Annotated in this window: 92 protein-coding genes, 1 tRNA gene, 2 pseudogenes and 1 riboswitch (1 of these 96 running past the window's edge); of the genes and pseudogenes, 37 read left to right on the forward strand and 58 right to left on the reverse strand. The window is 72.1% G+C overall.

The genetic code is table 11. The features are described from left to right. Window positions 1-185, reverse strand: a pseudogene (locus tag IH45_RS01000000143190) (toxic cation resistance protein); the annotation flags it as partial. Between the two features lie 464 nt (window positions 186-649). On the opposite strand from IH45_RS01000000143190, the gene IH45_RS0106090 reads away from it, so the two are divergent. The 4 genes from IH45_RS0106090 to IH45_RS0106105 all read left to right on the forward strand — a co-directional run bounded on the left by IH45_RS0106090 (window position 650) and on the right by IH45_RS0106105 (window position 4,264). After that, a complete protein-coding gene (locus IH45_RS0106090) occupies window positions 650-1,948 on the forward strand; it encodes an alpha/beta hydrolase (protein ID WP_050514575.1) in 1,299 nt (432 codons plus the stop codon). Beyond that, entirely contained in the window at window positions 1,945-2,616 is a 672-nt protein-coding gene (locus IH45_RS0106095) for an ABC transporter permease (RefSeq protein ID WP_030662547.1), read from the forward strand. Before IH45_RS0106090 ends, IH45_RS0106095 begins: the two co-directional genes overlap by 4 nt. After that, window positions 2,613-3,287: an ABC transporter permease gene (locus tag IH45_RS0106100; protein WP_030662550.1), complete on the forward strand. Its 675-nt coding sequence runs from the start codon at window positions 2,613-2,615 to the stop codon at window positions 3,285-3,287. The genes IH45_RS0106095 and IH45_RS0106100 overlap by 4 nt, the downstream gene beginning before the upstream one ends. 65 nt (window positions 3,288-3,352) lie before the next feature. Beyond that, window positions 3,353-4,264: an ABC transporter substrate-binding protein gene (locus tag IH45_RS0106105; protein WP_107058580.1), complete on the forward strand. Its 912-nt coding sequence runs from the start codon at window positions 3,353-3,355 to the stop codon at window positions 4,262-4,264. A gap of 24 nt (window positions 4,265-4,288) precedes the next feature. On the opposite strand, the gene IH45_RS0106110 is transcribed toward IH45_RS0106105, so the two are convergent. Both IH45_RS0106110 and ligD read right to left on the reverse strand, forming a co-directional pair. Beyond that, the gene (locus tag IH45_RS0106110; protein WP_030662555.1) at window positions 4,289-5,446 is read right to left on the reverse strand and encodes an ABC transporter ATP-binding protein; all 1,158 of its coding nucleotides are present in this window, start codon (window positions 5,444-5,446) and stop codon (window positions 4,289-4,291) included. 118 nt (window positions 5,447-5,564) lie between these two features. Then, window positions 5,565-6,500 (reverse strand): non-homologous end-joining DNA ligase, encoded by a 936-nt coding sequence (ligD, locus tag IH45_RS0106115; protein WP_030662558.1) that lies wholly within the window; start codon window positions 6,498-6,500, stop codon window positions 5,565-5,567. A 375-nt stretch (window positions 6,501-6,875) separates the two neighbouring features. On the opposite strand from ligD, the gene IH45_RS0106120 reads away from it, so the two are divergent. Beyond that, entirely contained in the window at window positions 6,876-7,817 is a 942-nt protein-coding gene (locus IH45_RS0106120; protein WP_030662561.1) for an NADP-dependent oxidoreductase, read from the forward strand. A 44-nt stretch (window positions 7,818-7,861) separates the two neighbouring features. Here the strand turns inward: IH45_RS0106120 and IH45_RS0106125 are convergent, their stop codons facing one another. Beyond that, on the reverse strand, window positions 7,862-9,022 hold the full coding sequence (locus tag IH45_RS0106125; RefSeq protein ID WP_030662563.1) for a cation diffusion facilitator family transporter: 1,161 nt from the start codon (window positions 9,020-9,022) through the stop codon (window positions 7,862-7,864). A gap of 223 nt (window positions 9,023-9,245) precedes the next feature. After that, a complete protein-coding gene (locus tag IH45_RS0106130) occupies window positions 9,246-9,479 on the reverse strand; it encodes a hypothetical protein (RefSeq protein ID WP_030662566.1) in 234 nt (77 codons plus the stop codon). Window positions 9,480-9,819: 340 nt separating this feature from the next. On the opposite strand from IH45_RS0106130, the gene IH45_RS0106135 reads away from it, so the two are divergent. From IH45_RS0106135 to IH45_RS0106145, 3 genes are read left to right on the forward strand one after another with little or no spacing between them, the layout of a single operon-like run. Continuing rightward, a complete protein-coding gene (locus IH45_RS0106135) occupies window positions 9,820-11,154 on the forward strand; it encodes a bifunctional cobalt-precorrin-7 (C(5))-methyltransferase/cobalt-precorrin-6B (C(15))-methyltransferase (RefSeq protein ID WP_030662568.1) in 1,335 nt (444 codons plus the stop codon). Continuing rightward, window positions 11,151-11,906 carry a precorrin-4 C(11)-methyltransferase gene (gene cobM / locus IH45_RS0106140; RefSeq protein ID WP_030662572.1) on the forward strand — a complete coding sequence of 252 codons (756 nt, stop codon included), beginning with the start codon at window positions 11,151-11,153 and terminating at the stop codon, window positions 11,904-11,906. The genes IH45_RS0106135 and cobM overlap by 4 nt, the downstream gene beginning before the upstream one ends. 40 nt (window positions 11,907-11,946) lie before the next feature. Then, window positions 11,947-12,555, forward strand: a complete 609-nt coding sequence (locus IH45_RS0106145) for a cysteine hydrolase family protein (protein ID WP_050514576.1) — start codon at window positions 11,947-11,949, stop codon at window positions 12,553-12,555. Here IH45_RS0106145 and IH45_RS0106150 read toward each other — a convergent pair. After that, window positions 12,552-13,733 (reverse strand): cobalt-precorrin-5B (C(1))-methyltransferase, encoded by a 1,182-nt coding sequence (locus IH45_RS0106150; protein ID WP_030662578.1) that lies wholly within the window; start codon window positions 13,731-13,733, stop codon window positions 12,552-12,554. The genes IH45_RS0106145 and IH45_RS0106150 overlap by 4 nt on opposite strands. A 17-nt stretch (window positions 13,734-13,750) precedes the next feature. Between IH45_RS0106150 and IH45_RS0106155 the strand changes: the two genes are divergently transcribed. Continuing rightward, window positions 13,751-14,518, forward strand: a complete 768-nt coding sequence (locus tag IH45_RS0106155) for a cobalt-precorrin-6A reductase (RefSeq protein WP_030662582.1) — start codon at window positions 13,751-13,753, stop codon at window positions 14,516-14,518. On the opposite strand, the gene IH45_RS0106160 is transcribed toward IH45_RS0106155, so the two are convergent. From IH45_RS0106160 to IH45_RS0106190, 7 genes are all read right to left on the reverse strand, one after another. Further along, window positions 14,488-15,156: a TetR/AcrR family transcriptional regulator gene (locus IH45_RS0106160; protein WP_063762949.1), complete on the reverse strand. Its 669-nt coding sequence runs from the start codon at window positions 15,154-15,156 to the stop codon at window positions 14,488-14,490. The genes IH45_RS0106155 and IH45_RS0106160 overlap by 31 nt on opposite strands. 46 nt (window positions 15,157-15,202) lie before the next feature. After that, window positions 15,203-16,069, reverse strand: coding sequence for a quinone oxidoreductase family protein (locus IH45_RS0106165; protein ID WP_158812946.1), 867 nt, complete (start codon window positions 16,067-16,069; stop codon window positions 15,203-15,205). Window positions 16,070-16,353: 284 nt separating this feature from the next. Further along, the gene (locus IH45_RS0106170) at window positions 16,354-16,818 is read right to left on the reverse strand and encodes an NUDIX hydrolase (RefSeq protein ID WP_030662591.1); all 465 of its coding nucleotides are present in this window, start codon (window positions 16,816-16,818) and stop codon (window positions 16,354-16,356) included. Between the two features lie 42 nt (window positions 16,819-16,860). Further along, window positions 16,861-17,478, reverse strand: coding sequence for a dTMP kinase (gene tmk, locus IH45_RS0106175; RefSeq protein WP_030662594.1), 618 nt, complete (start codon window positions 17,476-17,478; stop codon window positions 16,861-16,863). Then, window positions 17,475-18,980: a B12-binding domain-containing radical SAM protein gene (locus tag IH45_RS0106180; protein WP_050514578.1), complete on the reverse strand. Its 1,506-nt coding sequence runs from the start codon at window positions 18,978-18,980 to the stop codon at window positions 17,475-17,477. The genes tmk and IH45_RS0106180 overlap by 4 nt, the downstream gene beginning before the upstream one ends. Then, complete coding sequence (locus IH45_RS0106185) at window positions 18,934-19,779, reverse strand: DNA glycosylase family protein (protein ID WP_234440434.1); 846 nt, start codon at window positions 19,777-19,779, stop codon at window positions 18,934-18,936. Before IH45_RS0106185 ends, IH45_RS0106180 begins: the two co-directional genes overlap by 47 nt. A gap of 464 nt (window positions 19,780-20,243) precedes the next feature. After that, the gene (locus IH45_RS0106190) at window positions 20,244-20,471 is read right to left on the reverse strand and encodes a hypothetical protein (RefSeq protein ID WP_030662600.1); all 228 of its coding nucleotides are present in this window, start codon (window positions 20,469-20,471) and stop codon (window positions 20,244-20,246) included. Window positions 20,472-20,596: 125 nt separating this feature from the next. Here IH45_RS0106190 and IH45_RS0106195 point away from each other — a divergent pair, with 125 nt between their 5' ends. Next, window positions 20,597-21,415 (forward strand): helix-turn-helix domain-containing protein, encoded by an 819-nt coding sequence (locus IH45_RS0106195; RefSeq protein ID WP_030662602.1) that lies wholly within the window; start codon window positions 20,597-20,599, stop codon window positions 21,413-21,415. A gap of 79 nt (window positions 21,416-21,494) precedes the next feature. On the opposite strand, the gene IH45_RS0106200 is transcribed toward IH45_RS0106195, so the two are convergent. The 4 genes from IH45_RS0106200 to cobG all read right to left on the reverse strand — a co-directional run bounded on the left by IH45_RS0106200 (window position 21,495) and on the right by cobG (window position 25,860). After that, window positions 21,495-21,995, reverse strand: coding sequence for a hypothetical protein (locus IH45_RS0106200; RefSeq protein WP_030662605.1), 501 nt, complete (start codon window positions 21,993-21,995; stop codon window positions 21,495-21,497). A 182-nt stretch (window positions 21,996-22,177) separates the two neighbouring features. Further along, window positions 22,178-23,719 (reverse strand): precorrin-2 C(20)-methyltransferase, encoded by a 1,542-nt coding sequence (locus IH45_RS0106205; RefSeq protein ID WP_030662608.1) that lies wholly within the window; start codon window positions 23,717-23,719, stop codon window positions 22,178-22,180. Further along, window positions 23,716-24,348, reverse strand: coding sequence for a precorrin-8X methylmutase (locus IH45_RS0106210; protein ID WP_030662611.1), 633 nt, complete (start codon window positions 24,346-24,348; stop codon window positions 23,716-23,718). The genes IH45_RS0106205 and IH45_RS0106210 overlap by 4 nt, the downstream gene beginning before the upstream one ends. Before the next feature lie 51 nt (window positions 24,349-24,399). Next, complete coding sequence (gene cobG, locus IH45_RS0106215; RefSeq protein WP_030662614.1) at window positions 24,400-25,860, reverse strand: precorrin-3B synthase; 1,461 nt, start codon at window positions 25,858-25,860, stop codon at window positions 24,400-24,402. Window positions 25,861-25,908: 48 nt separating this feature from the next. Then, window positions 25,909-26,056: riboswitch (cobalamin riboswitch) on the forward strand. Window positions 26,057-26,094: 38 nt separating this feature from the next. Between cobG and cobN the strand changes: the two genes are divergently transcribed. Next, window positions 26,095-29,766 (forward strand): cobaltochelatase subunit CobN, encoded by a 3,672-nt coding sequence (cobN, locus tag IH45_RS0106220; protein ID WP_030662617.1) that lies wholly within the window; start codon window positions 26,095-26,097, stop codon window positions 29,764-29,766. A gap of 96 nt (window positions 29,767-29,862) precedes the next feature. Here the strand turns inward: cobN and IH45_RS0106225 are convergent, their stop codons facing one another. The 5 genes from IH45_RS0106225 to IH45_RS0106245 form a co-directional block, all read right to left on the reverse strand. Beyond that, window positions 29,863-31,197, reverse strand: coding sequence for an LCP family protein (locus IH45_RS0106225; RefSeq protein WP_030662621.1), 1,335 nt, complete (start codon window positions 31,195-31,197; stop codon window positions 29,863-29,865). Between the two features lie 259 nt (window positions 31,198-31,456). Continuing rightward, window positions 31,457-31,711, reverse strand: coding sequence for a hypothetical protein (locus tag IH45_RS0106230; RefSeq protein WP_234440436.1), 255 nt, complete (start codon window positions 31,709-31,711; stop codon window positions 31,457-31,459). Window positions 31,712-31,835: 124 nt separating this feature from the next. Further along, entirely contained in the window at window positions 31,836-32,534 is a 699-nt protein-coding gene (locus IH45_RS01000000143195; RefSeq protein ID WP_158812948.1) for a hypothetical protein, read from the reverse strand. Between the two features lie 87 nt (window positions 32,535-32,621). Next, window positions 32,622-33,587, reverse strand: a complete 966-nt coding sequence (locus IH45_RS0106240; RefSeq protein WP_030662627.1) for a M56 family metallopeptidase — start codon at window positions 33,585-33,587, stop codon at window positions 32,622-32,624. A 7-nt stretch (window positions 33,588-33,594) separates the two neighbouring features. Next, window positions 33,595-34,026, reverse strand: a complete 432-nt coding sequence (locus IH45_RS0106245) for a BlaI/MecI/CopY family transcriptional regulator (protein ID WP_030662630.1) — start codon at window positions 34,024-34,026, stop codon at window positions 33,595-33,597. A gap of 171 nt (window positions 34,027-34,197) precedes the next feature. Between IH45_RS0106245 and IH45_RS0106250 the strand changes: the two genes are divergently transcribed. Beyond that, the gene (locus tag IH45_RS0106250) at window positions 34,198-34,773 is read left to right on the forward strand and encodes a TerD family protein (protein ID WP_030662633.1); all 576 of its coding nucleotides are present in this window, start codon (window positions 34,198-34,200) and stop codon (window positions 34,771-34,773) included. A 24-nt stretch (window positions 34,774-34,797) separates the two neighbouring features. On the opposite strand, the pseudogene IH45_RS1000000146250 reads toward IH45_RS0106250, so the two are convergent. After that, a pseudogene (locus tag IH45_RS1000000146250) lies at window positions 34,798-35,235 on the reverse strand (tellurite resistance TerB family protein); the annotation flags it as partial. A gap of 268 nt (window positions 35,236-35,503) precedes the next feature. Continuing rightward, on the reverse strand, window positions 35,504-36,886 hold the full coding sequence (locus IH45_RS0106265) for an alkaline phosphatase (RefSeq protein ID WP_030662639.1): 1,383 nt from the start codon (window positions 36,884-36,886) through the stop codon (window positions 35,504-35,506). 428 nt (window positions 36,887-37,314) lie between these two features. Between IH45_RS0106265 and IH45_RS0106270 the strand changes: the two genes are divergently transcribed. Beyond that, entirely contained in the window at window positions 37,315-37,827 is a 513-nt protein-coding gene (locus IH45_RS0106270) for a DUF6344 domain-containing protein (RefSeq protein ID WP_050514580.1), read from the forward strand. Window positions 37,828-37,842: 15 nt separating this feature from the next. Here IH45_RS0106270 and IH45_RS0106275 read toward each other — a convergent pair whose 3' ends face one another. The 4 genes from IH45_RS0106275 to IH45_RS0106290 all read right to left on the reverse strand — a co-directional run bounded on the left by IH45_RS0106275 (window position 37,843) and on the right by IH45_RS0106290 (window position 43,608). Beyond that, window positions 37,843-39,699 (reverse strand): MFS transporter, encoded by a 1,857-nt coding sequence (locus IH45_RS0106275; RefSeq protein WP_030662643.1) that lies wholly within the window; start codon window positions 39,697-39,699, stop codon window positions 37,843-37,845. Window positions 39,700-39,930: 231 nt separating this feature from the next. After that, window positions 39,931-40,533 carry a GNAT family N-acetyltransferase gene (locus IH45_RS0106280; protein WP_030662646.1) on the reverse strand — a complete coding sequence of 201 codons (603 nt, stop codon included), beginning with the start codon at window positions 40,531-40,533 and terminating at the stop codon, window positions 39,931-39,933. Between the two features lie 197 nt (window positions 40,534-40,730). Beyond that, complete coding sequence (locus tag IH45_RS0106285) at window positions 40,731-42,035, reverse strand: sensor histidine kinase (RefSeq protein WP_032916884.1); 1,305 nt, start codon at window positions 42,033-42,035, stop codon at window positions 40,731-40,733. A 97-nt stretch (window positions 42,036-42,132) separates the two neighbouring features. After that, window positions 42,133-43,608: an MMPL family transporter gene (locus tag IH45_RS0106290; protein WP_030662654.1), complete on the reverse strand. Its 1,476-nt coding sequence runs from the start codon at window positions 43,606-43,608 to the stop codon at window positions 42,133-42,135. A 352-nt stretch (window positions 43,609-43,960) separates the two neighbouring features. On the opposite strand from IH45_RS0106290, the gene IH45_RS0106295 reads away from it, so the two are divergent. Genes IH45_RS0106295 through IH45_RS0106320 form a run of 6 tightly spaced genes read left to right on the forward strand, consistent with a single transcriptional unit; the run spans window position 43,961 to window position 49,418 of the window. Next, complete coding sequence (locus IH45_RS0106295) at window positions 43,961-44,854, forward strand: 3-oxoacyl-[acyl-carrier-protein] synthase III C-terminal domain-containing protein (protein WP_234440437.1); 894 nt, start codon at window positions 43,961-43,963, stop codon at window positions 44,852-44,854. Window positions 44,855-44,879: 25 nt separating this feature from the next. Beyond that, a complete protein-coding gene (locus tag IH45_RS0106300; RefSeq protein WP_030662660.1) occupies window positions 44,880-46,274 on the forward strand; it encodes a preATP grasp domain-containing protein in 1,395 nt (464 codons plus the stop codon). Next, window positions 46,264-47,556, forward strand: coding sequence for a type III PLP-dependent enzyme (locus IH45_RS0106305; protein WP_030662664.1), 1,293 nt, complete (start codon window positions 46,264-46,266; stop codon window positions 47,554-47,556). Before IH45_RS0106300 ends, IH45_RS0106305 begins: the two co-directional genes overlap by 11 nt. A gap of 28 nt (window positions 47,557-47,584) precedes the next feature. Continuing rightward, entirely contained in the window at window positions 47,585-47,851 is a 267-nt protein-coding gene (locus IH45_RS0106310) for an acyl carrier protein (protein WP_030590066.1), read from the forward strand. After that, entirely contained in the window at window positions 47,848-48,693 is an 846-nt protein-coding gene (locus tag IH45_RS1000000145065; RefSeq protein WP_050514581.1) for a hypothetical protein, read from the forward strand. The genes IH45_RS0106310 and IH45_RS1000000145065 overlap by 4 nt, the downstream gene beginning before the upstream one ends. 26 nt (window positions 48,694-48,719) lie before the next feature. After that, the gene (locus tag IH45_RS0106320; RefSeq protein WP_032916886.1) at window positions 48,720-49,418 is read left to right on the forward strand and encodes a 4'-phosphopantetheinyl transferase family protein; all 699 of its coding nucleotides are present in this window, start codon (window positions 48,720-48,722) and stop codon (window positions 49,416-49,418) included. Here the strand turns inward: IH45_RS0106320 and IH45_RS0106325 are convergent. Then, on the reverse strand, window positions 49,390-50,043 hold the full coding sequence (locus IH45_RS0106325) for a response regulator transcription factor (protein ID WP_030662672.1): 654 nt from the start codon (window positions 50,041-50,043) through the stop codon (window positions 49,390-49,392). The two genes, IH45_RS0106320 and IH45_RS0106325, sit on opposite strands and share 29 nt — an antisense overlap. A 262-nt stretch (window positions 50,044-50,305) precedes the next feature. On the opposite strand from IH45_RS0106325, the gene sbnB reads away from it, so the two are divergent. From sbnB to IH45_RS0106360, 7 genes are all read left to right on the forward strand, one after another. Beyond that, a complete protein-coding gene (gene sbnB / locus IH45_RS0106330) occupies window positions 50,306-51,349 on the forward strand; it encodes a 2,3-diaminopropionate biosynthesis protein SbnB (RefSeq protein ID WP_030662675.1) in 1,044 nt (347 codons plus the stop codon). Between the two features lie 48 nt (window positions 51,350-51,397). Beyond that, the gene (gene sbnA, locus IH45_RS0106335) at window positions 51,398-52,381 is read left to right on the forward strand and encodes a 2,3-diaminopropionate biosynthesis protein SbnA (protein ID WP_030662679.1); all 984 of its coding nucleotides are present in this window, start codon (window positions 51,398-51,400) and stop codon (window positions 52,379-52,381) included. A 101-nt stretch (window positions 52,382-52,482) separates the two neighbouring features. Next, on the forward strand, window positions 52,483-60,408 hold the full coding sequence (locus IH45_RS0106340; RefSeq protein ID WP_030662682.1) for a non-ribosomal peptide synthetase: 7,926 nt from the start codon (window positions 52,483-52,485) through the stop codon (window positions 60,406-60,408). 29 nt (window positions 60,409-60,437) lie between these two features. Further along, entirely contained in the window at window positions 60,438-67,628 is a 7,191-nt protein-coding gene (locus tag IH45_RS0106345) for an amino acid adenylation domain-containing protein (protein WP_030662685.1), read from the forward strand. Window positions 67,629-67,677: 49 nt separating this feature from the next. Further along, a complete protein-coding gene (locus IH45_RS0106350; protein WP_003979971.1) occupies window positions 67,678-67,890 on the forward strand; it encodes an MbtH family protein in 213 nt (70 codons plus the stop codon). 5 nt (window positions 67,891-67,895) lie between these two features. Beyond that, complete coding sequence (locus IH45_RS0106355) at window positions 67,896-68,858, forward strand: daunorubicin resistance protein DrrA family ABC transporter ATP-binding protein (protein WP_030662688.1); 963 nt, start codon at window positions 67,896-67,898, stop codon at window positions 68,856-68,858. Continuing rightward, entirely contained in the window at window positions 68,855-69,673 is an 819-nt protein-coding gene (locus IH45_RS0106360; protein WP_030662691.1) for an ABC transporter permease, read from the forward strand. The genes IH45_RS0106355 and IH45_RS0106360 overlap by 4 nt, the downstream gene beginning before the upstream one ends. A gap of 136 nt (window positions 69,674-69,809) precedes the next feature. Here IH45_RS0106360 and IH45_RS0106365 read toward each other — a convergent pair whose 3' ends face one another. From IH45_RS0106365 to IH45_RS0106375, 3 genes are all read right to left on the reverse strand, one after another. Then, window positions 69,810-70,556, reverse strand: a complete 747-nt coding sequence (locus tag IH45_RS0106365; protein WP_050514582.1) for an AfsR/SARP family transcriptional regulator — start codon at window positions 70,554-70,556, stop codon at window positions 69,810-69,812. A gap of 562 nt (window positions 70,557-71,118) precedes the next feature. After that, on the reverse strand, window positions 71,119-72,183 hold the full coding sequence (locus IH45_RS0106370; protein ID WP_030662697.1) for a tetratricopeptide repeat protein: 1,065 nt from the start codon (window positions 72,181-72,183) through the stop codon (window positions 71,119-71,121). Continuing rightward, window positions 72,183-73,457: an ATP-binding protein gene (locus IH45_RS0106375; protein ID WP_030662700.1), complete on the reverse strand. Its 1,275-nt coding sequence runs from the start codon at window positions 73,455-73,457 to the stop codon at window positions 72,183-72,185. Before IH45_RS0106375 ends, IH45_RS0106370 begins: the two co-directional genes overlap by 1 nt. Window positions 73,458-73,646: 189 nt before the next feature. Between IH45_RS0106375 and IH45_RS0106380 the strand changes: the two genes are divergently transcribed. After that, entirely contained in the window at window positions 73,647-74,612 is a 966-nt protein-coding gene (locus IH45_RS0106380; RefSeq protein WP_030662703.1) for a D-alanyl-D-alanine carboxypeptidase family protein, read from the forward strand. Between the two features lie 72 nt (window positions 74,613-74,684). On the opposite strand, the gene IH45_RS0106385 is transcribed toward IH45_RS0106380, so the two are convergent. Further along, complete coding sequence (locus IH45_RS0106385) at window positions 74,685-75,260, reverse strand: hypothetical protein (protein ID WP_030662706.1); 576 nt, start codon at window positions 75,258-75,260, stop codon at window positions 74,685-74,687. Between the two features lie 216 nt (window positions 75,261-75,476). On the opposite strand from IH45_RS0106385, the gene IH45_RS0106390 reads away from it, so the two are divergent. Continuing rightward, on the forward strand, window positions 75,477-76,418 hold the full coding sequence (locus tag IH45_RS0106390) for an NAD-dependent epimerase/dehydratase family protein (protein ID WP_030662709.1): 942 nt from the start codon (window positions 75,477-75,479) through the stop codon (window positions 76,416-76,418). An 8-nt stretch (window positions 76,419-76,426) separates the two neighbouring features. Further along, window positions 76,427-79,957: an aminotransferase class I/II-fold pyridoxal phosphate-dependent enzyme gene (locus IH45_RS0106395; RefSeq protein ID WP_030662712.1), complete on the forward strand. Its 3,531-nt coding sequence runs from the start codon at window positions 76,427-76,429 to the stop codon at window positions 79,955-79,957. A 10-nt stretch (window positions 79,958-79,967) separates the two neighbouring features. On the opposite strand, the gene IH45_RS0106400 is transcribed toward IH45_RS0106395, so the two are convergent. The 19 genes from IH45_RS0106400 to IH45_RS0106490 form a co-directional block, all read right to left on the reverse strand. Beyond that, a complete protein-coding gene (locus IH45_RS0106400) occupies window positions 79,968-80,537 on the reverse strand; it encodes a toxin (RefSeq protein ID WP_030662715.1) in 570 nt (189 codons plus the stop codon). A gap of 13 nt (window positions 80,538-80,550) precedes the next feature. Beyond that, window positions 80,551-80,991, reverse strand: coding sequence for a helix-turn-helix domain-containing protein (locus IH45_RS0106405; protein ID WP_030662718.1), 441 nt, complete (start codon window positions 80,989-80,991; stop codon window positions 80,551-80,553). A 396-nt stretch (window positions 80,992-81,387) separates the two neighbouring features. Continuing rightward, the gene (locus tag IH45_RS0106410) at window positions 81,388-82,542 is read right to left on the reverse strand and encodes an MAB_1171c family putative transporter (RefSeq protein ID WP_030662721.1); all 1,155 of its coding nucleotides are present in this window, start codon (window positions 82,540-82,542) and stop codon (window positions 81,388-81,390) included. A gap of 40 nt (window positions 82,543-82,582) precedes the next feature. Further along, a complete protein-coding gene (locus IH45_RS0106415; protein ID WP_030662723.1) occupies window positions 82,583-83,311 on the reverse strand; it encodes a TetR/AcrR family transcriptional regulator in 729 nt (242 codons plus the stop codon). 151 nt (window positions 83,312-83,462) lie between these two features. After that, window positions 83,463-84,416, reverse strand: coding sequence for a dTDP-glucose 4,6-dehydratase (rfbB, locus tag IH45_RS0106420; protein WP_030662726.1), 954 nt, complete (start codon window positions 84,414-84,416; stop codon window positions 83,463-83,465). Window positions 84,417-84,446: 30 nt separating this feature from the next. Then, the gene (locus tag IH45_RS0106425) at window positions 84,447-85,514 is read right to left on the reverse strand and encodes a glucose-1-phosphate thymidylyltransferase (protein WP_030662729.1); all 1,068 of its coding nucleotides are present in this window, start codon (window positions 85,512-85,514) and stop codon (window positions 84,447-84,449) included. Further along, window positions 85,511-86,596: a glycosyltransferase family 2 protein gene (locus tag IH45_RS0106430; RefSeq protein ID WP_050514584.1), complete on the reverse strand. Its 1,086-nt coding sequence runs from the start codon at window positions 86,594-86,596 to the stop codon at window positions 85,511-85,513. Before IH45_RS0106430 ends, IH45_RS0106425 begins: the two co-directional genes overlap by 4 nt. A 3-nt stretch (window positions 86,597-86,599) precedes the next feature. Next, window positions 86,600-89,212 carry a class III lanthionine synthetase LanKC gene (lanKC, locus tag IH45_RS0106435; RefSeq protein WP_030662735.1) on the reverse strand — a complete coding sequence of 871 codons (2,613 nt, stop codon included), beginning with the start codon at window positions 89,210-89,212 and terminating at the stop codon, window positions 86,600-86,602. Between the two features lie 62 nt (window positions 89,213-89,274). Further along, entirely contained in the window at window positions 89,275-90,915 is a 1,641-nt protein-coding gene (gene mpaP / locus IH45_RS0106440) for a daptide biosynthesis intramembrane metalloprotease (RefSeq protein WP_030662738.1), read from the reverse strand. Between the two features lie 13 nt (window positions 90,916-90,928). Beyond that, window positions 90,929-91,672 (reverse strand): ABC transporter permease, encoded by a 744-nt coding sequence (locus IH45_RS0106445; protein WP_030662741.1) that lies wholly within the window; start codon window positions 91,670-91,672, stop codon window positions 90,929-90,931. Then, window positions 91,665-92,399, reverse strand: coding sequence for an ABC transporter ATP-binding protein (locus IH45_RS0106450; RefSeq protein WP_032916889.1), 735 nt, complete (start codon window positions 92,397-92,399; stop codon window positions 91,665-91,667). The genes IH45_RS0106445 and IH45_RS0106450 overlap by 8 nt, the downstream gene beginning before the upstream one ends. Beyond that, window positions 92,392-92,586, reverse strand: a complete 195-nt coding sequence (locus IH45_RS0106455; RefSeq protein ID WP_030662747.1) for a hypothetical protein — start codon at window positions 92,584-92,586, stop codon at window positions 92,392-92,394. Before IH45_RS0106455 ends, IH45_RS0106450 begins: the two co-directional genes overlap by 8 nt. Before the next feature lie 152 nt (window positions 92,587-92,738). Continuing rightward, complete coding sequence (locus IH45_RS1000000149220; protein WP_199810630.1) at window positions 92,739-92,915, reverse strand: daptide-type RiPP; 177 nt, start codon at window positions 92,913-92,915, stop codon at window positions 92,739-92,741. A gap of 105 nt (window positions 92,916-93,020) precedes the next feature. Continuing rightward, on the reverse strand, window positions 93,021-93,188 hold the full coding sequence (locus IH45_RS1000000149225) for a daptide-type RiPP (protein ID WP_199810631.1): 168 nt from the start codon (window positions 93,186-93,188) through the stop codon (window positions 93,021-93,023). Window positions 93,189-93,277: 89 nt separating this feature from the next. Further along, window positions 93,278-94,477: a daptide-type RiPP biosynthesis dehydogenase gene (mpaC, locus tag IH45_RS0106470; RefSeq protein ID WP_030662750.1), complete on the reverse strand. Its 1,200-nt coding sequence runs from the start codon at window positions 94,475-94,477 to the stop codon at window positions 93,278-93,280. Then, window positions 94,474-95,775 (reverse strand): daptide-type RiPP biosynthesis aminotransferase, encoded by a 1,302-nt coding sequence (gene mpaD, locus IH45_RS0106475; RefSeq protein WP_050514585.1) that lies wholly within the window; start codon window positions 95,773-95,775, stop codon window positions 94,474-94,476. The genes mpaC and mpaD overlap by 4 nt, the downstream gene beginning before the upstream one ends. After that, window positions 95,772-96,572: a daptide-type RiPP biosynthesis methyltransferase gene (gene mpaM, locus IH45_RS0106480; RefSeq protein WP_030662756.1), complete on the reverse strand. Its 801-nt coding sequence runs from the start codon at window positions 96,570-96,572 to the stop codon at window positions 95,772-95,774. Before mpaM ends, mpaD begins: the two co-directional genes overlap by 4 nt. A gap of 5 nt (window positions 96,573-96,577) precedes the next feature. Further along, entirely contained in the window at window positions 96,578-97,669 is a 1,092-nt protein-coding gene (mpaB, locus tag IH45_RS0106485) for a daptide biosynthesis RiPP recognition protein (RefSeq protein WP_063762950.1), read from the reverse strand. A 90-nt stretch (window positions 97,670-97,759) separates the two neighbouring features. Next, window positions 97,760-98,740 (reverse strand): LLM class flavin-dependent oxidoreductase, encoded by a 981-nt coding sequence (locus tag IH45_RS0106490; protein ID WP_324607923.1) that lies wholly within the window; start codon window positions 98,738-98,740, stop codon window positions 97,760-97,762. A 46-nt stretch (window positions 98,741-98,786) separates the two neighbouring features. On the opposite strand from IH45_RS0106490, the gene IH45_RS0106495 reads away from it, so the two are divergent. Continuing rightward, window positions 98,787-99,665 (forward strand): LuxR C-terminal-related transcriptional regulator, encoded by an 879-nt coding sequence (locus IH45_RS0106495; RefSeq protein ID WP_267885129.1) that lies wholly within the window; start codon window positions 98,787-98,789, stop codon window positions 99,663-99,665. Window positions 99,666-100,169: 504 nt separating this feature from the next. Here the strand turns inward: IH45_RS0106495 and IH45_RS0106500 are convergent. Beyond that, window positions 100,170-100,243 (reverse strand) — tRNA-Gly (locus IH45_RS0106500). Between the two features lie 224 nt (window positions 100,244-100,467). On the opposite strand from IH45_RS0106500, the gene IH45_RS1000000149230 reads away from it, so the two are divergent. The 4 genes from IH45_RS1000000149230 (at window position 100,468) to IH45_RS0106520 (ending at window position 103,668) form a co-directional block, all read left to right on the forward strand. Continuing rightward, the gene (locus tag IH45_RS1000000149230) at window positions 100,468-100,626 is read left to right on the forward strand and encodes a hypothetical protein (protein ID WP_199810632.1); all 159 of its coding nucleotides are present in this window, start codon (window positions 100,468-100,470) and stop codon (window positions 100,624-100,626) included. Between the two features lie 253 nt (window positions 100,627-100,879). Then, complete coding sequence (gene dcd, locus IH45_RS0106510; protein ID WP_030662770.1) at window positions 100,880-101,455, forward strand: dCTP deaminase; 576 nt, start codon at window positions 100,880-100,882, stop codon at window positions 101,453-101,455. A 16-nt stretch (window positions 101,456-101,471) separates the two neighbouring features. Then, the gene (locus IH45_RS0106515; protein WP_030180867.1) at window positions 101,472-101,969 is read left to right on the forward strand and encodes a phosphoribosyltransferase; all 498 of its coding nucleotides are present in this window, start codon (window positions 101,472-101,474) and stop codon (window positions 101,967-101,969) included. A gap of 166 nt (window positions 101,970-102,135) precedes the next feature. Further along, on the forward strand, window positions 102,136-103,668 hold the full coding sequence (locus IH45_RS0106520; protein ID WP_030662773.1) for a ricin-type beta-trefoil lectin domain protein: 1,533 nt from the start codon (window positions 102,136-102,138) through the stop codon (window positions 103,666-103,668). Between the two features lie 123 nt (window positions 103,669-103,791). Here IH45_RS0106520 and IH45_RS0106525 read toward each other — a convergent pair whose 3' ends face one another. From IH45_RS0106525 to IH45_RS0106545, 5 genes are all read right to left on the reverse strand, one after another. Continuing rightward, the gene (locus tag IH45_RS0106525) at window positions 103,792-104,790 is read right to left on the reverse strand and encodes a Yip1 family protein (protein ID WP_030662775.1); all 999 of its coding nucleotides are present in this window, start codon (window positions 104,788-104,790) and stop codon (window positions 103,792-103,794) included. 515 nt (window positions 104,791-105,305) lie between these two features. Continuing rightward, entirely contained in the window at window positions 105,306-106,295 is a 990-nt protein-coding gene (locus tag IH45_RS0106530; protein WP_050514591.1) for an AraC family transcriptional regulator, read from the reverse strand. A gap of 218 nt (window positions 106,296-106,513) precedes the next feature. Then, window positions 106,514-108,097 (reverse strand): FG-GAP repeat domain-containing protein, encoded by a 1,584-nt coding sequence (locus tag IH45_RS0106535; protein ID WP_234440438.1) that lies wholly within the window; start codon window positions 108,095-108,097, stop codon window positions 106,514-106,516. A 186-nt stretch (window positions 108,098-108,283) separates the two neighbouring features. Next, window positions 108,284-109,159 (reverse strand): trypsin-like serine peptidase, encoded by an 876-nt coding sequence (locus IH45_RS0106540; RefSeq protein ID WP_234440439.1) that lies wholly within the window; start codon window positions 109,157-109,159, stop codon window positions 108,284-108,286. A gap of 383 nt (window positions 109,160-109,542) precedes the next feature. Continuing rightward, window positions 109,543-111,810: a (Fe-S)-binding protein gene (locus IH45_RS0106545; protein ID WP_030662786.1), complete on the reverse strand. Its 2,268-nt coding sequence runs from the start codon at window positions 111,808-111,810 to the stop codon at window positions 109,543-109,545. A gap of 348 nt (window positions 111,811-112,158) precedes the next feature. Here IH45_RS0106545 and dnaK point away from each other — a divergent pair, with 348 nt between their 5' ends. The 3 genes in view from dnaK to dnaJ are tightly spaced (at most 42 nt apart) and all read left to right on the forward strand, a layout consistent with a single transcriptional unit that may run on beyond the window. Beyond that, window positions 112,159-114,024, forward strand: coding sequence for a molecular chaperone DnaK (dnaK, locus tag IH45_RS0106550; protein WP_030662788.1), 1,866 nt, complete (start codon window positions 112,159-112,161; stop codon window positions 114,022-114,024). Then, window positions 114,021-114,680 (forward strand): nucleotide exchange factor GrpE, encoded by a 660-nt coding sequence (gene grpE, locus IH45_RS0106555; protein ID WP_030662790.1) that lies wholly within the window; start codon window positions 114,021-114,023, stop codon window positions 114,678-114,680. The genes dnaK and grpE overlap by 4 nt, the downstream gene beginning before the upstream one ends. Window positions 114,681-114,722: 42 nt before the next feature. Next, a protein-coding gene (dnaJ, locus tag IH45_RS0106560) for a molecular chaperone DnaJ (protein WP_030645189.1) crosses the window boundary here: on the forward strand, window positions 114,723-115,343 show its 5' portion. 555 nt of this gene lie beyond the right edge of the window; 621 of the gene's 1,176 nt are visible here — the first part of the coding sequence; the start codon lies at window positions 114,723-114,725; the stop codon falls past the right edge of the window.

Genomic DNA, 115,343 nt, shown 5'->3' on the forward strand with positions numbered 1-115,343 from the left:
GGGGCGGTGCGGGCGGTGGGGACGGCGGGGTCACGGGGGGCGGCGGGTGCCGGGGTGGCCTCTTCGCGGGCCTCCGGGATCGTTGCCGCTTCCGGCGTCCGTGTGCCGCTCGCCGCCTCGTTCGATTCCTCGCGGGCCGCCTTGGAGCGACCGAAAGCGTTGCGCAGCAGACTCCGAATGCCCATCGGCGAACCTCTCTAGCGTGTGTACGGTGCGGCGAATGTCCGAGAAGCGCGGACATGTCCCTGACCAGGCCGGACACGTAAGGGTAGCCGCCTGGCCCGGTCCCATCGTGGGACCCCGCGCGTCTCGCGGCACGCCCCGTTTGGGTGTTTTGTGGTGGGTGGTGGTATGGGATCGAGGTGGGGCTGGGGTGTCTGTCGGGTGGGGGTGCGGTGGATGCGTGGTGGTGGGGGCGTGTGGGGGAGAGCGTATGTGCGGCGGTCGGATGTGCGAAGCGGGGAGCGGAAATTGGGAGGCCGGGGCGCGGACATCCGTACCGTCAGCGTCGTCCGCGCGGTGCCCGCGGGCCCGGCGCACGCCCCGTTCGCCCGCCGCCCGGTGACCATAACCCCGGCCGCCCGTTGACCCTGACGGCAGTTCGGGAGGGCCGGACAACCCTCGTACGGGTGACGGGAGATGTGGGCGCATGGGGCTGACCAGTCAGTCGCTCGAAGTCGTGGTGGTCGTGCTGGCCGTGGTCTGTGTGGGGCTCACGGTGTGGCAGTGGCCCCGGCTGTCCCGGCGCGGGACCCTTCCCGTACTGGGCAGGCTCGGGTCCATCCTCGTCACGCAGGTGGCCGTGCTGTGTTCGCTCGCGCTCGCCGTGAACTCCAGCTTCGAGTTCTACAGCAGCTGGGACGAGCTGCTGGGCAACACCGACGAGGCCCCGGTGGCGGTCAACAAGGGCGACGGTGGTCCGCGGTACGCCGATGCCGGCAGCCTGCGGGGCGGGCTGGTCCAGCCGGCGGGGCCGCAGGGACTGGATCGGGTGAGCGGGCTGCCCAAGGGGGCGCCGGACAGGGCCGGCAAGGTGGAGTCCGTGCGGATCGTCGGGCGCCGTACCCGCGTCGTCAACCCGGCCTTCGTCTACCTGCCGCCGCAGTACTTCCAGCACCAGTACCGCCGTCAGCGCTTCCCCGTCTCCGTCGTCATCAGCGGCTACCCGGGCGGCATCATGAACCTCGCCCAGCACCTCCGTATCCCGCAGACCGCGGGCGAGCTGATCGGGGAGGGCCGGATGCAGCCGACCGTCCTGGTGATGGTCCGGCCGACGATCGCGCCGCCGCGCGACACCGAGTGCGTGGACGTGCCGGGCGGACCGCAGGCCGAGACGTTCTTCACGCGCGATCTGCCGGAGGCCGTCAAGGCGGCGTACCGGGTCGGCCACGACCCCAGCGCGTGGGGCGCGTTCGGCTACTCGTCCGGCGGTACGTGTTCGCTGCTGATGGCCCTGCGCAACCCCGGCGCCTACACGTCCGCCGTATCGCTGTCCGGTGATTACGCGGTGAAGGACGACCTGACGACCGGGAGCCTGTTCGGCGGCGGCGCCGCGGCCGCGCGGCGCGAGCGCGAGCACGATCTGCTGTGGCGGCTGGGGAACCGGCCCGTGCCGCAGGTCTCCGCGCTGGTGGCGAGCAGCCGCCTGGGTGAGCCGAATTACCGCGACACCCTGCGGTTCATCAAGGCCGCGAGGCCCCCGATGACGGTCGACTCGATCATCCTGCCGCGCGGCAGCCACCAGTTCTCGACGTGGCGGCGGGAGGTGGCGCCGGCGCTGGAGTGGCAGGGGCGGCAGCTGACGTTCCCGCAGGACGTGGAGGCGGCGCACGCACGGCCGAAGCGGCCGGGGGCTGGGGCCGTACCGTCACCGACGGCCCGGGCATCCCACCCGTCCGGCCCACCCACCGCGACATCAGCCCCCCACCGCGGTGAACTTCTACCGTGACCGCCCCTCCGGACGACTGCCTGGCCCGCAACGACTGGATCTGCGGCGACTACCTCGCCACCCGCCGCCACATCCTCCTCGACGCCGTCCTCCAGCACCTGCACCTCACCGTGGTGTCCGTGCTGCTCGGGCTGGCGATCGCGCTGCCGCTGGCGTTGCTCGCGCGCCGGTGGCGGTGGGCCGTGGGGCCCGTGCTGGGCCTGACCACCGTGCTCTACACCATCCCGTCGCTGGCGATGTTCTCGCTGCTGCTGCCGCTGTACGGGCTGTCCGCCACGCTCGTCATCGTGGGCCTGGCGCTGTACTCGCTCACCCTCCTCGTACGGAACATCCTGGCGGGCCTGGCGGGCGTACCGGAGGAGGCGAAGGAGGCCGCGCGCGGCATGGGGTACGGGCCGCTGCGGCAGCTGCTGGGCGTCGAACTGCCGCTGGCGGTGCCCGCCGCGATGGCGGGGCTGCGGATCGCCACCGTCTCGGCCGTCGCGCTGACGACGATCGGCGCGATCGTCGGCCATGGCGGGCTGGGCAACCTGATCTATGCGGGAATGAACTCGTACTTCAAGGCGCAGGTGCTGACGGCTTCCGTCCTGTGCGTCGTCATCGCCGTCGCCTTCGATCTGCTGCTGCTCGGCCTGGAGCGGCTGCTGACGCCGTGGCGGCGCGTATGAGCACGCTCGGGGACGTCTGGACCTGGCTCGGTACGGGCGCGAACTGGGCCGGTGAGAACGGTGTCTGGCACCGGCTCGTGGAACACCTGCTGCTGACCGTCGGCTGCCTGCTCGCCTCGTGCCTGATCGCGCTGCCCGTCGCCGTCACCCTCGGGCACCTCGGCCGGGGCGGCGCGCTGGCCGTCAACCTCGCCAACGTCGGCCGGGCCGTGCCCACCTTCGCGGTGCTGGTGCTGCTCCTGCTCACGCCGCTCGGGCGGCACGGGGACTGGCCGACGTTCATCGCGCTGGTGCTGTTCGCGCTGCCGCCGCTGCTGACCAACGCGTACGTCGGGATGCGGGGGGTGGACCGGAACGTGGTGGAGGCGGCGCGCGGGATGGGGATGTCGGGCGGGCAGCTGGTGTGGCGGGTCGAGGTGCCGTTGGCGCTGCCGCTGGTGCTGACGGGTGTACGGATCGCGGCGGTGCAGCTGGTGGCCACGGCGACGCTGGCGGCGCTGGTCGGCGGGGGCGGGCTCGGCCGGATCATCACCGCCGGGTTCAATCTGGCGAGCACTCCGCAGGTGGTCGCGGGCGCGGTGATCGTTGCGGTGTTCGCGCTGCTGCTGGAGGCGCTGTTCGAGGTGGCGCAGCGGCTGGGGCCCGCGTGGTCGCGGGGGCGGGCGCGGTGAGCGGGTGGGGTGGTGCATCGGCGGCGACGCTCCGGCGCACGCGCCGGTGCGCTCACCTCACGGCGCTGGTGGCGCTGACCCTCACCAGCTGCGCCACCGGCCCCTCCCTGGAGAACCGCGGTCAGGTCACCGCCGCGCCCGGCGACAGCCGCCACCTGTCCATCGGCTCGGCCGGCTTCACCGAGAGCGAGCTGCTGGCCCAGATGTACGCGGTGCTGCTCCGCAAGGCGGGGTACGGGACGAGCATTCTCACCGTCGGGAACCGGGAGCTGTACGAGCCGTCCCTGGAGGGCGGCCAGATCGACGTCGTACCGGAGTACGCGGCGACCTTCGCCGACTGGCTGAACGCCAAGACCAAGGGGGCGGACGCCGACCCGGTCGCGTCCCCGGACCTCGACACGACCATGAAGGCGCTGCGGAGCCTGGCCACGCCCCGCGGCCTGACGGTGCTGCCGCCGGGCCGGGCCGTCGACCAGAACGCGTTCGCCGTGGCCGCCTCGTACGCCGAGCAGCACCGTCTGAAGACCCTCAGCGACCTCGGGCGCGCCAAGCTGCCGGTACGGCTGGCGGCGGGCGACGAATGCGTACAGCGGCCGTTCTGCGCGCCGGGCCTGAAGCGTACGTACGGGATCGACATCACGGCCGTCGACCCGAAGGGGGTGGGCACCACGCCCGCCAAGCAGGCCGTACAGAACGGGCAGGACCAGATGGTGCTCACGACCAGCACGGACGCCACCGTCGAGCAGTTCGGGCTGGTCTTCCTGGACGACGACAAGAAGCTCCAGAACGCGGACTATGTCGTTCCGGTGGTCAACCGGGCCCGGGCGGGCAGTGAGCGGGTCGCCGCCGCGCTGGGCAAGCTCAACTCCGTACTGACGACGGAGGACCTGGCCGACCTCAACCAGCGGGTGGACAGCTGGCGGCGGCTCCCGGAGGACGTGGCGCGGGACTATCTGCGGAAGAAGGGGTTGTTGTAGGCGGAGGTACCGATCCGTGGCACCTCACTCCGTAGGCACCGAATCCACCTCGGTCTCCTCCCGCGGCACCCCCTGCTCATCCGCCCCGATCGTGCGCCGCAGCGCCTCGTGCAGCTTGGCCGGGGTCAGGACGCCCAGGAAACGGGTGCCGTCCACCACGGCGATCCAGCCCGCGTCGTACTGGAGCATCTCGCTGAAGGCGTCCTTCAGGGAACCGCTCACCGGTACCCACGCCTCCATCCGGCGCGCATGCGCCGAAACGTTCCCCCGAGCGGCGGCCATCTCCTCCGTGCCCACCCAGCCGTGCAGTCCGCCCTCCTCGTCCAGGACGACGGCCCAGCGCGCTCCCTCCGCGCGCAGCCGCTCCGCCGCCCTGGCGGCCGGTTCGCCGAGGCGGGCGAAGGGCGGGTGTTCCAGGTCGCCGGGGTCGATGCCGGTGACCACGAGCTGCTTCAGCGCCCGGTCGCTGCCGACGAACTCGGCGACGTACGGGGAGGCGGGCGCGCCCAGCACGCTCGCCGGCGTGTCGTACTGCTCGATCCGGCCCTGCCCGTAGACCGCGATCCGGTCGCCCAGCCGGATCGCCTCCTCGATGTCATGGGTGACCAGCAGCACCGTCTTGTGCAGGGACGCCTGGAGCCGCAGAAACTCCTGCTGGAGCCGGTCGCGGACGACCGGGTCCACCGCGCCGAACGGCTCGTCCATCAGCAGGACGGGCGGATCGGCGGCCAGCGCGCGGGCCACGCCGACGCGCTGCCGCTCGCCGCCGGACAGCTGCTCCGGGTAGCGCGGCCCGTGTACGGCGGGGTCCAGGCCGACCAGTTCCAGGAGTTCGGCCGCGCGGTCCCTGGCCTTCTTGCGCTGCCAGCCGAGCAGGTGGGGGACGGTGGCGGTGTTGTCGAGAACGGTGCGGTGCGGGAAGAGGCCGGTCTGCTGGATGACGTAGCCGATGCGGCGGCGCAGGCGTACGGGGTCGGTCGTGGCGATGTCCCGGCCTTCGACGTCGATCCGGCCGCTGGTCGGGTCGATGAGCCGGTTGACCATCTTCATGGTGGTCGTCTTGCCGCAGCCGGACGGCCCGACCAGCGTCACCAGCTCGCCTTCGGCCACCTCGAAGGAGAGGTCGTCCACGGCGGTGGTGCCGTCCGGGTAGCGCTTGGTGACGGACTCGAACCGGATCATTGGTCCATTGAAGCCCGCGGCTCCGGGACGGTCGCTTTATGCGGGCAAACGGGCACATCTCCCCGGGGCTTCCCGGTCCAGCTGTTATTCCCCCAGCCTTTCCGGCCCCGTCAGCCCCTCATTCCTCCAGCCCCTCCAACCGCTCCCGCACCGCCCGTACCGACCGGCCGCGCCAGGACAGGCCCGACCACGGGTCGGGCTCGGAAAGGCGGTCGGGGATGGTGGCCACCGTCCACCGCTGGGCCGTCAGCTCCGGGTCGTCCAGCTCGTCGCGGGTGATCGGGGTGGCCACCGGCGCGCCCGGCTTGGCCCGTACGGAATAGGGCGCCACCGCCGTCTGCGCATACGCGTTGCGCTGCACGTCCAGGTAGATGCGGCCCTTGCGGTCGGCCTTGCGCTGTTCGGTGGTGAGGCGGTCCGGGTGGCGCCGGGCGAGGAGGCCGGCGGCGAGGTGCGCGAAGTCGCGTACGGAGTCGAAGTCGGAGCCGGCGTCCAGTGGCGCGATGACGTGCAGGCCGCGTGAGCCGGTCGTCATCAGGCGGGCGGGCAGTTTCAGCGCGTCCCACAGTTCGCAGACGCGGTGGGCGGCCCACCGTACGTCCTCGAAGTCCGCGCCCTCGGCCGGGTCGAGGTCGAAGATCAGCAGGTCGGGGTGGTCGGGGCGGTGTTCCCGGGAGAGCCAGCGGTGGACGGTGACGCTGGCCTGGTCGGCGAGGTAGACGAGGGTCGCCGGGTCGTCGCAGACGACGTGGGTGACCGTGCCGCCCTCCTTGGACTGCTCCGAACGCCGTACCCATTCCGGGAAGTAGTCGGGCGCGTTCTTCTGCATCAGGGGCCTGCCGCCGATGCCGTCGGGGTGCCGCTCCATCATCAGCGGACGGTCGCGCAGATGGGGGACCGCGCGCCGGGCGACCGCCTTGTAGTGGTCGGCCAGGTCGCCCTTGGTGATCCCGTCGTCCGGGAAGAGGACCTTGTCCGGCCGGCTGACCTTGACCGTACGCCGCCCCGCCTTGATGGTGCGTGTGTCGTCCGTCCCGCCGCTCTTGCCGCTCATATCGGGGACGGGTAACCGGCGGGGGCGCGCGGCAAACGCGGGGCGGAGCGGGGGCCGGGCGGCACCCGTTCGGCGCCGACCGGGCCGCGTCCGCGGTGCGGCGGTGCGCGGCTCCGGGCTGGGGCCGTACGAGTTGCTTCCGGCGCACCGGCCTTGTCCTGCCCGATACGCCCGCTTCACGTGCTTACGATCCTGAGGGCTGTCGTCTCCCGGCGTCGTTTCACCCGAAGGCGGGCCACGACAGGCGTCACGTTGACGGCGGCCCTTGCCCTGCCACCGGTCGGGAGGGTGGATCGCACGGGCGGACACAGACCACCGGACGCAGGCCGGGCACGGGCCGGACAAGGACCGGACACGGGCGGAAGGAACGCGACGATGAAGGCCGTAGCAGTCACCGCATTCGGCGAACAGCCTCAGCTCATGGAGCTGCCGGAGCCGCAGGCCGGCCCGGGCGAGGTCCTGGTGCGGATGTCCGCCGCCGGGGTCAACCCGGTCGACTGGAAGATCGCCGACGGCCTCCTCAAGGACACCGCGCGGCACTCCTTCCCGCTCGTCCTGGGCTCGGACGGCGCGGGCGAGGTGGTCGCCGTCGGCACCGGCGTGCGCCGCCTGTCGGTGGGGGACGCGGTGTTCGGGCAGTTCCAGCGGCCGGAGCGGGGCGGCGGCTCGTACGCGGAGTACGCGGTGGCCGACGAGCGGGCGGTGGCGGGCGCGGCGCGCGCCGTCACGTACGCGGCCTCCGCCGCCGTACCCACGGCCGGCACGACCGCGTACAACCTGGTGGAGGAGACCCGGATCGGCGAGGGCAAGCGTGTCCTGATCGTCGGCGGGACCGGCGGTGTCGGCCTCTTCGCCACCCAGCTCGCGGCCGGCCGGGGCGCGGAGGTGATCGCCACCGCCCGGGACGGCCTGGCCGAGCTGCTGACCGGCCTGGGCGCGGTGGAGACCGTGGACCACACGGTGGGTCCGGTGGCCGACCAGGTGCTCGCGGCCCATCCGGACGGCGTGGACGTGCTGCTCGACCTGGTCGGCGGCCCGACCGCGTTCGGCGAGATGACCCGGACCGTGCGGGACGGCGGTACGGCCGTCTCCACCGTCGGGTCCGCGGACGCGGACGTACTGACCGACCACAACCTGCGCGGCTTCAACTTCCACAACCGGCCCTCGCCGCAGCTGCTGGAGATCCTGGCCGGGCAGCTGGACGCGGGACGGCTGACGGTGATCATCAGCGGCGAGGTCGCCCTGGAGGAGGCGCCGGAGGCGCTGGTGGCCAGCCGTACGGGGCATGCGCAGGGGAAGACGGTCATCAGTTTCTGAAGGGCCGGGCCGGGTGGGCCTGGGCCGCGAGGGCCCGGCGCCCCTCAGTGATCGTGCGGCCCCGGCCGGTGCACCGGCCCGTGCGTGTCCTCGCAGTGCGGGGGGACGAGCGCCGCGTCGTCCGGCCCGGCCGCTATGTGCAGCACCTCGCCGGGCAGCGGCTGCTCGCCCACGTGGTCGACCTGGAGGGTGGCGTGGGTGATTCCGTACTTTCGGCTCAGCAGGTCGTGCAGATTTCGGCGTACGGCGTGGCAGTCGCCGCCCGGGGCCACCAGGATGTGCGCGGACAGGGCCGGCTCGCCGGAGGTGATCTCCCAGATGTGCAGGTCGTGGACCTCCACCACCTGGTCCGCCTCGACGAGGTGATCGCCCAGCGCGTCCGGGTCCACGCCGTTCGGTGCGGCCTCCATGAAGATCCGGCCGGACTCGCGCACCAGGCCGGTGCCGGCCCGCAGCATCAGCACGACCACGACGAGCGAGGCGATGGCGTCGGCCCGCGCGAAGCCGGTGAACAGCACCACCGCGCCGGCGACGGCGGTGGCGATGAAGCCGAACAGGTCGGTCAGGATGTGCTGGTAGGCGCCCTCGACGTTCAGGCTGCTGCGGTTGGCCTTGGAGATGCACCAGGCGGCCACCACGTTGACGGCGATCCCGGCGAGCGCGGTGATCACGACCAGGCCGCCGGTGACCTCGGGCGGGTCCACCAGGCGGGTGATCGCCTCGTAGCCGAGCCAGAGCGACAGCACGAGCAGCGTGATGCCGTTGGCCTGCGCGGACAGGATCTCGGCGCGCTTGAGTCCGTACGTGTAGCCGCCGCGCGCGGGCCGGGCGGCCAGCCGCATCGCGACCAGGGCCAGCACGATCGAGGCCGCGTCGGTGAGCATGTGGGCCGCGTCGGAGATCAGCGCCAGGGAGCGCGCCAGAAAACCGATCACCACCTCCACGGCCATGAACGCCGTGATCAGCGCCAGCGCGGCCCGCAGCCAGCGGCGGTCGGCGTCGGGGGAGAGGGCGTGGGAGTGGCCCCCGGGCCCGTGGGAGTGGCCGTGGGAGTGGCTTCCCGGCCCATGGGAGTGACCGTGGCCGGGCGAGTGGTCACGGCCGGATGAGTGGTCCCGGCCGTCCGTGTGGGCGGGGGCGGGCCCGTGCGCGGTGGGCGGTGGGTGTCCGGAGGTGGTGGCGTCGGCGTGGGCGTGCTCGGTCATGGGCGCGCTCCTTCCCAAGGGCGTCCGAAAGGACGTGCGCAAGGAAGCAAACCGCACTTCGCCGCTAGATCCAAAGGCTGCACCGGTGACCGTTGTCATTCCCGTCGAACGGCGCATCACCGCAGGTCAGAGCGGTGCTCCCGGGATATCGTGCGGCGGCCCGGCCCAGCCCCGGGCCGCCCGCCCGGCCGTTACCGGTCCCGGCTCGTGCACGCAGGCGTCGTCAACGGTCCTGGACCGTGCGCCGCAGTGCGGCCGCCAGGCGCCGGGCCACCTCGGGTGCGCAGCGGCCCAGTTCGACCAGGGGCCGTGGTGCGTCGGCGGCCAGCGACGGGCCGTCCAGCCCCAGCGACGGCAGGGTGATGCCCGCTCCGGCCAGGGCGTCCCGTAGTTCGTCCCGTGCGGCTTCCGCGTCCGTGACCGTCTCGTCCGCCGTCGCGCGTTCCACTGTGTCCATGATCCCAGCGCCTTCCCTCGGTGCCCGTGTCGCGCTTCCACCGAAGAGCATCGCTCGGTGAAACCACGATTACTAGGAGTAGCCAATTATGGGGCCGTAAAACGAATTCGGGAGAGCTTGTGGCGATACCCGCGCAAGCGGGTGTACGGGACCGCCCGCGAAGCCGCCGGAGACCGCCTCTTACCCTTGAAACGCCCCGTCCGGATGGTCCGTGCCGGGTTGACATCCGTGTCCTCCGGGCCGGTCGTGCCATCCCGTACCACTCCGCGGTGCCGCCGCCCCGCGGCCCGTCCGACCCTCTTCCGACTCCCGTACGACCGAAGCCCCGAGGTAACCGGCAGTGAGCCCCGCCCCGCCCGCAGCGCGCGCGCCGCACACCCCAGACCCGGCCCCCGCCGCCGCCCGCGTCACCGTCGTCGGCATCGGCGCCGACGGCTGGGACGGGCTGCCCGCCGCCTCCCAGGAAGCCCTGCGCGGCGCCGGAACGCTCATCGGCGGTACGCGGCAGCTCGCACTGCTGCCCGCCGACTGCACGGGCGAGCGCGTCCCCTGGCCGTCACCGCTGCGGCCCGCCGTGCCGGGGCTGCTCGCCGCGCACGCCGGGCGCGAGGTGTGCGTCCTGGCCAGCGGCGACCCGATGTTCTACGGCATCGGGCGGACGCTGGCCGAGGTGCTCGGCGAGGCGGGTGCGGCGCCGCCCCGCGTGCTGCCGCACCCGTCCTCCGTCTCGTACGCGTGTGCCCGACTCGGCTGGCCCGTCGAGGACACGGAGGTCGTCACCCTCGTGGGCCGCCCCCTCGCGGGCCTGACGGCCGCCCTGCACGACGGCCGCCGCCTGCTCGTCCTCTCCGCCGGTGCCGGGACGCCCGAACAGGTCGCCGGCCTGCTGCGGGAGCGCGGCTTCGGGCCGACCCGGATGCGCGTACTGGAGCAGCTCGGCGGCCCGCGCGAGCGGCAGTCCGAGGGCACGGCGGAGGACTGGCCGCCCGCCGCCTCCGACCGCACCGACCCGCTCAACGTCGTCGCCCTGGACTGCGTCCGCGCCCCGGACGCCCTCCGGCTCTCCGCCGCCCCCGGCCTGCCGGACGACGCGTACGAGCACGACGGCCAGCTGACCAAGCGTCATGTCCGTGCCGCCACGCTCGCCGCGCTGGCCCCCGCGCCCGGCGAACTGCTGTGGGACGTCGGCGGCGGCTCCGGCTCCATCGGCATCGAGTGGATGCGTACGCACCGGTCCTGCCGCGCCGTCGCCGTCGAGCGGGACGCCGTACGGGCCGAACGCATCGCCCGCAACGCGGACGCGCTCGGCGTACCGGCCCTGCGCGTGGTCACCGGCCCCGCGCCCGCGGCGCTCGCCGGACTCCCGGCGCCCGACGCGGTGTTCATCGGCGGGGGCCTGACCGTACCCGGCCTCCTGGAAGCGTGCTGGGCGGCGCTGCCGGCGGGCGGCCGGCTGGTCGCCAACACGGTGACGCTGGAGTCCGAGGCGCTGCTCGCCGACTGGTACCGGCGGCACGGCGGCGACCTCGTACGCCTCGCGGTGGCGCACGCCGTGCCGGTGGGCGGCTTCACCGGGTGGCGGCAGGCGATGCCGGTGACGCAGTGGTCCGTGACGAAGACCGACGCCCCCCTCGGCCCTCCCCCCACCCCCTCAGCCCCAGGAGACGCACAGTGACCGTCCACTTCATCGGCGCCGGACCGGGCGCCGCCGACCTGATCACGCTGCGCGGCGCCCGTACGCTGGCCCGCTGCGAGGTGTGTCTGTACGCGGGCAGCCTGGTGCCGCGCGAACTGCTCGCCGAGTGCCCGCCCGGCGCGCGCCTGGTCGACACGGCCGATCTGGACCTCGACCAGATCACCGCGGAGCTGGTGCGCGCCCACGAGGAGGGCAAGGACGTGGCCCGGCTGCACTCCGGCGACCCGTCCGTCTTCAGCGCCGTGGCCGAGCAGATGCGCCGTCTGGACGCGGCGGGTGTGCCGTACGAGGTCGTCCCCGGCGTCCCCGCGTTCGCCGCCGCGGCGGCCGCCCTGAAGCGCGAACTGACCGTCCCCACCGTCGGCCAGACCGTCGTCCTCACCCGCGTCGCCCAGCAGGCCACCCCGATGCCGGAGGGCGAGGACCTGGCCACGCTGGGCCGCAGCCGTGCCCTCCTGGTCCTGCACCTCGCGGCCCGCTACGTGGACCGGGTCGTCGCCGAACTCCTGCCGCACTACGGCGCCGACTGCCCCGCCGCGGTCGTCGCGATGGCCTCCCGCCCCGACGAACTGGTGCTGCGCGGCACGCTGTCCGACATCGCGGACCAGGTGAAGGCGGCGGGCGTGGTCCGTACGGCGGTCATCATGGTCGGCCGCACGCTGGGTGCCTCGCAGTTCCGCGACAGCCATCTGTACTCGACGGAGCGGGAGCGGCCGAACCGGGCCGAATAACCGGTTGATCGGGAACGGTGGGCGCAGCAGGATCGGCCGGATGAGCGAGAGTGCGCGACCTGTTGTGAGCGAGAGCGGCGTGCGGCCCGTCGAGGCACTGATCGTCGTAGACGTCCAGTCGGCGTTCTTCGAGGGTGAGGAGGCGGCGCCGCACGCGGCGGCCGTCCAGGAGCGCCTTGAGGACCTGGTCGACCGCGCCCGGGCCGCCGGCGCCCTGATCGTCCACCTTCAGAACGACGGCGCGCCCGGCATGTCCGACGAGACGGGCACCAAGGGCTGGGAGCTGCACCTGCCGGTCGCGCCGGGCCCCCGCGAGGTCGTGATCCGCAAGACGGAGGACGACGGCTTCCACGACACCCCGCTGGGCGGCCTGCTCACCGAATCCGGGGTGCGGTCCCTCGTCGTCTGCGGCGTGATGTCCGAGATGTGCGTACTGGCGACCGCCCGCAGCGCCCTGGAGCGGAAGTACCGCGTCGTCCTGCCGCACGACGCGCACGGTACGTACGACGTGCCGCCCGCGCCCGGCGAGACGGAGGGCGTCCCGGCGGCGATGGCCTCGCGGGTGGCGGAGTGGGCGCTGGGCGACGAGGTGGAGATCGTCGCGTATGCGAAGGACGTGCCGTTCGAGGGGGCGTCGGGCCCGGCCTAAGCGGCGTCCCGGGGTCCGCGCGGGGCGGCCCGTCCCACCACGTTCCCCGCCCGGTCGATGCAGATCACGTCCACCGCGACCGGGGCCCCGCGCAGGACCGCCAGGGCCTCGTCACGGGCGGTCGCGGCCACCAGGTCGCCGAGCGGCACGCCACGCGCCGCGCACAGCTGGAGGGCGGCCAGCCCCGTGTTGGCCGTGGCCACCTCGCCCGCCAGCGCCTCGTCCGCGCCGCCCTGCCGGGCCAGCTCCGCGAGGAACCCCTTGTCCACCTGCGAACGTGCCGAATGCAAATCCAGGTGCCCCGCGGCCAGCTTGGACAGCTTCGCGAAGCCGCCGCAGACCGTCAGCCGGGGTACGGGGTGCCGCCGTACGTACTTCAGCACCGCGCCCGCGAAGTCGCCCATGTCCAGCAGCGCGTCCTCGGGCAGACCGTGCTCGGCCACCACGACCTTCTCCGAGGTCGAGCCGGTGCACCCGGCCACGTGCGTACGCCCGGCGGCGCGCGCCACGTCCACGCCGCGCCGGATCGAGTCGATCCACGCCGAGCACGAGTACGGGACGACGATCCCGGTCGTCCCCAGGATCGAAAGCCCGCCCAGAATCCCCAGCCGCGGATTCCAGGTACTCCGTGCGATCTCCTCGCCGTGATCGACCGACAGCTCGATCTCGACGTCCCCGCTGCCCCCGTACCGCGCCGCGACCTCGGCGACATGCTCACGCATCATCTGCCGGGGTACGGGGTTGACGGCCGGCTCGCCCACGTCCAGCGGCAGCCCGGGGCGGGTGACCGTGCCCACCCCCGGCCCGGCCTTGAACACCACGCCGCTGCCTGTGGGAAGGCGGCGCACGGTGGCGCGGATCAGCGCGCCGTGCGTGACGTCGGGGTCGTCCCCCGCGTCCTTCACGACGGCGGCCATGGCCACGGTGCGGTCCCCGGCCAGCTCCTCCGCGGCCAGCGCGAACGCGGGCGTCTGCCCCTTGGGCAGGGTGATCCGCACCGGGTCGGGGAAATCCCCCGTCAACAGGGCCGTGTACGCGGCCGTGGTCGCCGCGGTGGCGCAGGCGCCGGTCGTCCAGCCGTGCCGGAGCCCGGTGTGGGCGAGCTGGGCCGTACGGCCGCCGGTGGCGCCTGCCGTACCGTTCGTATCCGCACCCGTACCCGTACGTGCCTCACCCATGGAGAAACCCGCCCGCCATGAGCGTCCCCGCCGGACCCGTACGCGTTCCGCACATCCTGATCCTCGGCGGTACGACCGAGGCCCGCCGGCTGGCCGCCGACCTGACGGACCGGCTCCCCGGTACGCGCGTCACCACATCCCTCGCCGGGCGGGTGGCCGCGCCCCGGCTCCCGGCCGGAGAGGTCCGCATCGGCGGATTCGGAGGCCCGGACGGCCTCGCACACTGGCTGCGCGAGCACGCGGTGGACGCGCTCATCGACGCCACCCATCCCTTCGCCGGCACGATCAGTTTCAACGCGGCGCAGGCCGCCGCCACGGCCCATGTTCCCCTGCTCGCCCTCCGCAGGCCCGGCTGGGTCCCCGGCCCGGACGACACCTGGCACCCGGTGGCGTCCCTGACCGAGGCCGCGGAAGCCGTACGGGGGCTCGGCCACCGCGTCTTCCTCACCACCGGCCGCATGGGCCTCGCCACCTTCGCCCACCTCACCGACCAGTGGTTCCTGGTCCGCTCGGTGGACGCGCCGGAGCCGCCTTTCCCACCGCGGATGCAGGTCCTCCTCGCCCGTGGCCCCTTCAGCCTCGAAGACGAGCGGGCCCTCCTCCGGGACCACCGCATCGACGTCCTCGTGACGAAGGACAGCGGCGGCGCGGCCACGGCGCCGAAGCTGGAGGCGGCGCGGGAGGCGGGGGTTCCGGTGGTGGTCGTACGACGGCCGCCCGTCCCGCCGGGCGTACCGGTGGCCGAGACTCCGGATCAGGCGGTGGCCTGGCTGCTGGCGCTGTGACCGCGCGGGGCGCCGCTCTTCGTGCAGCAATGCCCCTCGCCGGTCCCGCCCCTGCTCCCGCTTCTACTGCCGGTTCCGGTTCCGGTTCCGGTGAGCACAGCGCACACCACATCCTCAGGGAACTCCGGCCCGAGGCCGGAGTGCCCGAAGAGCGCCCGGAACACGATGGGCGCGGCGAACAGGTCCATCACGAGGTCGATGTCGAGGCCGGGCCGCAGGTCGCCGCGTTCCTGGGCCGTGCGCAGGGACACGGTGCAGGCTTCCCGGCGGGGTTCCCAGAACGCGGTGAGGAAGCGTTCCCGCAGCTCCGGGTCGTCCGCGAGGTCGGCCACCAGCGCGGGGAGCACATGGCCGAGGGCCGGATCGTCCATCGCGGCCCGGAGCGCTTCGAGATGCCCGACGATGTCGCAGTGGGTGCACCCGGTGTCGATCTCCACAACACCGGCCCGGTCCTGCGCCATGGCCTCGACGACCAGGTGTTTCTGGCTCTCCCAGCGCCTGCGGATGGCGGGTTTGGTGGTTCCCGCCCGCCTCGCGATGGCTTCCATGGTCAGGTTGCGGTAGCCGACTTCCCGTACGAGTTCGATCGTCGCGGCCAGCACGGCGTGGTCGATCCGCTCGTCCCGCCTGCGCGCCATCGAACACTCCCGGGAACCGCACGCCAACCCTGTTTGCCCGGCAACCCTACCGGGGCAGCAGTACGACCTTGCCGAACGCCTTTCCGGCCGCCACCCGGCGAAGGGCGTCCTCGGCCTCGGTGAGCGGGAAGACCTGATCCACCACGGCCGAGACACGGCTTTCTTCCAGCAGCGCCACCACCCTCTTCCAGGACTGTCGAAGGTCCTCCGGAGCCACCGAATTGAGACTGAGCGCGCTCAGCGACAACGACTTGTGGAAATCGCGCAGCAGCGGCGCGAAAGAGCCCACGTCGGGGAAGCCGCCGGCGGCGCCGCAGAGGATGTAGCGACCGTTGGGCCGCAGCAGTTCGAGATGCTTTTCCAGGTCCGGGCCGGCGACCGTGTCCACGACGACGTCGTAGTCCGCACCGGGAATCGCGGATTCGGTCCGGTCGACGATGTGCGCGGCGCCCAGGGCCCGCAGGCGTTCACCGCGGGCCGCCGACGAGGTGACGGCGGTGACCTCGGCTCCCCGGGCACGCGCGATCTGCGTGGCAAGCGTCCCTATCCCGCCACCGGCACCCCGGACGAGCACCCGCTCTCCGGCGGCCGCCCCCACCCGGTGGAGCGCGAGCTCGGCGACCAGCGCGTTGACGCCGATCGCGACCGCGTCGACGGCCCGGCCGCCCCGCGGAACCGGAAAGATCAGCTCGGCATCGGTCACGATCCGCTCGGCAAAGCCCCCGAAGCCCGGCAGCATGGCCAGGACCTGCTGTCCGACCAGCCCTTCGGCGACCTCCCGCCCGACCGCCGCAACGCGCCCGGCGACCTCCACCCCCGGCACCGCCCCCACACCGGGGAACCCCGGGTACTCACCCCGCAGCGCCATGACATCCACAAACCCGAAACCGGCCGCATCGACGTCGACGAGCACCTGGCCGGGGGCGGGGACCGGGTCCGGCGCCTCGGTCACGGCGAGTCCTCCGGAAGACCTGACGACCACTGCTTTCACTGTGCGGCTCCCTCACGATGACGAATGATCCGAGCTCAAATTAACGTTCCGATCCGAATCGGAACGTTATTGTGGGATGGTCCGGTCGTCAAGACCTCGCTGTAGCGGCCTCACCCCGCCCACCCCGCGTCACCACATCGTGGGGAGGAGGGCGATGCTGCGGCCATCGCCGCCGTACACGTCGCCGTGGCGGGCGCATGGGGTGATCAGTCGGTGTTGGGGGGCGGCCATGCTGGTGCCCAGCCGTGCAGCGTCAGCGGTCCCGCGTTGGTGAGATAGCCGTACAGGCCGGCGGCTGGGTACTCGATGATGTCCTCCGGCAGGTCCTGAACGTCGAAGAAGCGCAGATCGAGGCACTTGTCGGGCTCGCGGTTGGTGGGTTCACCCTCCCAACGGGTGGCCAGGAAGAAGAAGCCGAGGCGTTCGGCGCCGGGAGCCTGCCGGTGATGCACGACGTGGACCTGTCGCAGGCTGTCCGGGTGGGCGGTAATGCCGGTCTCTTCGAAGAGTTCGCGGGCCGCGCCGGCGGTGAGGGGTTCGCCGGTGTCGAGTTTGCCCGAGGGCAGGTGCCAGCGGCCGTAGCCGTAGGAGCTGCCGCGCCGGGACAGGAGGATCTTGTCGCCGTCGCGCAGGATCACGTGGGTGTCGACGATGGGGGTTGCTGTGGACATGGGGTCACCGTGTGCTCGTCGGGGCCGTTGTGGTGCCCGACGCTAGCGTCCCCGTGACGCCATGGTGAAAGCGATTCGGGCAGCGGTCTCCGTGGGGGTGAGGGTGCTGATATCGAGGACAAGGACGTGAACGCTCAGGCGTTCGAAGGTGCGGGCGGCGTCGCGGTAGAGCGCGATCTCCCGTCCGGGCATGTCCGGGTCTTCTTCGAAGCGGTGGTGGGCACCGCGGCAGGCCAGGCGGGTGGCGATGGTTTCGGGTGCGGCGGTCAGGAGGACGGCGAGGTCGGGCAGCCGGATGTCGGCGTTGAGGGCGAGCAGGAAGGGTTCGGGGACATCGTCGAGTCGCTGGAGGACGAGGGTGGAGGCCAGGTAGCGGTCGCACACGACGGTGTCGCCGGCGGCCAGGCGGGGCTGTATCTCGGTGTGCAGGTGGTGGTAGCGGTCGGCGGCGACCAGGCAGGCCAGGGCGCGGCCGTGGATCTGGTCGACGTGGGCGCGGGTGAACTGGCCGAGCGTGCTGTGCGAGGGCTCGGTGGTGGCGTGGACCTTCTCGCCGCGGCGGCACAGGTGTTCGGTCAGGGCGGCGAGAGTGGTCGACTTGCCGACCCCGCCGGGGCCGTCAAGGGTGATGAACTGTCCGGGCCGTGGGGGCAGTGTCATGCCGTCATCCTCTGGCGCCCGGTGCGGGCGTGCTGCTCGCGGGTGAGGGCGGCCAGGGTGGCGCGCAGTGTGGTCAGGGGGACGGCGCCGAACTGGATGCCGACGCTGAAGTTGAACTCGTCGCGGGCGCGCATGGTTTCGTCGGCTCCGTGGTCGGTGAGGTCGATGTCGGCGTAGGCGAGCAGGTCGGCGGGCGCGTGGCCGGCGACGGTCAGTTGCTGCCACACGGGGGTGCCCGGGTAGGGGCGGAATTCGAAGACCGAGGCGCGGAAGCTGCCCGGCAGCAGGTCGGCCAGGCCCCACAGGGCACGGATGTGCCGTTCGGTGGCCGCAAGGTCCTCATGCTGTTCGCCGGGGTAGCCGAGGATGAAGTAGCCCTTGACGTGGATACCCCGCTCCATCAGGCGGCGTGCGACGTGCTCGGTCATGGCGGCGGTGATGCGCTTGTCCATGGCCGCCAGGATGCGGTCGCTGCCGGATTCGATGCCCAGGGCGACTTCGCGCAGGCCGTTGCGGGCCAGGGTGTCGAGCAGGGCGTCGTCGACGCGGTGCAGGACGTTGATGCGGCCGGTGGCGTCCCACACGTAGCGCTCGCCGATGCGGTGGGCGGTGAAGGCGTCCATGGCGGGGCGGATGATGCGGGCCGCGCCCAGGAAGAGGTCGTCGACGAAGCGAAAGGCAGTGGCGCCGTAGCGGGCGTTCAAGTCGTCGAGTTCGGCGACGATGTTGTCCGGACGGCGGGTGCGGATCTTGACGTCGGGGTTGGCGGAGACGGCCGCTCCGCAAAAGCCGCAGTCGTAGGGGCAGCCGCGGCTGCCGACGATGTTGGCTTCGATCCGGCCGTCAGGGGCGGTGCAGGGGTCCTGGGGCAGGTAGCGGCGGTCGACGAACGGCAGCGCGTCGATGTCGGGCGCCAGGTGTCGGCCGGTGGTGCCGGGCGGTGCGATGCCCCGGGCGGTGGTGTTCAGCAGCCGGTCGCGCCACAGCACGCCGGGCAGTTCGGTGCGTCGCTTGGCATCCTCCAGCAGCGCGGCGGTGCGGGTCTCGCTTTCGCCGATGACCAGGGCGTGCAGGCGGTCCATGCGCGGGTCGGCGAGGATGCGCTGCGGCATGGCCTTGGCCTGATGACCGCCGACGACCAGGGCGATGTCGTCGGCAAGGTGGGCCGCGATGCGGGCGGACAGCTCGTAGGTGGGGGCGAGCAGGTTCATACCGACCCACCGCGGGCGGGCAGCGTTGATCAGTTCGGTGGTCTGCGCCAGGCCAAGACCGTGCGCCTCGGCATCCAGCACACCGACGCTGAACCCGGCCTGGTGGGCGTAGGTGGCGATGTAGGCCATGCCGAGGACGGGCAGGGTGTAGTCGTTCACCCGCGGGCGCAGGGCGTAGTCGCGTAACGGGGCGTTGACGAACAGTGCGTCCAGGGCGCGGGTCCGGTCCGCGCCGGCGATGAGGTCAAGCGGGTGGGTACGAGATATCTCCTGGCCGTGCGGTGCGGACATGGCTCCCCCAGGTCAGCGTGAACAGGGTCAGAGCGTGCAGGGCGGTACGGTCCTCGTTGGCCAGGCGCCGCCAGTAGGCACTGAAGGCGTGCTCGCCGTCGGGGAAGGAGTGATCGGGGTCGGCGCGGCGGGCCCAGGTGCGCACCGCGAGGTCGCCGTGCGGGTAGACCGCGAAGTCACCGGTGTAGTCGGCGGCCGCGGCCGCCGCCGTCCACGGGCCGATCCGCGGCACCTCTTGCAGGGCCTTGACGAGGTCGTCCGGGCTGAGCTGCTCCCAGGTGTGGTGGCGTGCGCGGTAGGCGGCGGCTGCGGCGCGCAGCGCGGTGCGGTGGAACGTCGTGTTGGCCTCCGTGAACTGCCGGTCGCACAAGCTGAGTACGGTCTCGGGGTCCGGGCACGGTGGCAGGACGCTGGACTCGGCGGGCACGGCCGGGCCGTGCACCTGACACCAGGACCGGTAGACCCGACGGGCCTGGTCGGCGCGCACGACTTGCCGCAGGATCGCGGTGGTGATCGCGTCCCACAGGCTGGGGTTCGTCAGCCGCTGCACCGTGCCCAGGGAGGCGAGGCACTGCACCAGGGTCGCGGCAGTACGGGACGCGGGCAAGATGCTGGGCGCCACGGACAGCACCGGCGGGCTCTGGCCGTCGCCCTCCGCGCCGACCAAGCGCAGCGTTAGTGCCTGGGCCGGCGAGCACACCGCGAGCCAGGGAGAACCCTGGTAGGCGACCAGGCGCACGCGCGTTCCGTGCGGGCCGTCCATCCAGGCCGGGTGGTCGGTGATAAGGGTGAGAGCCACTGTGCCGGTCTCCGTATCGCGTGACGGATGAAGCGCACCAGTCTGCCCCCGCGATGGTCGCCTGCGAGCGGAAAACAGGCCGAAGCCGAAGGTGCCGAAGACGAGGCTGAACGCATCCAGGTAGGCGCGTAGGCCCTGGCCCAGTTCTGCTGGGGTGTCGATCAGCGTGTAGCGGAGAGCCTCGTAATGGCGGCGCCAATCCATGCCGGGTGCGCATTCGATGCGAACGGTGAACAAGCAGGTCGCCGACGGCGGTGAGCCGGAGGCCGGGGTTCGAGGTGAGCCGACATGCATGGTGGTGGCTGAGGGTACGGCCGGGCTACGGCGCGCAAGCGCGTTTCACCGGGGCCATGACGTACTCCAGCGGTTGGCTTCGCGGACGCGTGCCGCCAGGGCCTCGCGGCGGGTGGTGTCGTCCGGGGTCGGGGGCGGCTTCGGGGGTGGGGGCTGCGGCTGCTCGTCGGTCACGTTGAGCACGTCCGGAGTACGGCGGCGAGGCGGCGGGCCACTTCGGGGGTGCAGCGGCCGAGCGTGACGAGTGGCCGGGCGATGTCGCCGGTGATGGAGGGGGTGTCCAGGCTCAGCGTCGGGAGTTTGATGCCGACGGCGGTGAGGGCGGTGCGGAGTTCATCGCGCGCTTCCTCGGCGATTTTGATCGTATTTGTGGTTCGGATGGGCTCGGTCGTAGCCATGTGTTTCTGCCTTTGAACGGTCGGTGAAATCCGCAAACACTTTGCGTACGTGCATCGTTACGCTCGGCCGCGTTCGCTGGTAGGAGCCCGGCGTTGTCGTCACGCCGGGCAACAGAGGAGACGAGATGACCGCGTGTGTGCTTGAGGCTCAGAACCTGGCCCGGGATGTGCTGTCCCGCGAGTTGCGCCGCCTCCGGGAAACGTCCGGGCGGTCACTGGCTCAGCTGGCCGAGGAGACCAATTACGACCGCACCTACCTGAACCGCCTTGAGAACGGCGAGCGCCTTTCCAAGCGGCAGGTCATGGAGGCGCTGGACCGGACTTACGGCACCAAAGGGCTGCTCGTCGGACTGTGGAGGCTGGCGCACCAGAACGTCTTCACCGACAAGTACGAGCTGTTCATGGAGTACGAGGCCAAGGCCAGGTTCATGCACAAGTACGTGACGTGCATTCCCGGGCTTCTGCAGACCGAGGCGTTCGCGCGTGCCGTGCTGTCCTGGCCACCGCACATCGACGCCGACTTGCTGGAGCAACGGGTCGCCCGACGCCTCGGCAGGCAAGAACTGCTGCGGCGGGACCCGCCGCCTGACATCCGCATCATCATCGACGAGTCGGTTCTTGTGCGGCCCGCTGCTGATCCGTACATCTGGCACGGGCAATTGCTGCACCTCGTGGAAGCCTCGTCGGCCCCCCGCATGACCGTTCAGGTACTCCCGTTCACCGCGGGCGGCCACGATCTGATGGGAGGCTCCCTCTCGTTGCTGTGGATGGCGGACGGCAGTTGCGTCGCCTATCTGGAAGGGTGCAAGGCCGGGGGAATGGTCGAGGACGCGGACAAGTTCACCGAGTACTGGGCCTCGTACGACAAGGTGCGCGATGTGGCTCTGTCGCCGCGTGAGTCGGTCGCGTACATCCAGGAGTTGGCGGACCGCGCAGCGCCGTGAGGGCCCGAAAAAAGCGCTGCGGTGCGAGGGGGCGGGCCCGAAGCGGGAGCGAGGTGGGGCGAGGTGGCGCGCCCCTGACTCAGCGCTCGCGTCGCAGTTCCAGGACGTGGCACTCCTCCGGGCCGCCCGCGAGCTGTCGGTACAGGACCGGGTGGCTCTTTTCCTCGCCTATTCGCAGCGAACTGACCGTGCTGCGTGCCAGTTCGGCGTCGATGCGGTCGAAGGTGAGGGTGAGCGTGGTGCGGTTCTGGGAGACGTTCCAATTGCCGTCGCCCATGATGCCCGAAGGGGGCGGCTCGGCGGTGGCCTGCTCGGCGGTGGTGTCCTTCGGCCAGTCGTGGGTCAGGAAGGTGCGGCCGAGCCTGCCGCCGAGGTTTTTGAGGTCTATCGACACTCCCCTGCGAGAGGACCATTCACCGTACAGATCGGCGGCGCCGTAGCGCTTGGTCGGCTCCGGGCCGCAGCGTTCTTCCCTGGTGGCGCAGCCGGTGGTGGTGAGGGTGAGCAGGAGACCGGCGGTGGTGGCCGCTGCGGTGGTGCGTAAGCGTAGGGGCTTGTGGTTGGTCGGTGTTGTGCTCATGTGGTGGTACCCCGCTTCCGCGCCCCGTGGATGGTCCCGCCGGGCCGGGGGACCGCGCCGACGCTAAGTGATCTACGAAGGCGCGGTGTTTCCGTGGCTGGATTTGCCGGGTGGGTTCGGAGGCTTATGGCGGAAATGCGACCGGGCGGCGGGCGGGACGGGCCCGCCCGCCGGGGGTCGGATCACGCCTCCGGGTACCGCCGCGGCGTCCACACCGTCTCGCGGTCGTCGCCCGCTTCCCGGCGTACCGACTCCGTCTGCGACGAGCCGATCAGGAGGATCGTGCGCATGTCGACTTCCTCGGGGGCCAGGGCGGCGAGCGGCACCACGCGTACGGACTCGGTCGGGCCGCCCACGTCGCGGGCCATGACCACCGGGGTGTCGGGGGCGCGGTGTTCCAGGAGGAGTTCGCGGGCCTTGGCGACCTGCCAGGTACGGGTGCGGGAGCCGGGGTTGTACAGGGCCATCGCCAGGTCGGCGGAGGCCGCCGCGCGCAGGCGGTCGGCGATGACCTCCCACGGCTTGAGGCGGTCGGAGAGGGAGATCACCGCGTAGTCGTGGCCGAGGGGCGCGCCCGCGCGGGCGGCTGCCGCGTTGGCGGCGGTGACGCCGGGGAGGACGCGTACGGGGACGGAGCGGTAGGGCTCCTGGGCGGCCACTTCGAGGACGGCTGTTGCCATGGCGAAGATGCCCGGGTCGCCGCCGGAGACCACTGCCACCCGGTGGCCACGGCGGGCCAGATCGAGGGCGAGTTCGGCGCGTTCGGACTCGACCTTGTTGTCGGAGGCGTGGCGCGCCTGGCCGGGGCGTACGGGGACGCGGTCGAGGTAGGTGGTGTAGCCGACCAGGTCGGTGGCGGAGGCGAGGGCGCCGCGGGACTCCGGCGTGAGCCACAACGGGCCCGCCGGGCCGGTGCCGACGACCACGACCGAGCCGGCGGCCGGCGCGGGCGGCGGGGTGGCGATGCGGCTGGGGACCACGGCGACGGAGAAGTAGGGGACGGAGGCCGGGTCCACTTCCGACAAGGGTGCCGTCCGCTCCCCCGGCATCGTCGCGCGTTCGACGTAGTCGGCCTCCGGGAGGCGGCCCGAGTCGGTGAGCGCCTGGTGTACGGAGGGGAAGGTGCGGCCGAGCTTCATGACGACCGCGGCGTCGGTGGCGGCGAGGCGGGCGGTCAGTTCCTCGGTGGGGAGGGTTCCCGGGAGGATCGTCAATACCTCGTCGGCTTCGCAGAGGGGTTTGCCGAGGCGGGCCGCGGCCGCGCTGACCGACGTGACGCCGGGGATGACCTCGGTCTCGTAGCGGTCGGCCAGGCGCTGGTGCATGTGCTGGTACGAGCCGTAGAAGAGCGGGTCGCCCTCGGCGAGTACGGCGACGGTGCGGCCCGCGTCGAGGTGGGCGGCGAGGCGGGCGGCGGCTTCGGTGTAGAAGTCGTTGAGGGCGCCCCGGTAGCCGTCGGGGTGGTCCGTCGACTCCGTGGTGATCGGGTAGATCAGGGGTTCTTCGAGGTGGTCGGGGCGGATGTGGCGCTCGGCGATGGAGCGCGCGATCGAGCGGCCGTGCCGGGCGCTGTGGTACGCGATCACATCGGCGGAGGAGATGACTTCCACGGCGCGCAGGGTCATGAGGGACGGGTCGCCGGGGCCGAGGCCGACGCCGTACAGGCGCCCCGGGGCCGTACCGGACTGGCCGGCCGTGCGGTCCGTCGTGTGCTGCTCGGTCACTCTTCCACGCTCGCTATCGCGTTGATCGCTGCCGCGGCCATCGCGCTGCCGCCGCGGCGTCCGCGTACCACCAGATGTTCCAGCCCCGACGGGTGCTGGACCAGCGCGTCCTTGGACTCGGCCGCGCCGATGAAGCCGACCGGTATGCCGAGGACGGCGGCCGGGCGGGGCGCGCCCTCCTCGATCATCTCCAGGAGGCGGAAGAGGGCGGTGGGTGCGTTGCCGACGGCGACCACCGAGCCTTCGAGGCGGTCGCGCCAGAGTTCGAGGGCGGCGGCGCTGCGGGTGGTGCCCATGCGCTTCGCCAGATCCGGTACGGAGGGGTCGGCGAGGGTGCAGATCACCTCGTTGTCGGCGGGCAGCCGCTTGCGGGTGACGCCGCTGGCGACCATGTTCGCGTCGCAGAGGATCGGCGCGCCGCCCCGCAGGGCCTCGCTCGCGCGGGCGACGACCTGCGGAGAGTACGCCAGGTCGCGTACGAGGTCGGTCATGCCGCAGGCGTGGATCATCCGGACGGCGACCCGGCTGACGTCCTCGGGCAGCTGCGCGAGGTCCGCCTCGGCGCGGATGGTGGCGAAGGACTGGCGGTAGATCTCCGCCCCGTCCTTCTCGTAGTCGAACTCGCTCACTGTGTTTCGTTGCCCTCGGTCATGTCGTCGTGGGGGTGGTACGGGTGGCCGTCATGTCGTTGTGCGGGTGGCCGCGCGGGCCGTCGCGACGGCGTCGGCGAGGCGGCCGGGGTCGGTCGTGGGGACGGTGGTCACGGGGGCCGTCCCGTCGCGGGTGCCCCGTACGGACACCTCGTAGGCGTCGCCGGTGGCCACGACATCGACCCACGCGCCGTGCGGGTGGCCGCAGCGGCGCGCGCAGCCCGACCAGTGGACGGGCAGCAGCCCGGGGCCGTCCGCGCGGAGCGTGGACACCGCGTCCGCCCGTACATCGGCCAGGGACTTGGCGCAGCCGGGGCGGCCGGTGCAGGCGCCGAGCCCGTACCAGGGGGAGGCGGGGTCGGTGACCAGGCCGGTCGCGGCCAGTTCGCGCAGCCTGGCATCGGCCGTCTCCGGGGACAGGCCGGGCAGGACCACGCCGCGCCAGGGTGTCATACGCAGTTCGCCGGCCCCGTCCCGGGCGGCGGTGGCGGCCAGCGCCCGCAGGTGGGCGCTGGTGAGGCGGCCGAGGGGCGCGAGGAGGGAGAGGGCGGCGGCCGGAGCGCCGTCGGGGGCGGTGACCAGGCCCGGCCGGGGCGGGGACGGGTGGGTGGAGGGTGGGGGTGTGGCTGTCGCGTACGGCTCCGGGAGTTGCGTACGCAGGTGTACGCGGACGGTCGCGGCCTCGTAACCCGGCGGCAGCTCCCGTACGCGCCACGAGCCGTTGCCTGCTTCCTGGGCGACGGTGAGGAACGCTTCGGCGGCGGCGAGGGCCACGCGTGGCGCGTCGCGGCCGGGCAGCCGCAGCGCCTCCGTGTCGTCGCCGATGCGCAGCAGCGCCGTACCGCCCAACTCTGCGATCAACGTCACATCGCCGCCGAGCGCGGCCACGTCGCCGCGGCCGTCGTCCAGCGCGAAGAGGAAGCGGCCGGAGAGGGCGGGGGCGGTGTCGCTCGCGCACAGGAGGCGGTCGAGTTCGCGGGCCCAGTCCTGGACGGACGCGCCGCCGTCGGCGCCCTGGCCGTCCAGTCCGGCGAGCGGCGAGGCGACGATGTTGCGGACGCGTTCGTGCTGGTCGGAGGGGAGGAGGCCGGCGGTGCGCAGGAGGTCGGCGAGGGGCGCGGCGCTGCCGTCGCCGAGGCCGCGCAGCTCCGCGTTGCCGCGGGAGGTGAGGGAGAGGTGGCCGTCGCCGAGACGGTCCGCCGCGTCGGCCAGGGCGCGGGCCTGATCAGGCGTCAGGAGGCCTGCGGGCAGGCGGAGTCGGGCCAGGAATCCGTCCGCTGCTTCGTGCAGGCGCAGCGCCCCGGGGCAGGCGTCGCCACGGTCCCGTACGACGGCTTCGCCACGGTCCCGTACGACGGCATCGCCGCGCTCCCGTACGTCCCGTACGCGGGGGTCGCGGCCGCCCCCTGCGCAGGCGTCACCGCCATCCCGTACGAGGGATTCGTCCCGGTGTGGGGGTATCGCGGGGGTGGGCGGCATGGCGGCGAGCATACCGACGATGGCTCGGGCGGTCCCCCGACCAGTCGCCTGCGGCAGCCCTTACTATGCAGGTCGGTGGGTCAGCTGGCCCACCGGACGCCAGCGACGGCGCCAAGGGAGGAAGCCCGGTGGAAATCCGGCGCGGTCCCGCCACTGTGAGCCCGGCCACCGCCGGGCGAGCCAGGAACTCCCGCCGTCCGTGAACACCGCCCGGGGCGCGGACCCCGAGGAAGGCCAGACGCCGCCATGATCCTGCTGCTGTCGACGTCCGACACCGACCTGCTCAGCGCACGCGCGGCCGCCGGTCCCGTGCCGTACCGGCTCGCCAACCCCGCCCGCCTCGACCTGGCCGAGCTGCCCGGCCTCCTGGACGGCGCCGACCTGGTCGTCGTCCGGCTCCTGGGCGGCCTGCGGGCCTGGCAGGAGGGCCTGGACCAGCTCCTCGCCGCCGACCAGACCCGCCCCGTCGTGGTGCTCACCGGCGAACAGGCCCCGGACGCGCAGCTCATGGAGGCGTCCACCGTCCCCATCGGCATCGCGGCCGAGGCGCACGCCTACCTGGCGCACGGCGGCCCCGCCAACCTGGAGCAGCTCGCCCGCTTCCTGTCCGACACCGTGCTGCTGACCGGCCACGGCTTCGAGCCGCCCGCCGCCGCGCCGTCCTGGGGCCACCTGGAGCGCTCGAAGCACCTGGCGGCCGAGGCGCGTACCGGCGGCGAGGTCGTGGCCCGTACGGACGACACGGGCGCCGCGACCGGCCCGCTGGTCGCGGTGCTCTACTACCGCGCCCACCACATGAGCGGCAACACCGGCTTCGTGGAGTCGCTGTGCGAGCGGATCGAGGAGGCCGGCGGCCGCCCGATGCCGCTGTTCGTGGCCTCGCTGCGGGCGCCCGAGCCGGAGCTGATCGAGGAGCTGCGGGCCGCCGACGCCATCGTGACGACCGTGCTGGCGGCGGGCGGCACCAAGCCCGCCGAGGCGTCGGCCGGCGGTGACGACGAGGCGTGGGACGCGGGCGCGCTGGCCGCGCTGGACGTGCCGATCCTCCAGGCCCTGTGCCTGACCGGGCCGCGCAGCGCCTGGGAGGAGAACGACGAGGGCCTGTCGCCGCTGGACGCCGCCAGCCAGATCGCGGTGCCCGAGTTCGACGGCCGGCTGATCACCGTCCCGTTCTCCTTCAAGGAGACCGACGAGGACGGCCTGCCGGTGTACGTCGCCGACCCCGAGCGCGCCGCCCGCGTTGCCGGCATCGCCGTACGCCACGCCCGGCTGCGCCACATCGCGCCCGCCGACAAGCGTCTGGCGCTGGTGCTGTCCGCGTACCCGACCAAGCACTCGCGGATCGGCAACGCGGTCGGTCTGGACACTCCGGCGAGTGCCGTCGCCCTGCTGCGCCGCCTCCGCGAGGAGGGTTACGACTACGGGGACGAGCCCGTGCCCGGGCTGGAGTCCGGTGATGGCGACGAGCTGATCTACGCGCTGATCGAGGCGGGCGGCCACGACCAGGAGTGGCTGACCGAGGAGCAGCTGGCCCGCAACCCGGTCCGTATCCCCGCCGCCGACTACAAGCGCTGGTACAGCACGCTGCCGCAGGAGCTGCGCGAGCAGGTCGAGGAGCACTGGGGCCCGCCGCCCGGCGAGATGTTCGTGGACCGGAGCAAGAACCCGGACGGCGACATCGTGCTGGCGGCCCTGCGCCGCGGCAATCTGCTCATTCTCATTCAGCCGCCACGCGGCTTCGGCGAGAACCCGATCGCGATCTATCACGACCCCGATCTGCCGCCGTCGCACCACTACCTGGCCGCCTACCGCTGGATCGCCGCCTCCCGGGAGGACGGCGGTTTCGGTGCCGACGCCATGGTGCACCTCGGCAAGCACGGCAATCTGGAGTGGCTGCCCGGCAAGAACGCCGGCCTGTCCGCCGCCTGCGGCCCGGACGCGGCCCTCGGCGACCTGCCGCTGATCTACCCGTTCCTGGTCAACGACCCGGGCGAGGGCACCCAGGCCAAGCGCCGGGTGCACGCTACGCTGGTCGACCACCTCGTACCGCCGATGGCCCGCGCCGAGTCGTACGGCGACATCGCGCGCCTGGAGCAGCTGCTGGACGAATACGCGGCGATCTCCGCCATGGACCCGGCCAAGCTGCCCGCCATCCGCGCCCAGATCTGGACACTGATCCAGGCCGCCAAGCTGCACCACGACCTCGGCCTGGAGGAGCGCCCGGACGACGAGGGCTTCGACGACTTCCTGCTGCACGTCGACGGCTGGCTGTGCGAGGTCAAGGACGCGCAGATCCGCGACGGTCTGCACGTCCTCGGCGGCGCCCCGGAGGGCGAGGCGCGTGTCAACCTCGTGCTCGCCATCCTGCGCGCCCGGCAGATCTGGGGCGGTACGTCCTCGCTGCCCGGCCTGCGCGAGGCGCTGGGCCTGGACGAGTCGGCGGCTACCCGTACGACCGCCGACGAGGTCGAGGAGCGCGCCCGCGGCCTGGTGCAGGCCATGGACGACGCGGGCTGGGACCTGGCCGCCGTCGAGCGGGTCACTGCCGGGCTGCCGGAGGAGCAGCGCGAGCCGGTGGCGGCGATCCTCGCCTTCGCCGCGCGCGAGGTCGTGCCGCGCCTGGCCGCCACCACCGACGAGATCGACCACGCCGTGCACGCGCTGGCCGGCGGCTTCGTCCCGGCGGGCCCGTCCGGATCGCCGCTGCGCGGCCTGGTCAACGTGCTGCCGACCGGCCGTAACTTCTACTCCGTCGACCCCAAGGCCGTACCCAGCAAGCTCGCCTGGGAGACCGGGCAGGCGCTCGCCGACTCGCTCCTGGAGCGCTACCGCACCGACCACGGCGACTGGCCGACCTCGGTGGGCCTGTCCTTGTGGGGGACGAGCGCCATGCGCACGTCGGGTGACGACGTGGCCGAGGCGATGGCCCTGCTCGGCATCCGGCCCGTCTGGGACGACGCCTCGCGCCGCGTGACCGGTCTGGAGCCGATCCCCGCCGAGGAGCTGGGCCGTCCGCGCATCGATGTGACGCTGCGCATCTCCGGCTTCTTCCGCGACGCGTTCCCGCACGTCATCGGCCTGCTGGACGACGCGGTACGGCTCGCCGCGTCCCTGGACGAGCCCGCCGACGCCAACTTCGTCCGCGCCCACGCCCAGGCCGACCTGGCCGCGCACGGCGACGAGCGGCGCGCCACCACCCGTATCTTCGGCTCCCGCCCGGGGACGTACGGCGCGGGCCTGCTCCAGCTGATCGACTCCCGCGACTGGCGCACCGACGCGGACCTCGCCGAGGTCTACACGGTGTGGGGCGGTTACGCGTACGGGCGCGGCCTGGAGGGCTGCCCGGCGCGCGAGGAGATGGAGACCGCGTACAAGCGGATCGCGGTGGCGGCGAAGAACACCGACACCCGCGAGCACGACATCGCCGACTCGGACGACTACTTCCAGTACCACGGCGGCATGGTCGCGACCGTCCGCGCGCTCAAGGGCAGCGCGCCCGAGGCGTACATCGGCGACTCGACCCGCCCCGAGACGGTCCGCACCCGCACGCTGGTCGAGGAGACCTCCCGCGTCTTCCGCGCCCGCGTGGTCAACCCGCGCTGGATCGAGGCGATGCGCCGCCACGGCTACAAGGGCGCCTTCGAACTCGCCGCGACGGTCGACTACCTGTTCGGGTACGACGCCACGACCGGCGTCGTCGCGGACTGGATGTACGACAAGCTGGCGCAGACGTACGTCCTCGACCCCGAGAACCGCGCCTTCCTCCAGGAGGCCAACCCCTGGGCCCTGCACGGCATCGCGGAACGCCTCCTGGAGGCGGAGTCGCGCGGCATGTGGGCCGAGCCGGACAAGGAGACGCTGGCGGCGCTCCGGGAGGCGTTCCTGGAGACCGAGGGCGACCTGGAGGACAAGGGCTGACGCCCGGAGACCCCGGAGACACCGAGGAGCGCCGGACGGGCTAAGTGCCCGTCCGGCGCTCCTTGCGGTTCTTGCGAGTCGTACGAGGTGGCCGGGTCAGCCGGTCGTGGTGAAGCCCTCGCCCACCGTCAGCGTCACCACGTCCGTCGCCGCTGCCGCCGTGTCCGCCGACTTCTCCGTCTTCACGCCCGCCAGCCGGGCGGACAGCACCTTCGCCTGTGCCTCCATCGACGCGGGGTAGGTGATGGCGGTCTCCTTGGCGCCGGGGGCCGCGTTGCCGGTGGAGACCACCGAGAAGCCCATCTTGCGCAGGTCGGCCGCCGCGCCCGCCGCGTAGCCGGGCGTGCCGGTGCCGTTGAGGACCCGTACCTTCACCGAGCGCGCGGTGACCAGCTTCTTGGCCTCGGAGGCCAGCTTGTCCTTGCTGACCTCCTTGTCGTGCGCCAGGTCGCTGAAGAGGTCGCCGGCCTGCGGGTACTGCCAGATGACGTTCGCCTTGTCGGTGGGCACGTCCGCTTCGCGCGGGTAGTTCGGCACGGTCAGGAAGGTGAGCCGGTTGCTGGGGATGTCCTTGACCGTGGAGGCCAGTTCGGACAGCGGCTTGACGCCCGCCAGCTCCTCGTCGGTGGTGAGCGACTTGGTGGCCGAGTCCAGGAAGTCGTACAGCGCGCCGGGGCTGGTCAGCTTGGACTGCGCCTTCTCGCCGAGCGCCTTCATGAACTCCTGCTGGCGGCCGATGCGGCCGAGGTCGGAGCCATCGCCGACGCTGTAGCGGGTACGGACGTAGCCGAGCGCCTTCTCGTCGCTGACCTCCTGGCAGCCCGCCTCCATGTCGAGGTGCGCCTTCTTGTCGTGGATCGCGGTCTTCGGGCAGACCTTTATGCCGCCCAGGGCGTTGACCATGCCCTTGAAGCCCTGGAAGTCGACCGAGACGAAGTGGTCGATGCGCAGTCCGGTGTTCTTCTCGACGGTCTTGATCGTGCAGGCCGCCGCGTTGGCCACATCGCCGCTCTCGCCGCCGATGGTGAACGCTTCGTTGATCTTGAAGTGGTGGGGCTTGGACGTGTGGCCCTTGCCGCTGTCGCAGGCCGGGATGGACACCCAGGAGTCGCGCGGGAAGGAGACCGCGGTGGCCCACTCGCGGTTGGCGGCGATGTGCAGCACCATCAGCGTGTCCGACTGCATGGTGTCCAGGTTCTTGCCGTACTTGGCGTTGGCGCCCGCGCGGCTGTCCGAGCCGACGACCAGGATGTTCTTGGAGCCGGGGCTGAGGTTGGCGGGGCGGTCGCCGCCGAGGCGGCTGCCGACGTCCGCGCCGTGGATGTTGCCGTCCAGCTTGAAGTAGATCCAGCCGCCGACGCCGGCCGTGATCAGCAGCAACACGCCGAGGACGCCGCCGGTCCAGGCGAGGATGCGGCCGCGCCGGGTCATCCGGGCCTTGGGGCGGCGGCCGCGGCCGGGGCCCGCGGCGCGGCGTGAGCCGCCGGTGCCGGAGCCGGAGCTCTGCCGGCCGGCCCGGCGGGAACGGGGGCCGGGGACGCCGGGGCCGTCGGGGCCGCGGGAGTCCGCGCCGGGGCCGGAGCGGCCGCTGCGGCCCGTGGGGCCGGAGGTGACGGTGCCGTTCTGGCCGGAGGTCGCGCCCCGCCGGGGCCGGTTCCTGTCTTGCACGCCTATTGGTCCTTCTGGTGCGTCAGATGCCCGCGCTCGGCAGGACGAGCATGCGGTCGGGGTCGTACGGAAACCACTGCGGGCAACTGCCGCTGCTGCCGCGCATCGTACGCAACCTGCACCACAGTTCGCCTGCCCCGTCCCGCCACCAGGCGCTGATCCGGCCCAATTCCCACCCGCCGTCGGGATGTTGCAGCTCCACCGGCTGGTAGACCCACCGCACCTCCGCCTCCGGGGGCGGCCCGTCCTGCTGTGGGGGTCCGTGCCTCGTCGCCATCTCCCCCTCCCGCCGGACCGGTTGCGCGTGTTCTGGCGCACTCTACAGCCAACTTCTACAACGCTGTAGAAACTCGACGGTGTGGGGCGGATCACATCGTAAGGGAGGCGCCCGGGGCGGGCGGTCACGGGGTGGGGAAGACGGCCGGGGCGCGCACCTGCGTACCTGCCAGGCCGTCACCTTTCCTCCAGCCGGGGTCGTATGCACAGGGCCCGGCGTAGCCGCCGCTGAGGCGCTGATCGTTCTCGTACCAGGTCACCGACTGCCGTACGACCCCGTCGTCCGACGTCTCCTCGTCGCGCTCCGCGCGCACCTCCCACTCGTCGTTGACGGTCTTTCCGTAATCCCTGATGCGCCAGCCGGTGTCCTTCAGGTGGTCCCGCAGCCGCTTCAGCGCCGGGAGGGCCACCTTGGCGGGCACCTGGTCGAGTTCCCATGCGTGGCTGAGGCTGTAGGCGCCGTCCACGGAGTGGTCCTTGACGCTCTCCCAGCCGCCCGGATAGCAGAAGCCGGAGGTCAGCGTGTTCACCGTGCGTCCTCCCGTCCCGGTGCGCTGCTCGCCCCTCGGTATCCGGCGGCGCAGCCCCATCGCCCGGTAGGCGTCCTCGGACGTGCTGACGACCTGTTCGGCCATCTTCTCGGGCGTCACCTTGGCGTAGTCCTCGGGCACCGCCGACTCGACCATGATGACGAGGACCACGCCCAGGACGAGGAGGACCGGGAGCGCCGCCAGGAAACCGCAGCCGAGGGCGGCCGACTTCAGGGCGGGACGGCTCTGAGGCCCTTCGGCGGGTTCGGCGCGCTGCTCTTCCACGGTTGTCACAACCGCAGGCTACGGACGCGGCGGACCCGCCACCTGAGCACAAACCCCCAGGTCCCGGGCGTGCGCGTACTCAGAGCGGGAACGCCCTCACAGCGGGGTGGCCGCCTTGAGGACGAGGAAGAGCGCCACCGCCGCGTTGAGCGAGGAGAGGGCCGAGGCGGCGGTGCCCGCGGCGGCGACCAGGGCGGCCAGGCCCGCCGGGGTGAGCGCGGGCGGCCAGCTGCGGGCCGTGGGCGCCGGGCCGAGGAGGGCCGCCACCCGGCGCGGTACGGGGCCCGGCTCCGGGGCGGCGAAGCCCGCCAGCAGGGGACCGGGTGTGGGCCGGGAGACCAGCGCGGCCTTGCCCACGGCCCGCGCGGTCAGCCGCCGGTCGCCGACGGTCCGCGCCGCCTCCTCGTCGGCCCAGCGCTCGGCGCTGAAGGCGACCGCCGTACGCAGCGGCAGCAGGAGCGGGTTGGCGCAGCCGGCCAGCCGTACGGCGAGCTGGTAGCGGTGGTGGCGTTCCGCCAGGTGGGCGCGTTCATGGGCGAGCAGCGCGCGGCGCTCGTCGCTGTCCAAGCTGTGCAGCATGCCGCGGGAGACCGCGATCCGGCCGGGGCGCGCGGGCCTGCCGGGGCGGGCGGGCAGGCCGGGTACGGCGTAGGCGTACGGGGAGTCGTCGGGCAGCACCGCCAGTTCCGTACCGGACGGCAGCCCGTCCAGCGCCTGGTGCGTACGGGAGCGGACGCGGTAGTGGCGGCGCAGCTCGGTGCCGCAGGCCGTCAGGACGGCGGCGAGCGCGGCGATCGCCGCCGTGCCCGCGAACTCCGCGGCCGGCACCGCGGCGCGTACCTCCGGGTCGGACCAGCCGTCCGGCAGCGGATTGCCGGGCAGCTGGGCGGTGCCCACCACCATCAGCAGCCCCAGGCACAACGTGCTGCACACGCCGAGGACCACGGCCAGCGCAGTCAGCAGGCGGGTGGTGCTGCGCGGGTGGAGGTGCTGGCCGGCGAGGCGGGCGATCGGCAGGGCGGTCAGCGGGAGCACGAGCGGGAGGAAGACGAAAACGCCCATGGGTCGGTCAGGCTCCGGAACTCTCGGATGCTCCGGGGCCGCCGGTGGCGCGCTCTAGCAGGGATCGCAGCAGCTGCTCGTCCTGGGCGGACAGGGCCGATACGAAGCTGGCCAGTACGGCGTCCCGGTCCGACTCGCTGTCCAGTACGCGGCGCATGCGCAGCGCGGCCAGGCCCGCCTCGTCGGCGGCCGGGGTCCACACGTAGGACCGGCCGACGCGTTCGCGGGTGACGGCCTTCTTGGCGTGCAGGCGGGAGAGGATCGTCATCACCGTCGTGTATGCGAGGTCGCCGCCGAGGTGGTCCTGTACCCAGGCGGCGGTGACGGGGCCGGGGGAGTGGTGCAGCGCGGCCAGCACCTGGGCTTCCAGCTCGCCCTGGCCCCGGCGGCGCGCGCGGTCGCGCCCGTCCGGATGGCCGCCGAAGGGGTCCCCGTTCATGCCGTCGCCTCCCGTTCCGTGCCGGACGCCCCGCGCGGCGGGGGCGTCGCCGCATCCTACTGAGCGGTCCGGGAACGCGTCCCGGCTGTTGTTCGTCATCCTCTACAGCACTGTAGAGATTGTGGCCCGCCGCACAAGGAGGCCACACACCCCGACCCGGGAGGAACATCCATGGGAGTCTCGCTGGCCAAGGGCGGCAACGTCTCGCTGTCGAAGGAGGCGCCCGGCCTGACCGCCGTGACGGTGGGCCTCGGCTGGGACGTGCGGACCACCACCGGTACCGACTACGACCTCGACGCGAGCGCCCTGCTGTGCAACGAGTCGGGCAAGGTCGTCTCGGACCGGCACTTCGTCTTCTACAACAACCTCACCAGCCCGGACGGCTCGGTGCAGCACACCGGCGACAACCTCACCGGTGAGGGCGAGGGCGACGACGAGTCGATCAACGTGAACCTGGCGGGCGTGCCCGCCGAGGTCACCAAGATCGCCTTCCCGGTCTCCATCCACGACGCGCAGAGCCGCGGCCAGAGCTTCGGCCAGGTCCGCAACGCGTTCATCCGCGTCGTCAACCAGGCGAACGGCACCGAGCTGGCCCGCTACGACCTCACCGAGGACGCCTCGACCGAGACCGCCATGGTCTTCGGCGAGCTGTACCGGCACGGCGCGGAGTGGAAGTTCCGCGCGGTGGGCCAGGGCTACGCGTCCGGCCTGGCCGGCATCGCGGCGGACTTCGGCGTCAACGTCTGATCCGACCGCCCGTGAGCGGTACGGCGGCGGGATGTCCAGCGCGTAGCAGACCTCGCGCACCACGGCCTGCTCGGTCTTGTCGAAGTCGCCGTCGGCGCCGCCGATGACGATGCCGATCTGGATGACGGCACGCGCCTCGACCGGCTTCTTCTTCACCTTGCCGACCTCCTGCATGAGCCCGACCTTGCCGAAGTCGAAGTCGGCGGTGAGCTTGTCCAGGTAGTCGTCGAAGCGGCGGCGCAGATCGTCGGCGGAGAAGTTCTGCAGCACCTCGTTGGTGGCGATGAGCTGGGCCACCCGCTGCCGCTCGGAGGGGTCGACGTGCCCGTCGGCGGCGGCGACGAGCGCGCACATCGCCATGCTCGCGTCCCGGAAGGCGCCGCTCTTGAGGTCGTTCTTCTTCGCGACGAGCTGGTTCTGCATCGTCTGGGCGGAATCCTTGATCCGGTCCCACAGAGCCATGTGGATCTCCTTGTCGTTCCCGCGGGGTGCCGCGCATCGCTCGCCATCGAGTAATGCACAAGCAAAATCTACAGCCTTGTAGATATTCGCGGGACACCGGATGCCGGGACGATCGGATGCCGGGACATCGGATGCCTGGACACCGGCCGCCGTGCCGGGCGCACACGTGCGGAGGGCCGGGGCGTCGGCCCCGGCCCTCCGTATCCCCCGCTCCCCCGAAAGCCCCCCTCGGGGTCTCAGGTGGTGGTCAGGCTCGCCGCCCGCTCCCTCAGCGCAGCCGCAGCGCGGTGCGCAGGGTGGTGAACAGCTGCGTCTGGTCGGTGACGCCGAGCACGCGGTACGCCTGCGGGCCCTGCGCGGCGATCCGTACCTGCGTGCCGGTGTGCTCCTGCGACTTGCCCGGCGTGTTGGTCGAGTAGTTGACCTTCAGCTTGCCGCCCTCGTTCGTGACGAGCGTCGAGGAGAGGCCGGGCGGGTTGGCGTCCAGCGGCACGATCTGGCTGGAGTGGCCGTGGTCGGCGGTGGTGACGACGAGCGTGTCGGGGTGCTTGGCGGCGTAGTCCCGGGCCACCTTCACCGCGCGGTCGAACGCGGCGGTCTCGCCGATCTGCCCGCAGGGGTCGGCCGCGTGGTCCTGCTTGTCGATCGAGGCGCCCTCGACCTGGAGGAAGAAGCCCTTGTCCCGGCCGTGGCCGCGCTGCTCCCGCTGCTTCTTCTCCAGCAGCTGGATGGCCTTGGCGGCCTGCTCGTCCAGCGCGGGCGTGCCCTTGGACCGCTGCGGGTTGCTGGTGGTGCAGCGCTGCGGGTCGGTGCCGCCGACGGCGGCGCCCTTGCCGGTCCACTCGACGGGCACGTTGCCCGGAGCGAACAGCCCCAGCACCGGCTTGCCGCCCGCGACGCTCTTGACGCGCTTGAGGCCGTCCCGGTCCGTGACGACCTGGTAGCCCAGCTTGCGGGCCTGTTCGGCCACCGTCAGGCCCTTGTACGGGCCCTCGGTGATCTTCTGGTCGAAGCGCTGCTTGCCGCCGCCGAGGAGCACGTCCACCTTGTGGTTCACGCTCTGCTCGGCGATCGAGCCGGGCCCGCCCTTGCTGATCTTGTCGGTGGGGCACTTGGCCATGTCGGCCGGGCCCTGGCAGCTGCGGTCGGTGGCGTGCGAGGCGAGGACGGCCGGGGTGGCGTCGGTCAGCTCGGCGGTGGTGACGGAGCCGGTGGCGTAACCGTTCTTCTGCGCCAGCTCCAGGATCGTCGGCAGCGCCTTGTCGGTGTCCGGCGTCTTGGATATCCGGCCGTTGACGGTCTTGTGCCCGGTGGCCCAGCCGCTGCCGCTGGCCGCGGAGTCCGTGACGTAGTCCGGCTTCTTGTGCTCGTCCACGGCGTACGTCGTGTAGGCGCCGGTCAGCGGGAACTTGTCCATGTTCAGCCGCCCGGCGGCCCCCACGGTGTAGTCCCGCGCGAGGGTGATCTCGCTGTCCCCCATCCCGTCACCGATCAGCAGAATGACGTTCTTCGCCGCCCCGCCCCGGACCGCCCGCTCCGCCTGGTGCTCGGACCCGAAGGCGGCGGCCCCCGCGGGCACGGCCGCCGCGGTGGCGAGCGCCACGGCGGCACCGGTGATGACGCTGCGACGGGACAGGCGCAGTCTTCGCATGAGTACTCCTCTTCGCACGCCGGCCGTGTGCCGACGCGCTGAAGCCCACCAGCCCCCGGTGAACCCCGGATGACCACCACGCGGCGCCTTGGCTGCTCGGAGGGCAACGGGGGTGGTCGGCGGGGAGCGGTGGAGGTGGTCGGTGGGGAGTGGTGGAGGTGGTCGGCGGGGTGGTGCGGGAGCGGGTGGCGGTGCGGACGCGTCGGCGGAAAGTCCGGCCCCGTTCGCCCACCCGAGTGCTGTTCATCCGAAGAACGGCGAATCGCGGGCGCGGGTCCTCGTGTTCTCGGGTCGTCTACACATCATGAGGAAAGTACGCAAATCGGTCATCGGGATGAGCGTCCGCGCGGCGCTGTGCCACCGCCTCGCCGCGGTACCTCCCGAGGGCCGGGGACTGACCGCAGGACCGAGCAGAGAAGAGAGGGATCATGGCCGCCACCAAGGTCACGAGACTCTGGGCCGCTTTCGTCGTCGTTGTCGTCAAGATGCTTGCCGCGCTGGGCTTCCGTACGCCCGCCACCGCCACTTCCGCCACCACCGGCGCTGTTGCCGTCCCGGCTCCCGCCCCCGCCCCGGCGGCCGTTGCCGAGGCCGGGGACGGGTGGGCGGATCCGCCGGTCGATGACTATGCCGGTGAACCGGCGGGTGCGCCGGGCGGGGTGTGCGAGGAGGGCGGAGTCCCCTGGGACGTACCGGTGTTCGCGCTGCCCCGGATGCGGTACGGGCGGATTCTGCCGCCGACGATGAAACAGCGCATCCGGGCCGAGGCGCACGGTGCGGCGCCCAGTTCCCGCAGCGTGCCGGTCGAGTTGTCCGATGCCCCGTACACCCGGCCGGTGGGCGCGCCGCCGGCCCGTCCGGCCAGTGTGCCGCCGGCCCGTCCGGCGAGCGTGCCCCAGGCCCGGCGGCCCGAGCGCGACCGCGTGCTCTGCCCTGCCTGAGACGGTTCGACGGGCTTACGCCTGCGGCCTCGTGGCGGCCTCCTGGGTGAGGTCGAAGTCGAGGCGGCGTTCCCGGTCGCCGGGGGCGAGCGTGACCCGGTCGGCGTGCGGCGGGTAGCCGGCGGCCGTCAGGGTGTAGGCGCCGGCCGTGAGGCCGGTGAAGGCGAAGGAGCCGTCCGGGCCGGTCACGGTGTGGGCGGTGAGTGAGCCGCCCGGTTCCCGGAGAGTGACGACGGCGTCCGGCAGCGGGCGTCCGTGCGGGTCCCGTACGGTGCCGCGGAGAGCGGTCGGCGGGCATGTCGGCGTGGTGGCGTCGATGGTGCCCGCATCGGGGGCGACCCGTTCGAACGCCCCGGTTTCCGCCTCGCTGCGGGCCAGCAGCCGCGGCTCGCCCGGCTTGGGCCGGGACGGCAGGAACGCCGCCAGGACGAGGCCGACGGCGACGGCGCCGGTGGCGATGGCGAACGAGACGCGGAAGCCGGCCATGGTCGGCACCGTCACGGAGCCCGCGGGGGCGGACAGGTGGGCCAGCACCATGCCGATGACCGCGCTCGACACCGAAGTGCCGATCGAACGCATCAGGGTGTTCAGGCCGTTGGCGGCGCTGGTCTCGGACGGGTCGACGGCGCCGACGATCAGGGCGGGCAGCGAGGAGTAGGCCAGGCCGATGCCCGCGCCGACCACGATCGAGATGATCACGGTCTGCCAGGCGGCGCTCATCAGGCCCAGGCCCGCGCCGTAACCGACGGCGATGATGAGCATGCCGAGCATGAGGGTGGTCTTGGGGCCGCGCCGGGCCGATATGCGCGCGTACACGGGGGCGGTGAGCATCATCGTCAGGCCGAGCGGCGCCACGCACAGGCCCGCGACGACCATGGTCTGGCCCAGGCCGTAGCCGGTGGACTCCGGGAGCTGAAGGAGCTGCGGCAGGACGAGCGAGATCGCGTAGAAGGCGACGCCGACCATGATGGACGCGAGGTTGGTGAGCAGCACCTCGCGGCGGGCGGTGGTGCGCAGGTCCACCAGCGGGGCGGCGACCCGCAGTTCGTAGACGCCCCACAGGAGCAGTACGGCGACCGCGCCGCCGAACAGGCCGAGGGTGGTGGGCGAACCCCAGCCCCAGTCGCTGCCCTTGGTGACCGGCAGCAGCAGGCAGACCAGCCCGCCGGTCAGCCCGATGGCGCCGAGCACGTCGAAGCGGCCGGTGGCCCGTACGGACGACTCGGGGACGCAGACGACGCTGAGCAGCATGGCCAGCACACCCAGGCCCGCGGCGCCGAAGAACAGCGCGTGCCAGTCGGTCTGCTGGGCGACCAGGGAAGCGGCGGGCAGTGCGAGACCGCCGCCGACGCCGATGGAGGAGCTCATCAACGCCATGGCGGAGCCGAGGCGTTCGGGCGGCAGCTGGTCGCGCATGATGCCGATGCCGAGCGGGATGGCGCCCATGGCGAAGCCCTGGAGCGCCCGGCCCACCAGCATCGTGGTCATGTCAACAGTGACGCCGCAGATCAGCGAGCCGACGACCATGAAGGCCAGGCTGGCCAGCAGCATCCGCCGCTTGCCGTAGAGATCGCCGAGGCGGCCCATGATGGGGGTGGCCACGGCACCGGTGAGCAGGGTGGCGGTCATGACCCAGGTGGCATTGTTCGGGGCGGTGGCCAGCAGGGTCGGCAGGTCCTTGATGACGGGGACCAGCATCGTCTGCATGACGGCGACGACGATGCCGGCGAAGGCCAGGACGGGGACGACGGCGCCGCTCCCGCCCCGTCGCTCCCCTCGCGGCGGGTCGAGGGGCGGTGCGGTGGGCCCGGGCAGGGGATGCGCGGCGGTCGGCGCCGGGTCCCCGGCGCGCTGGTCCGTCGTCTGTGGCATACGTGCGGCCTCCGGTCGGTGCAAGTGGATGCCCCTTGAACGCTTTTGGTGGCGTGGGCATTCCAACGGGGTCCGTGGAGACGGAAGTCGGGGCCGTCGAGGAGTCGAAGCAGCGCGGGACGGTCAAGGAGTCCAAGCGGGACGGTCAAGGAGTCCAAGCAGCGCGGGGCCGTCTTCGCGTCCGGCCGGGGCGGGCCCCGTCGGCCGGACGCCGTCGGCCGGGCCCCGGGGTCAGGCTTCCGGCTTGCGGAGCATGGACCAGGTACGCGGACCACCGCCGGGCAGCACGCACGCGGCCGTCACCTCGAAGCCGAGGTGCTCGTAGAAGCGCACGTTGCGCTCGTCGGAGGTCTCCAGGAAGGCGGGCACGCCCGCCTCGTCGGCGGTGTCCAGACCGGGGCGGATCACCGCGCTGCCCAGGCCCCGGCCCTGCCGGTCCGGGTCCACGCCGACCGAGCCGAGGAACCACACGGGCTCGGTGGGCCGGTGCGGGCCCATCATGGCCTCGGCCTGCGCGAAGTTCTCGGCCCGGTCCCCGGCGATCTCCGTGAACAGCGGGCCCAGCTCGCTGAACACCTCGCCCGCGCCGATGGTCTCCGGCGTGGTCCACACGGCCACCGCGTCGCCCTCGTCGGCCACCCAGACGCGGCCGTGCTCCATGCCGATACGGGTGAGGAACAGCTCGTTGAAGCGGTGCAGCCGGTCGAGGTGGCCGTCGGCCGCGATGGTGTGGCGGGTGAAGGGATAGTCGGCGAACGCGCGCTGGAGGGTGTGCAGGGCCCGGGGCAGGTCGTCGCGGGTGGCGGGGCGGACTGCGGGGGTGCTCATGGTCATGGGGGACACCGGTTCCGTTTGGTCGGTCGGGTGGGTACGCCGGGCGTACGGGTACGGAGCGTAGTTCGGCCGGGGCGGGGCCGGGCGGCGAACTGCCGTCCCGTAGACAGGGCATGACCTGCTCGCGCGGCGCACGCGGACGCGCCGGGCCCAGGTCGGCGTGCGACCCGGGCCCGGCGTGGGGGGAGGGAAATGGTTCAGGGCATGACCGTCAGGGAGCAGGGGATCTGGAGGCTGACGGTGGTGGGGCCGCCGACCGGGCTGCTGATGCCGAGGGTGCCGTCGAAGGCGGCCAGCCGCCGCTGGACACCCTGGAGGCCGCTGCCGGACTCCAGGCCCGCGCCGCCGTGGCCGTCGTCGGTGACGCTCACCGCCAGGGCGTTGGCCCGGTACTGGATGTCGATGAGGACCCGGCGCGCACCGGAGTGCTTGGTCGCGTTGGCCAGCAGCTCGCACACGGCGAAGTAGGCGGCGGACTCCACGGCCGGCTCCGGGCGGGCCGGGAGGTTGGCGGTCACCTGGACCTGGAGGCGGCTCTCCATCGAGAGCGAGCGGACGGCGTCGACCAGGCCGCGGTCGGCGAGCACCGGCGGGTGGATGCCGCGTACCAGGTCGCGCAGTTCCTCCAGGGCGCGTACGGAGGCGTCGCGGGTCTCGGCGAGCAGGGTGCGGACGGCCTCGGGGTTCTCGTCCAGGAGCGATTCGGCGGCGCCCAGCTTCATGCCCATGGCGAGCAGCCGGGCCTGCGCGCCGTCGTGCAGATCGCGCTCGATGCGGCGGATCTCGGCGGCGGAGGAGTCGACGACATCGGTACGGGTGCGGGCCAGGTGCTCGACGCGCCGCCCCATCCGGGCCTTGGCGGTGGGCGCCAGCAGGGAGTGGGTGATACGGGAGTTCAGGCGCAGCACGTACGGGGCGATCAGCAGGCCGATCGGGATCTCCAGCAGGCCCAGGCCGGCGGCGATCCAGGCGGAGTCCTGGCTGCGCACCGGCACGAACATGTACCAGGTGCCGTCCCAGGCCTGGACGACCGGCTCCCAGATGAACGGGAGCAGCATGCCGAACAGGCCGTGGACGAGGGAGGCGAACGGGATGATGGCGAACAGGCCGGTGACCGTGACGGCGCACTGGGCCCACAGCATGTCGCGCCAGGTCGCACTGTCGGTGAAGATCGCCTCGCACTTGCGCCAGGCGCCCTTCCAGCCGCCCTCGGCGCGCGGCGCGGGGCCGTACGGCTCGGCGATCCGCACACCGGTCTTCCCGGTCAGCCGCCGCTGGGCGTTGGCCGACCAGCGCAGCGCCGCGACCAGCCCCGGTACGAGGAAGAGGCCGAAGCCGAGGAGGGTGAGCGACATGCCGACGAGCGCGAACCACGCGAGGAAGACGGCCAGCAGCCCGAGGAAGAACATGGTCAGCCCGCGGCCCATGGCTATCCATCCGGCGGTGAACCAGTTGCGTCCCTGGCGCGCGGGCTGGACGTCGCTGTACGAACCTTCGGTCATCTCATTCGTCTCCGTGTCTGTGCTCGGTGCAGGGCGTTCCCGGCGTCGTGCGTAACCATCCTGCGGCGCGGGGCCGCGGGAATCAGTGGTGTTAGGCCTACTTCTGAGGAAGGGATTGCCCCGCCTGGCGCGCGGCGCTGCGGGCCCACCAACCGGTCCCGGACAGCAGGACGGACAGCGCGGGCAGCGCCAACGCCCGTACGACCGTGGCCGTCAGCACGACCGACATGGCCAGGACGGCGCTCAGCCGCCCCACTTCGGCCGAGGCGGTGCGCTCGGCGAGCAGGAAGACGGCGCCCATGATGACGGCGGTGACGGTGGTGCCGTCCGAGGTGGAGGTGAGCGCGCGGGCCGTGGCCTCCCGGGGCGGCAGGCCGGCGGCGCGCAGTTCCGTGATGCGCAGCACGACCATGCGGAGCAGCAGGACCGAGACGGCCAGCGCCAGGGCGAAGCTGAGCAGCGGCGCCCAGGCCGCGGGCGTGCTGTGCCCCCAGGAGCTCGGGGGCTGTTCGGGCTTCCACGTACGCAGGGCGACGGTGGCGGTGCCGCACGCGGCCGCGGCGGCCAGGGTGGCCGGGACGGTCACCGCGACGGCGGCGGGCGCGGAGCGGAACACGGCGGTCAGCGCGGCGAAGCCGAGCAGGACGGTGGCCGCGATCACCGCGACGATGGTCGTGGCGGTGATGCCGTGCGCTTGGGCGGCCTCGGCGGTGTGCAGCAGGGCGGGCGGGTGGCCGGGGAGTTCCGGGCGCCACCACGCCAGCGGCAGGGCCAGTGTGGCGAGCAGTACCACCGAGGCGGCGAACGTCCAGCCGGGGCGGCGGGTGCTGGGCCGCAGCAGCAGCGGCCACAGGCGCGGCGGGCCGAGCCGGTAGGTCAGCCGCCACAGCACCGGCAGCCGCGGCCAGCCCAGCCGCCGCCCGAAGCGGGCGGTCACCGCGGGCAGCACGGTGAGCGCGGCCAGCATCACCGCGGCGACCGTCAGGATCACTCCGATGGCCACCGCCGAGAGCATCGCGTCCCCCGAGACGAACAGCCCGCAGACCACCGCGGCCGTCACCAGGCTGGAGAGCAGCACGGCCCGGCTGGCGTCGGCCGCCGTACGGGACACGTGGGGGCGCCGCGCCCCGTGGCGCCGGGCCCGCCGCTCGAACCACAGATACAGCACGCAGTACGTCAGGCCCAGGGCCGTACCGAGCACGGCGACCAGGGCGAAGACGGACGCGGAGGGATCCCGCCCGGGGAACAGCCGGGCCACCACGCTCCACCAGCCGGTCGCCACGGCCACGGCGCTCACGCTGACCAGCAGCGACACCACGGCGGGTAAGACCGCCGCGAGCAGCGCGACGAGCAGCACCAGGACGACCGCGGTGCCGGCGAGGGCGTAGCCGAGCACGCGGCGGCCCGTCGAGTCGTGGTCGAAGAGGTCGCCGACCGGGGTGCGCAGGGCCAGGGCCCCGCCGGTCACGGACGCCGCGACGACGGCCAGCCACAGCGCGAGCGCGGGCCACGGGTGCCCCGCGCTCCAGCCCGCCAGCCTGCCCACGGCCACCTTCAGGCCCGTCACACCCACCGGTCCACCTCTCTGTAGTTCTCACCCGCATCCGGGTCCCCTCCCGGGGCCGCAGGTCGGGCCGGGTGGAGCGTTGTCCATGCTCGTGGGTGCGGCTCGAAACGCACACAGGTACTAGGACGTCTCTGGAAGTAGTGCTAGCACTACCCGACTTCCCCGATTCTGGCGGTACACGTCCCCGTACACCGGGTCCGTCATCAACCGGTCACTGGACTGTCAGCAGAATTGGCCAGACTGGCCCGGAAAGCGCATCGCTGGTAATGACAATAAGACGGGGAGCGCGCGTGCCGAGACTTTGCGGAGCGGCCGGATGACGTCATTCGCCGCTGTTTCAACGTACCTCCCCCCGAGCGTGCCGATTACCGAACTCCGGGAGGACTCCCCGCTCGACGCGGGGATGGCCCGCCGTTTCCAGCGCTTTTACGGGCTGGCGTCGGTGTGCCGGGACCCGGAGCGCACCGAGGCGGAGCTGTTGCTCGCCGCGGCGGCCAAACTCGACGGGCTGCGGGGTCAGGAGGAGCGGGTCCGCTATGTGGTGCAGGCCCGTACCTTCGTCAGCAGCAGGCCGGATCCTACCAGCGCGCTGCGAGAAATCGGCAGGGAGTTGGGCCTGTCGAACGCCACGGTTTTCTCGGTGGCGGGCCAGGCGTGCGCGAGCGGTCTGCAGGCGGTCGACATCTGCGGCCGGCTGCTGGCGGCCGACGGTGATCCGGACGCGCTGGCACTGGTGCTGACCGGGGAGAAGACCTTCACGCCCGCCGCCCGCTGCGTCCCGCGCAGCAACGTCGGCGGGGAGGCCGCGGCGGCCGTGCTGGTGCGCCGGGGCGGCGCGGCGGACGGGGACCGGGTCCTCGGCCGGGCCGTGCGCACCTACGGGCAGTTCCACGCCGAGGCCATTACCGGGGAAGCGTCCTCCGCGGAGTTCAACAAGCTCTACCCGGAGGCGCTCGAAGAGGTGATGCTGGCCGCCTGCGCGGATTCCGGGGTCACGCTCGACGACATCGACCTGATTATTCCGCACAGCGTCAACACCATTTCCTGGAAAGCGGTCGCCGACCGTTTCGGATTCTCGGTGGAACGTATTTTTCTGGACAACATCCCGGTGACCGGCCACTGCTTCGCCGCGGATCCTTTCATCAACTACGGGACGGCCGGACAGCTCGGCCGGTTGCGCCCCGGCGCGCGGTATCTGCTGACCGCCGTCGGACTGGGCGCGACGTACTCGGCGATGGTCGTCGAGCACTGACCGCCACACCGGGCGAGGGGACATCATGGAATCGTTGCTGCCGGGCTTCAACGCCCGTCTGAAGGCGGCCGTGGCCGGAAGCGAGCGGGTGCCGTTCGTCTTCCTCGGCAATTTCGAGGTCGAGGAACAGTGGGCGGTCGGCGAACCCGGCCTGCCGCGCATGGGATTCACCGGCGGCGGCGCCGTGGTGAACTCGATGGACGAGTTCGCCATGCTGCTGGCCGGCGAGGGCGACCACGTCGTACTGAAGGCACGCCCGGACGCCGGCTACCTGGCGTACCTGCGCGGCCTGGGCCTCGCGCTGCCCACCGTGCATGTGGTCGCCGAGTCCGACCCGGCGCGCACGGTCTCCCAGGACGCGCTGGCCGACCCGGCCCTCCAGAGCGCGCTGGCGGCGGCGGGTGCTGACCTGATGCTGTACGCGCACGGTGTCTCCACCGTCGAGGAGGAGCTGGCCGGGCGGACCGGTCTGCCGCTCGCCCACCCGACGGCCGCGGTGTGCAAGGCCGTCAACAGCAAGATCTACAGCCGCCGGGTCGCCGACGAGCTGGGCATCCCCCAGGCGCGCGGCTGGGCGTGTGACACCGTCGTCGAGCTGACGCGGGCCGTCGAGGAGGCCCGGGGGCTGCTGGCCGAGGGCCGCAAGCTGGTCCTCAAGGACGCCTACGGGGTGTCCGGCAAGGGGATCATGGTCATCGAGAGCGAACGGCGGCTCGACCGGGTGCACCGGATGGTGCTCGCCCGCGCCGAGGCGGCCGGCAGCGACCGGGCCGGGCTGGTCCTCGAAGAGTGGGTGACCAAGCAGACCGACCTGAACTACCAGGTCACCGTGGGCCGGGACGGCGCGGTGCGGTTCGACTTCGTCAAGGAAGCGATCACCGAGAACGGTACGCACAAGGGTCACCGGATGCCCGCCCGCCTCACCCCGGACCAGCTCGACGCGGTCACGGACGCCGGTCTGCGCCTCGGCGCGCGCCTCGCCGCCGACGGCTACTTCGGCGTCGCGGGCATGGACGCCCTGCTGCTGCCGGACGGCACGGTCTTCCCGGTCATCGAGATCAACGCCCGCAACAACATGTCCACGTACCAGGTACGGCTCCAGGAAGCCTTCGTCGGGGAGGGCCGCATCGCGCTCGCCCGGCACTACCCGCTCAAGCTGAGCGCGCCGCTGCCCTTCGAGGAACTGCGCCGCACACTCGACGGCCTGCTGCTGGAACACCCGGACGGCGCCGGGCTGCTGGTGAACAACTACGCCACCGTCAACGCCGCCGTCAGCACCCTCGCCGAGCCCGGCGCCACCGCCGACGGCCGCCTGTACGGGCTGGTCGTGGGCGACACGGCGGAGCAGGTCACCGCGATCGACACCGAGATCACCGCCCGGCTGGCCGCGGTGACGGAAGGAGCCGTCCATGTCGGCTGAGTTCGAGATCCAGGGCATCGGCATCACCGAGCTGGCCGAACGCCACGGCACCCCGCTGTACGTGTACGACGGCGACGCCCTCGCCGCGAACTTCCGCAGTCTGCGAGAGCGCCTGCACCCGCGCGCGGAGATCTTCTTCTCCCTCAAGGCGAACCCGAACGTCTCGATCTGCGCGCTGCTCGGCGCGCAGGGCGCCCGCGCCGAGATCTCCTCGATGACGGAGCTGGTCACCGCCCGCCGGGCGGGCATCGCGCCGCGCGACATCATCTTCCTGGGCCCCGGCAAGAGCCGCGCCGAGCTGGCCGCCTGCCTGGACGAGGGGATCTACGCGATCGTCTGCGAGTCGCTGGGCGAGCTGGAGCTCATCGACGAGCTGGCCCGGGAGCGCGGGGTGAGCGCCCCGGTCGCGCTGCGCGTCAACCCCAGCTTCTCGGTCAAGGGCTCGGGCCTGACCATGGGCGGCAAGCCGCGCCAGTTCGGCATCGACGAGACCGTCCTGTTCGACCAGTCCGACCTGGCCGGGCGCCACGCCAACGTGCGCCTGATGGGCGTGCAGGTCTACATGGGCACCCGCATCCTCAGCGAGGAGGTGGTGGCCGAGAACACCGGCCGGATCTTCGACCTCGCCGAGCGGCTGTCGGAGAAGCTGGGCTTCGACCTCGACCTGGTCGACTTCGGCGGCGGCTTCGGCGTCGCGTACTTCGACGGGGAGAACGACCTCGACCAGGAACGGCTGACCACGCTGCTCAACCCGGTCATCGAGGAGTTCGCGGCCCGCCGCCCCGGCACCCGGCTGATCAACGAGCTGGGCCGCTACCTCACCGCCCCGTACGGCACCTACGTCTCGCGGGTGCGCTACGTGAAGACCTCGATGGACGAGAACTTCGCGGTGGTCGACGGCGGCACCAACCACCACATGGCGGCCGTCGGCATCGGCTCCTTCGTCAAGCGCAACTTCCCGATCCGGCTGCTCAACCGCACGGACGCGGAGGAGACGGAGAGCTGGCACGTCACCGGGCCGCTGTGCACGCCCAACGACACCCTCGGCAAGAAGGTGCAGCTGCCGCCGCTGCGGCCGGGCGACCTGGTCGGCGTGGAGCGCTCCGGCGCGTACGGGCCGACGGCCTCGCCGGTGCACTTCCTCAGCCACGGCTACCCGGCCGAGGTGCTGGTGACCGGCGGCCGGGACCACCTGATCGGCGCGCCCGAGAAGCCCGAGGACCTGCTGCGCCGCCAGCGCCTGTACACGGACGAGGCGCCCGCCGCCGACGCCGCCCACTGACCGTACCGACACCCCAAGGAGACCCGACATGCCGCAGACCGCCGAGAGCACCGCGCAGGACCAGACGATCACCGCCGTCCGTGAGGCGCTCGGTGACGTGCTCCAGCGCGAGCTGCCCGACCTCGGCCCCGACGCCAAGCTCTTCGACGACTACGGCCTGGACTCCACCGGCGTCCTGGACCTGCTGATGCGCCTGGAAGAGGTCTTCGACGTCGAGTTCGACACCGAGGAGCTGGAGATGAGCCACTTCGCCACCGTCCGGACGCTGGCCGACTACGTGGCCGCCGCACGGTGACGCTCCGCCTCGCGGGGGCGGCGCACCGCGCCTTCACCGGCCGGCCGGCCGCCCCCGCCGATCCCTTCCTGGCGCGGATCTACTCCGACATGGCGGAGCTGTACGGCACCGCCTTCGACCGGGAGCGCTTCGAGCACGCCAACCGCAACACGTTCACCGACATGGCGCGCGTGCTGCTCGACGTGCTTCCGCCCGTTCCGGACGCCGTCGACCTGGTGGTGGTCGCGTCGGCCGTGCCGGACTTCGACCCCCGGGAGTCGGTGGTCTCGTACCTGACCGAGGCGCTGCCGGGCACACCGCAGTCCTTCGCGCTCAGCGATCAGGGTGACGCGGCCCCGTACACGGCCCTGAGGCTGGCCGGTCAGTACGCCGCCGAGGAGCAGGCCGGACGCGTTCTGCTCACGGTGTTCGACCAGACGACGGTGCCGGCCAACCCCGGGCCGCCGCGGCAGGGCACGGACGCCCGGGACGGCGCGGCGGCGCTGCTGCTGTCCGCCGAGGGCTCCGGGGCGCCGACGGGCGTCCGCCAGTACGGCGGGCTCACGCGCGAGGACGCCCACGCCCTGCTGCGCGAGTCGCTGCCCGGCGGGCCGGCCACGCTGCTCCTGGGCGGCGGCCTCGATGCGGAGCGGGTCGCGGTGCCGTCCGGTGTGACGGTGGAGCGCGCGTCCGCCGAGTTCCCGTGCAGCGGCGCGTGGGGCCTGCTGGCAGACCAGCTGCCGCACTTCGCCGGGCAGCGGCTCCCGGTGTTCCTCGCCGACTTCGTACCGCAGGGTACGGACGAGGAGAAGGCCGGCGAACTGTCCTTCTGCGTCGTCGATTTCGGCGCCGCTTCCGCGTGACCGGTACGGGGTGTCCGCCGGACGGCATGGTGCGCGTCTGGCGGATACCGCTGTCCGCGCCGCCCCACGTCATCAGTGAGCTGGTCGCACTGCTCGATCCCGAGGAGCGGGAGCGCGGCGAGCGGGCTGCCCTGCCCGAGGACCGCGCGCGGTTTCATATCGCGCATGGTGCGGCCCGGCTGATCCTGGGCGACTCCTTGGGCGTCCCGCCCGAGCTCCTGCGCTACACCTACGGCCACTGGGGCAAGCCCGCGCTGCTCGGCCACCCCGGCCTGGGCTTCAACCTCTCCCACTCCGGCGGTCTTGCGCTGCTGGCGGTCGCGGCTCAGCGCGTGGTCGGGATCGACGTGGAGCAGCTGCCGCATTCGGCCGACCGGGCCGTCCGCAAGGCTGAGCGCTGGTTCCCGGCGGAGGAGGCGGCTTACGTGCGTGCGGGGCGTGACTCCGGTGATGCGGCAGCGCGCTTCGCGGCGCTGTGGACCCGTAAGGAAGCGTGGGTCAAGGCGGCGGGTGGGCGCATGGTGCAGGGGCTGCGGCTGCCGGTGGGGCCGGGGACGGGGGGCGGCGGTGTCGTACAGGACCCATTAGCAAAGGTCCCAGGCCGGTGGGCCCTGATCGGCGTCCCGGTCGGGGACGGGTACGCGGCGGCGCTGGCCGTGGCGGCGGGGCCGGGGGAGCGGCCCGTACGTCTGGAGGTCAGGCAGTGGCGACGTTCAGGTACGTGAGGACGGCCTGCACGCGCCGGTTGTCGTCCCTGGACGGCAGCAGCTGGAGCTTGCTGAAGATGTTGTTGATGTGCTTCCCGATGGCCTTGTCGGTGACGAACAGCGACTCGGCGATGCCGGCGTTCGACTTGCCCTCCGCCATCAGGCCCAGCACCTCCAGCTCGCGCTGGGTCAGGCTGTCCAGCGGCTCCTGGCGCGCCCCGTTGTGCAGCAGTTTCTCGATCACCTTGGGGTCCATGGCCGTGCCGCCGTCCGCGACGCGGCGCACCGCCTCGATGAACTGGCCGCTGTTGAGCACCCGGTCCTTGAGGAGGTAGCCGACCGATCCGGTGCCGTCGGCGAGCAGTTCGCGGGCGTAGAGCTGCTCCACGTACTGGGACAGGACGAGGACGGGCAGCCCGGGGATCTGCCGGCGCGCTTCCAGCGCGACCTGGATGCCCTCGTCGGTGAAGGTGGGCGGTAACCGTACGTCCACGATGGCCACGTCAGGGCGTTCGTCGATGAGCGCGCGCAGCAGCTCCGGCGCGTTGTCGACGGACGCGACGATGGTGCAGCCATGGGCCGCCAGAAGGCGTTCCATGCCTTCCCTCAGGAGGAAGAGGTCCTCCCCGAGGACGACGCGCATCATGGCCTCCCCGCGGCAGCCGGTCGGTGACGCCGCCCACCGCACACAGCGCCTCTATGAACCGGACTGTACCGCTCCCCCCTGACGGGCCGATGACGGATGAATGACGGATTCGGCCACCGGCCGGCCGACTCCAGCGGTAATCAAGTGGTCATCGAAACGTCAGTGGCGTCGGCAAGTGTGGTTTCCCGGCACCGATGCCCCCTGACGCGCCCGCGCACCGCGGTGCGGACGTCAGTCCCGGATCACTGGTGGAGTTTCCATGCCCCCCTCTGGCACTGAGGTACCGTCCTTCTCCGTCATCTCGGGCGAGCAGGTCTCCCGAGTTCTGCACGGGCAGGAAAAGCAGATCGTCGATCTGGTCGACTACGCCTACCGCGTGCACGGCGTCGGCGACACCGTCAATCCGCCCTCGTATTTCCTGAAGTTCGAGGACCGCCCGTCGGCGCGCATCATCGCGCTGCCCGCCTCCGTGGGCGGCGAGGTCGGCGTCGACGGCATCAAGTGGATTTCCAGTTTCCCCGAGAACATCGAGTCCGGCCTGCCGCGCGCCTCGGCCGTCCTCATCCTCAACGACCGCGACACCGGTTATCCGTTCGCCTGCATGGAGAGCTCCATCATCAGCGCGGTGCGCACGGCGGCCTCCGCCGCGCTGGCCGCCGACTGGCTGACCCGCGAGCGGGGCCGCCCCAAGCGCGTCGGATTCATCGGCACCGGTCTGATCGCCCGCTATATCCACACCTATCTCGCCGGTACCGGCTGGCAGTTCGACGAGATCGGCATCCACGACCTCAGCAATGAATACGCCGCGGGCTTCGAAGGCCATCTGCACGAGGCCGGCAGCACGGCGCGCACGGTGCTCCACGACTCGGCGGAGAGCCTGATCCGCAACAGCGACCTGGTCGTCTTCGCCACCGTCGCGGGCACCCCGCACGTCACCAGCCCGGCGTGGTTCGCGCACAACCCGGTGGTGCTCCACGTGTCGCTGCGCGACCTGGGCCCGGAGGTCATCAAGGCGTCGTCCAACTTCGTGGACGACGTGGAGCACGTACTGAAGGCCAACACCTCCGTGCACCTGGTCGAGCAGGAGGTCGGCAACCGCTATTTCATCAACGGCACCCTGCACAACGTGATGACGGGCATGGTGAAGATCCCGCGGGACCGCCCCGTCATCTTCTCGCCCTTCGGCCTGGGTGTCCTCGATCTGACCGTCGCCAAGCACGTATACGACGAACTCGTCACGAACCGCGGGCTGCACACGGTCGACGGGTTCTTCCACGAGCTGTCCCGGCACGGGAAGAAATAGCCGCGGCCCCGTCACCGGACCACACGCCTGCGGTTGGGAGGACCGGACGTGCCCGTTATATCCGCCCCGCACGAATTCAACGTGCCGGATCTCTTCGTGGACCTGAACAACGTCCTCGGAGAGAACCTCTATCTCAAGTGCGAAGGCTTCAACTTCGCCGGATCCATCAAACTCAAGGCCGCCGTGGAGATGATCGCCCGCGGTGAGCGGGACGGCACCCTGCGGCCCGGCATGACCCTGGTCGAATCGTCCTCGGGCAATCTCGGCGTCGCGCTGAGCCTGGTGGCCCGCAGCAAGGGCTACGGCTTCGTGTGCGTCACCGACAGCCGGTGCACGCTCGCCAACCGGCAGCGCATGGAGAACCTCGGCGCCCAGGTGCGCATCGTCACCGAGCCCGACCCGGAGAGCGGCCTGCTCGGCGCCCGTATCCGCCTGGTGCGGGAACTGTGCGCGAGCGGCGACGGCTACGCATGGCTGAATCAGTACGCCAACCTCGGCAACTGGATGAGCCACTACCGCACCACCGGCCCCGAGATCGCCGCCCAGTTCCCCGATCTGGACGTGCTGTTCATCGGCGCGGGCACCACCGGCACCCTGATGGGCTGCGCCCGCTACTTCCGCGAGAAGCAGCCCTCGGTCACCGTCGTCGCCGTGGACAGCGTCGGCTCGGTCACCTTCGGCACCCCGGCCGCACCGCGCATGATCCCCGGCCTGGGCACCGGTGTCCGGCCGCAGATCCTGGACGAGTCGTACGTGGATGACGTGGTGCACGTCCCCGAGACCGACACCGTCCGCATGTGCCACCACCTGGTCCGGCACGGTTACGTCCTCGGCGGCTCCACCGGCACCGTGCTCAGCGGCGCCCGGCGGTGGATCGCGGAGAACCGGCCGGAGCGGGACATCGTCGGCGTGGCCGTCTCGCCCGACCTGGGCGACCACTACCTGGACACCGTCTACCAGGAGAAGTGGCTCCAGGACATCTACGGCCTGACCCCGGACGAGCTGTCCGAGGCATCCCCGGCCACCGCGTAACGACCCGGGCCGCCCGGCCGCCCGCCCATCCGCGTGTACGGGGCCGCCGGCCCGCCGCACCGAACCCTTCCCACCCGCAGGTCCTCCAGGAGGTTGCTGTCATGACCGCACGTATCGAGCCGGGTCTGCCGCTCACCGCGGCCCAGACCGAGATCTGGTTCGACGAGCAGTTCGCCGACGGCGACCTGGCCTACAACATGGCCGACCACTTCGACATCCGCGGCCCGCTCGACGCCGCCCGCCTGGAGGCGGCGCTGCGGCTGGCCCTGGACGAGGCCGAGTGCTTCCGCGTCCGCCTCACCGAGGCGGACGGCGAGCCCCGGCAGACCGTCGAACCCCTGGAGAATCTGCCGTACACGACGGTCGACCTGAGCGGCGAGGACGACCCGCAGGCCGCGGCGCGCGCCTGGATGGCGCGGGACCTGGACCGCCCGATCGACGTCACGTCCTTCCCGCTGCTGCGGGCGGCGCTGCTCACCCTCGGCGCCGACCACGCGTACCTCTACCTGTGCGCGCACCACATCGTCAGCGACAGCTTCGTGCGCCCGCTGTTCTACCGGCGGCTGGCCGACCTCTACACCGCCCTGCACGAGGGCCGCCCCACGGACGAGGGGCAGCTGCCGCCGCTGAAGACGCTGGTGGACGACGAGATCGCGTACGCGTCGTCGCGGCGCGCCGAGCGGGACCGCGCCTACTGGGCCCGTACCTACGCCGACGCGCCCGACCCGGTCAGCTTCTCCGGCCGCGAGCCGGTGCACGCGAGCGGCTTCCTGCGCCGCAGCACGACCCTGCCGCGCCCGGTGGTACAGCGCCTGCGCGCCCTCGCCGCCCGGGCCGAGGTCACCTGGCCGACGCTGGTCATCGCCGCCGCTGCCGCCTACACGCAGCGGCTGACCGGCGCCGACGAGATCCTGCTGACCCTCCCGGTCAACGCGCGCACCAGCGCCGCCGGCCGCTCCGTACCCGGCATGGTCGCCAACTACCTGCCGCTGCGCGTCGCCGTCGCCCCCGGCGCCACACCCGAGGGACTGCTGCGCACGGTCGCCGACGCGCTGCTGCGCACGCTGCGGCACCAGCGCTACCGGGGCGACCGGGTGCGCCGCGACATGGGCCTGCGCGCCGACGACCGGCGTCCGTTCGGCCCGTTCGTCAACGTCTTGCCGCCTGAGCCGGAGCTGACCTTCGGCCCCTGCGCGGTGACCCTCACCAACCTCTCCACCGGCATCGTCAACGACTTCATGTTCTCGGTGTCCGACTCCTCGGGCGACGACGTGGAGATCCACCTCAACGCCAACCCCGAGCTGTACGGCGCCGCCGACCTCGACGCCCACCGCGACCGCTTCGCCGCCTTCCTGGACGCCCTGTCCCAGGCGGCGCCCGACCGCCCGCTGGCGGGCGTCGGGGTTCTCACGGAGGCGGAGTCGCGGCGGCTGCTGGTGGAGTGGAACGCGACGGAGCGCGGTGGGGGCTTCGCGGGTGTGGTGGAACGGGTGCGGCAGCACGCTTTGGTGCGGCCGGATGCGGTGGCTGTGGCCGATGGTGAGGTGCGGGTTACGTATGGCGCGCTGGCGGTGTGGGCGGATGGCGTTGCCGGTCGGCTGACGGAGGCCGGTGCCGGGCTGAGCTCGCTGGTGGCTGTGCTCGGCGAGCCCGGGGCCCGGTATGTGGGCGGTGTGCTGGGTGTATTGGGTGCGGGGGCGGCGTGGCTGCCGCTGGATGTGGATGCGCCGATCGCGCGGCAGACGGGGTTGCTGGCGGACAGTGGGGCGCGGTTCCTGCTGGCCGGGCCGGGGGAGGTGGCCCGGGCCGAGGAGATCGTGGCGGCGGCTGGTTCCGGCGTACGGGTGCTGGTGCTCGATGAGCCGTTCCCGGGGGCCGGGACGCGGGCGGAGGGTCTGCGGCCGGTCGCGGGTGGTGAGGACGATCTCGCGTATGTGATCTACACGTCGGGGTCCACGGGTCGTCCGAAGGGTGCGATGGTGCACCGGCGCGGCATGGTCAACCATCTGCTGGCCAAGGTCGAGGATCTGGCGATGGCCGAGGGCGATGTGCTGGTGCACAACGCGCCGGTGACGTTCGACATTTCGGTGTGGCAGATGCTTGCCGCGCTGGTGTCCGGTGGTACGACGCGGGTTGTGGACCGGGTGACCTCCGCCGATCCGGACGCCCTCTTCGAGGTGACCGTCTCCGAAGGCGTATCCGTCCTGGAGGTCGTGCCGTCGCTGCTGCGAGCGGCGCTGGATGCGTGGGAGACGGCGGGTGGCTTCCCGTCGTTGCCGAAGCTGCGCTACCTGGTGGTGACGGGTGAGGCGCTGCCGGTGGACGTGTGCCGCCGCTGGTTCGCCCGTTACCCGGGGATTCCGCTGGTCAACGCGTACGGTCCGACCGAGTGCTCGGACGACGTGACGCACGCGGTGCTCGACGCGTCGAGCGAGCTGGGCACGCGGACGCCGATCGGCCGGGTCGTGCGGAACACCCGGCTGTACGTGCTGGACGACGCGCTGCGGCCGGTTCCGGTGGGTGTCGCGGGTGAGCTGTATGTGGCGGGGACCGGCGTGGGTCGGGGGTACTTGGGCGATCCCGCGCGTACCGCCTCGACCTTCATGGCTGATCTCTTCGGCCCGCCCGGCGCGCGGATGTACCGGACCGGTGACCGCGTGGTCTACCGCCCGGACGGGCAGCTGGAGTTCCTGGAGCGCCGCGATCACCAGGTGAAGATCCGGGGGCGCCGGATCGAGCTGGGCGAGATCGAGGCGGCGCTGCGGTCCGTCGAGGGTGTCACGGACGCGGCGGCGCAGGTCCACACCGACGCGGCCACCGGCCGCAAGCGCCTGGTCGGCTACCTGGTCGGCCCGGCCGGTGCGGAGGAGGTGCGTGCCGGGCTGGCGAAGGTGCTGCCCGAATACATGATCCCGGGCGAGTTCGTCGCGCTCGACGCCCTGCCGCTGACCGCGAACGGCAAGGTCGACCGCAAGGCCCTCACCGCCCCCGAGACGACCGCGGCGCCGACGGCCGAGGGCCGCGCTCCGCGCACCCCGCAGGAGGAAATCCTCTGCGCCGCCTTCGCCGAGGTGCTGAACCTGCCGTCCGTCGCCGCCGACGCCGACTTCTTCGCGCTCGGCGGGGACAGCATCAGCTCCATCCAGGTCGTCAGCCGCGCCCGTAAGGCGGGCCTGGTGTTCGCGCCGCGTGACGTGTTCCTGCGCAAGACCCCGGCCGCGCTCGCCACCGCTGCCCAGGCGGCGCAGGACGCGGCGGCGGTGGTCGGCACGGACGACGGTGTCGGCGAGCTGGAGATCATGCCGATCGCCCACCAGCTGCGGGAGGACGGCGGCCCGGTCGCCGGCCCGGTGGGCTCGTTCGCGCAGTACGTCGTCGTACGGGTCCCGGACCACGTGGACAGCGAGCGGCTGGCCCGCGCGCTGCACGCGGTGACCGACCGGCACGACGCGCTGCGGATGCAGCTGGACGTGCCCGTGGAGGGCCTGTGGACGCTGAAGGTACGGCCGCAGGGCAGCACCGACCTGACGGGCGCGGTGTCCGAGGTCGCCGTACCGGCCGACACGGACGGTGACACCGTGGTCGTCGAGCAGGCCGCCGTCGCCCAGCGGCGCCTCGACCCGACCGCCGGCCACCTGATCCAGGCCGTGCTGCTGGACGCCGGTCCCGGGCAGCCGCGCCGACTGCTCCTGATGGTGCACCACTTGGCTGTGGACGGCGTGTCCTGGCGGGTGCTGCTGCCCGACCTGGCCGCCGCCTGGTCGGCCGTCGAGGCGGACCGTACGCCGGAGCTCGCGCCGGTCGGCACCTCGTACCGGAGCTGGTCGCGCCTCCTGGCCGACGACGCGCGCACCGCCGCCCGTACCGCGGAGCTGCCGCTGTGGGCCGAGCACGCGAGCGCCCCGGACCCGCTGCCCGGCACGCGCGGCCTGGACGCCGCGCGGGACACCTACGCGACCGCCCGCCGCCTGCGGCTGGTCCTGCCCGCCGAGCAGACCGCGGCCCTGCTGACCGAGGTGGCTCCGGCGTTCCACGCCGAGATCAACGACGTACTGCTGACCGGGCTCGCGCTGGCGGTCGCCGACTGGCGCCGCCGTAAGCAGCTCGCGGACATCGGGGCCACGGACACGCTGATCGAACTGGAAGGCCACGGCCGCGAGCAGGTCGTGGACAACACCGACCTCTCCCGTACGGTCGGCTGGTTCACCAGCGCGTTCCCGGTCCGTCTCGCCCCCGGGGAGCTGGACTGGGACGAGGTGTGGGCGGGCGGCGACGCCGTCGGCAGCGTCTTCAAGCGGATCAAGGAGCAGCTGCGGGCCATCCCCGACCACGGCCTCGGATACGGCCTGCTGCGCTACCTCAACCCGCAGACCAGCGCCCTGCTGGCCCGCCACCCGCGCCCGCGCATCGGCTTCAACTACATGGGCCGGTTCGGGGCCGCCGGAGCGGCCGACTGGTCGCTGTCGGGCGAGGGCGCCGCGGTCGGCACCGCCGCCGCCCCGGAGATGCCGCTCCAGCACGTCCTGGAGGTCACCCCGGTCACCGAGGACCGGCCCGACGGCCCGCACCTGGTCGCGGACTGGCTGTGGGCCGGGGAGATCCTGCCGGACGAGGACGCGCGGGACATCGCCCGTACCTGGTTCCGCGCGCTGGAACTGCTGGTGACCCACGCTGCCCGGCCCGGCGCGGGCGGCCGGGTGCCGTCGGACCTGCCCCTGGTGTCGGTGACGCAAGACGAACTCGACGCTTACGAGAGCGAGTTGACCGGACCCGGGCTGGCGGACGTGTTGCCGCTGGCGCCGCTCCAGAAGGGCCTGCTGTTCCTGTCCGAGTACGAGCGGGACGGCGACGGCGTGGACGCGTACGTCCTCCAGCTCGGCCTGGAACTGGGTGGTGACGTGGACGCCGCCCGGCTGCGCGCCGCCTGCGCGCAACTGCTGCACCGGCACCCCAACCTCCGGTCCACCTTCCGCCACCGCGAGTCCGGCGCGCCCGTCCAGCTCGTACCGAACACGGTGGAGGTGCCCTGGCGGGAGACGGACCTGAGCGCCGAGGCCGACGGCGGCGCTGCCGTCGCCCGCCTCGCCGACGAGGAACGCGCCCGCCGCTTCGACCTCTCCGACCCGGCACAGGCGCCCCTGATGCGCTTCGTACTGGCCCGCACCGGCCCGGACCGGCACCGCTTCCTCTGGACGATCCACCACAGCCTGGTGGACGGCTGGTCGATGCCGCTGCTGGTCAAGGAGCTGTTCACGCTGTACGCGGCGGACGCCCGTCCCGACGCGCTGCCCGAGCCCGCGCCCTACCGCGACTACCTCGCCTGGCTGGCCGGGCAGGACACCGAGGCGGCGCTCGCGGCCTGGAAGGACGCCCTGCACGGCGTCGAGGAGCCGACGCTGGCCGCCCCGGAGGGCGCCGGGCGCGCGGCCGTCCTCGCGGACACGGTCACCCTGCCGTTGCCCGAGCCGCTGACCACCGGCCTCGCCGCCTGGGCGCGCGACCGCGGCCTGACCCTGAACACCGTCTTCCAGGGCTGCTGGGCCCTGCTGCTGGGCAGCCTCACCGGCCGCGACGACATCGTGTTCGGCGCCGTCACCTCCGGCCGCCCGGCCGAGGTCCCCGGCGTCGAGAGCATGATCGGCCTGTTCCTCAACACGGTGCCGGTACGGGTACGGGCCCGGCCCGAGGAGACCGTCGCCGACCTGCTCGCCGGCATTCAGGAACGGCAGTCGGCCCTGATGCCGTACGAACACGTCGGCCTCGCCGAGATCCAGAACCGGGCCGGCATCGGCGACCTCTTCGACACCGTCCTGCTCTTCGAGAACTTCCCGCTGGACGAGGAGAGCGTGCGCGCCTCCGCCACCGGCCTGCGCCTCCTGGAGGCCGAGGCCCGCGACGGGCGGCACTACCCGCTGAGCCTGGCGGTCCTGCCCAGCCCCGGCAACCGGCTGGACCTGCGCTTCGACTACGCGCCCGACCTGTTCACCGAGGACGCCGTCACGCGCCTCGCAGGCCGGCTGCTGCACCTCCTCGCCGCCGTCCCGGCCACCGCGGACCGGCCGCTGGCCGCCCTCGGCCTCGTGGACGAGGCGGAGTCGCGGCGGCTGCTGGTGGAGTGGAACGCGACGGAGCGCGGTGGGGGCTTCGCGGGTGTGGTGGAGCGGGTGCGGCAGCACGCTTTGGTGCGGCCGGATGCGGTGGCTGTGGCCGATGGTGAGGCGCGGGTTTCGTACGGCGCGCTCGCCGTGTGGGCTGATGGCGTGGCCGGGCGCCTGACGGACGCCGGTGCCGGACTCGGCTCCCTGGTGGCCGTACTCGGCGAGCCCGGGGCCCGCTATGTCGGCGGCGTACTGGGCGTGCTGAGCGCGGGGGCCGCCTGGCTGCCGCTGGACGTGGACGCGCCGATCGCCCGCCAGACCGGTCTGCTCGCGGACAGCGGCGCCCGCTTCCTCCTGGCCGGGCCGGGGGAGCTGGCCCGTGCGCGGGAGATCGCCGAGGCGTACGGCGGTGAGCTGAGCGTGCTGTGCCTGGACGATCCGTTCCCGGGTGCCGGGGCGCGGGTGGAGGGGCTGCGGCCGGTTGCCGGTGGTGAGGACGATCTCGCGTATGTGATCTACACGTCGGGATCGACCGGTCGTCCGAAGGGTGCGATGGTGCACCGGCGCGGCATGGTCAATCACCTGCTGGCCAAGGTCGAGGACCTGGCCATGACCGACAGCGACGTCCTGGTGCACAACGCGCCGGTGACGTTCGACATCTCGGTGTGGCAGATGCTTGCCGCGCTCGTGTCCGGCGGTACGACGCGGGTCGTGGACCGGGTGACCTCCGCCGACCCGGACGCCCTCTTCGAGGTGACCGTCTCCGAAGGCGTATCCGTCCTCGAAGTCGTACCGTCGCTGCTGCGGGCCGCGCTGGACGCGTGGGAGACGGCGGGCGGCTTCCCGTCACTGCCCAAGCTGCGCTACCTCGTGGTGACGGGTGAGGCGCTGCCGGTGGACGTCTGCCGCCGCTGGTTCGCCCGTTACCCGGGGATTCCGCTGGTCAACGCCTACGGCCCGACCGAGTGCTCCGACGACGTGACGCACGCCGTCCTGACCGTGGACACCGACCTGGCGGGCTCCCGCGTGCCGATCGGCCGCGTGGTGCGCAACACCCGGCTGTACGTGCTGGACGACGCGCTGCGGCCCGTGCCGGTCGGCGTGCCCGGCGAGCTGTACGTGGCGGGTACGGGCGTCGGGCGCGGTTACCTCGCCGACCCCGCGCGTACGGCTTCGACCTTTATGGCCGACCCGTTCGGCCCGGCCGGTGAGCGCATGTACCGGACGGGCGACCGCGTGGTCTACCGCCCGGACGGGCAACTGGAGTTCCTGGAGCGCCGCGATCACCAGGTGAAGATCCGGGGCCGCCGGATCGAGCTGGGCGAGATCGAGGCGGCGCTGCGGGCCGTCGAGGGCGTCACGGACGCGGCGGCGCAGGTCCACACCGACGCCGCCACCGGCCGCAAGCGCCTGGTCGGCTACCTCGTCGGCCCGGCCGACGCCGCCCGCGTACGGTCCGACCTGCTGCTCGTCCTGCCGGAGTACATGGTCCCGGGCGAGTTCGCGACGCTGGACGCCCTGCCGCTGACCCCGAACGGCAAGGTCGACCGCAAGGCCCTCACCGCCCCCGAGGCCACCGCGCTGACGGGCGAGGGCCGGGCTCCGCGCACCCCGCAGGAAGAGGTCTTCTGCGCCGCCTTCGCGGACGTACTGGACCTGCCGTCCGTCGCCGCCGACGCCGACTTCTTCACGCTCGGCGGGGACAGCATCAGCTCCATCCAGCTGGTCGGCCGGGCCCGCAAGGCCGGGCTGGTGATCACGCCGCGGGACGTGTTCCTGCACAAGACGCCCGCCGCGCTCGCCGCCGCCGCCCAGGCGGCGCAGGACGCGCCGGCCGCCTATGAGCCGGTGACCGCCGACCAGCCGCTGGTCGCGCTGTCGGACGACGAACTCGACGAGTTCGACATGGACTTCGGGGACTTTCAGTGAGCTCGGCGAACGACGAAAGGAAGGGCGCCGTGAAGCGTTCGGGTATCAGTGACGTTCTGCCGCTGGCGCCGCTGCAGAAGGGACTGCTGTTCCTGTCCGAGTACGACCCGCGCAGCGCGGACGCGTACTCCCTGCAACTGTCCGTCGAACTCGACGGCCCGCTCGACACGGGCGCGCTGCGCGCTGCCTGCGCGGGCCTGCTGCGGCGCCACCCCAACCTGCGGGCCTGCTTCCGCCGCCGGGCCACCGGCGACCCCGTACAGCTCGTGCCGCACGAGGTCGAGCTGCCCTGGCGGGAGCTGGACCTGCCGGACGCGGACGCTGGGCGGCTGCGCGCGGCGGCCGACGAGGAGCGGGGCCGCCGCTTCGACCTGGCCCGGCCGCCGCTGATGCGGTTCGTGCTGGTCCGGCAGGCGGCGACGCGGCACACGTTCATCTGGACGCTGCACCACAGCCTGTCCGACGGCTGGTCGCTGCCGATGCTCATCCAGGACCTGTTCACGCTGTACGCGCACGGCGGCCGGGAGGACGGCGCCGGGCTGCCGCAGGCCGCCCCGTACCGCAACTACCTTGCTTGGCTGGGGGCGCAGGACGAGGGCGCCGCGCACGCCGCGTGGCGCGACGCGCTCGCCGGGCTGGCGGAGCCGACCCGCCTGGCGCCCGTGGACGGCCGTGCCCCCGTGCTGCCGGACTCGCTCACCATGGACGTGCCCGAGCGGCTGTCCGCCGACCTCGCGGCGCGGGCGCGCGGCCTCGGCGTCACGCTCAACACCGTCTTCCAGGCCGCCTGGTCGCTCGTGCTGGGCGCCCTGACCGGCCGCGAGGACGTGGTCTTCGGTACGGTCACCGCCGGCCGCCCGGCCGAACTGCCCGGCGTCGAGACGATGGTGGGCCTGTTCGCCAACACCATTCCCGTACGGGTGACGGCCCGGCCCGGCCAGTCCGTGACGGCGCTGCTCGCGGACGTACAGGAGCGGCAGTCCGGACTGATGCCGTACGAGCACACCGGGCTCGCCGACATCCAGCGGCAGGCCGGGATCGGCGAACTCTTCGACACGGTCATGCTGTTCCAGAGCTATCCGATGGACGAGGACCAGCTGGCGGCGTCGCTGCCGGGACTGCGGGTCGCGGACGCGGCGATCCGCTCCGTCACCCACTACCCGCTCGCCCTCGCCGTGCTCCCCGGCCCCGGCACCCGCCTCGGGCTGCGCTTCGACTACGCGCCCGACCTGTACGGGCCCGCCGACGCCGAGCGGTTCGGGCGGCGCCTGCTGCGCGTACTGGAAGCCATCGCCGCCGATCCGCAGCAGCCGCTCGCCCGGATCTCCGTCCTGGAGCCGGCCGAGGAGCGGCTGCTCCAGGAGGCCGGGGACGCCGTGGCCACCGCGGCACCGGCCCGCCCGGTCACCGAGGCCGTCGAGGAGCGCGTCCGCGAACTGCCCGACGATGAGGCCGTGGTGTGCGGGAACGACACCCTCACGTACCGCGAGCTGAACGCACGGGCCAACCGCCTCGCGCACGCCCTCGTCGCGCACGGCGCCGGCCCCGGCCGTACGGTCGCCATCGCGCTGCCCCGCTCCACCGGCCTGGTCGTCGCGGCCCTCGCCGTCCTGAAGTCCGGCGCCGCCTACCTGCCCGTCGACCCGGACCACCCGGCCGAGCGCAACACCGTCGTCCTGGAGGACACCCGGCCCGTCCTCGCGCTCACCACGACGGCCACCGACGACAGGCTTCCGGACGCCGGACAGACCCGCTGGATCATGGACCGGGCGGAGACCGCGGAGCTGGTCGCGGGCTTCCCCGACACCGACCCCACCGACGCCGACCGGGCCCGCCCGATCACCGCCGACGACGCCGCGTACGTCCTGTTCACCTCCGGCTCCACCGGCCGCCCCAAGGGCGTCGTGGTCACCCGCGGCGGCTTCGCCAACGTCATCGAGGACATCCGGCACCGCTACGCCCTGGAGCGCGGCGAAACGCTGCTCAGCGTCACCACGTTCGGCTTCGACATCGCCAACACCGAGCTGTTCGGGCCGCTGGTCAGCGGCGCCCGGCTGGCCCTCGCCGACCGGGAGACCGTACGTGACCCGGCCGCGCTCGGCCGCGCGGTCACCGCGACCGGCGCCACCGTCCTCCAGGCCACGCCGAGCCTGTGGCAGGCCCTGGTCACCGTGGCGCCCGACGTGCTCGGCGGGGTGCGGGGCTTCGTCGGCGGCGAGGCGCTGAGCGAGCCGCTGGGCGAGACGCTCCGCAAGGCCACCGCGAGCATCACCAACCTCTACGGGCCCACCGAGACCACCATCTGGTCCACCGGCGCCCCGCCCCTGGACGGCGTCCGCGCCGGCGCGCCCGCCATCGGCCTCCCGTTCGCCAACACCCGGCTGCACATCCTGGACGACTGGCTGCGGCCGGTCGCGCCCGGCGTGATCGGCGAGCTGTACATCGCGGGCGCCGGACTCGCCCGCGGCTACCTGGGCCGCCCCGGCCTGACCGCCGAGCGGTTCGTGGCCGACCCGGCCGACCCGGCGGGCGGACGGATGTACCGCACCGGCGACCTGGTGCGCCTCGGCACCGACGGGCAGGTGGAGTACGTCGGCCGCGCCGACCACCAGGTCAAGATCCGCGGCTTCCGCATCGAACTGGGCGAGATCGAGAACGCGCTGTCCGGCCACCCGGAGATCGGCCAGGCCGTCGTCGCCGTCCGCGAGGCGCGGCCGGGCGAACCGCTGCTGGCCGGCTACCTGGTCCCGGCCGAGGGCGCCGCCGCGCCGGAGCCCGGCGCGCTGCGCGCGTACCTGGCCGAGCGGGTGCCGGAGTACATGGTGCCCGCCGCCTTCGTCACCCTGGACGCCCTGCCGCTCACCCCGAACGGCAAGGTCGACCGCAAGGTCCTGCCCGACCCCGAACTGCGGCCCCAGGCCACCGGGCGGGCCGTGCGCAGCCCGCAGGAAGACCTGCTGTGCCAGGTGTTCGCCGAGGTGCTGGGCCTGCCGCGGTTCGGGCCCGAGGAGGACTTCTTCGCGCACGGCGGACACTCGCTGCTGGCGGCGCGGGTGGTGAGCCGTATCCGTACGGTCCTGGGCGCCGAGGTCCCGGTCCGCGCGCTGTTCGAGGCGCCCACGCCCGCGGGCCTCGCCGATCGCCTGCCGCGCGCCGGTGCCGGCGCCGCGCGCCCCGCCCTGCGCCGGGGGGACCGGCCGGAGGACGTACCGCTGTCCTACGCGCAGCTGCGGCTGTGGTTCCTCAACCGGCTGGACGGCGCGCACGGCACGTACAACATCTCGCTCGGCCTGCGCCTGACCGGCGACCTCGACCGGGACGCGCTCGGTAGCGCGCTGCGCGACCTCGTGGGCCGTCACGAGAGCCTGCGTACGGTCTTCCCCGACCGGGACGGGACGCCGCGTCAGCACGTACTGCCGCTGGAGGAGACCGGGTTCGGGCTGCGCGAGCACGCCGCCGACGAAGACCGGCTGGACGGCCTGCTGGCCGCCGAGTCCGCTCGCGGCTTCGACCTGGCCCGCGAGGTGCCGCTGCGCGCCGACCTGTTCCGGCTGTCCGCCACCGAGCACGTACTGCTGCTCGTCCTGCACCACATCGCGGGCGACGGCTGGTCGCTGACGCCGCTGGCCGACGACCTCGCGCGCGCTTACGCGGCACGGCGCGGCGGCGCGGCCCCGGAGTGGGCCGAACTGCCCGTCCAGTACGCCGACTACGCGCTGTGGCAGCGCGAGGTGCTGGGCGACGAGGACGACGCCGACAGCCTCGCCGCGCGCCAGCTCACGTACTGGAAGGGCGCGCTGGCCGGGCTGCCCGAGGAGATCGAGCTGCCCGCCGACTTCGCCCGCCCGGCCGTCGCCGGGCACGAGGGCGCTGAGCACACCGCGGTCATCGGCCCCGACCTGCACCGCGCCCTGGCCGGGCTGGCCCGCGCGCACGGCGTGAGCCTGTTCATGGTCGTCCAGGCCGCCCTGGCCGCGCTGCTGACCCGTGTGGGCGCCGGAGAGGACATCCCGCTCGGCAGCCCGATCGCGGGCCGTACGGACGAGGCGCTGGACGACCTGGTGGGCTTCTTCACCAACACCCTCGTGCTGCGGACGGACACCTCGGGCGACCCGGCCTTCACCGAACTGCTGCGCCGCGTACGGGACACGGACCTGGCCGCCTACGAGAACCAGGACCTGCCGTTCGAGCGGCTGGTGGAGGTCTGCAACCCGGTCCGGTCGCTGGCCCGGCAGCCGCTGTTCCAGGTGATGCTCGCGTTCCAGAACACGGCGGAGGCCAAGGCCGCGCTGCCGGGGCTGACGGCGGCCGTGCAGCCGGTGGGCAGCGCGACGGCCAAGTTCGACCTGGCGTTCCAGCTCACCGAGCGCACTGCGGAGGACGCCGCCGCGGAAGCGGAGTTCGGCGGCATCGACCTGGTCGTCGAATACAGCACCCAGCTGTTCCGCGCGGAGTCGGTACGGCAGCTCACCGAGCGGTTCGCCCGCGTCCTGACGTCCGTGGCCGCCGCCCCGAAGGCGCCGCTGAGCAGCATCGACGTGCTGGGAGACGCGGAGCGCCGGCGCATCGTCGGCGAGTGGAACAGCGCGACCGCCGAGGTGCCCGAGCGCACCGTCGCGCAGCTCTTCGAGGAGCACGCCGCCCGGCAGCCGGACCACGAGGCCGTCGTCTTCGGCGAGGTGTCGCTGACGTACGGGGAGCTGAACGCCCGTGCCAACCGGCTGGCCCGGATGCTGGCCGGGCGCGGCGCCGGGCCCGGCACGCTCGTCGGGCTGCTGCTGCCCCGGTCGGTCGAGATGATCGTGTCGATCCTGGCCGTACTGAAGTCCGGCGCGGCCTACCTGCCGCTGGACCCGGACTATCCGGCCGACCGGATCGCGTACATGGTCGGGGACGCCGCGCCGGTGTGCGTGCTGGCGGCCCCCGGGGCGGGCGGGGAGCTGCGGGACGGCGGTACGGAGGTGATCGAACTCGACGGGGGAGCCGGCGGCGACGTGCTGCCGGACGCCGGTGCGGATCTCAGTGGCACCGACCTCACCGACGCCGACCGCGCCCGCCCGCTGACCCGCCGCGACGCCGCCTACGTGATCTACACCTCCGGCTCGACCGGGCGGCCCAAGGGCGTGGTGATCGAGCACGCGGGCGTGGCCGCCCTCGCCGCCGACCACACCCGGCGCTTCGGGCTCGGCGCGCGCTCCCGTGTGCTCCAGTTCGCCTCGCCGAGCTTCGACGCGGCCACCGCCGAACTGTCGATGGCCCTGCTGACCGGCGGCACGCTGGTGCTCGCCACCCCGGAGAGCCGCGGCCCCGGTGAACCGCTCGCCGACCTGATCACCCGGTACGGCGTGAACCTCGCGGTGCTGCCCCCGGTCGTGCTGGCGGCCTTCCCCGAGGACGTCACCCTGCCCGGCGACCTGACCCTGATCACCGCGGGCGAGGCGCTGCCGCCCGAGGTCGCCGCCCGCTGGTCGGCCGGCCGCGCTCTGCACAACTGCTACGGGCCCACCGAGTCCACCGTCTGCGCCACCGCCAGCGACCCGCTGACCGGCGAGGGCAAGCCGCCCATCGGCCGGCCGCTGGCCAATACCCGGACCTACGTCCTGGACGGCCGGCTGAACCCGGTGGCGCCCGGCGTGACCGGCGAGCTGTACCTCGCGGGCGCCCAGCTGGCGCGCGGCTACCTCGGCCGCCCCGGCCTGACCGCCGGGCGCTTCGTGGCCGACCCGTTCGGCCCGGCGGGCGCGCGGATGTACCGCACCGGCGACCTGGCGCGCTGGACGGCGGACGGCACCCTCGAATACGCCGGGCGCGTCGACCACCAGGTCAAGCTGCGCGGCTTCCGCATCGAGCTGGGTGAGATCGAGAGCGCGCTGGCCGCCCACCCCGGTGTCGCCCAGGCGGTCGCCGCCGTACGGGAGGACCGGCCCGGCGACCGGCGGCTGGCCGCGTACGTCGTGCCGGAGGACGCGCCGGTACCCGCCGCCGCACTGCGCGAGCACCTGTCCGGCCTGCTGCCCGACTACATGGTCCCCGGCGCCTTCGTGACGCTGGACGCCCTGCCGCTCACCCCGAACGGCAAGGTCGACCGCAAGGGCCTGCCCGCCCTCGAAGCCCCGGAAGCAGCCGCGCACGGCCGCGCCCCGCGCACCGAGCGGGAAACGCTGTTGTGCCAGGTCTTCGCCGAGGTCCTGAACCTGCCCGAGGTCGGCGCCGAGGCGGACTTCTTCGAGCTGGGCGGCGACAGCATCCGCTCCGTCCAGGTCGTCGGCCGCGCCCGCAAGGCCGGGCTCGGCCTGGCGCTGCCCGACGTGTTCCGGCACAAGACCGTCGAAGCGCTGGCGGCGGCCCTGGAGCGGGCCGAACGCGCGGCCGGGACGACGTTCCTGGACCGCGTACGGCAGCGCCTGGACGACCCGTCCGACGCCGCGCCGCTCGACCCGTACGGCCCGGTGCTGCCCCTGCGCACCACCGGCGACCTGCCGCCGCTGTTCTGCGTGCACGGCGGCATGGGCTTCGCCCTGCCCTACCTCGGCCTCGCCGGACACATCGGCGAGCGCCACCCGGTGTACGGCCTCCAGGCGACCGGCCTGACCGGCGCCGGGCCGCTGCCGGGGAGCATCGCTGAGGCCGCGTCCGAGTACGTCGGGCGGGTCCGCGAGATCCAGCCGGCCGGCCCGTACCACCTGCTCGGCTGGTCGTACGGCGGCATCGTCGCGCACGAGATGGCCGTACAGCTGGAGGCGGCGGGCGAGGAAGTAGCTCTGCTCGCCAACCTGGACAGCTACCCGGCCGAGCCCGGCGAGCCCGCCCCCACGGACGCGGAGCTGCTGACCGCCGTCCTCGAATACTGCGGCCTGGAGACCGCGTCGAACGACGGCGACGGCCCGACGCCCGAGACGGTCCGCGACGCCCTGCGCCGCGCCGACAGCCCGCTGGGCGACCTGGACATCCCGCGGCTCGTGGACGTCATGCGCAACCACGTCCGCCTCGTCCAGGAGCACACGCCCGGCCGCGTACGGACCCCGATGCACCTGTTCGTCGCGGAACTCGGCCTGGCCCCGGAGGAGCGAGCCGCCCGGCCCGGCCGGTGGGCCCGGCACACCGACGGCGGCACGGCCGTCCACCAGGTCCCGTGCGGCCACGAATTCATGATGCATTCCGGGCCGCAGGCCGCCATCGGCCGCGCCGTCGCCGCCGAACTCGGCCTGCTGCACCCCTGATCCGCCCCCGGGCCGTTCCCGGACCACCCACGATCGCGAGGAGAAACCCATGGCGAACCCCTTCGACAACGAGGACGGCACCTTCCACGTCCTGGTCAACGGCGAGGGCCAGCACAGCATCTGGCCCGTCTTCGCCGACGTACCGGCAGGCTGGACGATCACCCTCGAAGCGCGGCCCCGCGCCGAGGCGCTGGCCGCCGTCGAGCGCGACTGGACCGACATGCGGCCCAAGAGCCTCGTCACCGCCCACGCCGGCAGCTGACCGCGATGGGGGCGGACACCGCGGTCTACGCGGAAGGGCTGCAGAAGCGCTACAAGAGCCACCACGCGCTGCGCGGCGTCGACCTGTCGGTGGCCGCCGGCTCGGTGCTCGGCGTGCTCGGCCCCAACGGGGCGGGCAAGACGACGACCGTACGGGTGCTGTCCACGCTGCTGACGCCGGACGCCGGGCACGCGACCGTCGCCGGGTACGACGTGGTGCGCCAGAGCAAGGAGGTGCGCCGCCGGATCGGCCTGGCCGGGCAGTACGCGGCCGTGGACGAACTGCTCACCGGCCGCGAGAACCTGGTCCTGCTCGGCCGGCTGCTGCGCCAGGGCCGCCGCGGCGCCCGGCAGCGGGCCGCCGAACTGCTGACCCGGTTCGAGCTGGAGGACGCCGCCGACCGCCCGGTGGGCACGTACTCCGGCGGTATGCGGCGCCGGCTCGACCTGGCCACCTGCATCATCGCCCGGCCGCCGGTGCTCTTCCTGGACGAGCCGACCACCGGCCTCGACCCGACCAGCCGCACCGTGCTGTGGAAGGTGGTGCGCGAACTCGTCGACGAGGGCATCACCGTCCTGCTCACCACGCAGTACCTGGAGGAGGCCGACCAGCTGGCCGACCAGATCGTGGTGATCGACACCGGCCGGGTGATCGCCGCGGGCACCCCGGCCGAACTCAAGCGCGCCGTCGGCACCGACCACCTCCAGGTCGCGGTGGCCCGTCCCGGCCAGCTGGCCACCGCGCTGTCCGCCGTCGCCCCGCTGACCGGCGCCGAACCGGTGGTGGACACCGCGGCCCAGCGGCTGACCGTACAGCTCGACGCCGGGCTGGAGAGCGTGGCCGCCCTCGCGGACGCGCTCCGTGCGGCGGGCGTCGAGGTCACCGACTTCGAGGTACGGCGCCCCACCCTCGACGACGTCTTCTTCCAACTGACCGAGCGCAACGAGCCGGAGACGAGCCTTTCATGAGTGAACTCCGCGTCGCGACCGTGCCCACCGGCGGCCCGTTCGCGGGCCTGGCCGACACCGCCGCCCTGGCCGGGCGGCACCTGCTGCACCTGCGGCGGGCGCCGGGGAAGTTCCTCGGCATCGTGATGAACCCGCTGATCCTGCTGATCGCGGTGGGCTACCTCTTCCGCAACTCCATCTCGGTGCCGGGCAGCGGCAATTACCAGGAGTACCTGATGGCCGGTGTGGCCGTGCAGGTCGGGCTGGCGAGCATCGGGCCCACCGCCATCGGCGTGGCGATGGACATGCGCGGCGGCCTGGTCGACCGCTTCCGGTCGCTGCCGGTCTCCCGTACGGCCGTCCTCGTCGGCCAGACGCTCTCCGACCTGATCGTCTCGGCGCTCGGCCTGGTGATCGTGATGATGGTGGGTCTGGCCGTCGGCTGGCGCCCGCACGCCGGACCGCTGTCGGTGCTGGCCGGCTTCGCGCTGATCCTCGCCTTCGTCTACGCCATGCTCTGGGTGGGCGTCCTGCTCGGCCTGCTCCTGCGGTCGCCGGAGACCATCGACTCGGTGGGCGCGATCGTGCTGGTGGCGTTCTCGTTCCTGTCGAACGCCTTCTTCTCCGTACAGGGGCTGCCGTCGTGGATCCGGCCGCTGGCCGAGTGGAACCCGGTCAGCGCGGTGGTCACGTCCTGCCGCACCCTGTGGGGCAATCCGGTGGTGACCGGTACGGGCTTCCCGGCGGACCACCCGGTCTTGGTCACGGCGGGCACGCTCGCCGTGCTGCTGGCCGTGTGCGTACCGCTGAGCCTGCGGGCGTACCGGAGGGCGTGAGCGGGTGCGCCGGGCCGTGCGGGCCGCCCCGGACGCAGCCGTGAGGGAGGCCGGACGGGGCGCCGCGGGGGCTCGTATGAGCCACCGAGCGGCACCCAGTCCATCTCAGCGAACAACGCGGGCAGCGTCGTCCCGGTCAGGCCCGTGCGTCCAGCACCGGGTCCTGGGCCAGCACGGACTGGTACAACTCCCGCAGTGAGCGGCCGACGTCGAGCCCGAGCTCGTTCACCAGCCAGGCCCGCGTGCGCTGATAGACATCCAGCGCCTCGCTCTGTCTGCCGCAGCGATAGAGCGCGATCATCAACTGCTCGCTGAAACGCTCCCGTCCGGGGTGCGCCACGACCAGCTCCTGAAGGTCGGCGATGACCTCGCGCTCACCACCGGTGTGCAGCTTGACCATCACCAGGTCCTCGCGGAGCGTCATCAGCCGCTCTTCGAGCTGGGCGGCCGTGGAGCGGCAGAGCAGGCCCTCGCCCGCGTCCAGCAGGGCGGGCCCGCGCCACAGCCGCAGCGCCTCGTTCAGCACCGCGCCGGCCCGTCCGGGGTCCTCGCGCAGCAACTCCGAGCCCTGCGAGGCCAGTCGGAGGAACCGCGCGGCGTCGGTCGACTCCGGCGGCAGGGCGAGCAGATAGCTGTTGTTGGCCGTCACCACCACATCGTTGGGGTGCTGGTCCAGCTCCCAGCTCTCCAGCAGCTTGCGCAGCCGTACGGTGTTGGCGTGCAGCGCGTTTCTGCTGTTCGCCAGGTCCTTGTCGGGCCATAGCTCGGTCACCAGCGTGTCCCAGGAAACCGTCCGCCCGGCGTGCAACGCCAGGACGGTTAACAGCGTGCGAACCTTCTTCGCCCGGATCCGGTAAATCTTTCCCCCGTGTTCGACGCCCATAGGACCAAGAACATTGATCAGCACCGGTCTGTCCCATCCCCGCTGGTGCTCGTAGAGCCCGCATCTGCCGGCGACTGTCTTCCGGTTCAACAGGGAGCGGAAGCTCAACGGCAGCGTCCCACCCCCTGGACCCGGCTGCCCTCGCGAATGCCAACGCTACGTACGCAGCATGTCTTTGACGCTTTTTGTCGCTCTCTTGGTGGTCTATACCTAGACCATTGAGATCTTGGCTCCTTCGATGATGCCTGTCAAGCGTCGAGAAACGTGTATAAATCCGCCAAAGCCCGAGGTGGGCCTTGAGATTTAAAGGCATCTTTGCCAAGTCCGCCCCGCGTGCGCCGTCCCGCCGGGCGCCTGGAGGGCGCCCGGCCCGGCCGGGGGCGCCGGCACTACGGGATCTTTCTCCCCAAGTCCGACAACAGCGCGGACCCGCTGGTTCCGCAAAACTTTTCATGTATTTTTTCCGCCAGGAATTCTTCACGCGGTGCGGCAATTCAAGCATCAACGGCCGTTCGCGAAATTGTCATCCCGGGCCGGGAATAAAAGCCCTGCGCAGCCGGCGCTACTTGCGCTTCTTCCGGTCGAACAGGACGGTCGCCAGCGTCGGCACGATGCCCGCCCAGAACAACACCACCGGAACCGAGCGGTCCGACCAGGGCACCTGAGAGATCAGCAGCGCGCACAGCATCGCCCAGACCGCCTGGGCGAGCACGACGCGGGCCCAGCGGCCCCGGCGGATCAGGGACCGTACGTTCAACTGCGCACCCGTACGCAGGCGCCGGTAGCGCATCAGCGCGCCGAAGCCCCAGATCGCCGCCATCGGTATCAGCATCCACAGCCGCTGCCCGAGTGACACCGGCAGCTCCCGCGGCACCTCCCCCTCCTGGGGGAAGAGGTCGAGCATGGCGCCCGCCCCCGCCACGCACGCCAGCGCCAGCCAGCGGGTGCCGCGCAGCAGCCGGTAGGTCGCCCCGTCCAGTGCGCTGCGCAGCCAGGGCGAGTCGGGGACGGTGCCGAGCGCGTCGGCGTACAGGTCGGCCGCCTGCGCGGCCTTCACGCCCGGCGCGTTGGCGGCGCTGTCCGTCTGCATCACCACGGCCAGCGCATTCGTCGGGTCCAGCCGGCGCAGCGTGACGAGGGTCTGCCGCGCACGCTCCTGGTCGTTCGCGAGAAGCGCGGCCTTGTAGAGCGACTCGTAAGCAAGCGGCTCCTCAGGAGCGAGCCGTACGGCCTCCAGCCCCAGACGCAGGCCCTCCTGCCGGTCGCCGTCGGACAGCCAGGGCTGGATCTCGGCGAGCGTCCCGTAGGCGGTCCACCGGAGCGGATCGACGCGTATCGCCTCCCGCAGCACGGCGCCCGTCTCCTCCATACGGGTCGCCTGCCGCAGGGCGCGAGCCCGCATGTGAAGGGTGGCGTAGTCCTGCGGCGCCAGCTTCAGCGCCTGCCCGGTCACCTCCACGGCCTGCTCGGTCTCCTTGCCGGCCAGGTGGCAGCGCGCGAGCTCCAGCAGCCCCCACAGATCGTGCGGGTCCTCCTGCAGCCGCGCGGCGAGTACGGCCTTGGCCTCGTCGTAGCGGCCGAGGTCGACGAGCACCTCGGCGCGGGCCACCATCGGATGCTGTTCCATCACAGCTTCCGCCGCTTCTTCAGGTACGCGAGCAGGTCGTCGTACGTACCGCCCTCGTTGGCGAACATCGCCACGTTCCGCGCGGACGAGAACCACGCCTCGGTCGAGGGCGCCACCGCCTTCGCCGCGCCCAGCAGGTCCTTCATGCCGATCATGCGGACGGTGCCGGTACGCGCCGAGTCCAGCAGCGCGGTCTCGGCGGCGCTCTCGCACACATGGGCAAGGTCGGCGCCCGAGAGGCCGTCGGTGGCCTTGGCCAGCTTGCCCAGGTCGACGTTCTCGATGGGCCGGTCCCGCAGGTGGTAGCGGAGGATCGCCTCGCGGGCGGGCGCGTCCGGCGGCAGCACGAGCAGGGTGCGGTCCAGGCGGCCGGGGCGGCGCAGGGCGAGGTCCACGTCCCAGGGCAGATTGGTGGCCGCGAGCACGAAGACGCCCTCGTTGGCCTGCGCGTCGATACCGTCCAGCTCGGTCAGCAGCTGGTTGACCGTGTTGCGCATCCCGCTGTGCTGCGTACGGCTGCGCTTGCCGCCGAGCGCGTCCAGCTCGTCGAGGAAGACCACGCAGGGCGCCTGACGGCGGGCCGTCGCGAAGATCTCGTGCATGTTGCGCTCGGAGTTGCCGATCCACATGTCGAGCACGTCGTTGACCGACACGGACAGGAAGTTGGCGCCCAGCTCCCCGGCCACCGCGCGGGCGATGAACGTCTTGCCACAGCCCGGCGGCCCGTACAGCAGCAGTCCGCCGCGCAGGCTCTTGCCGTACAGCTTGCGCAGCTCGGGGTTGCGCATCGGCGCTAGGAAGGCGGCCTCCAGCCGGTCCTTGACGTCCTGCATCCCGCCGACGTCCGCCAGCCGTACGGTCCCGGGCGCGTCCACCTCCCAGGCGTCGGCGTCCCCCGGGTCCCCGCTTCCGTCGACGGTCAGCGGGCTCTCCACGAAGCGCGGCGGTACGACGTCCCGTACCTGGCCCTCGGCGGCCTGCCAGTCGAACCCGTCGCGCCGGCCGGCGGCAGGCTTCTCCTCCGCCGGTGCCGTCGGCACCGCCGCCTGCTCCTGAACCGGAGCAGCGGGCGCCCCCATGGCCCGTCCCATCAGCTCCCGGGCCTTCTCGTCCCCGGGCGCGCGCTGCAACGCGACGGCCACCTCGGCGATGGCCGCGTCGTTCCGCCCCGCCTCCAGCAGCAGCTCCGCGAGGTGCAACCGCAAGGGCACATCCTCCGGCGCCGCCGCGACGGCCGCACGCAAGCTCCGGACCAGTGGCGATTCCTCTGACATGCCCACACCCTATGCAGGGCCGGTGCGGAGTCTCCCGGCGGGCGTGTTCGCCGCGTGGACCCCCGCCCGTCGCCTCCGGGCCCCCATGAAGTTCCATGTAGAGGGCATCTTTTGCCTGCTCGCGCCGCAACGGGGGCATAGTTCGGCATCACGCACCACAGATGTACAACAGATACGGAGCGTTCCAACTTGACTGCCAGAGTCCTGACTTTCCGCGCGGCGGCCATCGCCGGCGGCGCCCTGCTCGCCCTTTCCCCCCTGACCGCTCAGGCCGCCCAGGCCGCACCTGCCCCGCACACCGCGTCCTTGGCTCAGACGCCCCGGACACCGGCCCCCGCCCCCACCGTCGCAGCCAAGGGCGCCGCCCTGGTGGACGGCGCGACCGGCAAGGCGCTCTTCGGCAAGGAAGCGGACACCGCCCGCCCCATGGCCAGCACCGCCAAGATCATGGCCGCCTCGGTGGTCCTTGAGGCCGACGGCGTCGACCTGGAGAAGCGGGTCCCCGTGAAGCAGGAGTACCGCGACTACGTCACCCGGCACAGCTCCAGCACCGCGGACCTCCAGACCGGCGACAAGCTCACCGTCCGCCAGCTGCTCTACGCGACCCTGCTGCCCTCCGGCGCCGACGCCGCCTACGCCCTCGCCGACACCTTCGGCACCGGCGCCACCGAAGCCGAACGCACCGCGTCCTTCATTGCCCAGATGAACGCCAAGGCCGCGGAACTCCGCCTCAAGCACACCACGTTCGACTCCTTCGACGGCGCGGGCACCGACTCCAGCACCCCGGCCGAACTGGCCAGGCTGGCCCGGCACGCCATGAAGAACGAGACCTTCCGCACGATCGTCAAGACCAAGCAGTACAAGGGCGAGGCCCCGGCCGCCAACGGCCGCACCCGCTACTACACCTGGAACAACACCAACCAGCTGCTCGGCTCGTACAACGGCGTCATCGGCATCAAGACCGGCACCACCACCCCGGCCGGCGACTGCCTCGTCTTCGCCGCCACCCGCGGCGACAAGACCCTCATCGGCACCGTCCTCAACAGCAAGGACCGGTACGCCGACGCCGCGAAGCTCCTGGACTACGGCTTCGGCACCACGACCGCCAAGACGATGAAGCTCCGGGCCCTGCCGACGAACACCCAGCAGGACTGAGTCAACGGCCCGTCCCCCGACGGCCCCACGTACCCGGGGACACCGCGGTGTCCCCGGGTACGTACTCCACCGTCACCGCTCCCAGTACTTGGCCACCGCCTGCGCATAGGCCACCCGACGATCGAGCAGGTCCTCCCGGACCCGAAAGCGCCCCCGCGCGGACTCCTTGAGCGCCGCCCGGCCGAAGACGTCCCCCGGCCGCTTCCAGGCAGTCCGCAACGGCGCGAGGGCGGCACCGGCGGGCGAATCGGACAACGCCAGGGCAACCAGGTACAGCAGCGCAAACGGCAACAGCACCAGCCACAGAACCAGCGACGGCACCGTCCCTTCCCGCCCCCGCAACACCTCCCCGTCGGCCAGCCGCACCTCATATGCGGGCCGCCACCGCTTCTTCCGTGAAGGCAAGCGCAGTTCGGCCACCTCCTCCCCCTCCGGCGTAAGCACGGCAAGCCGCCCGCCCTCCGCCCGGACGACCACCGCGAGCGGCGACGCCCCGGAAGCATCGGCAGCAAGGGTGAACCGCGGCTTGCACCCTGCGGGCAGCCGCCAGTCATCGGGAACACCCCGGCGCACATGGACAGGGTCGGACCTGCGGGGGCGCAGTTCGTAGCCCTTGGGGCCGGGGTGGCGGGTGAAGGTGAGTGCCATGAGGGGTCCCGTCTCTTCGCATGTGTCGCGCGGACGGAAGATATCCGGCCGCCCGACGGGCCCGTGCTCCTGGCCGCCCACCGGACGACGGCGAACGACCGGCCGCCCCTCCCCCTTCGCGCAATGGCCGAAAATCACGGATACCCGCCTCCTGCATGAGGCACCCCCCGGGGTATCGGGCGCAAGCCTGTCGTACCGCCGCGCTAGTGTGCGCGGGTGAGCCTTTACGTCGTCATAGGATTCGGGCCTGCGGGGGCGGCCACTGCTCGGCTACTGGTTGAAAAGGGACATTCCGTACGGGTCGTCACCACTTCGGGCCGCAGCGCCGAGGCCGGCATCGAGCACCTCGCGTTCGACGCGGCGGACCGCGAGCGGCTGAGCGAGGCCGCGCAGGGCGCCGCTGCGATCATCAACTGCGCCGGGCCGCCGTACCACCGCTGGGCCGACGCGTGGCCGCCACTGGCCTCGTCGGTCTGCGCGGCGGCCGAGGCGTCCGGGGCCGTCCTGGTCCTGCTGGGCAACCTCTACGGCTACGGTCCGGTGGACGGCCCCATGACCGAGGACCTCCCGCTCGCCGCCACCGGCCCCAAGGGGCGGGTGCGCGCCGCTGTCTGGCAGCAGGCGCGGAGCCTGCACGAGCAGGGCCGGATCAAGGCCGTGGAGGTGCGGGCCTCGGACTTCTTCGGACCCGGTGTGACCGACGGCGGGCACCTCGCCGGGCGGGTCATGCCGCGGCTGCTGCGCGGCAAGCCGGTCTCCACGCTGGGGGACCCGGACGCCCCGCACAGCTGGAGCTACGTCCCCGATGTGGCCCGGGCCCTGGTCGAGGCCGCGGGAGCGGAACGGGCCTGGGGGCGGGCCTGGCACGTGCCGAACGAGCCCGCGCGGTCCGCCCGGGAGATGGTCGACCGCCTTGCCGCGGAGTCCGGGTCGGGCCCGGTGGCGGTGCGCCGCATCCCGCCGGCCGTGCTCGGCGTCGCCTCGCTGGTCTCGCCGCTGCTCCGCGAGATGAAGGAGATCCGTTACCAGTTCGACCGTCCCTTCGTCGTCGATGCGAGCGCCTACGAGACCGCCTTCGCGGTACGGGCCACGCCCCTGGACGAGCAGGTCAAGGCGACGGTGAACTGGTGGCGCGACCGGCTGGCCGGCACCGGGTGAGACCTGTGATGCCGAACGACCCCCCGGTGGACCCGGCGGGGGTACGGTCCGCGGACGTCGCGATCGTGGGGATGGCCTGCCGGTTCCCGGGCGCGCGGAACGTCAACCAGTACTGGCGGCTCCTCACCGACCCGCAGGTCCAGTTCTCCACCGTCCCGGACTCGCGGTGGCGCGCCGCCGCCTTCCTCAGCGACAACTTCCGCGACACCTCGGCGGCCTATACCGACACCATGGCGCTGCTGCCGGACGTGGACCGCTTCGACGCGGCGCACTACGGGATCCCGCCGCGGCGGGCCAGAGCGCTGGACCCGCAGGCCCGGCTGCTGATCGACCTCGCCCGGGAGGCGATTCAGGACGCGGGGTGGGAGTCCGGGGGCTTCGACCGTGAGGAGACCTCGGTGATCACGTCGCTCACCGAGAGCGGCTACCGCGAGCTGTCCCTCCTCCAGGTCCGGATGCGGCAGCTGGCCGGCGGCGAGTTCGGCGCGCGGGCGGCCGATCCGCGGTGGCCGGAGATGGTCCGCGCGGTCGACGGCCTGCACGGTACGTCCGCGGCCGGCCTCCTGCTCAACATGGGTCCGAACACGATCAGTTCGGTCTTCGATCTGCACGGTGAGAGCTACGCGCTGGACTCGGCGTGTTCCGGCGGTCTGATGGCCGTGGCCAACGCCGTGTTCGCGCTGCGCGCGGGCCGCTGCCGCATCGCCCTCGCCGGCGGCGCCCAGCTGATGCTCACCCCTGACCTGCTGGTGGGGCTGTGCCGGATCGGCGCCGTCTCGCGCAGCGGCCGGTGTCTGCCGTTCGGCGCGGAGGCCGACGGATTCGTCCTGGGGGAGGGCGCCGGGGTCCTGGTGCTGCGGCCGCTGGCCGACGCGCTGGCGGCCGGCGATCGTGTCTACGCGGTGATCCGGGGCGTGGGCACGGCCAACGACGGGACCGTGCAGGGCGGACTGCACCCCCAGGCGTCCGGGCAGCTCCGTACGCTGCGCCGGGCCTACCGCGATGCGGGCGTGTCCCTGGACTCGGTGGGCTACCTGGAGGCGCACGGCACCGGGACCACGGTCGGCGATCCGGTCGAGGTCGGCGTGCTGCGCGAACTGCGCGGTGCGCGGAGCAACCCCGCCTTCCTCGGCGCGGTGAAGGCGGTGGTCGGGCACTCGCTCAACGCCGCAGGGGTGGCCGGGCTCATCAAGACCGTACTGGCCGTGCACCGGGGAGTGGTTCCGCCGCAGCCGGCGTTCGACCTGGCCGACCGCTCCGGGCTCGACGCCGCGCGGCTGACCGTCCCGACGGCGCCGACCCGATGGCCGGCACCCGGAGGGCCGCGCCGGGCGGGCGTGAGCGCCTTCGGCTTCGGCGGCACCGGCGTCCACCTGGTGGTGGAGGAGTGCCCCGCGCCGCCGGCCCGCCCGCTGCCGGACGACGAACCACACCTCCTGGTACTCAGCGCCCGCGACCGGGCCGGGCTTGCCCGTTACGCCCGGGAACTGGCGCACACCCTCGCCGACGAGCAGCCACCGCTGGCCGGGGTGGCGGACACCCTGGCCGGACGGACCCCCTTCCCGGAACGCCTCGCGCTGGTGGCCGAGGACGCCGCCGACGCCGTCACCAAGCTGACCGCGGCGGCCGACGCGGTGGCGGCGGGCCGTACCGGCGCACTCGGGCCGGGCCAGGTGGCCGGCACGGTGTCCCGGCCGGCCGATGAGCTGCCGGAGGCCACCGTCCCCGCACCGGGCACGCTGTCCGCCGAGGCCCGCACCGCCGCGCTGGCCGGGCTCGCCGAGCGAGCGGTCAGCGGCGCCCGGCTCCGTTCGGACGGTGAACGCATGCCCCCGTGCACCCTGCCGCCGAGCCCGCTCGCCCCGCGCCGCCACTGGGTGGTGGGCGAGTCCGGCCGCGACGTCGGCACCGCTCCCGCCGACGGGCCCGCCCTTCCGGCCCAGCAGGGGACGGCGGGGCCCGCCCTTCCGGCCCAGCAGGGGACGGCGGGGCCCGCCCTTCCGGCCCAGCAGGGGACGACGCCCGCGACGGCGGCTCGGACCGGTACCGCTACCGCAGGCTCCCTCGTACTCGAAGAGGTGTCGCGGACCGGCGTCTTCCCGCTCTCCGACCTGAGCGAACGGATGGCGCTGGTGGCCGACCTCGGCTTCGACTCCCTGATGCTGCAGGAGCTGGAGGTCAACATCGGCAAGCGGATACCGGGCTTCCGCACCGAGGAGATGTTCGACGCCGGCCTCACCATCGAGCGGCTGATCGCGCTGGTTGCCCCGCACCTCACGCAGGAGCCGGCCGCCGGGGCGCCGCTGCCCCGGCAGACCCGGGCCGACCGGGACGCCACCGCATGCGTCGACGACTTCCCCGAGGTGAGGAAGTTGGAACAGCTCCTGACCTCGATCGCCGGCACGGGCGCGGACTTCCCGTACTTCCGGGTCCACCAGGGGACCATCCGCGACACCACGGTGGTCGACGACCGGCCGTACCTGTCCTTCGGCAGCTACAACTACCTGGGCCTGTCCGGCCATCGGGTGGTCAACGACGCTGTGCACGAGGCGATAGACCGGTACGGGTCCTCGGTCTCCGCCAGCCGGCTGCTCTCCGGCGAACGGGACCTGACCGTACGGCTGGAACGGGCGCTCGCCGCCTTCCTCGGCGTCGCGGACTGCCTGACGCTGGTCAGCGGCCACGCCACCAACGTCACCGCGATAGGCCACCTGGTCGGCGCCGGTGACCTCGTGGTGCACGACGCGCTGGCCCACGACAGCATCCTCCAGGGCGTGGCCCTGTCCGGTGCGGCACGGCGCCCGTTCGCCCACGGCGACATCGACCGGCTGGAACACGTGCTGCGCCGCAACCGGGACCGGTTCCGACGGGTGCTGATCGCCGTCGAGGGCGCCTACAGCATGGACGGCGACCTGGTCGACCTCCCCGCCGTGGTCGAGTTGAAGAAGCGGTACGGCGCCCTGCTGATGGTCGACGAGGCGCACAGCATCGGCACGGTGGGCGAAACCGGCCGCGGCGTCGGGGAGTTCTACGGCACCGACCGCCGCGACGTGGACCTGTGGATGGGCACCCTGTCCAAGTCCTTCGCCAGCTGCGGCGGCTATCTCGGCGGCTCGGCCCGGATGGTGCGGTGGCTCCGGCACACGCTGCCGGGCTTTGTCTACAGCGTCGGTCTGACCCCGGCCAACGCGGCCGCGGCATTGGCCGCCACCGAGCTGATCTCCGCGGAAGGGCACCGGGTGCGCACGCTCCAGCGCAACGCGGACCTGTTCCGCGGCCTGGCCGCCGAGGCCGGCCTGGCGACCGGCTCCAGCGCCCACACCCCGATCGTGCCCTGTCTCCTCGGCGACTCGGCGCGCACCCTGCGCGTCGCGGACCGGCTGTTCGACCGGGGCCTGATCGCCGATCCGATCTTCCACCCCGCTGTGGAGGAGGGGCTCGCCAGGCTGCGGTTCTTCCTCACCAGCGAGCACCGGGCGGAGGACATCCGTCGGGCCGTGTCGGTCCTGGCCGAGGAGGTGGCCGCCGCCGGGGACTGAGTGCCGCACGTCAGATCAGGGTGCGTTCGATCCGGCTGAGCATGGCGTCCTTGCCGGTGTCCGCGGCCACCCCGGCCGCGGGCCCGCCGTGCCTCTCCTCGGCGCCGCCCACCCGCTGGGAGAGCAGATAGGCGATGATCTCCGCCTCCTGCTCCTGGACGTCGTCGTAGGTCGCGCGCAGGAGCATGTCACGCACGAGATCGGGGTCGAGGTTCGGGAAGAGGAGGCGGGCGCTCGCCTCGTCCAGCCAACCCGCCCCGCGATGACAGCAGATGATGTGACCCAGCTCGTGCAAGATGATGTGCTCCTGATGCGCGCTGGTCGTGTTGGCGTCGTAGAAGATCAGGTCCTCGTCGCGCGCGGCGACCCACATACCGCACGGGTGCGACGCAGGCATCTGCATCGGGACCAGGGTGATCGGGCGGTCGCGGACCTCGCTGAGGTGGCGGCAGAGTTCGGCGACGTCGGACACCTCCGGCAGGTCGAGTTCGGCGATCCGCCGTGCCCCGATCTTCCGGAGCCGCTTGAGCTGACTGCGGCGGTGGTGATCGGCCGCCCGCCCCTTCCTGGTGTCCCTCACCCCCCGGCGCCCCTCACTCGGGATCCGAGGAGTCGTCGACCGGCGGCAGGCCCTGCATCTGCCGGTACTGATCCATGATGGCGGTGATCGCCTGGAGGTTCTCCTTCTTCATCCCGGCCGCCCGCATCGCCACCGAGCGGACGCCCGCCTGCCGCAGCGCCTCGATGGCGGCGACCTGGCTGAGCACCGACTCGGCGACCTCGTCGTCGAAGAAGTAGGCGACCGATACGCCGAAGAAGCGCGCCAGCGCGGCCAGGAGGTCCGGGGAGGGGTTGGACCGCTTGCCCGTCCGCAACTGCGACAAGTACACGCCGCCGACCCGGAGTTCGGGGTCGGCCTGTTTCAGCGCTTCGGCCACCTCGGCATTGGTCCAGTGCTTGCCCTTGGGGCGGACCGTCTTGAAGAGGTTGTCCAGACGCACTGCCAGCTTGGGCCGGTCGTCAGTCTCGGACATTGTGGATCTCCCTCCCGCCACCTCCTCGGCATTAGCCCTTGGCTATCCACTAGCTTCGCAGATTAGCCGTCAGTTGACAATCGGCCGGGACTCCGCCAACGTGGGTCTCGCCGATAGCTGTCAGCTAACTTCGCTTACGGGGGTAGCCGAGTTGGTTGCCGGCAGTGCCGGCCTGGCCCGGCCCTCGGGGGAAGGGCCGGGCCAGGCGGGACGCTCCGTCACGGCCCGACGGGAAAACACGGGGGGTCACGGGGGTAACGGGGATAACGGGGGGACAACGGGGGCAAGGGCGCGTACCAGGGGGCGTACCCGCGAAAAAACCCGCCCGGTCTGACGGGGGACAGACCGGGCGGGAGCCTTCAACGAGCTTTCAACAAGCCTTCAACACAGCTGGTGTCAGTCCGCGTTGCCGAGTTTACGGTAGGCGGACGCGACCTTCGTGAGCCAGTCGACCTCGGCCGTGAAGTTGTCCGTATCGCGGTCCTCGAAGTCGGCGGCGTCCTTGTTGTCGTCGGGGATGGTGCCGGTGCGCTTGGCGTGCAGGGCCTGCCTGATCTGGGCCGCTTCGGCCATCGCCTGCCGGGACTCGTCGTTCGTCCCGTGGTCCGCGCCGGCCGGCCCGTTGGCCGTACGGTCGGTGTAGGGACGCAGATCCCGCCATCCGTCGCGTATCTCGACGACACGGCGGTGCAACCGGTAGTTGAGGTCGGAGACCGAGGCTCCCGGCGGCTCCAGGACGATATCCGGGGACGACTCGTACAGGTCCTGCCAGAGCGGGTACAGAGCCCGGTACGAACGGTAGTTGCGCACCCACTCCCGCAGTTTGCCGGCCGACGTCCCCCAGGAGGAGATCGTCAGGCTGAGCGACAGGGTGGCGATGCCCAGCGCGCTGAACACGTTGGAGGCGAGCTGCCAGACGCCGATGTCGATCCCGCACGCGGCGGTGACGATGTTGACCGTCCTGGCCGCGCAGTAGAGGAAGAGAATCACCGCGGCGACCGAGAGCAACCGCAGGGCCTGCCGCAGCTCGGCCTTCTCGGTCATCCGGGCGTAGGGGCCGCACTGGCGGAAGATGGTGACGCACGGAGCCGCCTGGGACACGATGAAGACCAGGAGGTAGGTGAGGACCAGCGGCTGGCCGCTGCCGCTGTTGAAGTCGGAGGCCGGCCGGCCGGGGCCCCCGGCGATCAGGAAGATGGCGATCAGCAGCGCGTTGAGGGCGACACCGGTGATCACCCAGTAGCGGGTCCTGCGTACCGCCTCCTCGGCGGCGGTCGCCCAGCGCAACAGGATGATCTGCGCGCTGACGCAGAAGGCGACCGCCGACACGTGCATCACGAGGATGGCGAGGTTGCCGACGCCCAGGAAACGCTCGCTGCCCATCGCGACGGCGCCCATCGTGAAGGTGAGGCACTGCAGCAGCAGAGTGATCACCAGGATGCGGTAGGCGTTGTCCTTCCGGCTGCGCCGCACTTGGCTCAGCCGGTAGACGAGCGCGGCGTACGACGACAGCGCCGCGATGACGAAGCAGACGGTTCTGGTGGTGTTCACGGCTTGATCCCCCGTCGGCGCCGGGCACCCGGCGAACGGTCTAGTCGGTGGTTTCGCCCAAGGGGACCGTGAGCCCGATGCCTTCGGCCGCCACGGCGATGGCGCGGTCGAAGAACGCCGACTGGTCCTGGACACTGTCGTGGGTACGGCTGAAGACCTGGAACACCAGGAGCCCGATCAGGTTGCTCCACAGTACGATGCCGCGCTCGATGATGTCCGAGAACGGTGCCTGGGGGACCCCGCCGAAGACCTCCACCGCCGTCGGCAGGAGCACCGAGGGCTCGGGCAGCGGCCGCCGGGGCGGGGTGAGCTCACCGGCCTCCAGGGCCGACCGGATGATGCCGCCCAGCGCCTCGGGGGTGCGCGAGGCGGGCGGCACCGTCTCCGGCGGGGCGTGGTACCCCGGAACCGGCGAACCATAGATGAGCGTGAACTCGGCCGGGTTGGCGAACGACCACTCCCGCAGCGCACGCGTCACCGCGAGCAACCGCGCGCCCGCCGACGCCTGCGCGTCCCGGGCGGCCTGATCGGCCTGCTCCATCGCCGCACCGGAGGTGTTGTAGGCGTCGATGACCAACGCGGTCAGCAGGTCGTCCCGATGCGGGAAGACGGCCGCCACGTCCGCGACGGCAAGATCACTGTCAGCGGCCACGGCATCCAGGGACAGCCCTCCGGCGCCCAGTTCCGCCAGCAGCCGGCGCGCGGAGGCCTTGACAGCCTCTCGCAGCCCGGAGTTCGCATCGTCCGCGCTCGTTACGGAAACATCCATAGCCGAACCGTACCTGCCGTCCACATCGGTGATCGGCCCGGTCGTGCCGCTGCCTGGGCCGGGCATTGAGATCCGGCCACCTCGCCCGCACCGGGGGAGGGCGGAACGGCGAGGGCCGTGAGCACGACCGCTCGCCGAAGCGGTGTGGCTGTCAGCGGCTCCACCAGTCGCGGTGTTGCCGGTACCAGGCCACGGTGTCCGCCAGTCCCGTGTCGAAGGTGTGGCGCGGCTCGTAGCCGAGCTCGTCGCGGATCTTGGACCAGTCCACCGAGTAGCGCTGGTCGTGTCCCTTGCGGTCCGCCACGTGCTCGACGCTGTCCCAGTCCGCGCCGCAGGCGTCCAGGAGGCGGTCGGTGAGGTGCTTGTTGGTCAGCTCGGTGCCGCCGCCCACGTTGTAGACCTCGCCGGCCCGGCCCCCTTCGAGGACGAGCCGGATGGCGCGGCAGTGGTCCGCCACGTGCAGCCAGTCGCGTACCTGGCTGCCATCGCCGTACAGCGGCACCTTGCGCCCTTGCAGGAGGCGGGTGATGAACAAGGGGATGATCTTCTCGGGGAACTGGTGGGGCCCGTAATTGTTGGAGCAGCGGGTGATCCGCACATCGAGGCCGTGGGTGCGGTGGTAGGCGAGGGCCAACAGGTCGGAGCCCGCCTTGGCCGCCGCGTAGGGGGAGCTGGGCGCGAGCGGCTGCTCCTCGGTCCACGAGCCCACGGGTACGGAGCCGTACACCTCGTCGGTGGAGACATGGACCACGGTCACTCCGCCGGCCCGGACGGCAGCTTCCAGCAGCGTCTGGGTGCCGAGCACGTTGGTGGAGGAAAACCTGGCGCCGTCGGCGATGGAGCGGTCCACGTGCGACTCGGCGGCGAGGTGCACCACCGCGTCGTGTCCGGCCACCAACTCGGCGACCCGCTCACCGTCCAGAATGTCGCCCCGGACGAAGCGCAGCCGCGGATCGCCCTGGACGGACCGGAGATTGGCGAGGTTGCCCGCGTAGGTCAGGGCGTCCAGGACGGTGACCGCCTCCTGCTCCGAGCCGTCGGCCAGGAGGGAACGGACGAAGTGGGAACCGATGAAGCCGGCTCCTCCGGTGACGAGGGTCTTCATGATGGGGCAGGCGGTCTTTCTCTCGGGAACTCAGGATGCGAGCCGGATGCGGCTGTGGTCACCCAGGACGAGCTGGTGTGCTTGCGGCGTGCCGGCCGCGCCGGTGATCTGCACGGCACGGCCGATGAGGGAGCCCTCGATGCGGCCGACGCCGGTGATCCGCGCGTCACGCAGGACGATGGAGAACTCCACGTCGCTTCCGCTGATGGCACAGCCCTCGGCGACGGAGGTGGCGGGGCCGATGCGGGAGTCGCGCACCGTGGTGTGCGCTCCGATGACGGCCGGGCCCACGATGCGCGAGCGCACGACCTCGGCCCCCGGTTCGATCCGCACCGGTCCGAGCAGCACGCTGGCGCTGTCCACGGATCCCAGGACGGCGGGTTCGAGGTCTGCCAGCACGCGCTGGTTGACCTCCAGCAGGTCGGCGACATCGCCGGTGTCCTTCCAGTAGCCGCCGATGGTCTCGGCGGACACGTCGTGCCCCGAGTCGATCAGCCACTGGATGGCGTCGGTGATCTCCAGCTCGCCGCGCGCCGAGGGCTCGATGGCGTCGACGGCCCGGTGCACCGCGCTGGTGAAGAGGTAGACCCCGACGACCGCCAGGTCGCTGCGCGGCCGGGCCGGCTTCTCCTCCAGCCGGACCACCCGCCCCTCGGACGTGACCTCGGCGACGCCGAACGCCGAGGGGTCCGGCACCTTGGTGACCAGCAGCCGTGTCCCGGACCGGGTGGCGCGGAACCTCCGGACGACGCCGGTGATACCGCCGACGACGAAGTTGTCCCCGAGATACATCACGAAGTCCTCGTCGCCCAGCCAGTTCCGTGCCACGTGGACGGCGTGTGCCAGACCCAGCGGCCGCTCCTGCCGCAGGTACGTGACCTGGGCACCGAACCGGGCGCCGTCGCCGAGGGCCGCCCGGATCTCCTGCGCGGTGTCCCCGACCACCACCCCGATCTCGGTGATGCCGGCCGCGACCAGCGCTTCGATGCCGTAGAAGAGCACCGGCTTGTTGGCGACCGGAACCAGTTGCTTCGCAGCAGTGTGGGTGATCGGCCGCAGTCGGCTGCCGGTCCCGCCGGCCAGGACGAGTGCCTTCATGCCGGCCCGCTCCCCGCGGGGACGTACGCAGCGGCCCCCGGCGCCCCGCATGCGGCGATGATCTCGTCGAGCAGCGCCCACTGGGCCGGCTGGAGGCGCCGGACCATGGCCGTGATGCGCTCGGCGTGCCCGGCGGTGGCGCAGGCCAGCGGCAGCCCCAGCACGAAGCGGCCCGCGCGCTGGACGAGGACCAGGTCCGACCATGATCCGTCGGCTTCGCCCCAGCCCTCCGCCAGCTCCGCCTCCACATCACCGTGCCAGCCCAGGGGTCTGACGAATTCCCGCGACGCGGCCAGGCGCCGCAGCCAGGCCAGGGTGTCCCGGGCGCAAGCCGCCCGGAGCGCGCTCGTGTGGCGCCCGGAGCGCAGCTCACTCAGGACGGCGTGTGCGTGTCGTACGTCGTCGAAGGCGGCGACGCGCAGGTGGTGCCGGCCGGCGATGTGGTGCCGGCGGGTGCCGACGGAGTCCAGCAGGCCGGCCGTACGGTCCAGGACCGTGGCGAAGCGCGCCCCCGCGTCGGCCAGGCGCAGCCACAGGTCCCAGTCCTCCATCCCGTCCCCGGCGCGCCAGCCGCCGACGCGCTCCGCGCAGCCGCGGCGGTGCGCCACCCGCGAAGGTTCGAAGACCGCGCCCAGCGCCTGGATCTCCGGGTGCCAGCACATCTCCAGGGGCCGCGACGCGGAGGTGACCCGGCCCTCCCGGTCCCGTAGCTCGAATCCGGTCGCCACCACATCGGCGCCGCTCCCGAAGGCCGTGGTGAGCGCGCTCAAGTGGTCCTCGCGCCATACGTCGTCGTGGTCCAGATAGGCGATGAACTCTCCCCGGGACTCGGCGAGCCCGCGGTTGCGCGGCCCGCTGGGGTGCCCGTGCCGCTCGGTACGTATCAGCCGGATGCGCGGGTCCTGGCCGGCCGCCGCACGGACCCAGTCCTCAGTGTCATCGGTGCAGCCGTCCGAGACGACCAGGAGCTCCCAGTCGGTGACGGACTGGGCGCGGACCGAGTCCAGGGTCTGCGCGATCAGCCGGGACCGGTTGTAGGTGGGGCAGATCACCGAGAAACGCGGCGTGCTCGTAGGTCGCAACGCTCAGCCCTCCGTCCGCCGGCCGAAGAAGGGGAGCCCGGCCCCGCCGGTCCCCAGCACGGCCTCCAGAGCCAGCAGCACGCCCGCCGTGCCCGTGGCCAGGTCCGTGGAGAGGCGCAGGTTGTGGTCCCCGAGGAACAGCAGCCGGCGCCCGTGCGGGACGGCGTGCAGGCCCATGTGGGCCAGGTGCTCACGCACGGCGTGCTCGTCCGCCGCGTCGTCGCGCAGGTGGTGCAGCGCCAGCAGCACACCCGCCCGGCCGTGGAACAGGCCGGCGTGCATCAGGAACTGCTGCCTGGCAGCCTGCCGGAACGCGTCGCGAGCGGAGGCCAGATCGGGGTCCTCGCAGTGCTGGAGCACGTCGTGGAGGACCATGCCGAGACCGCCGCTGCCGAAGGCGATCAGCGGTGTCCGCCACGGCGTCCCCTTGGCCGCGCCGGGCCCCGGGAACCAGCCGATGCTGCTCAGGTCGGCACGGAGCGCCTCCACCGCGTGGTGCAGGAACGTGGTCTCCCCCGTCTCCTCGTACAGCCGTAGGAGGAACAGCGCGCCGCCCGCCGCTCCGCGCAGCAGCCCGGGAGCCCGTCGGCCCGCCGCACCCGCGGTTCCCCGGGAGGACCGGTCCGTCAGTTCCCCGGCAAGGCGGACGGCTTGTTCCACGAGCGCCGTCTCGCCCGTCCGCCGAGCGAAGTGCAGGAGGGTGAGACCGGTGCCCGCGAGGCCGCCGAGCAGGTCCTCCTGCCGGTCGGGCCAGGGCGCCGCGGCAGCCCGGCCGAGCAGCTCACGCGCCTGACCGGCGCGGCCGAGGCGGTCCAGCGCGAAGGCGATACCGCCGAGGCCGTCGTAGAAGCCCGGCCGGGCGTCGGCCAGCCGGCTGCCGGCATCGGCCAGCCAGTCGACATGCTCCTCGGGTACGGACGCGCCCACTTCGGCGAGCGTCCACAGCACGCCGGCGGCGCCGTACGCGAAGCCCAGACCGCCCGAGGGCGTGCAGAACTGCTCGATGTCGCCCGGGTAGAGGCGGTCGCCGCGGTCCGGGGTGGCGGTGGACAGGATGCCTTCGGCGAGCTTCGTACGCAGGCAGGGCCAGTCGGCCGGTTCCGGCCGTGGCCAAAGGGGCTCGGCGTGAGGGGCGCGCCCGGTGGCCGGCCGGGGGACGGCGCGGCCGGAGCCGGAGGGGGCGGGAGCCGGTGCCCCGGTGCCCCGGCCGGGCAGCGGGCCCAGATCGCGCCGGACCTGAGCGGCGAAGTCCGCCGGTACGGGGAAGCGCTCTTCGACCAGTTCGATCAGCTGACGGACCTTCTCCGGGGCCCAGGACATCACGACCGTCATGGGGACGAAGACCGCGAGCCGCAGACAGCCCAGCGCGTACCGGTCGACCGAGACGCCCGTGTAGCCGTCCGGCGCCAGGAATCCCGGGGCGGCGAATGCTTGCCCGGCGGTCTCGCCGGGTTCGCTGCTCGCCTCGAAGTCGATGAAGGAAACCGTGCCGTCGGGACGGATGAGGACGTTGTTCGGGTGGAGGTCGCCGAAGACCACGCCCCGCTCGTGCAGGGCGTCGAGCCCGCTCTCGATCTGGTCCAGGACCGCCAGTGCCCACGCGGCGTACTCGCCGGGCCGGTCCGCGGGCAGGTCGGAGTTCACCAGCGGGTTCCGCCGGTAGAGCTCCTTGCTGAGGGAAACCCCGTGGATGAACTCCCGGGCGAGGAAGTAGTGTTCGTGACCGCCGCGGTACTCGATCAGCTCGGGGACGCAGTCCAGGCCGGAGAGCCGGCGCAGGGCCCAGTGCTCCCTTTGCAGCCGGGCGACCGCGTCGGCACCGGTGTCGTCGATTCCGGCCAGCGGACGGGCCTCCTTGAGCAGGACATCGGTGCCGCTGCGGGTGTCCGTCGCCTGGTAGACGCCCCCGCCGTTGGAGAAGTGCAGCGCCTTGGCGGCACGGAAGGGGAAGTCCTTCAACGTGCCCGCGTTGCGCGCCGCGAGTGCCTCGGCGAGGCACTCCGGCAGTTCGACCCACTGCGGCGGCCGGAACCCGGGACCGCGCACGTCGGGCACCAGCCGGCCGTCCGGGTCCTCGATGCAGTAGACCTCCTCGCCCGCCTCGTTGCGGCCTGTACGGGCGGTGAACCCGCCGTAGCGCACATACAGCGGGCCCTGTCGCCAGCGCAGATCACTGAGGATGTACGGGCCGGGCTCGCCGTCCAGCACATCGCCCAGTTCGTGCAGGACCGTCGCCAACAGGCCCTCGTTGTGCGGGTAGATGGTGATGAACTTGCCGCTGGAGCCGCGGTCTCCGTACTTGCCGTTGCGCCGACGCAGCACATCGAGGCCACGAAGGAACTTGTAGGGGATGGTGCGCTGTGTGCAGTACCGCTGGACGGCATCGAGGACGTTCCCGGCGTTGTCCGGCGTGGCCGAGACATGGATCTTCCAGCCCTGGCCCGGGAGGTCGGCGGCCCGGGGAAAGAGGGACACCCATTCGGGCCCGGCGGTACGGGTCCACCCGGCAGGAAGGGGCGCGCCCACGGCCGCGAAGTCCGCGGCCTCCGGGCGGTCCGTGGGGAGGTCGTAGAAAGGGCTGCCTTTGGGGCAGTAGTCCAGGTACCGCAAGTCCATGAGTTGGTCTCTCGTTGTTCGTTGAGTCGTCGGCCGTGGCCGAACTCGCCCGCGCGCGGCGGCTACCAGCGGAAGGCGGGAGCGACGTACTTGACGTACAGCCACTCGCCCAGCGGCCGGTCGCCGGCGTCCAGCCGCGCCACTCCGCGGGAGTCCTGGGGCGCCGCTCGCAGGGTCAGCGGATAGCTGATGACGGGCATCGGGAAGGAGTCGGTGCGTACGGGCAGGAGCATGGACAGGGGCGCCAGCGTCTCCGTGGCCCGCGGGGCCTGGACGGCCGCGGAACCGGTTCGCTCGCGCATCGTGACCCCGGCCCGGAACAGCTCGACGGGGGAGCCCGCTCGGACGAGGGAGCGGTCGGCCGAAGGGGGCAGCACCAGCTCGGCGCGCCCGCCGTCGTGCAGCGCATAGCTGCCGCTGATGGTGCAGGGCACCGTGACGGAGCCGAGCACGGCGGCTGCGGCCGAGGCGATGAGCAGGGCCGCGGCACCGATCCGCCATGGGCGGGCACCGGCCCGCCGTGCCTCGCGGGCCAGCCTGACGCCGCCGCGCCCGAGGTGGAAGACGAGGCAGCCGATGCCGCACAGCACCAGGGAAGCCCCGAACGCGCCCATGCCCTGGAGCGCGTCGCCCCAGAGGTTGAGCGCCGTCCCGATCAGGTAGAGCGGGAAGGCCAGACAGGCCAGCCCGTAGGGAACCGCCCAGGAGAGCTGCGGCAGCTCCCGTTCGAACCGCCCGCCGAAGAGGGCCTTCGCCAGGAAACGGCGGGCGTCGGTCATTGAACGGTCCCGCAGGTGCGGGATGTCCAGGTGGCTCATCAGCGCGAGGTAGCCGTCGAGCTTGACGAAGGGGAGCAGGTTCAGGAGCCCGGATATGTAGGTGACGACCGCGAAGATGAGCAGCCCGGTGGTGAGCGACGCGTCCAGGAACAGGGCGCAGACCGCCGCCGTCCCGGCGATGACCCACTGGGTCACCACACCCGCCAGCGCGACCCTGACCCGCTGCTCGCGATGCGGCAGCCGCCAGCCGTCGGAGACGTCGCAGAAGAACGCGGGCGTCAGGTAGAAGAGCATCACCCCCATGCGGCTGGGACGCCCGCCGTAGTAGGTGAGCACCGCGCCGTGGCCCATCTCGTGCACCACCGTGGTTGCCAGGACTCCGGCCAGGACGGCGAGATAGACCATCGGGGGCAGCGGCCTGCCCAGGGCGTCCAGCACAGCGGACGACTGGAAAGCCAGGGCCAGCAGCCCGCCCAGCCCGAGCACCGCCGCGGTCACGGCGCCGGCCCGGTTGGCCACCGCCCTGATGACGGGCACCAGCCGGGTCAAGGGCCGTTCCGGCTTCATGAGGGTGAACTGCAAGGTCAGCGGAGGTACGAAGCGGAACCATGTGCTGCGCCGACGGGGCTCGGCCCCGTCGTCCAACAGGCCGCCCGCCGCCAGGCGGCGGACCGCGGTGTCCACATCCCGCTCGGTCCATGGCGGGCCCAGCGTCTCGGCCAGCCCGGCGTGGTCACGGGAACCGTCGACGGCCCGGACGAGCCGGGCCAGGTCGGCCTGGACGCGGAAATACCGGTGGCTGCCACGCTGGATCACCCAGGGGGCCCCTGGTTCGGCCGGCTCGTGCACCGCCACATCGGCGGCGATGCGCGGGCGGGCCAGGAGGCCCGGGTCCAACTCGGCTGATGCCGTCTTACTGGCCATGTCCGGTCGCGCCTCAAGCCACGTCTCGGGAGGTGAACAGCTTGCGGGCGACGAGCCAGGCAACGGCCAGCCAGCCGGCTATGACCACCAGCGCGACCGGCTCGGACAGCAGCTCGGGCTTGCCGTCGCGGTAGACCGAGCTCATGGCGATCGTCAGCAGGTACTTGGCGCCTGCCGGGAACAGTCGCTGAAGGGCGGGGTCGAGGAGGAGAGTGAGCGCCATCAGGGTGCCCACCGCGCCGATCTGGTTGCGGATGATCCAGCCGAGGAAGGTGCCCCACGGCGCGGAGAGCGCGGTGCACAGGAAGACCCCGAGCACGATCAGCCAGGTCTCGTGGGTCCACTCCGGTTCGCGGCCGAACCTCGCCATCATGCCCCAGCCGGAGGCGACGGCGAGTCCCACGGTGAGCAGGCCGTACAGCACGCCCATGGCCGTGGCCACGACGAGCTTGGCGGAGAAGAGCCGCCGGCGGCTGCCGCTCAGCAGCACCGACCGCGTGATCGTCCCGGTGGCGTACTCGCGGGAGGTGAGGATCGCGCCGAGGAGCGAGGAGAACAGCAGCATCATCATCCAGGCCCGGACGATGTCGTCGGTCACCGTGGCGGCGGTGGTCTGCCCTTCGGTGATGCCCTGGTCGCCCTGTGTGGCGTAGCCGAGGCTCGCCAGGAACGACATGAAGATGCCGATCGCGGCCGGTACCCACCAGGCGCGGCCGGTCCACGCCTTCCGCCACTCGCCGGCTATGACACTAGACATGGGTCTTTCCTTCTGTTCCGTCGCCCACCAGTGCGAAGAAGCGGTCTTCCAGGCGCTCCGCGCCGGCTGATGTGAGGTCGGAGAGCGGACCGGCGTAGCGCAGCGTCCGCTGCATGATCACTACGTCGTCCACGGTCTGTTCGACCTCGGCGAGAAGGTGACTGGAGAGCAGGACGGTGCGCCCCTCGTCGGCGAGGGAGCGCAGCATGTCGCGCAGCCAGCGGATGCCGTCCGGGTCGAGCCCGTTGGCCGGTTCGTCGAGCACGAGCAGTTCGGGATCGGCGAGGAGGGCCACGGCCAGGGACAGCCGCTGCCGCATGCCGGTCGAGTACGCCTTGACCTTGCGGTCCGCCCGGTCGGCGAGGCCCACCCGGTCCAGGACCGCGTCCCCGCGCTCCTTCGGCAGGCCCAGCATCCTCGCCCAGGTGGCCAGGGCGCTCCGGCCGGTCGTGCCCGGCAGCTCCCCGATCCCGTCCATGCTGACCCCGACCCGGCGGGCTGCGTCGGGCAGGTCCTGGTAGGCACGGCCGAATACGGTGGCGTGGCCGGCGGTGGGCCGGGCCAGGCCCAGCAGTATGCGCAAGGACGTCGTCTTGCCGGCGCCGTTGCGGCCGAGCAAACCCACCACACGCCCCGGCCTGACGTCGAAGGAGAGATCGTCGACGGCCGTGGTGGCACCGAATGTCTTGGTGACGCCGCGAAAGCTGATGACTGCTTCGTCACTCATTACGGCTCCGTGCAATACCCGCGACAATGAATCCCACGCAGACCAGCAGAACGGCGAACAGAGCCACCATGAGGCCGACCTGTGCGGCCCCGGACATTGTCAGATTGACAATGGCGAGCAGCGCTACGACGGGCGCGGAGACAACGACGGGGATCAGTATCGCTTTCCGCTGTTGACCGTTGGACATGATGGTCTCCTTTGTGGGCTGTGGGGGGGAAGGGAATGCCATGGGAGGGTGCCATGGCGGTGGCACGTCTGCTACCACCACGGCACCTCGTGCTCAGGGATCACCCACGCATCGGCCGAAGTGCGCGGGCGCTGAGCGGGCCTTCGGCCGGATCAGGTAACGATGCTGGCCGCGACGGTCAGGCCGCTGTACGCGACGGACGACGCGAGGCTGGCGGCGCTGATCGTGGCGCCGGTCTTGAAGCCCGACCAGAAGTCCGGGGCCTCCATGGCCTCCAGCTCCTGCATGCCGAGTTCCAGCGTCGACTCGTGGCTCTTCTTCTCCTGCATGTGACACCTCCTGTTTGGGTGATGATTCGGGTGCGGCTGTGCGCGCCCACCTGGCTGTGCCGGTACTACGGGCGCGCGGTATCGGGAATGCGGATGCGCGCCGTATCAGGTGGCGACGGAAACCGAAATACCCCACGCGGCGCTGTAGCCCACGGCGCTGACGACGGTGATACCCGTCCCGACGCCCGCGGCGGTCGACCAGAAGCCCGGGGCCTCCATGACCTCCAGCTCCTGCATGCCGAGCTCCAGCTCGTGGTTGGCGTTCTCCTGCATGACTTTCCCCCTTCGCATTTTCCGTAGATGTTTCTCTTGGCATCCGCACCCGCTGAGGGAGCGGGAGCGGAAGTCTTGTGTGCTGCCGGTCAGGTGTCCGCCGGGACCGGTGTGCCGGACGCCCTCGCCAACAGGCCGCGTACCTCGTCCTCCGTCAGGCCGCCGAGCATGGGCAGCCCCGCGCCCCAGGCGTGCACCGTGCGGCGGGCGAGGGCGTCCAGGTGTTCCGCGCCGAGACCGATACGCCGCTCGATGCGCCAGGACTCCAGGAGCGCGGCGATACCGAGTGCCGGATCAGCCGGCAACGGCCGCGGGCCGATGCCGCGCAGCCGCCCCCACAGGCGGTGCAAACGCCGTGCGGAACCCCACCGTGCGTCACCTTCGGCTATGGACCGCCACAAGTGCGGCAGGAGCGCCGCCACCGCGGTCATCTTGCGCACGCCCGCCGTCGTCGACAGCTCGTTGGCGATGAGCCAGCCTTTGACGGCGTAGGCGTCCCGGCCGAAGTGCAGCCACTCCGCGTGGGTGTGACCGCTCAGTTTCGCTGCTTCCAGGCGTACTTCGTCCCCGATGGCGCGTCCCGCCAGCCGGTCGTCGCGTACGGCGTCGCCCAGGCGGACCAGTTGTTCCGCGACGGTCTCCGTCAGGGCGTCCTCGGTCGGCAGGTCCCGGTCGTCGCCGACGTAGGGGCTGGCGACCCGGAACAGCGCCTCCAGGACACCTTCGGCGACCAGCTCGCCCGGCAGGGTCCGCGTCGCCACCGGGTCCAGCAGAGCGCATTCGGGCCGCAGGCCCGCGCCCATCACCAGCCGTTTGCCGTCCGCCGACGCCAGACAGACGACCGCGCTCACCTCCGCCCCCGTGCCCACCGTGGTGGGCACGGCGATCAGTGGCACCGTGCGGGCGCGGCCGGGCGGCAGCACGACCAGCCCGCTGCGCTGCGGCACCGTGATCCGCTGCGCCACGTCCGGAGCCGAGCACAGGAGCGTGGCCAGCTTGACGCGATCGAGCAGTGATCCGCCGCCGACGCCCACCACGACCTCGGCGCCGGCCAGGTGACGTGCCGACTCCATGACGGCGTCCAGGTCTCCCGGCCCGGCGAGAACGGTGGGTTCGGTGCGGAATCCGGCCCGGTCGAGCCGGTCGCGTACGCGCGTGGCGGTTTCGGAACCGGCTACGCCTTCGTCCACCAGCAGCCCGGCGCGCCGGCCGGGCCGGCCCGCCAGGAGGTCCGAGAGCCGGCCGAGGCCGTGCAGCACCCGCGTGGGGCCCTTGGTGCCGGCGGTCATCCGCGTTCCTCGGTGTGAGGCCGGCGTCCCCGGCCGGGTCCACCGCCCGCCGTGTACGCGTCCAGTCCGGCCCGTACGCACTCCAGCAGCTCGGAGAGTTCGGCGGGGGTGTACGTGAGCGCGGGAAAGAGCTGTACGCCGTTCAGGCCGGGGTGCACGATGGCGCCCGCCGCGCGGATCGCGCCGACCAGCGCGGGGACCTCGGCCTGCGGGAACGGCGCGCCGTCGGCCGTGATCAGGCGGACCGACCGGAAGAGCCCCACGCCTTGGGTGTGCGACACCAGGGGATGCCCGGCGACCAGCTCGTCCAGCTCCGCGTCCAGTCGCACGGCCAGCCTCCGGCCCTGGGCCACTGCGTCCAGCCGCTGCATCTCCGAGAGGGTCGCCAGGATGGCCGCGCAGGTGACGGGGGTGCCTGCCTGCGTCTCGCCATGGCTGAGCACCGCGCCGACCTCGTCGAAGGCCGCGGCCACCGCGCGCGAGGCGACCACCACGGCCGCCGCGCTGGTTCCGTTGGTCAGGCCCTTGGAGGAGATCAGAAGGTCGGGTGGGGCCGGCCACCGTTCCGAGGCGAAGAGCGCGCCGGTACGGCCGAAGCCGGTCGCCACCTCGTCCGCCACCAGCAGGAAGCCATGGGCATCGCGGAGCCGCAGGAGCTCGGCGACGTACTCCTCGGTGAGCGGCACCGCTCCGGTGCCCAGTACGGGTTCGACCACGACGGCAGCGGTCTGCGTGCCCTGCCTGGCCAGCAGCGTCGCCAGCTCGGCCGGTTCGTTGGGGGTGACGTGGCGGACCAGCCGCTGGTCGACGCCGTACACCTGCTGTCCGAGGTCCTCGCCGGTCAGCGCGAACCCGCCGAAGGTCAGCCCGTGGTAGCTGGCCCGCAGCCCTACGACGATCTTGCGACGGGGCTCGCCGCGCAGCGCGTGGTAGTGCCGGGCGACCTTCATGACCAGGTCGTTGGCCGCCCCGCCGGACGTGGAGAACAGTACGCGTGCATAGTGACCGGGGCCGCACGCCTCGATCAGCGCCGCCGCGGCGCGGCGGGCGTAGGCGTTCTCGTAGCGGAAGACGCTGAGGTACGAGGCGTCCAGCAGGGCGTCGGCCGCCGCCCGGGCGACGGCCTGGTTGCCGTAGCCCAGGTTGGTGTTCCACAACCCACTGGAGCCGTCGAGCAGTTCGCGCCCGTCGGCGAAGCGGACCCGTACGCCCTGGGCGGATACCGCGCACAGCGTGTCATCACCGTGGTGCTCGACAGGGAGCAACGCGGGCCACAACGGTCTGAGCCCGGACGTCATGCGCAGCTCTCCGTTTCCAGAAGTACATCGGTCAACCGCGGGCTGACGGCGGGCAACTGCTGTTGGCTGTGCACCGTGAAGCCCGCGTGGGCCAGCTCGTCCCGCAATTGGCCGACGGGCAGGACCCCGACGTTGCTGGTGCACACGGCCGTCGGTCCGTCGGCGGGGTGGGCGGGGAAGATGGTGACGGTCCGTACGGCGTCCCCCGGCACCCAGTGGTCGAAGATGCGGTAGTCCGTGCCGCCGCTGGTCGTGTACGTCTGCTCGATCTCGGGTGGGCCCGTGTAGCCCGGGTCCGCGTCCACCGTGGTCAGCAGGAAGCGTCCGCCGGGCTCCAGGTGGGCGCGGACCGACGCGAAGAGCCGGGCCCGGCCGGCCTGGTCCAGAAGCGAGACCGACGTGGTGCCCAACACGATGACGGGGAACCGCCGGTGCAACGAGAAGTCGCTCATGTCGCCCTGGACGACCGTGCAGCGCTCGGCCAGCGGCGCCGGAGCCTGGGCCAGCCGCTCCCGCAGCAGGGCGAGCATGCTCCGCGAGAGATCGAGCGCGGTGACCTCGCGGCCCATGGCCAGCAGCGGCAGGGTGAGCCGGCCCGAGCCCGCGGCGAGATCCAGCACGGGCCCCGGGGTGCGGCGCACGAGACCCAGAAGCTCACGCACCTCGTGTTGATCACGCCCGGCCATGTCGTGGTAGACGGCGGAGCCGACCTCGTCGTACAGGTCGTGCAGTACCGCGCGTTCACCGAGTTGGGCCAGCAGTTCGCCTGCCCGGCCCGGAATTCTTCGCTCACTCATGGAACTCAGGCACCTGCCGTAACCGGCTCGGCCGTGGTCAGCCGCATGTCCGCGGCGCCGAAGCGCGTGGCGACCTGCCGCAGCGCGTCCCGGTCGGCGAAGGAGGCAGCCGCCTCGACCGAGCCGCACGCCAGCAGCGCCTCGACGAGCTCGGCGGCGGGGAGCCCCACCCGGAACGTCCGGTGTGTGACCGCGCTGTGGAGGTACGCCTCCTCGTCGGTCCAGAGCAGGAGGGGAAGGTCGGTGCCGATGGCGTCCGAGGGCTGCGTGGTGGCGGACGGATCCGGCAGCCCGGCCATCAGACGGCCCCCGAATCCGGACACCCGGGGGGTGGGCAGGCCCATGACACGGAGGCGGCGGATGCCGTCGAGCGCCGCGAAGTACCGGCTGAGCCAGGGCCGCGAGGCCAGTTCCGGTACACGCGCCTCTTCGGGAAGCACGTCTCCCAGGCACACCGGGCCGGAGTGCGCATCGGCCCCCGCGACGCGGGACCACTCCGCTTGCAGCGTGGCCCAGTCATCGCCCACGGACCCCAGCCGACGTCCACCGGGCGAGAGGGAGAGGCGTCCATCCGCTCCCGCGTACAGCCGTCGCCGGGGGCCGTCGCCGGTGACGGCCGCGCCCAGCCCCGCGAGGTCCGCGAGCTGGATGACGGGGTGGCCCAGGAAGTCGGGGAAGACCCCGTCCAGGCGCGCCCGGTCGGCGTCGGCGAGGAAGGCGGCGAAGTCCGCCGCGTCGGCGATGCGGATCAGCGTCGGACCGATGACGGACATGTACTCGCTGATGCCGTAACTCTGCAGCTGGAGATAGAAAGTCTCGGTACCGGAGGACATCGAGAACTCCGTGCCGGGCTCGCTCAGCGAACCTTCGTACCCGACGATGTGCGGGCCGTCGGCGCTGCCCCCATGGCCGGGCACGAACAAGGTGGTGCGCGGGCTGACGAGATCCGAGCCGATGATCTGAGCGAGGTGCTCGGGGCTCTCCAGCACCATCAGCGCGGTCCCGGTGGGGGAACCGGGCTCCCCGGTGCCGGTGTCGCCGACCGGGCCCTGGCCCGTGGCCCAGACCGTCAGCCGCCCTTTGATCCCGTTAACCATGATCTCTTTTCCTCTTCACCACGTAGGGGCCGACGCGGTGGTCGCACCCGGTGCGTGGCCGGTCCTGTGTAGGTGCCTGGCCGTCATGGCTCAGGCGAGTTCGGCCAGCAGCGTCTTGAGCTCTTCCATGGCCGCTTGCGGGCCGCTCACGTTGCACAGCCCGGTCACGTTCAGCACGATCTCGTCCACGCCCGCGTCCCGGTAGGCCGCCAACTGCTCGCCGAGGGCGGGGAGATCGCCGCTGAGGAACGCGCCGCCCTCGACCAGTGCGGCGGCGTTGGTGAGCGGGTCGTCGCCGGCCACGTCCACTCCCGACCTGCGCAGCATGTCGATGTAGTGCGGCGCCCGGATGTGGGCGGCGTTACTGGCCAGCGCGACCTCCGCGGCCGTGTGGCCGGTTCGGCTCAGCGCCAGCGGCACGATCGCGGTCAGCCGCGGTACGGGCCGGCCGGCCGCCTCCGCCCCTTCCCGCAGCGCGGGCACCACGGTCTTCCGCAGGTATGACGCCGGCGTCAGCCACGTGATGGCCACATCGGCGATCTCTCCGGCGAGGCGGGCCATACCCGGGCGCAGCACCCCGAGGCCGATGTCCACCCGCGGCGCCGGGAAAGCCGCCAACTCCGCGTCGCAGGCGAAGTACTCGCCCCTCGTCAGGGTCTGTCCACCACCGTCCAGCAGCCCGCGGACCGCCGTCAGGTATTCCCGCACGGCGGTGAGCGGACTCGCGTACGAGGTGCCGAGCAGGCCGCGCTGGAACTGCTTCGCACCAGGGCCGAAACCGGCGATGACCGGCTGCCCGGTCGTCATGGCCAACGACCTGGCCTGCAGAGCCGCTTCGTACGGGTGACGCAGGGGCATCAACGTCACGCCCAGCCCGACAGGGACACGGAATCCGGCGCCGGCCGCATAGGCGAATCCCTGGTGCGGTTCGACGAACATGGCCTGGCCTTGCCACAGCCGCTGCGCCCGGGTCCATTGGACCAAAGCGGCGTACGGCAGCACTTGTTCCGGCCGTCGTGGCAAAAACGGCAGGAGAACTGAGTACGCGGTCACGGCTTTTTCCCGTTTCACTGAGTTGCATGCGGCTGAGTAGCGCGATGTCCAATCTATGAGGCTTATGGATGTACACCTACCCCTGACATTGGGGGAAAAGCGCAGCCGACCGGCCCATCAGGGGGAGGTCATCCGGCCCACCAGGGGGGTGGATGATGACGGTTATCCCTCATCAGGGGGCGCTGGGGTGGTCGGGTTCTCCTATGTGCGGTATCTGTACTATGAAGTGAGTAAGGCTCATACGCGGGGGTACGCGCACGTGATAGAGGTCGCCGTAATAGATGACGAAGGGCTCGCCCGTGCTGCTCTGCGCATCTTGTTGGATATGGAAGACGGCCTGAAGGTCGTGGCGGACGGCGGCACCCTCCAGGCCCCGCAGTTGGCCCGCTCGATGCGGCCCGACGTGGTCCTGTTCAGTACACGTGCGATGCAGGGAAGCTTCAGCGCCGTCCGGCAGTTGCGTGGGCTCTCCGACGCGCCCGGGGTGTTGGTACTCGCCGGGGACGACGAGGGTGACCAGGTGGAGCGTGCGCTGGTCGCCGGAGCCAATGGCTATCTGCTGCGGGACTGCAACCCCAGGCAGCTTGCCCAGGGGGTCCGCGAGGTGGCGCGGAAGGGGTGGGCCTTCTCCCCTTCGGTGGCCGGTACCGTCATCGACGGATACCTGCGGTCCACTCGTGCCCCGGAGGAACCGCGGCCGGTGGCCGGCCTTCCCCCGGCGGTGCTGGCACGGCTGGACTCCCTCTCCGAGCGCGAGCGAGAGGTACTCGTCCTGATCAGTGAAGGGCTGAACAACCGCGAGATCGCCGTCCGCCTGGTGATCAGTGCGGAGACCGTCAAGGACCATGTACGGGCCGTCCTTTCCAAGCTCGGCGTGGACAACCGGGTACGGGCCGCCGCGATCGCCTGGCGGTCCAGCCTGATGATGGATGCCGCGGCCTGAGCCGAGCGGCCGGGCGCGGCGCGAGGCCGGACCGTCACCGCGCGGGGCCGCCGGGCCGGGGGCCCGCATGCTTCTCGACCACCTCATCGACCACCTCTTTGAACCACGGCGAGCCTTGCAACGGCTGACGCAATGACCTGAGTTGTCGATAGGCGGTCAGACAGCAGGCGAGTGCGAGGAATGCTTCCTTGCTGTCGGCCCGCCGTTCACGGTCAGCGGGGGCCGAGCCACCGCATTGTCTCGGCCTTTTGTTGTCCAATTTCTCTTTGTCCGGCCCTTTCCCCGTGTTACCCGCGCGTCGGCGCCGCATCAGTTCGTGTTCCGCCGAGCAGCGAAAAGTTCGCGGAATTCTTCGGGCCCGTCTCGGTGGGCAGGACGGTGAGGGCTGCATCGGGGCGCTGGTGCGCCATGCGGTTGAGCCGGTCGTATTCGCCGGTGGGTACGCGGTCTGGAATGGGTCCAGGCAACAAACAAGTCCCAGGCCACTGACCTGGGACTTCGTTATGGAGCGGGTGACGGGAATCGAACCCGCGCTCTGAGCTTGGGAAGCTCATGTTCTACCATTAAACTACACCCGCTTGACGCGCCGACCTGGTAAGGACGGTGCAGCGTCGCACACTCTACCCCATCGCAGGCCCCCGGTGCAGTTGACCGTGGGGCCCGGTCGTGTGTGGGGGGTGGGTTGCGGTCCGGGGTGCGGGAGTTGGGGCGTACGGTGGGGGCGCGGAGTGCCGCGTGTGGTGGCGCCCAGTTCATCCCCTAATGTGGCTTTTGTTGTCCACGCACTTGGGAGAAGGACTTGATGGAGCGCACCGTCGTACGTTGTGCCGAAGGGCACGTGTTCAGCACCGCTTCGTTTCCCATGCAGACCACGGACCGGCTCGGCCCCGGCCGGCTGCTGCGGTGCCCGCGCTGCGCGCGGCTGCGGCATTCGGTGCCGGTGCCGGGCGAGAAGCGCTGAGGCGCCGAGGTCGCCGGTGAGTCGCTGAGACCGGGGCCGTCGGGGCCCGGCCGTACGCCGTGCAGCGGTGGTGTGGCGGGCCGGACGGACCGGGCGGCGGAGATGTGAAGCGGACGGCAGCCGGCGGACCGGCTGTGAGAGTTCCGGGCGAGGGCCCGGTCCCGGAGGCGGGGCCGGGCCCTCGCCGTACCCCTGTCCGCGTGGGCGGCGGTGGTGTGCGGAGCGGGGCGATCCGGGCGCGTATCCTCGATGCGTGCTTCTCTCAGACAAGGACATCCGGACCGAGATCGACGCGGGCCGGGTCCGCATCGATCCCTACGACGAGTCGATGGTGCAGCCGTCGAGTATCGATGTGCGCCTCGACCGGTACTTCCGGGTGTTCGAGAATCACCGGTACCCGCACATCGACCCCGCCGTGGAGCAGCAGGACCTGACGCGCGAGGTGGTGCCGGAGGGGGACGAGGCGTTCATCCTGCACCCCGGTGAGTTCGTGCTCGCCTCGACGTACGAGGTCATCACGCTGCCCGACGACATCGCGTCGCGGCTGGAGGGGAAGAGCTCGCTGGGGCGGCTGGGGCTGCTGACCCACTCGACGGCCGGGTTCATCGACCCCGGTTTCAGTGGGCATGTCACGCTGGAGCTGAGCAATGTCGCGACGCTGCCGATAAAGCTGTGGCCCGGTATGAAGATCGGGCAGCTGTGCATGTTCCGGCTGTCGTCGGCCGCCGAGCATCCGTACGGCTCCGAGAAGTACGGCTCGCGGTATCAGGGCCAGCGGGGGCCGACGCCCTCGCGGTCGTACATGAATTTTCATCGGACACAGGTCTGAGGGTGCGAGAGAACCAGTGAGTGGTGTGCGGGAGAACCTGACGTACGAGCGCTTCGGTGGCGCGATCCGGGAGCTGGCGCAGACGATCGCCGACGACGGGTACGAGCCCGACATCGTGCTGTCGATCGCGCGCGGCGGCGTCTTCGTGGCGGGCGGTCTGGCGTACGCGCTGGACTGCAAGAACATCCACCTGGTGAACGTGGAGTTCTACACGGGGGTCGGTACGACCCTGGAGATGCCGGTCATGCTGGCTCCGGTGCCGAACGCGATCGACTTCTCGGACAAGAAGGTGCTGATCGCCGACGACGTGGCGGACACCGGCAAGACGCTGAAGCTGGTGCACGACTTCTGCCTGGGGACGGTGGCCGAGGTCCGCAGCGCGGTGATCTATGAGAAGTCGCACTCGCTGGTCAAGTGCGAGTACGTGTGGAAGCGCACGGACGAGTGGATCAACTTCCCGTGGAGCGTCGAGCCGCCGGTGGTGCGGCGCGAGGGGCAGATCCTGGACGCCTGAGGGCTCATGCCTTTCCGGTCCCGTCGGACCCACCGAGTTCTCGGTGGGTCCTTCGTGTTTACGGGGCGGAAGGTGAATTCGGGCCAATCCCGTTCCGGGTGTTCCACCTGTGACTACCTACGAGTAGAAACCGGCGGAAACAGCAGACCGGAGGGGAGGCCCAAAGGTGCGTGCGAGAGCAGGGCGGCTGTTGGCCGCCGCAGCGGCGTTGGCGGTGGGGTTCGGCGGGGCGGGCACGGTCGCGGGGGTGGGTACTGGTACGGCGGTGGCCGCCGGGGCCGGCCCGACGGCGGCCAAGCCGCTGCCGCCCGAGCTGGAGAAGATCCGGGCGGCCGAGGCCGTCAAGCTGTACGGGGACGCGGCCGAGCGGCCGGCCGGGCAGCGGAAGACCTCGTTGATCTCGCTGGGCGACAGTGAGATAGCGGGGGAGGGCGTCGGTACGTACGAGCCGGGGACGAACGGGCCCGACAACTGGTGTCACCGCTCGCCCGAGGCCGCCATCCACCGCACCGGCATACCGGCGGAGGTGACGTACAACGTCGCCTGCTCCGGTGCGGCCACCGGCAACATCAACATCGGCGGGACCAAGCAGTACGCCGACGAGCTGGTGCAGAGCGACAACCTGGCGATCAAGGCCCGCAACACCCGGCTGAAGATGGTGCTGCTGGTGGCCGGGGCCAACGACGACCTGCAGTTCGGGCCGGTGATGACGGACTGCGTCACCCGCTGGTTCACCCTGCAGGGCACCTGTGAGCCGAAGTACGCGCCGGGCTGGCAGAGCCGGGTCGACGCGCTGGTGCCCAAGGTCGAGCGCAGCGTGCGCGACCTGCGGACCGTGATGCGCGACGCGGGGTACGCGGACGGCGACTACAAGCTGGTCGTGATGGGCTACCCGAGCCCCATCGGTCCGGACATCGAGGACAACCCGAACTTCCCGGGCAAGCTGCCGGGCGGGTGCACGGGCTACACCTCCGACTCGGCCTGGGGCCGCAACACCGCCGTACCGGCCTTCGAGAAGGGCATGCGCAAGGCCGCCGCGGACACCGGCGCGACCTACCTCGACAACTCGCGGCTCTTCCACGGCCATGAGGTGTGCATGGAGGACACCTGGGCCCGCGGCCTGTACGTGGACATCACCAACCCCTTCCCGCCGGACTCCAATTCCGTACGGCAGTCCTTCCACCCGAACGCGCGCGGCCACGGCGCCTTCGCCTCCTGCCTGACGCAGCTGTACGCGTCCGACCGGCGCGAGGCGTCCTGCACCGACCCGGCGAGCACCGGGCAGCCGAAGCTCTACCCGCTGGCCTGGGACGACGTGTACAAGCCGCTGAAGAACGCGGGGAGCGGCAGCTGCGTGGACGCCAAGGGCGCGAGCAGCAGCAACGGTACGGCCGTCATCGGCTGGGACTGCAACGGACAGCGGAACCAGGACTGGTGGTACGACGCGGAGCGCCGCTCCGCGCACGTGGGCCTGACCCAGGACCGGTGCCTGGACGTGCCGGGCGCGAAGTACGAGGCCGGGGCCGGGCTGGTGCTGTGGAACTGCTCCGGGGCGGCCAACCAGCAGTTCGTGAAGGACGCGGCCAGCGGTTCGGTCCGGCCGGCCGCCGCGCCGGGGCTGTGCCTGACGCTGGGCTCGGCCAAGGACGCGGTACGGCTGCAGAAGTGCGACGGGTCGGCGGCGCAGCGGTTCGTGTGAGCCGCTGACAGTGAGTGATCCGCTGGTACGTGGAAGGCCCCGCTCCGGGTGGAGCGGGGCCTTTTGCGGGCCGGACGAGCCAATGTACGGCTAGGGCGTTTCGGATCCGTCAGAAGAGCACACCTAGAGCGTGCCCAGCTTGACCAGGGCCAGCAGCGCGACCAGCTGGATCGCCGAGGCGCCCAGCGCCTTGGGCCACGGGAGGTCGTGCGACTTGCTCACCATCGAGGTGAAGAGCGCGCCCGCGGCCAGCCAGGTGGCCCAGCCCACGACCTGCACCAGCGTGCTGTCACCGCCCAGGAACATCGCGAAGAGCAGCCGCGGCGCGTCCGTGATCGACATGATCAGCATGGACAGGCCGACGGTCGGCTGCCAGGCGCCGTCGCCGCCGAGCTGGCGGGCGAGGGTGTGGGTGACCGCGCCGAGGATCAGGCTGCCGACCACGAACATCACGGCGGTGATGAGCACCCACGGGATGCTGTTGGAGAGCGTGGCGTTCAGCACGTCCTCGCGGGCCTTGTCGAAGCCGAAGACCGCGAGCAGGCCGTAGACGAGCGTGACGATCAGGGCCGGGCCCCAGACCGCGTGGTCGCGCATCTGCCAGAAGGTCGGTCCCGGCCGGGTGACCAGGCCGGTCAGCAGTTGCTTCCAGGGCAGCCGGGGGCCGGCCGGCGGGGCCGTGGTCTGGCCCGCGCGGTAGGTGCCGCCGTCGCCGTAGCCGTCGTCGCCGTACTGGCCGCCGTACCCGCCGTTGTCGTACCCGCCGTTCGCAGGGCCCCCCGAAGGCGGGCCGTACGCGTCCGGGGCCTCGCCGACGCTGAACTGCTGGGTGTGGCCCGGGGTGTTGTCGTTGGTGTACGGGGCGTAGGACTGCTGCTGCGGCTGGTAGCCGCCGTCACCGAAGTACTCGGGCTCGCCGTGCCGGTCACCGCCGTACGGCCCTGGCTGCGGGCCGCCGTACGGCTGCGGGGGCTGCGGCGGCCGGTGCGGTTGCTGCTGCCACTGCTGCCCGTGCGGAGACGGGGGCTGCTGCCCGTACGGCTGTCCCTGCTGACCGTACGGAGCCTGCTGCCCCTGTTGCTGCCCCTGCTGCGCGGACCGGGCGTCCCGTCCGCGACCCATCCTGAATCCAGCCACGTCATCGAACGTACCTGGTCTCGGAAGGCCCGGGGGCCGGGCCCGGGGCAGCGGCCCGCTTTGCTGCCGAGCTGTGACATCCCCTAGGGGAGTGGGGGCGGCTTCCCCGACGGGACGCGGAACAGGACCCGACGGGACGCGGAACACGGGGGTAAGAGGTGCCCGGCTTCACCGGCCCATGAGGCATCGGATCATCGTCGTCCGACGCCTCACGGGCGGGAGGGTCCGGCAGCGGTTACGGGGGGATACCGGCCGGTACCCAGGGGCCGGCCCACCGGTGAATGCCGTCGGCGGCACTCACAGACGGACGTACGCATCGGCGATGCCGACCGGGCCCTGGCACCCAGACCGTAGCGGCAGGGGAGCGGCGGCATGATCCATTCTGCGCAGCGGGTATCCGGATCACGCTGCGTGTTCGCGGCCGGGACCCCGGGGGCGTCCGCCGTCGCGTCAGGGCGCCTGCAACGTTCACGCCTCAGGGCGCCTGCAACGTTTGCGCGTCAGGGCGCCTGCAACGTCTGGGAAGGCGTCTCCCCGAACCGCTCCCGGTAGCTGCGCGCGAAGCGCCCCAGGTGCATGAAGCCCCACCGGTACGCCACTTCGCCCACGCTCAGCTCGCCAGGCGCCGCCCGTCGCAGCTCGTCCCGTACGCGGCTCAGCCGTACGTCGCGCAGGTAGGCCATCGGCGACATGCCGACGTGCCTGCGGAAGCCCTCTTGGAGCCAGCGCACGCTGACCCGTGCAACGGCGGCCAGTTCGGCGGTGTCGAAGGGGTGCTCAGGACAGCTGTGGATGGCGTCCAGCGCGCGCTTGACGGGCGCCGGGCGGTACGAGGGGGCGGGCGGGCGGCTCAGCTCCTCGCGGTACGGATGGTCGGCGGCCAGCAACAGCCCGCCGAGCAGCGCCTCTTGCAGCGGTGCCGACACCATCGGCTGGTGCAGCAGGCCGCCCGCGTCCTGGACGTCCCCTATGGCGGCCCGTACCAGCCGTGCCCAGCTGAGTCCCGGGCCCCGGGACACGTCGAAACCGGTGGCGAAGCGCACCGGCGTGCCGACGGTCCTGCCGAGCATGTGCTCCAGATGACGCTCCAGATCCGCCGTACGGATCTTCAGCGCCAGCAGTCGGCACCCGGCGTGCCACCGGTCGATGGTGGTGGCGCCGTCCGGCTGGAACACCCCGGCCCGCTCCGGTGTGGCGGTCTCCGCCGGGCCCGTGCCCTGCCGCCACTCGATGCAGCCGTTCAGCGGCACGTCCACGTGGTACGCGCCCAGTTCCCCGGACCGCAGCCGCAGGTCGGTGCCGAACCCCACCTCACCGACGGTGACCGCGCCCAGCTGCACCGCGTCCAGCCGCGCGCCCAGGTCGTCGCACGGCCGGAGCCGGTCGATGTGGGTCACGTAGAAGGCCTTGCCGAGCGCCCACCGGGCCTCGTCGAGCTCCGCCGTCCGCAGGGACAGCACGGGGGACGACGCCCCCGGCTCAGCAGACATGTTCAGCACAACCCTTCCCCCGGCTGACAGGTTCCCCCGGGCAGACAGAACCGTCCGTCCGGAACTGTCCGCCTCAACTGCGCACTCGGAAAGGATAGGTGCAGGGGGCAGCGGGCCGGTGGGGACCGCTTACCGGACCGCCTGCCGGACCACCTGCCGGGCCGTCTGATGGGCCGTCTGCCGACCCGCCTGTTGGGCCGTCTGCCCGGCACTTTCCGTCAGCCGTCGCTGAAGGCCGTGGTGGAGAAGGAGAGGCGCGGGGACGGGGACGGGCCGGTGGGGGTGCCGGGGTGGATGGTGATGAGGTCCTGGGGGATGGCGGTGCCGCCCTGAGAGGTGGTCCGGTCTTGGGCGGTGGTGCTGCGGCGGGTGAGGAGGATCAGGTCGGCGTGGTGGTCGCCGTCGTAGTCGGTGAGGGCCAGGACGGTGGTGTGCAAGGGGCCGGTGCCCGGGATGCGCGGCTGGGGGAGAGGGCGGGCGCTCTTGGCGGAGAGGCCGGTGGCGGAGCCTGGGAGGAAGGTGGGGTGAGGGGCGCGGGGAGCGCTCCGGCCGGTCGGTGATCCCGGGCCCGGGCCTGGGCCCGCTGAATCGTTTGCGCCGGTCGGATCGCTGACGATCAGGTCGGTGTAGCCGTCCCCCGTGAAGTCACCCGCGTGCAGGTCCCGGCCGCGTACGGGGAGGGGCGGTGCGTCGCCGGTCAGGCCGTACCGGGGTAGCAGGTGGGAGCCGGTCGCGACCACCGCGTCCGTACCGGTGCCGCGGCGGAAGCGGCCGAACGCGAGGGCGTGGCCGGAGGGGAAGGCCGTACCCGCGCGGGCCGGGCCTTGGGGGCCGCCGAGGGCCAGCCGGCCGGTGGCGGCGCGGCCGGGGTCGGCGGCGCGTACGAGGAGATCGTCGGCGCCGTCGCGGTCGGCGTCCAGGGGGCCGGCGAGCGGAGCCAGGGCCGTGCCGGGCACGTCGAGAACGGCGGCGGCCTTCGGGGCGCCCCGGCGGGTGAACGGCCCGCGCAGGTAGCTGATCCGCGGGCCGGACGCGGTCACCGCGAGGTCCGTCGCGCCGTCGCCGTCGAAGTCGCCGCACGTCGGCTGGTCGGGCCACTCGTTGCCGTCCCGGGCGCGCTCGGGGATGCGCAGGGGAACGGCGCGGCCGGCGGCCAGGCCCCGGGGCGAGCCGAAGAGGAGCTGGACGGGCACGGGCGGGCGGCCGACACCGTCGTACGGCGGGTCGGCAGTGACGAGGAGGTCCGTGAAGCCGTCGCCGTCGAGGTCGCACGCGGGGCCCGCCTCGAAGGCGGCCGGGACGACGCCCTTGGTGGGCGCGGCGTTGCGGGACGGCGTGATGAGCTGACGGGCGCCGGGCACCAGGCCGCGGGCCGATCCGTAGACGATGCCGATACCGGGGTCGTCGTCGTGCGCGGCCCGGTCGCCGGGGGCGAGCAGGTCGTTCACGACCAGGTCGGGGTGGCCGTCGCCGTTGAAGTCGTACGGGACGTCGCTGCCGTCGCCGCGGGGTACCGGGCGCGGTGCCGGGCCGGAGGGGTGCCGGGCGTGGGCCGCCGGGCCGCCCGGGCGGCCGGAGGCGGTGGTGCCGAAGGGGCCGCAGGCGGTGAGGAGGGCCGCGGCGAGGGTGAGGACGAGGGCGGCCCGGGCCTGTGGTGGGCCGGTTCTCGGGGCCTGCCGCTGACCGCGTCTTCGGTCGCTTCTCGGGGCCTGTCCCTGGCCGCGTCTTCGGTCGCTTCTCGGCGCCTGTCGCCGGCCGCGTCTTCGACCGTGTACGGGCGTGCGTCGTGCTCGTCCGGACATGCGTCCACCGTGTCCTGTCCCGCCCCAAGGGGCCCAGTAGCACCGTCGGTTGGGGGCGATGGTGCAGGGCGGCCCCGGAATGCGCAATGGCGCGGGCGGGGCGGGGTGTGCCGGGCGGTACGGGACCGCGGCGATCAGGACGATCGGTCAGGACGATCGGTCAGGACGACCGGTCAGGACGACCGGTCAGGACGGCTTCGCCGCGCCGCCCGCCACCCGCTCGTACAGCTCCCGCGCCTGCCGGTCGAAGAGGACGGCCGTCGACTCGGCGTCGGTGTCGCCGCCGCTCAGCACGCCGATCAGGCGCCCGGGGCGGCGGGCGTCGTGGTGGTCGGCGAGCCAGGGGCTGCCGCTGGTGCCGTCGTAGAAGCCGCCGCACCGCATCCGCATCATGTACGGCTCGTCGTCGTCGCGCTCGGTGTCCGTCGCGCAAGTGATGGGCTGGTTGTCCGGGTTGTACGCCTCGTTGGGGTAGCCGACGACGGTGACGTGGCGGCGGGGGCCGGACGACCAGTCGGGGGTGGCGGCGCCGACGACCTCCTGCACGGAGCGGCCCCGGGCGTCCGGTTCGACGGTCAGGAAGGCGTAGTCGCCCTGGTCGCCGTCCTCCTCCCGCCATGCCCGGGGTACGTGGACGCTGCTGACCTTCCACTTCCCGTACGGGAGCGTGCCGTCCCCCGACCCGGAGAAGCGTGGCGCGAACTGGAGGTCGCCGGGGAGCGGCCCGGACTCGTCCCCGCCGTCCGCGCCCTTGTCGTCGTCGCGATCCTCGTCCCGGTCGCCGTCCTGATCGCCGTCCTGGAAGTCGACGCAGTGCGCGGCGGTGACGAGCATGTTGCCCTTCGGGCTGTCGACGACGCTCGCGGTGCAGTGGTGTTCCCCGTCGGCAAACAGGACGCCCACGAAGGGAAGCCCCTCGAAGTGCCGCGCGGACGGCTGGTTGGGATCCGCGGCCTGCGAGGTCCCGCCACAGCCGGTGAGCCCGACGAGCACGGCCAGCGCGGCTGCGGCGGCGGTGACGGTGGTGGCAGCTGTGGCGAGAGGGGCCCGGGCGGTTCTCATGTACGGGACGGTACGTTGCGCCGCGCACGTACGCCGCTCCACGGGCTTACGCCGGGACGGCATCAGCACGTCGCAACGACCTCGGCACGTCGGTACGACCTCGACGCGTCGGGACGGGCACGGTACGTCGGGACGGGCGCGGTACGTCGGGACGGGCGCGGTACGCCGCGGCGGCGGCGGTACGTCGAGACGATAGCGGTACGTCGCGACGGGACCGCAGCGTCGCTACGATCCGGCCCCGTCGCAACGCCGCGCCCCCGTCACATCGCAATGCCAGGCTCCCCGACGCACCGCACCCGGCCACCCCCACCGAAGCGGGAGCGGCCGGGTGCGAGACCGGGCGGCGGGAGGAGACGGGTGATGGAGGAGACGGGAGACGGCGGTTACTTCACCGGCTCCGGCTCCGGCGCGTCCGTCGCGGCTTCCTCGCCCGCCGGGTCGACCGGGGTCTTGACGGAGTCCAGCAGCAGCTGGGCCACGTCCACGACCTGGACGGACTCCTTGGCCTGCCCGTCGTTCTTCTTGCCGTTGACCGAGTCGGTCAGCATGACCAGGCAGAACGGGCAGGCAGTGGAGACGATGTCCGGGTTCAGGGACAGGGCCTCGTCGACGCGCTCGTTGTTGATGCGCTTGCCGATCCGCTCCTCCATCCACATGCGCGCGCCGCCCGCGCCGCAGCAGAAGCCGCGCTCCTTGTGGCGGTGCATCTCCTCGTTGCGCAGGCCCGGCACCTTGGCGATGATCTCGCGCGGCGGCGTGTAGACCTTGTTGTGGCGGCCCAGGTAGCAGGGGTCGTGGTACGTGATCAGGCCCTCGACCGGGGTGACGGGGATCAGCTTGCCCTCGTCGATCAGGTGCTGGAGCAGCTGGGTGTGGTGGATGACCTCGTACTCGCCGCCGAGCTGCGGGTACTCGTTCGCGATCGTGTTGAAGCAGTGCGGGCAGGTCGCGACGATCTTCTTCGCGGACTTCGGCTTCTTCGTCGCCGGGTCCTCGTCGTCCTCGCCGAAGGCCGCGTTGAGCGAGGCGACGTTCTCCGCGCCCAGCTGCTGGAACAGGAACTCGTTGCCCAGCCGGCGCGGGGAGTCACCGGTGCACTTCTCGTCGCCGCCCATGATCGCGAACTTCACGCCCGCGATGTGCAGCAGCTCGGCGAACGCCTTGGTGGTCTTCTTGGCGCGGTCCTCCAGGGCGCCCGCGCAGCCGACCCAGTACAGGTACTCGACCTCGGTGAGGTCCTCGACGTCCTTGCCGACGACCGGGACCTCGAAGTCGACCTCCTTGGTCCACGCCAGGCGCTGCTTCTTGGCCAGGCCCCAGGGGTTGCCCTTCTTCTCCAGGTTCTTCAGCATCGTGCCGGCCTCGCTGGGGAAGCTCGACTCGATCATGACCTGGTAGCGGCGCATGTCCACGATGTGGTCGATGTGCTCGATGTCGACCGGGCACTGCTCGACGCAGGCGCCGCAGGTGGTGCAGGACCACAGGACGTCCGGGTCGATGACGCCGCCCTCTTCGAGGGTGCCGATCAGCGGGCGCTCGGCCTCGGCCAGCGCCGCCGCGGGCACGTCCTTGAGCTGGGCCTCGGTCGCCTTCTCGGCGCCCTCCTCGTCCTTGCCGCCACCGGCGAGCAGGTACGGGGCCTTGGCGTGCGCGTGGTCGCGCAGCGCCATGATCAGCAGCTTCGGCGACAGCGGCTTGCCGGTGTTCCAGGCGGGGCACTGCGACTGGCAGCGGCCGCACTCGGTGCAGGTGGAGAAGTCGAGCAGGCCCTTCCAGGAGAAGTGCTCGATCTGGGAGACGCCGAACTGGTCGTCCTCGCCCGGGTCCTCGAAGTCGATCGGCTTGCCCGCGCTGGTCATCGGCTGGAGCGCGCCGAGCGCCACGTCACCGGAGGCCTCGCGCTTGAACCAGATGTTCGGGAAGGCCAGGAAGCGGTGCCAGGCCACGCCCATGTCGGTCTTCAGCGCGACCGTGATCATCCAGATGAAGGACGTGGCGATCTTCAGGCCGGCGAAGAAGTAGGTGAGGTTCTGGAGCGTCGAGACGTCCATGCCCTCCAGCCAGGAGACCACCGGGTACGAGATGAAGAACGAGGCCTCGTAGCCGTCCACGTGGTGCTGGGCGCCCTCCAGCGCGTGCAGCATGAAGATGCAGACGCCGACGATCAGGATGACGGCCTCGACGAAGTACGCCTGGCCGAAGTTGGAGCCGGCGAAGCGGGACTTGCGGCCCGGGCCGCCCGGCCTGCTCAGCTGCCGGATGCCGATCAGGACCAGGATGCCGAGCACCGTCATGGTGCCGATGAACTCGACGAAGACGTTGTACGGCGCCCACTCCCCGATGACGGGCAGCAGCCAGTCGGCCTTGAAGAGCTGGCCGATGGCGTTGACGATCGTCAGCAGCAGCGAGAAGAAGCCCACCGCCACGAACCAGTGCGCCGCGCCGACGATGCCCCACTTGTTCATACGCGTGTGGCCGAGGAACTCCTTGACCACCGTGACCGTGCGTTGCGTCGGGTCGTCGGTCCGGGTGCCGGCCGGTACGGGCTGGCCGAGCCGCAGCTGCCGGACGATCTGCAGGATGGCACGGCCGAACAGTGCGACGCCGACCGCGATTAGGACCAGCGACACGATGATCGCGGCGAGTTGCATGGGTGGCTCCTCGGGCCTGCGAGTGCGGGGGTTACGGGGAATACTTGAGGGGCTGCGCGTACATACGAGGGGTACGCGGAGTCCGCGGTACAAGGACTACAGCGATTACTAAGCAGTAACTTTTCGGGTCTGCGCTGAGGTTACCCAGTATCCCGAGCCCCATGAAGCCGCCCGGCCGGTGATCTGTGTCGCGCAGGCAACCCTTCGTGGGCGCCGCCGCGTCCCCCACACTGGGAGTGACGAGGCATCCGACATAAAAGTTGAGTGAGGCTGGCTCAGGTCAATTGACAGGGCGCCGGGCGTGCTGCACCCTTGAGCCTGTTCCACTCAAGTCATGGAGGAATCGAAATGGCACGTGCGGTCGGCATCGACCTGGGCACGACGAACTCCGTCGTCAGTGTTCTCGAAGGCGGTGAGCCCACCGTCATCACCAACGCCGAGGGCGCCAGGACCACGCCGTCCGTCGTCGCCTTCGCCAAGAACGGCGAGGTGCTGGTCGGCGAGGTCGCCAAGCGCCAGGCGGTCACCAACGTCGACAGGACGATCCGTTCGGTCAAGCGCCACATGGGCACTGACTGGAAGGTCAACCTGGACGGCAAGGACTTCAACCCGCAGCAGATGAGCGCCTTCATCCTGCAGAAGCTCAAGCGGGACGCCGAGGCCTACCTGGGCGAGAAGGTCACCGACGCGGTCATCACCGTCCCGGCGTACTTCAACGACTCCGAGCGCCAGGCCACCAAGGAGGCCGGCGAGATCGCGGGTCTGAACGTCCTGCGCATCGTCAACGAGCCCACCGCCGCGGCCCTGGCCTACGGCCTGGAGAAGGACGACCAGACCATCCTGGTCTTCGACCTCGGTGGCGGTACCTTCGACGTCTCGCTGCTGGAGATCGGCGACGGTGTCGTCGAGGTCAAGGCCACCAACGGTGACAACCACCTCGGTGGTGACGACTGGGACCAGCGCGTCGTCGACTACCTGGTCAAGCAGTTCCAGAACGGCCACGGCGTCGACCTCTCCAAGGACAAGATGGCGCTCCAGCGCCTGCGCGAGGCCGCGGAGAAGGCGAAGATCGAGCTGTCCTCGTCCACCGAGACGACGATCAACCTGCCCTACATCACCGCCTCCGCCGAGGGCCCGCTGCACCTGGACGAGAAGCTCACCCGGGCGCAGTTCCAGCAGCTCACCTCGGACCTCCTGGAGCGCTGCAAGACCCCGTTCCACAACGTGATCAAGGACGCCGGCATCGAGCTGTCCGAGATCGACCACGTGGTCCTGGTCGGCGGCTCCACCCGTATGCCGGCCGTCGCCGAGCTGGTCAAGGAGCTGACCGGCGGCAAGGACGCCAACAAGGGCGTCAACCCGGACGAGGTCGTCGCCATCGGCGCGTCGCTGCAGGCCGGTGTCCTCAAGGGTGAGGTCAAGGACGTCCTCCTGCTGGACGTCACCCCGCTGTCCCTCGGTATCGAGACCAAGGGCGGCATCATGACCAAGCTCATCGAGCGGAACACGACGATCCCGACCAAGCGCTCGGAGATCTTCACCACCGCCGAGGACAACCAGCCCTCCGTGCAGATCCAGGTCTACCAGGGCGAGCGCGAGATCGCGGCGTACAACAAGAAGCTCGGCATGTTCGAGCTGACCGGTCTGCCCCCGGCCCCGCGCGGCGTGCCGCAGATCGAGGTCACCTTCGACATCGACGCGAACGGCATCATGCACGTCGCGGCGAAGGACCTCGGCACCGGCAAGGAGCAGAAGATGACCGTCACCGGCGGCTCCTCGCTGCCGAAGGACGAGGTCGACCGGATGCGCCAGGAGGCCGAGCAGTACGCGGACGAGGACCACCGCCGCCGCGAGGCCGCCGAGTCCCGCAACCAGGGCGAGCAGCTCGTCTACCAGACGGAGAAGTTCCTCAAGGACAACGAGGAGAAGGTCCCCGCCGAGGTGAAGACCGAGGTCGAGACCGCCGTCGCCGAGCTGAAGGAGAAGCTCAAGGGCGAGGACACGGCCGAGATCCGCACCGCGACCGAGAAGGTCGCCGCGGTCAGCCAGAAGCTGGGCCAGGCCATGTACGCCGACGCCCAGGGCGCCGGCGCCGCGGGCGGTGCCGAGGGCGCCGCCGGTGCCGCGGGCGGCCAGCAGGCCAAGCCCGAGGACGACGTGGTCGACGCCGAGATCGTGGACGACGAGAAGCCGAAGAAGGACGGTGCCGCGTGACGGAGGAGACTCCGGGCTTCGAGGAGAAGCCCGACGTCCCCGCCGATGCCGCCCAGACCCCTGATGACGCGGCGCAGGCCGAGTCCGCCGACACGGCGGGCTCGGCCCCGGCCGGGGATGCGAACCAGGACGTAGCTCTCACGGCGCAGTTGGACCAGGTGCGTACCGCGCTCAACGAGCGCACCGCGGACCTCCAGCGGCTCCAGGCGGAGTACCAGAACTACCGTCGCCGGGTGGAGCGGGACCGGGTGTCGGTGAAGGAGATCGCCGCGGCGAATCTGCTCACCGAGCTGCTGCCCGTGCTCGACGACGTCGGCCGGGCCCGGGAGCACGGCGAGCTGGTCGGCGGCTTCAAGTCGGTGGCCGAGTCGCTGGAGACCGTGGTCGCGAAGCTGGGCCTCCAGCAGTTCGGCAAGGAGGGCGAGCCCTTCGACCCGACGATCCACGAGGCGCTGATGCACTCCTACGCTCCGGATGTCACGGAGACCACGTGCGTCGCCATCCTCCAGCCGGGGTATCGCATCGGTGAACGAACGATCCGCCCCGCGCGGGTCGCGGTGGCCGAGCCGCAGCCGGGCGCGCAGTCCGGCAAGGCCGCCTCGGAGGACGACGCCAAGGCTTCGGACGAGGAGAGCGGTGGCCCGGACGAGGGCTGACGCGGCGGCGCAGGAAGCAGTACGGGAGGAGGGACGTCGGGGATGAACACCAAGGACTTCGTGGAGAAGGACTACTACAAGGTCCTCGGCGTCCCGAAGGACGCCACCGAGGCGGAGATCAAGAAGGCGTACCGCAAGCTGGCCCGGGAGTTCCACCCGGACGCCAACAAGGGCGACGCCAAGGCCGAGGAGCGCTTCAAGGAGATCTCCGAGGCCAACGACATCCTCGGTGACCCCAAGCGCCGCAAGGAGTACGACGAGGCGCGGGCGCTGTTCGGCAACGGCGGCTTCCGCGCCGGCCCCGGCGGCGCCGGTGGCGGATCGTTCAACTTCGACCTGGGCGACCTCTTCGGAGGCGGCGCCCAGGGCGGCTCGGCGGGCGGCGGCTTCGGCGGCGGGCTCGGCGACGTCTTCGGCGGCCTGTTCAACCGCGGCGGTGGCACGCGTACACAGCCGCGCCGCGGCCAGGACGTCGAGTCCGAGGTGACGCTCAGCTTCACCGAGGCGGCGGACGGGGCCACGGTCCCGCTGCGGATGTCCAGCCAGGCGCCCTGCAAGGCGTGTTCGGGCACCGGCGACAAGAACGGCACGCCGCGCGTGTGCCCGACCTGCGTCGGCACCGGACAGGTCAGCCGCGGCGGCGGTGGCGGCTTCTCGCTCACC

This window comes from Streptomyces rimosus subsp. rimosus, from assembly GCF_000720725.1.
In the GTDB taxonomy this organism is placed as follows: domain Bacteria; phylum Actinomycetota; class Actinomycetes; order Streptomycetales; family Streptomycetaceae; genus Streptomyces; species Streptomyces rimosus_A.

Bases quoted from the DNA above. Each gene is read 5' to 3' on its own strand.
- IH45_RS0106090 (WP_050514575.1), top strand. From the start codon at position 650: ATGGGGCTGACCAGTCAGTCGCTCGAAGTCGTGGTGGTCGTGCTGGCC.
- IH45_RS0106100 (WP_030662550.1), top strand. From the start codon at position 2,613: ATGAGCACGCTCGGGGACGTCTGGACCTGGCTCGGTACGGGCGCGAAC.
- IH45_RS0106110 (WP_030662555.1), bottom strand. From the start codon at position 5,446: ATGATCCGGTTCGAGTCCGTCACCAAGCGCTACCCGGACGGCACCACC.
- ligD (WP_030662558.1), bottom strand. From the start codon at position 6,500: ATGAGCGGCAAGAGCGGCGGGACGGACGACACACGCACCATCAAGGCG.
- IH45_RS0106120 (WP_030662561.1), top strand. From the start codon at position 6,876: ATGAAGGCCGTAGCAGTCACCGCATTCGGCGAACAGCCTCAGCTCATG.
- IH45_RS0106125 (WP_030662563.1), bottom strand. From the start codon at position 9,022: ATGACCGAGCACGCCCACGCCGACGCCACCACCTCCGGACACCCACCG.
- IH45_RS0106130 (WP_030662566.1), bottom strand. From the start codon at position 9,479: ATGGACACAGTGGAACGCGCGACGGCGGACGAGACGGTCACGGACGCG.
- IH45_RS0106145 (WP_050514576.1), top strand. From the start codon at position 11,947: ATGAGCGAGAGTGCGCGACCTGTTGTGAGCGAGAGCGGCGTGCGGCCC.
- IH45_RS0106150 (WP_030662578.1), bottom strand. From the start codon at position 13,733: ATGGGTGAGGCACGTACGGGTACGGGTGCGGATACGAACGGTACGGCA.
- IH45_RS0106155 (WP_030662582.1), top strand. From the start codon at position 13,751: ATGAGCGTCCCCGCCGGACCCGTACGCGTTCCGCACATCCTGATCCTC.
- IH45_RS0106160 (WP_063762949.1), bottom strand. From the start codon at position 15,156: ATGGCGCGCAGGCGGGACGAGCGGATCGACCACGCCGTGCTGGCCGCG.
- IH45_RS0106170 (WP_030662591.1), bottom strand. From the start codon at position 16,818: ATGTCCACAGCAACCCCCATCGTCGACACCCACGTGATCCTGCGCGAC.
- tmk (WP_030662594.1), bottom strand. From the start codon at position 17,478: ATGACACTGCCCCCACGGCCCGGACAGTTCATCACCCTTGACGGCCCC.
- IH45_RS0106180 (WP_050514578.1), bottom strand. From the start codon at position 18,980: ATGTCCGCACCGCACGGCCAGGAGATATCTCGTACCCACCCGCTTGAC.
- IH45_RS0106190 (WP_030662600.1), bottom strand. From the start codon at position 20,471: ATGGCTACGACCGAGCCCATCCGAACCACAAATACGATCAAAATCGCC.
- IH45_RS0106195 (WP_030662602.1), top strand. From the start codon at position 20,597: ATGACCGCGTGTGTGCTTGAGGCTCAGAACCTGGCCCGGGATGTGCTG.
- IH45_RS0106200 (WP_030662605.1), bottom strand. From the start codon at position 21,995: ATGAGCACAACACCGACCAACCACAAGCCCCTACGCTTACGCACCACC.
- cobG (WP_030662614.1), bottom strand. From the start codon at position 25,860: ATGCTCGCCGCCATGCCGCCCACCCCCGCGATACCCCCACACCGGGAC.
- cobN (WP_030662617.1), top strand. From the start codon at position 26,095: ATGATCCTGCTGCTGTCGACGTCCGACACCGACCTGCTCAGCGCACGC.
- IH45_RS0106225 (WP_030662621.1), bottom strand. From the start codon at position 31,197: ATGACCCGGCGCGGCCGCATCCTCGCCTGGACCGGCGGCGTCCTCGGC.
- IH45_RS0106230 (WP_234440436.1), bottom strand. From the start codon at position 31,711: ATGGCGACGAGGCACGGACCCCCACAGCAGGACGGGCCGCCCCCGGAG.
- IH45_RS0106240 (WP_030662627.1), bottom strand. From the start codon at position 33,587: ATGGGCGTTTTCGTCTTCCTCCCGCTCGTGCTCCCGCTGACCGCCCTG.
- IH45_RS0106245 (WP_030662630.1), bottom strand. From the start codon at position 34,026: ATGAACGGGGACCCCTTCGGCGGCCATCCGGACGGGCGCGACCGCGCG.
- IH45_RS0106250 (WP_030662633.1), top strand. From the start codon at position 34,198: ATGGGAGTCTCGCTGGCCAAGGGCGGCAACGTCTCGCTGTCGAAGGAG.
- IH45_RS0106265 (WP_030662639.1), bottom strand. From the start codon at position 36,886: ATGCGAAGACTGCGCCTGTCCCGTCGCAGCGTCATCACCGGTGCCGCC.
- IH45_RS0106270 (WP_050514580.1), top strand. From the start codon at position 37,315: ATGGCCGCCACCAAGGTCACGAGACTCTGGGCCGCTTTCGTCGTCGTT.
- IH45_RS0106275 (WP_030662643.1), bottom strand. From the start codon at position 39,699: ATGCCACAGACGACGGACCAGCGCGCCGGGGACCCGGCGCCGACCGCC.
- IH45_RS0106280 (WP_030662646.1), bottom strand. From the start codon at position 40,533: ATGACCATGAGCACCCCCGCAGTCCGCCCCGCCACCCGCGACGACCTG.
- IH45_RS0106285 (WP_032916884.1), bottom strand. From the start codon at position 42,035: ATGACCGAAGGTTCGTACAGCGACGTCCAGCCCGCGCGCCAGGGACGC.
- IH45_RS0106300 (WP_030662660.1), top strand. From the start codon at position 44,880: ATGGAATCGTTGCTGCCGGGCTTCAACGCCCGTCTGAAGGCGGCCGTG.
- IH45_RS0106305 (WP_030662664.1), top strand. From the start codon at position 46,264: ATGTCGGCTGAGTTCGAGATCCAGGGCATCGGCATCACCGAGCTGGCC.
- IH45_RS0106310 (WP_030590066.1), top strand. From the start codon at position 47,585: ATGCCGCAGACCGCCGAGAGCACCGCGCAGGACCAGACGATCACCGCC.
- IH45_RS0106320 (WP_032916886.1), top strand. From the start codon at position 48,720: ATGGTGCGCGTCTGGCGGATACCGCTGTCCGCGCCGCCCCACGTCATC.
- IH45_RS0106325 (WP_030662672.1), bottom strand. From the start codon at position 50,043: ATGCGCGTCGTCCTCGGGGAGGACCTCTTCCTCCTGAGGGAAGGCATG.
- sbnB (WP_030662675.1), top strand. From the start codon at position 50,306: ATGCCCCCCTCTGGCACTGAGGTACCGTCCTTCTCCGTCATCTCGGGC.
- IH45_RS0106340 (WP_030662682.1), top strand. From the start codon at position 52,483: ATGACCGCACGTATCGAGCCGGGTCTGCCGCTCACCGCGGCCCAGACC.
- IH45_RS0106350 (WP_003979971.1), top strand. From the start codon at position 67,678: ATGGCGAACCCCTTCGACAACGAGGACGGCACCTTCCACGTCCTGGTC.
- IH45_RS0106355 (WP_030662688.1), top strand. From the start codon at position 67,896: ATGGGGGCGGACACCGCGGTCTACGCGGAAGGGCTGCAGAAGCGCTAC.
- IH45_RS0106360 (WP_030662691.1), top strand. From the start codon at position 68,855: ATGAGTGAACTCCGCGTCGCGACCGTGCCCACCGGCGGCCCGTTCGCG.
- IH45_RS0106365 (WP_050514582.1), bottom strand. From the start codon at position 70,556: ATGGGCGTCGAACACGGGGGAAAGATTTACCGGATCCGGGCGAAGAAG.
- IH45_RS0106370 (WP_030662697.1), bottom strand. From the start codon at position 72,183: ATGGAACAGCATCCGATGGTGGCCCGCGCCGAGGTGCTCGTCGACCTC.
- IH45_RS0106375 (WP_030662700.1), bottom strand. From the start codon at position 73,457: ATGTCAGAGGAATCGCCACTGGTCCGGAGCTTGCGTGCGGCCGTCGCG.
- IH45_RS0106385 (WP_030662706.1), bottom strand. From the start codon at position 75,260: ATGGCACTCACCTTCACCCGCCACCCCGGCCCCAAGGGCTACGAACTG.
- IH45_RS0106395 (WP_030662712.1), top strand. From the start codon at position 76,427: ATGCCGAACGACCCCCCGGTGGACCCGGCGGGGGTACGGTCCGCGGAC.
- IH45_RS0106405 (WP_030662718.1), bottom strand. From the start codon at position 80,991: ATGTCCGAGACTGACGACCGGCCCAAGCTGGCAGTGCGTCTGGACAAC.
- IH45_RS0106415 (WP_030662723.1), bottom strand. From the start codon at position 83,311: ATGGATGTTTCCGTAACGAGCGCGGACGATGCGAACTCCGGGCTGCGA.
- rfbB (WP_030662726.1), bottom strand. From the start codon at position 84,416: ATGAAGACCCTCGTCACCGGAGGAGCCGGCTTCATCGGTTCCCACTTC.
- IH45_RS0106425 (WP_030662729.1), bottom strand. From the start codon at position 85,514: ATGAAGGCACTCGTCCTGGCCGGCGGGACCGGCAGCCGACTGCGGCCG.
- lanKC (WP_030662735.1), bottom strand. From the start codon at position 89,212: ATGGACTTGCGGTACCTGGACTACTGCCCCAAAGGCAGCCCTTTCTAC.
- mpaP (WP_030662738.1), bottom strand. From the start codon at position 90,915: ATGGCCAGTAAGACGGCATCAGCCGAGTTGGACCCGGGCCTCCTGGCC.
- IH45_RS0106445 (WP_030662741.1), bottom strand. From the start codon at position 91,672: ATGTCTAGTGTCATAGCCGGCGAGTGGCGGAAGGCGTGGACCGGCCGC.
- IH45_RS0106450 (WP_032916889.1), bottom strand. From the start codon at position 92,399: ATGAGTGACGAAGCAGTCATCAGCTTTCGCGGCGTCACCAAGACATTC.
- IH45_RS0106455 (WP_030662747.1), bottom strand. From the start codon at position 92,586: ATGTCCAACGGTCAACAGCGGAAAGCGATACTGATCCCCGTCGTTGTC.
- IH45_RS1000000149220 (WP_199810630.1), bottom strand. From the start codon at position 92,915: ATGCAGGAGAAGAAGAGCCACGAGTCGACGCTGGAACTCGGCATGCAG.
- IH45_RS1000000149225 (WP_199810631.1), bottom strand. From the start codon at position 93,188: ATGCAGGAGAACGCCAACCACGAGCTGGAGCTCGGCATGCAGGAGCTG.
- mpaC (WP_030662750.1), bottom strand. From the start codon at position 94,477: ATGACCGCCGGCACCAAGGGCCCCACGCGGGTGCTGCACGGCCTCGGC.
- mpaD (WP_050514585.1), bottom strand. From the start codon at position 95,775: ATGACGTCCGGGCTCAGACCGTTGTGGCCCGCGTTGCTCCCTGTCGAG.
- mpaM (WP_030662756.1), bottom strand. From the start codon at position 96,572: ATGAGTGAGCGAAGAATTCCGGGCCGGGCAGGCGAACTGCTGGCCCAA.
- mpaB (WP_063762950.1), bottom strand. From the start codon at position 97,669: ATGGTTAACGGGATCAAAGGGCGGCTGACGGTCTGGGCCACGGGCCAG.
- IH45_RS0106495 (WP_267885129.1), top strand. From the start codon at position 98,787: ATGGATGTACACCTACCCCTGACATTGGGGGAAAAGCGCAGCCGACCG.
- IH45_RS1000000149230 (WP_199810632.1), top strand. From the start codon at position 100,468: ATGGAGCGCACCGTCGTACGTTGTGCCGAAGGGCACGTGTTCAGCACC.
- IH45_RS0106525 (WP_030662775.1), bottom strand. From the start codon at position 104,790: ATGGGTCGCGGACGGGACGCCCGGTCCGCGCAGCAGGGGCAGCAACAG.
- IH45_RS0106530 (WP_050514591.1), bottom strand. From the start codon at position 106,295: ATGTCTGCTGAGCCGGGGGCGTCGTCCCCCGTGCTGTCCCTGCGGACG.
- IH45_RS0106535 (WP_234440438.1), bottom strand. From the start codon at position 108,097: ATGTCCGGACGAGCACGACGCACGCCCGTACACGGTCGAAGACGCGGC.
- IH45_RS0106540 (WP_234440439.1), bottom strand. From the start codon at position 109,159: ATGAGAACCGCCCGGGCCCCTCTCGCCACAGCTGCCACCACCGTCACC.
- IH45_RS0106545 (WP_030662786.1), bottom strand. From the start codon at position 111,810: ATGCAACTCGCCGCGATCATCGTGTCGCTGGTCCTAATCGCGGTCGGC.
- dnaK (WP_030662788.1), top strand. From the start codon at position 112,159: ATGGCACGTGCGGTCGGCATCGACCTGGGCACGACGAACTCCGTCGTC.